This window comes from Agromyces sp. Y182, from assembly GCF_059445385.1.
Genome location: NZ_JCAIUF010000001.1, coordinates 569235 through 684577 on the forward strand (window position 1 = coordinate 569235; position 115343 = coordinate 684577).

The 115343-nt window shown below is 69.9% G+C and carries 96 protein-coding genes, 1 tRNA gene, 1 other RNA gene and 2 pseudogenes (2 of these 100 cut by a window edge); 49 read left to right on the plus strand and 51 right to left on the minus strand.

All coding sequences use genetic code 11. From position 1 onward, the window contains the following. Together recR and AC1C2R_RS02590 are read right to left on the minus strand one after the other, a co-directional pair. A protein-coding gene (gene recR / locus AC1C2R_RS02585; protein ID WP_495350984.1) for a recombination mediator RecR crosses the window boundary here: on the minus strand, nt 1–190 show its 5' portion. The gene continues 407 nt to the left of window position 1, outside the view; only the first 190 of its 597 coding nucleotides appear in the window; the start codon lies at nt 188–190; the stop codon falls past the left edge of the window. Between the two features lie 3 nt (nt 191–193). After that, nucleotides 194–2686: a DNA polymerase III subunit gamma and tau gene (locus AC1C2R_RS02590; RefSeq protein ID WP_495378842.1), complete on the minus strand. Its 2493-nt coding sequence runs from the start codon at nt 2684–2686 to the stop codon at nt 194–196. A gap of 89 nt (nt 2687–2775) precedes the next feature. On the opposite strand from AC1C2R_RS02590, the gene AC1C2R_RS02595 reads away from it, so the two are divergent. Beyond that, nucleotides 2776–3135, plus strand: coding sequence for a TraR/DksA family transcriptional regulator (locus AC1C2R_RS02595; RefSeq protein ID WP_495378843.1), 360 nt, complete (start codon nt 2776–2778; stop codon nt 3133–3135). A gap of 70 nt (nt 3136–3205) precedes the next feature. On the opposite strand, the gene AC1C2R_RS02600 is transcribed toward AC1C2R_RS02595, so the two are convergent. The 5 genes from AC1C2R_RS02600 to pta form a co-directional block, all read right to left on the minus strand. Further along, nucleotides 3206–4333, minus strand: a complete 1128-nt coding sequence (locus AC1C2R_RS02600; protein WP_495350987.1) for a fatty acid desaturase family protein — start codon at nt 4331–4333, stop codon at nt 3206–3208. Between the two features lie 189 nt (nt 4334–4522). Beyond that, on the minus strand, nt 4523–5830 hold the full coding sequence (locus AC1C2R_RS02605) for an MFS transporter (RefSeq protein WP_495378844.1): 1308 nt from the start codon (nt 5828–5830) through the stop codon (nt 4523–4525). Further along, nucleotides 5827–6405 (minus strand): helix-turn-helix domain-containing protein, encoded by a 579-nt coding sequence (locus AC1C2R_RS02610; protein WP_495350989.1) that lies wholly within the window; start codon nt 6403–6405, stop codon nt 5827–5829. Before AC1C2R_RS02610 ends, AC1C2R_RS02605 begins: the two co-directional genes overlap by 4 nt. Nucleotides 6406–6635: 230 nt before the next feature. Continuing rightward, the gene (locus tag AC1C2R_RS02615; RefSeq protein WP_495378845.1) at nt 6636–7847 is read right to left on the minus strand and encodes an acetate/propionate family kinase; all 1212 of its coding nucleotides are present in this window, start codon (nt 7845–7847) and stop codon (nt 6636–6638) included. Next, complete coding sequence (pta, locus tag AC1C2R_RS02620) at nt 7844–10036, minus strand: phosphate acetyltransferase (RefSeq protein WP_495378846.1); 2193 nt, start codon at nt 10034–10036, stop codon at nt 7844–7846. Before pta ends, AC1C2R_RS02615 begins: the two co-directional genes overlap by 4 nt. Before the next feature lie 177 nt (nt 10037–10213). Between pta and AC1C2R_RS02625 the strand changes: the two genes are divergently transcribed. From AC1C2R_RS02625 to AC1C2R_RS02650, 6 genes are all read left to right on the plus strand, one after another. After that, entirely contained in the window at nt 10214–11665 is a 1452-nt protein-coding gene (locus AC1C2R_RS02625) for a flavin-containing monooxygenase (RefSeq protein WP_495378847.1), read from the plus strand. After that, complete coding sequence (locus AC1C2R_RS02630) at nt 11662–12651, plus strand: bile acid:sodium symporter family protein (RefSeq protein ID WP_495378848.1); 990 nt, start codon at nt 11662–11664, stop codon at nt 12649–12651. Before AC1C2R_RS02625 ends, AC1C2R_RS02630 begins: the two co-directional genes overlap by 4 nt. Continuing rightward, nucleotides 12648–13607, plus strand: coding sequence for an NAD-dependent epimerase/dehydratase family protein (locus tag AC1C2R_RS02635; RefSeq protein ID WP_495350994.1), 960 nt, complete (start codon nt 12648–12650; stop codon nt 13605–13607). The genes AC1C2R_RS02630 and AC1C2R_RS02635 overlap by 4 nt, the downstream gene beginning before the upstream one ends. A 274-nt stretch (nt 13608–13881) precedes the next feature. Next, an RNA gene (gene ffs, locus AC1C2R_RS02640) (signal recognition particle sRNA small type) lies at nt 13882–13978 on the plus strand. Continuing rightward, nucleotides 13977–14064: transfer RNA gene (locus tag AC1C2R_RS02645), tRNA-Ser, on the plus strand. The genes ffs and AC1C2R_RS02645 overlap by 2 nt, the downstream gene beginning before the upstream one ends. A gap of 233 nt (nt 14065–14297) precedes the next feature. Then, the gene (locus AC1C2R_RS02650) at nt 14298–14906 is read left to right on the plus strand and encodes a hypothetical protein (protein ID WP_495378849.1); all 609 of its coding nucleotides are present in this window, start codon (nt 14298–14300) and stop codon (nt 14904–14906) included. Here AC1C2R_RS02650 and AC1C2R_RS02655 read toward each other — a convergent pair. The 3 genes from AC1C2R_RS02655 to AC1C2R_RS02665 form a co-directional block, all read right to left on the minus strand. Beyond that, on the minus strand, nt 14896–15522 hold the full coding sequence (locus AC1C2R_RS02655; RefSeq protein ID WP_495378850.1) for a GNAT family N-acetyltransferase: 627 nt from the start codon (nt 15520–15522) through the stop codon (nt 14896–14898). The genes AC1C2R_RS02650 and AC1C2R_RS02655 overlap by 11 nt on opposite strands. A 45-nt stretch (nt 15523–15567) precedes the next feature. Beyond that, nucleotides 15568–17538, minus strand: coding sequence for a helicase HerA-like domain-containing protein (locus AC1C2R_RS02660; RefSeq protein ID WP_495378851.1), 1971 nt, complete (start codon nt 17536–17538; stop codon nt 15568–15570). A 143-nt stretch (nt 17539–17681) separates the two neighbouring features. Then, nucleotides 17682–18137 (minus strand): SRPBCC domain-containing protein, encoded by a 456-nt coding sequence (locus tag AC1C2R_RS02665; RefSeq protein ID WP_495378852.1) that lies wholly within the window; start codon nt 18135–18137, stop codon nt 17682–17684. Nucleotides 18138–18331: 194 nt separating this feature from the next. Between AC1C2R_RS02665 and AC1C2R_RS02670 the strand changes: the two genes are divergently transcribed. The 3 genes from AC1C2R_RS02670 to AC1C2R_RS02680 all read left to right on the plus strand — a co-directional run bounded on the left by AC1C2R_RS02670 (nt 18332) and on the right by AC1C2R_RS02680 (nt 21424). Further along, nucleotides 18332–19237, plus strand: a complete 906-nt coding sequence (locus AC1C2R_RS02670; RefSeq protein ID WP_495378853.1) for a helix-turn-helix domain-containing protein — start codon at nt 18332–18334, stop codon at nt 19235–19237. 103 nt (nt 19238–19340) lie between these two features. Further along, complete coding sequence (gene ligD, locus AC1C2R_RS02675) at nt 19341–20582, plus strand: non-homologous end-joining DNA ligase (RefSeq protein WP_495350999.1); 1242 nt, start codon at nt 19341–19343, stop codon at nt 20580–20582. Further along, the gene (locus AC1C2R_RS02680) at nt 20579–21424 is read left to right on the plus strand and encodes an aminoglycoside phosphotransferase family protein (RefSeq protein ID WP_495378854.1); all 846 of its coding nucleotides are present in this window, start codon (nt 20579–20581) and stop codon (nt 21422–21424) included. Before ligD ends, AC1C2R_RS02680 begins: the two co-directional genes overlap by 4 nt. A gap of 115 nt (nt 21425–21539) precedes the next feature. On the opposite strand, the gene AC1C2R_RS02685 is transcribed toward AC1C2R_RS02680, so the two are convergent. From AC1C2R_RS02685 to aceB, 9 genes and pseudogenes are all read right to left on the minus strand, one after another. Further along, nucleotides 21540–22433, minus strand: coding sequence for a DUF559 domain-containing protein (locus tag AC1C2R_RS02685; protein ID WP_495378855.1), 894 nt, complete (start codon nt 22431–22433; stop codon nt 21540–21542). Between the two features lie 304 nt (nt 22434–22737). Further along, nucleotides 22738–24012: a saccharopine dehydrogenase family protein gene (locus AC1C2R_RS02690; RefSeq protein ID WP_495378856.1), complete on the minus strand. Its 1275-nt coding sequence runs from the start codon at nt 24010–24012 to the stop codon at nt 22738–22740. A gap of 61 nt (nt 24013–24073) precedes the next feature. Further along, nucleotides 24074–24973, minus strand: coding sequence for a factor-independent urate hydroxylase (pucL, locus tag AC1C2R_RS02695; protein ID WP_495378857.1), 900 nt, complete (start codon nt 24971–24973; stop codon nt 24074–24076). Between the two features lie 2 nt (nt 24974–24975). Then, on the minus strand, nt 24976–25323 hold the full coding sequence (gene uraH, locus AC1C2R_RS02700) for a hydroxyisourate hydrolase (protein ID WP_495351004.1): 348 nt from the start codon (nt 25321–25323) through the stop codon (nt 24976–24978). Continuing rightward, nucleotides 25320–25814, minus strand: coding sequence for a 2-oxo-4-hydroxy-4-carboxy-5-ureidoimidazoline decarboxylase (gene uraD / locus AC1C2R_RS02705; RefSeq protein WP_495380364.1), 495 nt, complete (start codon nt 25812–25814; stop codon nt 25320–25322). Before uraD ends, uraH begins: the two co-directional genes overlap by 4 nt. 33 nt (nt 25815–25847) lie before the next feature. Then, nucleotides 25848–27227, minus strand: a pseudogene (gene allB, locus AC1C2R_RS02710) (allantoinase AllB); the annotation flags it as partial. Beyond that, the gene (locus AC1C2R_RS02715) at nt 27224–28075 is read right to left on the minus strand and encodes a bifunctional allantoicase/(S)-ureidoglycine aminohydrolase (protein WP_495378858.1); all 852 of its coding nucleotides are present in this window, start codon (nt 28073–28075) and stop codon (nt 27224–27226) included. The gene AC1C2R_RS02715 and the pseudogene allB, both read right to left, overlap by 4 nt. Next, nucleotides 28072–29334 carry a DUF6986 family protein gene (locus AC1C2R_RS02720; RefSeq protein ID WP_495380365.1) on the minus strand — a complete coding sequence of 421 codons (1263 nt, stop codon included), beginning with the start codon at nt 29332–29334 and terminating at the stop codon, nt 28072–28074. Before AC1C2R_RS02720 ends, AC1C2R_RS02715 begins: the two co-directional genes overlap by 4 nt. Before the next feature lie 2 nt (nt 29335–29336). Next, the gene (gene aceB, locus AC1C2R_RS02725; RefSeq protein WP_495378859.1) at nt 29337–30935 is read right to left on the minus strand and encodes a malate synthase A; all 1599 of its coding nucleotides are present in this window, start codon (nt 30933–30935) and stop codon (nt 29337–29339) included. A gap of 124 nt (nt 30936–31059) precedes the next feature. Here aceB and AC1C2R_RS02730 point away from each other — a divergent pair, with 124 nt between their 5' ends. From AC1C2R_RS02730 to xdhC, 3 genes are read left to right on the plus strand one after another with little or no spacing between them, the layout of a single operon-like run. Then, complete coding sequence (locus AC1C2R_RS02730) at nt 31060–32535, plus strand: xanthine dehydrogenase small subunit (RefSeq protein WP_495378860.1); 1476 nt, start codon at nt 31060–31062, stop codon at nt 32533–32535. Then, complete coding sequence (gene xdhB / locus AC1C2R_RS02735; protein WP_495378861.1) at nt 32532–34901, plus strand: xanthine dehydrogenase molybdopterin binding subunit; 2370 nt, start codon at nt 32532–32534, stop codon at nt 34899–34901. Before AC1C2R_RS02730 ends, xdhB begins: the two co-directional genes overlap by 4 nt. 16 nt (nt 34902–34917) lie before the next feature. Further along, nucleotides 34918–35796 carry a xanthine dehydrogenase accessory protein XdhC gene (gene xdhC / locus AC1C2R_RS02740; protein ID WP_495351009.1) on the plus strand — a complete coding sequence of 293 codons (879 nt, stop codon included), beginning with the start codon at nt 34918–34920 and terminating at the stop codon, nt 35794–35796. On the opposite strand, the gene AC1C2R_RS02745 is transcribed toward xdhC, so the two are convergent. After that, a complete protein-coding gene (locus AC1C2R_RS02745; protein WP_495378862.1) occupies nt 35790–36323 on the minus strand; it encodes a nucleoside deaminase in 534 nt (177 codons plus the stop codon). The genes xdhC and AC1C2R_RS02745 overlap by 7 nt on opposite strands. Nucleotides 36324–36411: 88 nt before the next feature. Here AC1C2R_RS02745 and AC1C2R_RS02750 point away from each other — a divergent pair, with 88 nt between their 5' ends. From AC1C2R_RS02750 to moaA, 5 genes are all read left to right on the plus strand, one after another. After that, nucleotides 36412–36819, plus strand: coding sequence for a TOBE domain-containing protein (locus AC1C2R_RS02750; RefSeq protein WP_495351011.1), 408 nt, complete (start codon nt 36412–36414; stop codon nt 36817–36819). Continuing rightward, nucleotides 36816–37664, plus strand: coding sequence for a molybdate ABC transporter substrate-binding protein (gene modA, locus AC1C2R_RS02755; RefSeq protein WP_495378863.1), 849 nt, complete (start codon nt 36816–36818; stop codon nt 37662–37664). The genes AC1C2R_RS02750 and modA overlap by 4 nt, the downstream gene beginning before the upstream one ends. Before the next feature lie 92 nt (nt 37665–37756). Next, a complete protein-coding gene (locus AC1C2R_RS02760; protein WP_495353183.1) occupies nt 37757–38518 on the plus strand; it encodes an ABC transporter permease in 762 nt (253 codons plus the stop codon). After that, on the plus strand, nt 38515–39627 hold the full coding sequence (locus tag AC1C2R_RS02765) for a sulfate/molybdate ABC transporter ATP-binding protein (RefSeq protein WP_495378864.1): 1113 nt from the start codon (nt 38515–38517) through the stop codon (nt 39625–39627). The genes AC1C2R_RS02760 and AC1C2R_RS02765 overlap by 4 nt, the downstream gene beginning before the upstream one ends. 39 nt (nt 39628–39666) lie before the next feature. Then, nucleotides 39667–40779 carry a GTP 3',8-cyclase MoaA gene (gene moaA / locus AC1C2R_RS02770; RefSeq protein ID WP_495378865.1) on the plus strand — a complete coding sequence of 371 codons (1113 nt, stop codon included), beginning with the start codon at nt 39667–39669 and terminating at the stop codon, nt 40777–40779. A gap of 113 nt (nt 40780–40892) precedes the next feature. On the opposite strand, the gene AC1C2R_RS02775 is transcribed toward moaA, so the two are convergent. Both AC1C2R_RS02775 and AC1C2R_RS02780 read right to left on the minus strand, forming a co-directional pair. After that, nucleotides 40893–41306, minus strand: a complete 414-nt coding sequence (locus AC1C2R_RS02775) for a molybdenum cofactor biosynthesis protein MoaE (protein WP_495378866.1) — start codon at nt 41304–41306, stop codon at nt 40893–40895. 52 nt (nt 41307–41358) lie between these two features. After that, the gene (locus tag AC1C2R_RS02780) at nt 41359–42537 is read right to left on the minus strand and encodes a ThiF family adenylyltransferase (RefSeq protein WP_495378867.1); all 1179 of its coding nucleotides are present in this window, start codon (nt 42535–42537) and stop codon (nt 41359–41361) included. Nucleotides 42538–42619: 82 nt separating this feature from the next. On the opposite strand from AC1C2R_RS02780, the gene AC1C2R_RS02785 reads away from it, so the two are divergent. The 6 genes and pseudogenes from AC1C2R_RS02785 to AC1C2R_RS02810 form a co-directional block, all read left to right on the plus strand. After that, nucleotides 42620–42868 carry a MoaD/ThiS family protein gene (locus AC1C2R_RS02785; RefSeq protein ID WP_495351017.1) on the plus strand — a complete coding sequence of 83 codons (249 nt, stop codon included), beginning with the start codon at nt 42620–42622 and terminating at the stop codon, nt 42866–42868. Between the two features lie 15 nt (nt 42869–42883). Further along, nucleotides 42884–44179 carry a molybdopterin molybdotransferase MoeA gene (locus tag AC1C2R_RS02790; RefSeq protein ID WP_495378868.1) on the plus strand — a complete coding sequence of 432 codons (1296 nt, stop codon included), beginning with the start codon at nt 42884–42886 and terminating at the stop codon, nt 44177–44179. A gap of 40 nt (nt 44180–44219) precedes the next feature. Beyond that, nucleotides 44220–44648, plus strand: a complete 429-nt coding sequence (moaC, locus tag AC1C2R_RS02795) for a cyclic pyranopterin monophosphate synthase MoaC (protein WP_495351019.1) — start codon at nt 44220–44222, stop codon at nt 44646–44648. Next, complete coding sequence (locus AC1C2R_RS02800) at nt 44645–45148, plus strand: MogA/MoaB family molybdenum cofactor biosynthesis protein (protein WP_495378869.1); 504 nt, start codon at nt 44645–44647, stop codon at nt 45146–45148. Before moaC ends, AC1C2R_RS02800 begins: the two co-directional genes overlap by 4 nt. Before the next feature lie 24 nt (nt 45149–45172). Then, entirely contained in the window at nt 45173–45400 is a 228-nt protein-coding gene (locus AC1C2R_RS02805) for an RNA-binding S4 domain-containing protein (protein ID WP_495378870.1), read from the plus strand. A gap of 175 nt (nt 45401–45575) precedes the next feature. Further along, nucleotides 45576–45674, plus strand: a pseudogene (locus AC1C2R_RS02810) (DNA-binding response regulator); the annotation flags it as partial. 258 nt (nt 45675–45932) lie between these two features. Here AC1C2R_RS02810 and AC1C2R_RS02815 read toward each other — a convergent pair. The 6 genes from AC1C2R_RS02815 to AC1C2R_RS02840 all read right to left on the minus strand — a co-directional run bounded on the left by AC1C2R_RS02815 (nt 45933) and on the right by AC1C2R_RS02840 (nt 53409). Continuing rightward, complete coding sequence (locus AC1C2R_RS02815) at nt 45933–47024, minus strand: hypothetical protein (RefSeq protein WP_495378871.1); 1092 nt, start codon at nt 47022–47024, stop codon at nt 45933–45935. A gap of 95 nt (nt 47025–47119) precedes the next feature. Continuing rightward, on the minus strand, nt 47120–48391 hold the full coding sequence (locus AC1C2R_RS02820; protein ID WP_495378872.1) for a D-arabinono-1,4-lactone oxidase: 1272 nt from the start codon (nt 48389–48391) through the stop codon (nt 47120–47122). 92 nt (nt 48392–48483) lie between these two features. Further along, nucleotides 48484–49998: an arabinosylfuranosidase ArfA gene (arfA, locus tag AC1C2R_RS02825; RefSeq protein WP_495378873.1), complete on the minus strand. Its 1515-nt coding sequence runs from the start codon at nt 49996–49998 to the stop codon at nt 48484–48486. Nucleotides 49999–50084: 86 nt separating this feature from the next. Then, entirely contained in the window at nt 50085–51032 is a 948-nt protein-coding gene (locus tag AC1C2R_RS02830) for a carbohydrate ABC transporter permease (RefSeq protein ID WP_495378874.1), read from the minus strand. Further along, entirely contained in the window at nt 51032–51979 is a 948-nt protein-coding gene (locus AC1C2R_RS02835) for a carbohydrate ABC transporter permease (protein ID WP_495378875.1), read from the minus strand. The genes AC1C2R_RS02830 and AC1C2R_RS02835 overlap by 1 nt, the downstream gene beginning before the upstream one ends. Before the next feature lie 101 nt (nt 51980–52080). Next, nucleotides 52081–53409 (minus strand): ABC transporter substrate-binding protein, encoded by a 1329-nt coding sequence (locus AC1C2R_RS02840; RefSeq protein ID WP_495351027.1) that lies wholly within the window; start codon nt 53407–53409, stop codon nt 52081–52083. Between the two features lie 239 nt (nt 53410–53648). On the opposite strand from AC1C2R_RS02840, the gene AC1C2R_RS02845 reads away from it, so the two are divergent. Beyond that, entirely contained in the window at nt 53649–54674 is a 1026-nt protein-coding gene (locus AC1C2R_RS02845; RefSeq protein ID WP_495351028.1) for a LacI family DNA-binding transcriptional regulator, read from the plus strand. A 199-nt stretch (nt 54675–54873) separates the two neighbouring features. Here the strand turns inward: AC1C2R_RS02845 and AC1C2R_RS02850 are convergent, their stop codons facing one another. The 3 genes from AC1C2R_RS02850 to AC1C2R_RS02860 all read right to left on the minus strand — a co-directional run bounded on the left by AC1C2R_RS02850 (nt 54874) and on the right by AC1C2R_RS02860 (nt 58676). Next, nucleotides 54874–55557 carry a phosphatase PAP2 family protein gene (locus AC1C2R_RS02850; protein WP_495378876.1) on the minus strand — a complete coding sequence of 228 codons (684 nt, stop codon included), beginning with the start codon at nt 55555–55557 and terminating at the stop codon, nt 54874–54876. 270 nt (nt 55558–55827) lie between these two features. After that, the gene (locus AC1C2R_RS02855; protein WP_495378877.1) at nt 55828–57102 is read right to left on the minus strand and encodes a multidrug effflux MFS transporter; all 1275 of its coding nucleotides are present in this window, start codon (nt 57100–57102) and stop codon (nt 55828–55830) included. A gap of 404 nt (nt 57103–57506) precedes the next feature. After that, nucleotides 57507–58676, minus strand: coding sequence for an ROK family transcriptional regulator (locus AC1C2R_RS02860; protein WP_495378878.1), 1170 nt, complete (start codon nt 58674–58676; stop codon nt 57507–57509). Between the two features lie 145 nt (nt 58677–58821). Here AC1C2R_RS02860 and AC1C2R_RS02865 point away from each other — a divergent pair, with 145 nt between their 5' ends. The 4 genes from AC1C2R_RS02865 (at nt 58822) to AC1C2R_RS02880 (ending at nt 64518) form a co-directional block, all read left to right on the plus strand. Next, nucleotides 58822–60120 (plus strand): ABC transporter substrate-binding protein, encoded by a 1299-nt coding sequence (locus AC1C2R_RS02865; protein WP_495378879.1) that lies wholly within the window; start codon nt 58822–58824, stop codon nt 60118–60120. A 2-nt stretch (nt 60121–60122) separates the two neighbouring features. Then, nucleotides 60123–61115 carry a carbohydrate ABC transporter permease gene (locus AC1C2R_RS02870; protein WP_495378880.1) on the plus strand — a complete coding sequence of 331 codons (993 nt, stop codon included), beginning with the start codon at nt 60123–60125 and terminating at the stop codon, nt 61113–61115. 2 nt (nt 61116–61117) lie between these two features. Continuing rightward, complete coding sequence (locus tag AC1C2R_RS02875; protein WP_495351034.1) at nt 61118–62017, plus strand: carbohydrate ABC transporter permease; 900 nt, start codon at nt 61118–61120, stop codon at nt 62015–62017. A gap of 113 nt (nt 62018–62130) precedes the next feature. Next, nucleotides 62131–64518 carry a beta-xylosidase/alpha-l-arabinosidase gene (locus AC1C2R_RS02880; RefSeq protein WP_495378881.1) on the plus strand — a complete coding sequence of 796 codons (2388 nt, stop codon included), beginning with the start codon at nt 62131–62133 and terminating at the stop codon, nt 64516–64518. Between the two features lie 208 nt (nt 64519–64726). Here AC1C2R_RS02880 and AC1C2R_RS02885 read toward each other — a convergent pair whose 3' ends face one another. After that, nucleotides 64727–65752: a LacI family DNA-binding transcriptional regulator gene (locus AC1C2R_RS02885; protein ID WP_495351036.1), complete on the minus strand. Its 1026-nt coding sequence runs from the start codon at nt 65750–65752 to the stop codon at nt 64727–64729. Nucleotides 65753–65954: 202 nt separating this feature from the next. Between AC1C2R_RS02885 and xylA the strand changes: the two genes are divergently transcribed. The 5 genes from xylA (at nt 65955) to AC1C2R_RS02910 (ending at nt 74081) form a co-directional block, all read left to right on the plus strand. Then, nucleotides 65955–67145 (plus strand): xylose isomerase, encoded by a 1191-nt coding sequence (gene xylA, locus AC1C2R_RS02890; protein WP_495351037.1) that lies wholly within the window; start codon nt 65955–65957, stop codon nt 67143–67145. Between the two features lie 196 nt (nt 67146–67341). Next, entirely contained in the window at nt 67342–68736 is a 1395-nt protein-coding gene (gene xylB / locus AC1C2R_RS02895; RefSeq protein ID WP_495378882.1) for a xylulokinase, read from the plus strand. Between the two features lie 148 nt (nt 68737–68884). Next, entirely contained in the window at nt 68885–72397 is a 3513-nt protein-coding gene (locus AC1C2R_RS02900) for an endo-1,4-beta-xylanase (RefSeq protein WP_495378883.1), read from the plus strand. Then, nucleotides 72394–73581: an endo-1,4-beta-xylanase gene (locus tag AC1C2R_RS02905; protein ID WP_495378884.1), complete on the plus strand. Its 1188-nt coding sequence runs from the start codon at nt 72394–72396 to the stop codon at nt 73579–73581. The genes AC1C2R_RS02900 and AC1C2R_RS02905 overlap by 4 nt, the downstream gene beginning before the upstream one ends. A 179-nt stretch (nt 73582–73760) precedes the next feature. After that, a complete protein-coding gene (locus AC1C2R_RS02910; RefSeq protein WP_495351041.1) occupies nt 73761–74081 on the plus strand; it encodes a hypothetical protein in 321 nt (106 codons plus the stop codon). A gap of 15 nt (nt 74082–74096) precedes the next feature. Here AC1C2R_RS02910 and AC1C2R_RS02915 read toward each other — a convergent pair whose 3' ends face one another. From AC1C2R_RS02915 to AC1C2R_RS02980, 14 genes are all read right to left on the minus strand, one after another. Further along, nucleotides 74097–75200: a glycerate kinase gene (locus tag AC1C2R_RS02915; RefSeq protein WP_495351042.1), complete on the minus strand. Its 1104-nt coding sequence runs from the start codon at nt 75198–75200 to the stop codon at nt 74097–74099. Continuing rightward, the gene (locus tag AC1C2R_RS02920) at nt 75197–75979 is read right to left on the minus strand and encodes a ThuA domain-containing protein (protein WP_495378885.1); all 783 of its coding nucleotides are present in this window, start codon (nt 75977–75979) and stop codon (nt 75197–75199) included. Before AC1C2R_RS02920 ends, AC1C2R_RS02915 begins: the two co-directional genes overlap by 4 nt. 43 nt (nt 75980–76022) lie before the next feature. Beyond that, nucleotides 76023–78074, minus strand: a complete 2052-nt coding sequence (locus AC1C2R_RS02925) for a beta-galactosidase (RefSeq protein WP_495378886.1) — start codon at nt 78072–78074, stop codon at nt 76023–76025. Between the two features lie 468 nt (nt 78075–78542). Beyond that, nucleotides 78543–79766 (minus strand): alpha-L-fucosidase, encoded by a 1224-nt coding sequence (locus tag AC1C2R_RS02930; protein WP_495378887.1) that lies wholly within the window; start codon nt 79764–79766, stop codon nt 78543–78545. Beyond that, nucleotides 79763–80425 (minus strand): hypothetical protein, encoded by a 663-nt coding sequence (locus tag AC1C2R_RS02935; protein WP_495378888.1) that lies wholly within the window; start codon nt 80423–80425, stop codon nt 79763–79765. Before AC1C2R_RS02935 ends, AC1C2R_RS02930 begins: the two co-directional genes overlap by 4 nt. A 7-nt stretch (nt 80426–80432) precedes the next feature. Continuing rightward, on the minus strand, nt 80433–81350 hold the full coding sequence (locus AC1C2R_RS02940; protein WP_495378889.1) for a carbohydrate ABC transporter permease: 918 nt from the start codon (nt 81348–81350) through the stop codon (nt 80433–80435). Next, nucleotides 81347–82357, minus strand: a complete 1011-nt coding sequence (locus tag AC1C2R_RS02945; RefSeq protein WP_495351048.1) for a carbohydrate ABC transporter permease — start codon at nt 82355–82357, stop codon at nt 81347–81349. Before AC1C2R_RS02945 ends, AC1C2R_RS02940 begins: the two co-directional genes overlap by 4 nt. A gap of 84 nt (nt 82358–82441) precedes the next feature. Continuing rightward, complete coding sequence (locus AC1C2R_RS02950) at nt 82442–83755, minus strand: ABC transporter substrate-binding protein (protein WP_495351049.1); 1314 nt, start codon at nt 83753–83755, stop codon at nt 82442–82444. A gap of 189 nt (nt 83756–83944) precedes the next feature. Then, the gene (locus tag AC1C2R_RS02955; protein WP_495378890.1) at nt 83945–84889 is read right to left on the minus strand and encodes a family 43 glycosylhydrolase; all 945 of its coding nucleotides are present in this window, start codon (nt 84887–84889) and stop codon (nt 83945–83947) included. Next, a complete protein-coding gene (locus AC1C2R_RS02960) occupies nt 84882–85976 on the minus strand; it encodes a Gfo/Idh/MocA family protein (protein WP_495378891.1) in 1095 nt (364 codons plus the stop codon). The genes AC1C2R_RS02955 and AC1C2R_RS02960 overlap by 8 nt, the downstream gene beginning before the upstream one ends. After that, complete coding sequence (locus AC1C2R_RS02965; RefSeq protein ID WP_495378892.1) at nt 85969–86772, minus strand: cupin domain-containing protein; 804 nt, start codon at nt 86770–86772, stop codon at nt 85969–85971. Before AC1C2R_RS02965 ends, AC1C2R_RS02960 begins: the two co-directional genes overlap by 8 nt. Next, entirely contained in the window at nt 86769–87722 is a 954-nt protein-coding gene (locus AC1C2R_RS02970; protein ID WP_495378893.1) for a DUF6807 domain-containing protein, read from the minus strand. Before AC1C2R_RS02970 ends, AC1C2R_RS02965 begins: the two co-directional genes overlap by 4 nt. A gap of 39 nt (nt 87723–87761) precedes the next feature. After that, on the minus strand, nt 87762–88844 hold the full coding sequence (locus AC1C2R_RS02975; RefSeq protein WP_495378894.1) for a M24 family metallopeptidase: 1083 nt from the start codon (nt 88842–88844) through the stop codon (nt 87762–87764). Beyond that, on the minus strand, nt 88841–89851 hold the full coding sequence (locus AC1C2R_RS02980; protein WP_495378895.1) for a LacI family DNA-binding transcriptional regulator: 1011 nt from the start codon (nt 89849–89851) through the stop codon (nt 88841–88843). The genes AC1C2R_RS02975 and AC1C2R_RS02980 overlap by 4 nt, the downstream gene beginning before the upstream one ends. Before the next feature lie 163 nt (nt 89852–90014). On the opposite strand from AC1C2R_RS02980, the gene AC1C2R_RS02985 reads away from it, so the two are divergent. From AC1C2R_RS02985 to AC1C2R_RS03000, 4 genes are read left to right on the plus strand one after another with little or no spacing between them, the layout of a single operon-like run. Then, the gene (locus tag AC1C2R_RS02985; RefSeq protein WP_495378896.1) at nt 90015–90929 is read left to right on the plus strand and encodes an NAD-dependent epimerase/dehydratase family protein; all 915 of its coding nucleotides are present in this window, start codon (nt 90015–90017) and stop codon (nt 90927–90929) included. Continuing rightward, nucleotides 90926–91867, plus strand: coding sequence for a 5-dehydro-4-deoxyglucarate dehydratase (locus AC1C2R_RS02990; protein WP_495378897.1), 942 nt, complete (start codon nt 90926–90928; stop codon nt 91865–91867). Before AC1C2R_RS02985 ends, AC1C2R_RS02990 begins: the two co-directional genes overlap by 4 nt. A gap of 5 nt (nt 91868–91872) precedes the next feature. Next, nucleotides 91873–93117, plus strand: coding sequence for a mandelate racemase/muconate lactonizing enzyme family protein (locus AC1C2R_RS02995; protein WP_495378898.1), 1245 nt, complete (start codon nt 91873–91875; stop codon nt 93115–93117). Next, nucleotides 93114–94589, plus strand: coding sequence for an aldehyde dehydrogenase (NADP(+)) (locus AC1C2R_RS03000; protein WP_495378899.1), 1476 nt, complete (start codon nt 93114–93116; stop codon nt 94587–94589). Before AC1C2R_RS02995 ends, AC1C2R_RS03000 begins: the two co-directional genes overlap by 4 nt. Before the next feature lie 148 nt (nt 94590–94737). Here the strand turns inward: AC1C2R_RS03000 and AC1C2R_RS03005 are convergent, their stop codons facing one another. Then, nucleotides 94738–96078, minus strand: a complete 1341-nt coding sequence (locus AC1C2R_RS03005) for a Gfo/Idh/MocA family protein (protein ID WP_495378900.1) — start codon at nt 96076–96078, stop codon at nt 94738–94740. 208 nt (nt 96079–96286) lie between these two features. Here AC1C2R_RS03005 and AC1C2R_RS03010 point away from each other — a divergent pair, with 208 nt between their 5' ends. From AC1C2R_RS03010 to AC1C2R_RS03025, 4 genes are all read left to right on the plus strand, one after another. Then, a complete protein-coding gene (locus AC1C2R_RS03010; protein WP_495378901.1) occupies nt 96287–97339 on the plus strand; it encodes a LacI family DNA-binding transcriptional regulator in 1053 nt (350 codons plus the stop codon). A gap of 514 nt (nt 97340–97853) precedes the next feature. Then, entirely contained in the window at nt 97854–99107 is a 1254-nt protein-coding gene (locus AC1C2R_RS03015) for a Gfo/Idh/MocA family protein (protein ID WP_495380366.1), read from the plus strand. Between the two features lie 2 nt (nt 99108–99109). Further along, nucleotides 99110–100378 (plus strand): DUF993 family protein, encoded by a 1269-nt coding sequence (locus AC1C2R_RS03020; RefSeq protein ID WP_495378902.1) that lies wholly within the window; start codon nt 99110–99112, stop codon nt 100376–100378. Continuing rightward, entirely contained in the window at nt 100375–101253 is an 879-nt protein-coding gene (locus AC1C2R_RS03025; RefSeq protein WP_495378903.1) for a sugar phosphate isomerase/epimerase family protein, read from the plus strand. Before AC1C2R_RS03020 ends, AC1C2R_RS03025 begins: the two co-directional genes overlap by 4 nt. Before the next feature lie 59 nt (nt 101254–101312). Here AC1C2R_RS03025 and AC1C2R_RS03030 read toward each other — a convergent pair whose 3' ends face one another. Both AC1C2R_RS03030 and AC1C2R_RS03035 read right to left on the minus strand, forming a co-directional pair. After that, the gene (locus tag AC1C2R_RS03030; RefSeq protein ID WP_495378904.1) at nt 101313–103082 is read right to left on the minus strand and encodes an ABC transporter ATP-binding protein; all 1770 of its coding nucleotides are present in this window, start codon (nt 103080–103082) and stop codon (nt 101313–101315) included. Nucleotides 103083–103220: 138 nt separating this feature from the next. Next, nucleotides 103221–103961, minus strand: a complete 741-nt coding sequence (locus AC1C2R_RS03035; protein ID WP_495351065.1) for a TetR/AcrR family transcriptional regulator — start codon at nt 103959–103961, stop codon at nt 103221–103223. A 90-nt stretch (nt 103962–104051) separates the two neighbouring features. Between AC1C2R_RS03035 and AC1C2R_RS03040 the strand changes: the two genes are divergently transcribed. The 6 genes from AC1C2R_RS03040 to AC1C2R_RS03065 all read left to right on the plus strand — a co-directional run bounded on the left by AC1C2R_RS03040 (nt 104052) and on the right by AC1C2R_RS03065 (nt 111811). Further along, on the plus strand, nt 104052–105233 hold the full coding sequence (locus tag AC1C2R_RS03040) for an FAD-dependent monooxygenase (protein ID WP_495378905.1): 1182 nt from the start codon (nt 104052–104054) through the stop codon (nt 105231–105233). Between the two features lie 58 nt (nt 105234–105291). Beyond that, nucleotides 105292–106623 (plus strand): GNAT family N-acetyltransferase, encoded by a 1332-nt coding sequence (locus tag AC1C2R_RS03045; RefSeq protein ID WP_495351067.1) that lies wholly within the window; start codon nt 105292–105294, stop codon nt 106621–106623. A gap of 150 nt (nt 106624–106773) precedes the next feature. After that, nucleotides 106774–108315, plus strand: a complete 1542-nt coding sequence (locus AC1C2R_RS03050) for a peroxidase family protein (RefSeq protein WP_495378906.1) — start codon at nt 106774–106776, stop codon at nt 108313–108315. Nucleotides 108316–108600: 285 nt separating this feature from the next. After that, complete coding sequence (locus AC1C2R_RS03055) at nt 108601–109662, plus strand: sugar ABC transporter substrate-binding protein (RefSeq protein ID WP_495351069.1); 1062 nt, start codon at nt 108601–108603, stop codon at nt 109660–109662. A gap of 116 nt (nt 109663–109778) precedes the next feature. Continuing rightward, entirely contained in the window at nt 109779–110531 is a 753-nt protein-coding gene (locus tag AC1C2R_RS03060; RefSeq protein WP_495351070.1) for an ATP-binding cassette domain-containing protein, read from the plus strand. Further along, on the plus strand, nt 110528–111811 hold the full coding sequence (locus AC1C2R_RS03065) for a sugar ABC transporter permease (protein ID WP_495351071.1): 1284 nt from the start codon (nt 110528–110530) through the stop codon (nt 111809–111811). Before AC1C2R_RS03060 ends, AC1C2R_RS03065 begins: the two co-directional genes overlap by 4 nt. A gap of 16 nt (nt 111812–111827) precedes the next feature. Here AC1C2R_RS03065 and AC1C2R_RS03070 read toward each other — a convergent pair whose 3' ends face one another. Next, complete coding sequence (locus AC1C2R_RS03070) at nt 111828–112976, minus strand: AI-2E family transporter (RefSeq protein ID WP_495351072.1); 1149 nt, start codon at nt 112974–112976, stop codon at nt 111828–111830. A gap of 228 nt (nt 112977–113204) precedes the next feature. Between AC1C2R_RS03070 and AC1C2R_RS03075 the strand changes: the two genes are divergently transcribed. Next, complete coding sequence (locus AC1C2R_RS03075) at nt 113205–115169, plus strand: ABC1 kinase family protein (RefSeq protein WP_495378907.1); 1965 nt, start codon at nt 113205–113207, stop codon at nt 115167–115169. A 100-nt stretch (nt 115170–115269) separates the two neighbouring features. Here the strand turns inward: AC1C2R_RS03075 and AC1C2R_RS03080 are convergent, their stop codons facing one another. Then, nucleotides 115270–115343, minus strand: the end of a protein-coding gene (locus AC1C2R_RS03080; protein ID WP_495378908.1) for a HupE/UreJ family protein. It continues 1072 nt past the right edge of the window; 74 of the gene's 1146 nt are visible here — the last part of the coding sequence; the start codon falls outside the window, past its right edge — the gene reads right to left on this strand; it ends in the stop codon at nt 115270–115272.

The following is a 115343-nucleotide window of genomic DNA, read 5'->3' on the forward strand; positions in this document are numbered from 1 at the left end:
CGGAGACGTTGCCGCAGATCTCGCAGAACCGCACCTTGTCGCGGATCTGCAGGAGGATCTCGGCGAGCCGGGTGACGTCGAAGTGCTCGGTCTGCACGATGTGGAACGCGATGCGCTGCGCCGACTTCGGGCCGATGCCGGGAAGTCGCCCGAGCTCGTCGATCAGTTCTTGAACGATGCCTTCGTACACGGACTACCCACGCTCCCCGAAGCCGGGGCGCGGCGACGCCTCGACTTCTTCGAGGAAGGTCGCGCCGAGCACCTCGCGCACGACCGCCTCTCCGTAGCGCTGGATGCCGCCGTCGACGGAGGCCGACGAGGCTGTCGGCAGCGGCCGCGGGACGCGCGCGGGCGCCGGCTTGCGCACAGGCACTGTTGTCTTCGCCACGGATGCCTCGGCGACGACTTCGGCCTCGGGCCCGGGGTCGAACCACCCCTCGTCGTCTTCGGGCGGAGCGTCGGCGTCGTCGGGCAGATCGTCTGCCGCGGGCTCGGAGCGACTGGATGCGGGCGACGACGAGCCCTCGAGCGCGCCGGACGGCGTCTCGGCAGAAGTCCGGGGCCGCTCGGCCAGCGCGGTCGCAGTCGCTGTGCGGGCGTCGGCGGGCGAAGCCCCTGCTTCGGCGTCGCCGGTCGGGTCGCTCGGGATGGCGACCGTCGCCCACGAATCGACCGGGCCGGCGGATGACGGTGTCACCGGCTGCGCTGCAGCGACCGGCTGCGCGGCAGCGACCGGAGCGGAAGGAGCGGCGGGCGTGTTGCGTGCGCCGGGCGACGCGGCCACCTCTTCGGTCGGCGCAGTCGGCCCCAGGGGCTCCGACTGACCTGGGGGCTCCGACTGACCTGGGGGCACCGACTGACCTGGGGGCGCTGACGGCGACGGAGCCGCCGCGGGGGCGGACCCGCCCCCGGGGCCGTCGACCCTGGCGATGAACTTCACGCGAACCCCGAGAACCTCGGTGATCGCAGCGCGGAGGAGTTCGCTGACGCTCTGCCCGGGTGCGCCGCCGCGGAATCCAGCGACGTCTTGCTCGCTGGGGAACGTGAGCACGAGCACATCGCCATCGCGCAGGTCGCGCACTTGCGCCGTGAATGCCACCATCCACGCGCTGCGCTTCGTGCGCTGCAGGGAAGCGAGCACTTCGGGCCATGCATCGCGGAACTGCTGGAGCGTGACCGGACCAACGGGTTTCGCGGGTGGGGATGCCGCTGCGGAAGCGGCAGGTGCGGGCTTCACCGCCGGCGTGGACTCCGCCGCAGGTGAAGCGGCGGACGGAGCTTCTCGGGCGGACGCAGGACCCGACGCGGCGGGGCGTGCGCTCTGCGCGCCGGAGTCCGCCACACCAGGAACGGCAGGAACGGCACGACTGTCACGAGCAGCAGGAACATCAGCAGGGGTCGACTCCCCCGCTGGCTGGCGCCCGGGAACCGGAGCCGCCGCTCGAGCGTCAGGCCCCGGCCCGGACTCGACCCGCGCGGCGCCACGCGGCTCGGACGTCGTCGGCCCCGAAACGGCATCTGCGACCCCGACTCGGCGTTCGAGCCGCTCGACGCGTGCCAGCGCACCGCGCTCGGTGTCGTCGGCGGCAGGCACGAGCACGCGCGCGAGCATGAGCTCGAGGTGCAGCCGCGGCGACGTGGCGCCCGTCATCTCGGTGAGCGTCTGGTTGACGAGGTCGGCGACCCTGGAGAGCTCGGCCTGGCCGAAGACGGCTGCCTGCGCCGCCATGCGCGCGAGTTCGTCTTCGGGCACCCCGCGGAGTACCGCGGCCGCCGTCTCGGGCGAGGAGGCAGCGACGACGATGAGGTCGCGCAATCGTTCGAGCAGGTCTTCGACGAAGCGCCGCGGATCTTGCCCGGTCTGCACGACCCGGTCTGCCGCGGCGAACGCACCCGCTGCGTCGCCGGCCCCGATGGCGTCGACGACCTCGTCGAGCAATGCGCCGTGGGTGTAGCCGAGCAGCGCCACCGCCCGCTCGTAGTCGATCGTCGGCCCCTCGGAGCCGGCAATGAGCTGGTCGAGCAGCGACAGCGTGTCGCGCGGCGAACCGCCGCCGGCGCGCACCACGAGCGGCAGCACGCCGGGCGCGACCTCGACGCCCTCTTCGGTGCAGAGCTGCTGCACGTACTCGAGCATCGGCCCGGGCGGCACCAGCCGGAACGGATAGTGGTGCGTGCGCGAGCGGATGGTGCCGAGCACCTTGTCGGGCTCGGTCGTCGCGAAGATGAATTTGATGTGCTCCGGCGGCTCTTCGACGAGCTTCAGCAGCGCGTTGAAGCCCTGCGGCGTGACCATGTGGGCCTCGTCGAGGATGAAGATCTTGAACCGGTCGCGCGCCGGGGCGAACACCGCGCGCTCACGCAGGTCGCGCGCGTCGTCGACGCCGTTGTGCGAGGCGGCGTCGATCTCGACGACATCGAGCGAACCACCACCGCCCCGGGAGAGCTCGACGCAACTGGGACAGACGCCGCACGGGACATCCGTCGGGCCCTCTGCGCAGTTGAGACAGCGCGCCAGAATGCGCGCCGACGTCGTCTTGCCGCAGCCACGGGGGCCGCTGAAGAGGTAGGCGTGATTGACACGATCGGTGCGGAGCGCCGTCATGAGCGGCTCCGTCACCTGGGACTGGCCGATCATCTCGGCGAATGTCTCGGGCCGGTAGCGGCGATAGAGGGCGGTGACCACGCATCAATCGTAGTTGCCGCGTCCGACACGACGGCCGGATGTCTCTGGCGTACCATTCTGGGATCGGAAGGGGGCGTGATTTGTCGACGATGACTCAGACACAGCTCGAGCGGTTCCAGGTGAAACTGCTGCAGGAGCGAGCGGATGCGGAGGGGCGCTTCGCCGAATTCGGCGACGTCATGAGCGAGGTGCGCGCCGCGAGGTCGGGCGCCTCCGCCGATGACGAACACGACCCCGACGGCCCGACGATGACCCAGGAGTGGTCGCAGCGCACTGCGGTGCTCGCCGACGCGCGCGCCGAACTCGCCGACATCGATCACGCACTCGCGCGCATCGCCGACGGCACGTACGGCACCTGCCGGAACTGCGGCAAACGCATCACCGTCGGGCGCCTCGACGCACGGCCGACCGCCGAGCTCTGCATCGATTGCGCCCGGCTCGAGCGCTGAGCGGGCGAGCAGCGCCCCAGCGGCGCCCAGTCACGCGACGGCGGTACGCCAGTCGCGCGTCAGCAGCGCGTCAGTCGCGGCGGCGGTACGAGTTGATCATGGGGCAGTCGAACGGGTCACGCGCGGCGAGCCCGACGCGGTTGAGGTAGGCGATCACGATTCCATACGACTCGATGAGCCCGGTCTCGGTGTACCGCACATCGTTCTCGCGGCAGAACTCGCGCACGATCACCTGCGTGCGTGCCAACGCGGGGCGGGCCATGCTCGGGAACAGGTGGTGCTCGACCTGGTAGTTGAGCCCGCCCATGAACGCGTCGATGAACCGTCCTCCGCTGATGTTGCGGCTGGTCAGCACCTGGCGTTCGAGGAAGTCGACGCGCACCCCGCGCGGGATGAGCGGCATGCCCTTGTGGTTGGGCGCGAACGACGCGCCCATGTAGACGCCGAACACCCCGAACTGCACGAGCAGGAAGACGACGGCCAGCAGCGGCGGGAACGCCCAGAAGACGAGCGCGACGACGCCGACGAGACGAACGGCGAGGAGCGTGAACTCGAGCCAGCGGCGCTTGACCGTGCCCTTTCCCAATACGTGACGGATGCCGTGCACGTGCAGGTTGATGCCCTCGAGCAGCAGCAGCGGGAAGAACAGGTACCCCTGTTTCCGCGTGATCATGCGGATGAGCCCGCGACTCGCCGCGGCATCCTCTTCGAGGAAGGAGATCGTGTCCTTCTCGATGTCGGGATCCCGGCCGATGACGTTCGGGTTGCCGTGATGGCGGGTGTGCTTGTTCATCCACCAGCTGTAGCTGATGCCGACGACGAAGTTGGCGAGGAAGAGGCCCGCCCAGTCGTTCTTCGGCCCGGATTGGAAGATCTGGCGGTGCGACGCCTCGTGCGCCATGAACGCGAACTGGGTGAACACGACGCCGAGCACGCCCGCGATGACGAGCTGCCACCACGAGTCGCCGATCATGACGGATGCCGCCACCGTCGCGCCGAGCACGACGGCCCAGAAGAGCGCCTTGCGCACGTAGAAGCCGACGAATCGATCGAGCAGTCCTTCGGCCTTGATCTGGCGTGACAGCTGTGCGAACCCGCTCTGCGCCGGATCGACGCCCTCTCGACGGCGACCGGCCGTGCGGATGACGGGCGACATCGTGCCTTCGGCACCGTCGGGGCGTTCTACGACCAGGCTCATGTGCGCTCATCTCCTCGGGCCGAATGCACGAATGAGACTTCAGACGAACGCTTCGGATGCGTGTGCTTCCACGATCATTGCCGACCGTGCTGTGAGACTACGGAGCGGCTTGGGCTCTGCGCATCACACGGGTGAGCCATTTCGCCCCCGTACCCCGGTAGGGGGCAACCCGAATGGCGATGCCTCGTTTCAGGAGTCGGCGCCGGTGCGCGCCGCGGCGAGCCCGGCGAACGAGCGGAGGTACAGCGGGCTCGAGGCGAGCACGAGATAGACGATCGCAGCGACGAGCACCGTCGGCACGAGCCCGACCTGCTCGACGGCGAGTCCGCCGAGGAACGCGCCGAGCGGCATGGAGGCGACGACCCCCGCGGTCACCGCGCCGAAGACGCGAGCGCGCATGCCGTCGGACACGAGCCCGTACATCGCCGTCGACATCATCGGATTGAGCGCACCGGCGGCGAGGCCCGACACCGCGAGTACGGGCAGCAGCACCGGCACCGGCGCACCGAACGCCATCGCGAGGTACGGCGGCGTGCCGGCGAGCACGAAGCACAGGGCGAAGACCACTCGCCCCGAATAGCGGTGCCCGACGGCCGCGAAGATCGCCGAGCCGGTGAGGGCGCCGGCGGCGAAGCATCCGACCATGAAGCCCAGCATCGCCGGGTCGCCGAGCACTTCGGTGGCGTAGACGGGCTTCAGCACGGTCATGCCCGCTGCATCGATCGCGTTCGTGAGCGTCACGAGGAGCACGATCGAGCGCAAGAGCGGCGAGCGGGCGATGAAGCGGATGCCGGCGACGAATCCGCCGCGCACGGGCGCATCGGCATCATCGACGGCGCCGTCCTGAGCCTGTCGAAGGGATGCCGCGGCACGGCGCGGCACGAAGAGCACGACGAGCACGGCCGACACCGCGAACCCGGCGGCATCGACGAGGAGCGCCGGCATCGGACCGGCGATCGCGACGAGCGCGCCCGCGATGCCGGCGCCGATCATCGTCGCCGTGCGCTGCACCGTTGATTGCGCTCCCGCGGCCCGCGGGAGCGGGATGCGGGCGAGGGCGGCGAGATCGGGCATGAGCACGGTCTTCGCGGTGTCGCCGGGCGCGTCGAGCAGCCCGCCGAGGAAGACGAGGGCGAGCAGCACGCCGAAGTGCAGGCCGACGGTCGCGGCGAGCACCGGGATCGCGAGCACGGTGACGCCACTCGCGACGTCGGCGACGATCGACGAGGTGCGGTAGCCGAACCGGTCGACGAGCACTCCCCCGAGCGCGCCGCCGATGATGAGCGGCACGGTCGCGAACACGCCGGCGACGCCGGCGGCGAGCGGGGAGCCCGTTTCGGTGAGGGCGATGATCGGGATCGCGATGAGGGCGATCGCATTGCCCGAGAGCGAGAAGAGTTGAGAGGCGAACAGGGCGAACAGCGGGATGCGGCGGCGCGGGGCATCCGTCGTCGTCGACGTGTCGAGCGCCGTCTCGAGCGCCGAGTCGTTGGTCATCGCTCGGGCCTCGGGAAGGTGTGGGTCATCCAACGCACGGCCCTGGTGCCGGGGCGCGGCTCTCGGCCGACGCCCCACCACTTCTCTCGCACGCCGTCGAGTTCGGCGTTCAATTCGCGGAACTCGTCGATCGTGAGGCGTGCCGCACCGTCGCTGGAGTCGGAGGCGGCGACCCACTCGGGCTCGAGCTCGGCTTCGGCGTCGATGGCGTCGAGCAGCTCCCGATGGTAGGACTCGAGCACCGCGCGGCGCATCGCATCGGATGCCGCGTGGCGCTCGGGATCGCCGAGGAACTCTTCAGTGCGCCAGCTCGTGATCAGGTGCGCGGCCCGCCACCAGCGTTCGCGCTTGTCGCGGGCGAGTTCGGGGGCTTCGACGATGAAGCCGTGCTTGGCGAGCGTCGCGACGTGGTAACTCGCCGAGCCGGGCGCCTCGCCGGTGCGTTCGGCGAGCGCTCCGACCGTGCTCGGCCCCTCGACGCGCAGCAGGCCGAGGATGCGCAGGCGCATCGGGTGCGCGAGCGCCCGCATGGCGCCCGCGTCGTGCAGGTCGATGGTCTCCCGGGGGTCGTTCATGGGGCCAGCCTAGACTTACAAGACTTCTTGCACAACACTTCTTGTGGATTCGACGCCGTGTCGGCCCCCCGCCATCGCCCATCGCCCTTCGCCCTCACATCGCCCTTCGCCGTCGAGAGTGCGCTTGATGTCGTTCTGTCGCCCGATTGGCGACATCGAGCGCACTCTCGATGAGGAAGATGCGGCTGCGGGCCGAGCTCAGGGGTCGGCGAGCTCAGGTTCCGACGAGCTCAGGTGCCGACGAGCTCCAGTGTCTGGCGCGCGATCTCGAGCTCTTCGTTCGTGGGCACCACGAGCACGGCGGTCTTCGAGGCATCCGTCGAGATGCGCCGCGCCTCACTCCCCCGGGCCTGGTTGCGTTCGGCATCGAGCTCGACGCCGAACACCTCGAGCCCGGCGAGTGTGAGTCCGCGCACCTCGGGTGCGTTCTCGCCGACGCCGGCGGTGAAGACGATCGCATCGACACGGCCGAGTTGTGCGGCATACGCGCCGACATAGGAGCGGACGCGGTGCGCGTAGACGTCGAGGGCGAGCGTCGCCGCTTCGTCGCCCGCCGCCTGCGCGGCGACGAGGTCGCGCATGTCGGCGTGCCCGCTCAGGCCGAGGATGCCGCTCCGCGAGTTCAGCAGGCGATCGAGGCCGTCGGCGTCGAGCCCGGCGCGGCGCTGAAGGTGCAGGAGTACGGCTGGGTCGATATCGCCCGAGCGTGTACCCATCACGAGCCCCTCGAGCGGGGTCATACCCATGCTCGTCTCGACCGAACGGCCTTCGGCGATCGCGCAAGCGGATGCCCCGTTGCCGAGGTGCAGCACGATCATGCGCAGCTCTTCCACCGGGCGGCCCAGGAACTCCGCCGCCGCCCGCGAGACGAATCGGTGCGAGGTGCCGTGGAATCCGTAGCGACGGATGCGGTGCTTCGCCGCGAGCTCCCGGTCGATCGCGTAGGTGTACGCGGCAGGCGGCATCGTCTGGTGGAACGCCGTGTCGAACACCGCGACGTGCGGCACGTCGGGGAACGCGAGCTGGGCCGCCTCGATGCCCTCGAGGTTCGCCGGGTTGTGCAGCGGGGCGAGCGTCGAGAGCTCGTCGATGTTGATCTTCACGAGATCGGTGATCACCGTCGGTTCGAAGAATCGCGCTCCGCCCTGCACCACTCGGTGCCCGACGGCGATCGGCACGTTCGACTCGAGCGACGGCCCGTGCGTCGCGAACGCCTCGAGCATCACCGCGAACGCGGCCTCGTGATCGGGCACTTCGACGGCCCCATCCCAATCGACGTCGAGGCCGTCGTGCTCACGTCCCTCGTTGTGGTGCCGGGCGTGGCCGACACCACGGCCGATGCGCTCGACGAGCCCGCTCGCGAGGGTCTGCGACGTCTCGACGTCGATGAGCTGGTACTTCAGCGACGAAGAACCCGAGTTGACGACGAGCACGATGCTCACGAGGCATCCGCCGCCTGGATCGCCGTGATCGCCACGGTGTTGACGATGTCTTGCACGAGGGCACCGCGCGAGAGGTCGTTGATCGGCTTGCGGAGCCCCTGCAGCACGGGCCCGATCGCCACGGCGCCCGACGAGCGCTGCACCGCCTTGTACGTGTTGTTGCCCGTGTTGAGGTCGGGGAAGATGAACACCGTCGCGCGCCCGGCGACATCCGACTCGGGCAGCTTCGTGCGCGCCACCGCTGCGTCGGCCGCGGCGTCGTACTGGATCGGCCCCTCGACCGCGAGCTGCGGCGCCCGCTCGCGCACGAGCTCGGTGGCCCGCCGCACCTTGTCGACGTCGGCGCCAGAGCCCGACTCGCCCGTCGAGTACGAGAGCATCGCGATGCGCGGCTCGATGCCGAACTGCGACGCGGTCTCGGCCGAGGAGATCGCGATGTCGGCGAGCTGCTCGGCGGTGGGGTCGGGCACGATCGCGCAGTCGCCGTAGACGAGCACCCGGTCGGCGAGCGCCATCAGGAACACGCTCGAGACGACCTCGACGCCAGGCTTCGTCTTGATCACCTCGAACGACGGGCGGATCGTGTGCGCCGTCGTGTGCGCTGCGCCCGAGACCATGCCGTCGGCGAGTCCCAACTCGACCATCATCGTGCCGAAGTACGACACGTCTTGCACGGTCTCGCGAGCCTGCTCGAGCGTCACGCCCTTGTGCGCGCGACGTCGCTGATACTCCAGGGCGAAGCGGCTGACGTGCACGAAATCGTGGTTGGAGAGCACCTCGGCCGCCGCGATGTCGAGGCCGAGGCCGATCGCGCGCGAACGCACCTCGATCTCTTCACCCAGGATGACGAGGTCGGCGACGTCACGCGCGAGCAGCGTCGCCGCGGCGCGCAGCACCCGATCGTCGTAGCCCTCTGGCAGCACGATGCGCTTGCGCGTCTGCCTGGCCCGCTCGAGCAGGTCGTACTCGAACATGAGCGGCGTGACGACCTCGGGCCGGGCGACGTCGAGCAGGTCGAGCAGCGCCCGACCGTCGACGTGCTTCTCGAAGAGCGCGAGCGCAGTGTCGCGCTTGCGCTGGGAATCGGCGGCGAGCCGCCCGCGGGTGTGCGTGATCGCGAGTGCCGTGTCGTAGCTCGAGAGCTCGGTACGGATGATCGGCAGCCCGGCCTTCAGCCCGTCGACGAGCCGGTCGACCTGCTCGGCGATCGGGAACCCGCCGTTCAGCACGATGCCCGACAACGACGGGAAGGTCGCGCTCGCGTGCGCCGTGAGCACTCCGAGCAGCACTTCGCTGCGGTCGCCCGGCACCACGACGACCGCGCCCTCGGTGAGGCGGGTCAGCACGTTCTCCATCGACATGGCCCCGATGATGACGCCGAGCGCCTCGCGGTTCAGCAGCTCGGGGTCTCCGGCGTGCAAGGTACCGTCGACCGCGGTCATGATCGCGAGCATCGAGGGTGCGACGAGGTAGGGGTCTTCGGGAATGGCCCAGACGGCGACGGCGCCGCCCTGAGCCTGCCGATGGGATGCCACGAGGCTGACGGCACCGCCGCTCGCGGCCACCCCGTTCGGTCCGGCCGCGGCGGTCACGGCCTCGACGATCTCTTGCAGCCGCTCGGGGTCGGCACGGTTGGCGACGATGCCGAGCAGGGTCGCGTGTTCGCGCTCGAGCTCTTCGACGGCGAGTTCGGTCAGCTGGGCGAGCTCTTGCGGGCTACGGGCGTCGGAGTAGCCGAGCCGCTCGGTGCGGCTGCGCCCCTGGCCTTGGCCGACCCGACCGCCGAGCACGAGCAGCACGGGCGCACCGAGGTTCGCCGCGATGCGCGCGTTGTAGGCGAGCTCGGTGGGGCTGCCGACATCCGTGAAGTCCGAGCCGATGATGACGACGGCGTCGCAGCGGTCTTCGACGGCCTTGAAGCGGGAGACGATCGTCGCGAGCGCCCCTTCGGGGTCGGCGTGCACATCGTCGTAGCGCACCCCCACGGCGTCGTCATAGGGAATCGGCACGACGCCCTCGTGGGCGAGCAGCAGTTCGAGCACGTAATCGCGTTCCGCGGTCGATCGCGCGATCGGCCGGAAGACGCCGACACGGGTCGCCCGCCGGGTCAGGGTGTCGAGTGCGCCGAGCGCAACGGTGGACTTGCCGGTGTTGCCTTCAGCCGAGCAGATGTAGATGCGGTGCGCCACCACTCCAGCCTATTGGGCGGGGCACGGCCGAGGTCTGGGAATCCGCCCACTGTCGGCCCGAGTCGTCGGCCGGGTGCTGGTGGCAAAACCCGAGCAGTGTTCGCTTATGCTGATCGGGCACATCGCCGTGCCGCGCCGACTCCCCCATCGGCGCGTACTCCCCTTCCAGGAGCATCCGTGAACCCCATCGCCCTCATCGGAGCGGGCCCATCCGGCCTCGCCGGTGCCCGAGCACTCGCTGTCGCCGGCATCCCCTTCGACGGTTTCGAGGCCGGTCCCGACGTCGGGGGCCTCTGGAACATCGACAATCCGCGCAGCACCATGTACGAGTCGGCGCACCTGATCTCGAGCCGCACGACGACCGAGTTCGCCGAGTTCCCGATGGCTTCGAACGCCGACTACCCGAGCCACCGCGAACTGCTCGAGTACTTCCGCGCCTACGCCGACGCGTACGGCCTTCGCAAGTACTTCCGGTTCGAAACGAGGGTGACGGATGTCTCTCCGGTGCCCGGATCCGCCGGGCACGGATCCGGCGGACACGCATCCGACAGCGCACCCTTGTGGCGCGTCACCGCGGTCACCGCCGACGGCGAGACGATCACCGGCGACTACTCGGGCGTGATCCTCGCCAACGGCACGCTCGCCGAGCCCAACGTGCCCGACTTCGCGGGCGAGTTCGCGGGCCAGGTCATGCACACGAGCGCATACAAGTCGGCGAAGGTCTTCGAGGGCAAGCGGGTGCTCGTCATCGGCGCCGGCAACTCCGGGTGCGACATCGCGGTCGATGCGGTGCACCACGCGGCATCCGTCGACCTCAGTGTGCGCCGCGGGTACTACTTCGTGCCCCGGTACCTCTTCGGCCGGCCGTCGGACACCCTGAACCAGGGCCGGCCCCTGCCGGCCCGCATCAAGCAGTTCATCGACGCCCGCGTGCTGAAGGCGTTCACGGGCGACCCCGTGCGGTTCGGCTTCCCGAAGCCCGACTACAAGATCTACGAGTCGCACCCGATCGTGAACACGATGGTGTTGAACCACCTCGGGCAGGACGACCTGCGGGTGATGCCCGACATCGACCGGTTCGACGGACACACGGTGCACTTCATGGACGGCACCTCGGGCGAGTACGACGTCATCATGCTCGCCACCGGTTACACACTCGACTACCCCTTCGTCGAGCGAGCGCACCTCAATTGGACGACCGCCTCGCCGTCGCTCTTCCTCAACATCTTCCCGCCGTCGTTCAACGGCCTCTTCGTGCTCGGCATGATCGAGGCGTCGGGCATCGGCTGGCAGGGCCGCTACGAGCAGGCCGAACTCATCGCCGCCTACTTGGCCGCAGTCGCCGATGCGCCCGACGACGCTGCGCGGTTCCGTGCGCGAGCGGATGCCCCGTGGCCCGACCTCACCGGCGGTTACCACTACCTCGGCCTCGACCGCATGTCGTACTACGTCAACAAAGACGCCTACCGGCGCACTCTGCGGCGCATGCTGGGCTCGTTGCCGCCGGCGTTCGCGCGCGGCATCATCTCCGCCGGACTCGCGTCGACGGGCTCGGCCGGGTCGAGGGGGTCGACGAGCTCGACGAACCCGACAGGCTCGGCGAGCTCCGACGACGGCGGTCGCGCATGAACATCGACGAGGTCGTCCTCAACTTCGCCCCGGGCTCGCTCATCGCCCTGAACGTGGTGCTCGGACTCATCATGTTCGGCATCGCGCTCGACACCGCGCCATCCGACTTCAAGGCGGTCGCGAAAGCGCCGAAGGCGATGATCGTCGCGCTCGCAGCGCAGATCATCCTGCTGCCCGCGGTCACGTTCGGGCTCACCCTGCTGCTGAACGTGCAGGGGTCGATCGCGCTCGGCATGATCCTCGTGGCGTGCTGCCCACCCGGCAACATCTCGCAAGTGCTCACCTACCGCTCTGGTGGCAACGTGGCACTCTCGGTGTCGATGACCGCGGTGTCGAACGTCGTCTACATCTTCCTGCTGCCGGTGAGCCTGTCGTTCTGGGGCGGCCTCCACCCGACCGCGGGCGAACTCGTGCGGGCCGTGAGCCTCGACGGCTGGCAGATGCTCTCCGAGATCTTCCTCATCATCGGGCTGCCCTTCTTCGCCGGGCTCCTGATCCGCGCCCGCTGGCCTCGCTTCGCGGCGAAGGTGCAGCCGTACGCGCGCTGGGTGAGCCTCATCGGGCTCGTCGGCTTCATCGCGGCCGCGCTCATCGGCAACTGGGCGATCTTCATGGCGTTCATCGGCGTCGTGCTGCTCGCCGTCTTCCTGCACGACGCCGTCGCGCTCGGCCTCGGCTACGCGAGCGCCCGCATCGGCGGCCTCGGCGTGCGTGATCGCAAGGCGATCACCTTCGAGGTCGGCATCCGCAACGCGGGCCTCGGACTCGGCCTCGTCTTCGCGTTCTTCGGCGGACTCGGCGGCATGGCGATCGTCGCCGGCTGGTGGGGCATCTGGGACATCATCGCCGGCCTCACGGTCGCGACACTCTGGGGCAGACATTCGAAGCGAGCGGATGCCGCGGCAGCGGCTCGCTCGTCGGGCGGCCCACCGGTCGTCGCCCACGGTACCGACGCCGGCACGACCGAAGCGGAGCTCGGCGCATGAGGCGCGTGCTGGTCACCGGCGGTGCCGGGTTCCTCGGGTCGAACGCGGTTCGGGCGCTCGCCCGGCATCCCGACGTCGACGTCGTCGTGTCCGCCGACGTGCGGACACCGGCATCCGTGCCCGCCGGGGTCGTCATCGAGCCATGCGATGTCACGGATGTCGGCGCCGTTGCCGCGATCGTCGGCCGGCACCGCATCGACACGATCGTGCACCTCGCCGCGATCGTGAACCCCGGCGGTCAGAGCGAGGAGCTCGAGTACCGCGTCGACGTGGAGGGCACCCGCAACGTGCTCGACGCCGCCGTGGCATTCGGGGTGCCGCGCATCGTCGTCTCGTCGTCGGGCGCTGCGTACGGATACCACGCCGACAACCCCGAGTGGCTCGTCGAGACCGATGCGATCCGCGGTAACGAGGAGTTCAGCTACTCGCGGCACAAGCGGCTCGTCGAGGAGATGCTCTCGGGGTATCGCGTCGCGCACCCCGAGGTCGGACAGGTGGTGCTGCGCATCGGAACGATTCTCGGGCCGACCGTGGCGAACCAGATCACCGCGCTGTGGGACGGCCCGCGCATCCTCGCGATCCGAGGCTCGGAGAGCCCCTTCGTCTTCGTCTGGGTCGACGACGTCGTCAGCGCGATCGTGCGCGGCGCGACCGGCGACGTGACCGGTGCGTTCAACGTGGCCGGCGACGGACGCGTGACCGTCTCGGAGATCGCTGATGCCGTCGGCAAGCGCACCTTCACGCTGCGGCCGGCCGTGCTCACGTTCGCGCTGCGCGTCGGGCATGCCCTCAAGCTGACGGTGCACGGACCCGAGCGCGTCGGATTCTTGCAGTACCGCCCGGTGCTCGACAACTCACGCCTCAAGTCCGAGCTCGGCTACACGCCGGCGAAGACGAGCCGTGAGGCGTTCGATGCCTACCTCGCTGCCCGTGGGGCGCGCACCGCAACCGAGTAGGCGCGGCGTTTGACCGGTCGAGGAGCGTGCCGGCGCCGAATCGAGGCCCGCGGTCGTCCAGACGGTGCGATCGGTCGACGCGCCGCTCAGCGATGTGCACAACTCCGGATGCGTCGCTCGACACGCCGCCCGTGGCATCCACTCTCGCCGCATGGCGCGCCGAATCTCCGGAGTTCTGCACACGCGCGAGCCTCGGCAAGCGACGCGTCGCCGAGGCATCCGCTCGCTGAACGCGCCGCGGTCAGAGGCGCCACTCGCGCTCGGGTAGACTATCTCCGGCTCCTCACGTGGCGCCATCCAGGCCAACTCCCCCAGGGCGGAAACGCAGCAAGGGTAACCAGGCTCTGGCGGGTGCGTGAGGAGTCCCCGGGAGGATTCGCCTAGTGGCCTATGGCGCACGCTTGGAAAGCGTGTTGGGTGCAAGCCCTCGGGGGTTCGAATCCCCCATCCTCCGCCAGCAACACACAACGCCGGGTGCACGCACAGCACCCGGCGATGGGGTTCGAATCCCCATCCTCCGCCAGCAACACACAACGCCGGGTGCACGCACAGCACCCGGCGATGAGGCTCGAATGGCCCGTTGACCGCGGCCTTTCGTGTTCCTGCAACACGCACGCTCGCCGCAATTCCGCCCGTGTCCTCATTAATGCGGAATAGCGAAGATCGGCGCACTCCCCCATGATGTGAGAGATGTCAGCAGCAGCGATGGAAACGAGGAGTGGGGACGCACGGGGCTCCTCCATCGGAGCGGCGACACTGGGGGGCGACGGCCTCAGGGTTCAAACCCTGAGGCCCCGTCGCACGCTCGGATGGAGCATCGGTCTGCCCGTCGCGGCACTCGCGGTTCCATTGCTGGCAGCTGAACTCTGGCTCATGGACGCCGGCGAGACGTGGCCCATCGTCGTCGCGACCGCTGCCGTCGTCGTACTGCTGATCCTCGTCGCCTGGACCGGCTACCGACGCGCTCGTGCTTCGATCAGCAAGTACGGCATCGTCGAACGCGGCTTCTTCGGTGGGGTCTCGACGGTCGCCTCACGCGACGTTGCCGGTGTGCTGCGTGTGCAGCTGTACCGTGCGAACAGCCTCGACACCACGCAGGAGCTCTTCGTGGTCGAACGCACCGGACGAGGCGCGTTCCGCATGCGCGGCCGTTTCTGGGACGAGCCGGCCATGGACCAGGTCGCCGAAGTGCTCGGCGTGGAGGAGACCGTCGGCGCCGAGCCGATGACCCTCTCCGAGCTGCGCGAGGCGAACCCGCGCTTGCTCTACTGGTTCGAGCGGCGTTCGCTCAGTCACTGACGACAGCCGTCGAGATGCCGAGCAGCGGTGAACGCGGCCGGCTCGAGAGCAGCTCGTGGAAACCGAGTCGATCGTAGAACGCCCGCGCGCCCGTGTTCGAGGCAGCGACGCCGAGGTGTACGCCGGGTGCGCCGTGCTCCGCGAGCGCTGCCCGAAGCGTGTCGATGAGGCGTCGGCCGAAGCCCTGGCCCTGCACTTCGGGCACCAGATCGATGTGCAGATGAGCGGGAAACTCGTCGAGCTCGGCGATGAGCATTCGCTCGGGCGACGCACCGGCTTCGACGAGTTGCGCCTCGGTGAACGCCGGGTTGCGACCAGTGGCTGCGCCTGGTGACGGATGCCGCGCGGTGAAGCCCGGTGACCACTCGCGTCTCCACCACTCCACGAACGCCGCAGTGTCGGGCACGCCGATGACGTAACCGAGGACGCGCGCACCATCGGCCACGACGAACGCGAACTCGGGCGCGAAATCGACGTACGGCAGGGCGAAGACCTCGGGCATGAGCGTGTCGTCGGAGTAGTCCCCCGTCGCGTCGCCGCCGCCGGCTGCGGTGAGCAGGCAGACGCGGGCGACCTGATCGCGGTCGGCGGGGTCGTATGGTCGGATCACAGGCACCCGACCATCCTCCCGCATCCGGGTGCTTGGTCGCGCGATCGACGGTCAGCGGCGCTTGGCCATGCCGAAGATGCCCGTGATCACCGTGGTCAGCACGTTCTGCGTGGCCCTCGAGCCCAGCACCTGCTCGAGCGCGGACCGCTCTTTCGACTGCGACGAGCGCGACCTCGACCTCGACCTCGACCGCGAGCTCCCCGAGGTCTGCTTCATGAGCCGGTCGTACTCGGCCTGCGCCAACTTGTCGGCCTTCGCGGCATCCGCAGCGATCTTCGCCTGCATCTTCTCGTACTCCGCATCGGCCTTGGCCTTCGCGGCGGCGGCCTCTTCGGCATCGACCTTCGCCGCGGCATCCGCGAGCTTCTTCGTGAGGATCTCGTGCGCCGACTCGCGATCGATGCCGGTGCCGTACTTCGCGAGCAGCGGCGATGCGGCCACGGCGGCGTCGATCGCGGCATCCGGTGACGGCGACATGGATGCCTGCGGTGCGCGCAGTCTCGTCCATGCCACGGGAGAAGGAGCGCCCTTCTCGTTCATGACCGTGACGATCGCCTCGCCCGTGCCGAGTTGGGTGAGCGCCTCTTCGAGGTCGTAGCCCGACTTCGGGTAGGTCGAGACGGTCGCCCGCAGCGCCTTCGAATCGTCGGGCGTGAACGCGCGCAACTGGTGCTGCACCCGCGAGCCGAGCTGTGCGAGCACGTCGGCGGGCACGTCTTTCGGGGTCTGTGTGACGAAGAAGACGCCGACGCCTTTCGAGCGGATGAGACGCACGGTCTGCGTGATCTGGGCGAGGAAGTCCTTCGACGCGTCCGTGAAGAGCAAGTGCGCCTCGTCGAAGAAGAACACGAGCTTCGGCTGGTCGAGGTCGCCGACCTCTGGCAGGTCGGTGAAGAGGTCGGCGAGCAGCCACATGAGAAAGGTCGAGTAGAGCGCGGGCTTGTCGGCGACTCCCGGCACCTCGAGCAGGCTGATGATGCCGCGACCATCGGATGCCACGCGCAGGAACTCGGCCGTGTCGATCTCGGGTTCCCCGAAGAAGACGTCGGCGCCCTGGTCGGCGAACGTGATGAGTTCGCGGAGGATCACCCCGACGGTCGCTTTCGACAGTCCGCCGAGGCCCTCGAGTTCGGGCTTGCCCTCGTCGCTGATGAGATAGGCGAGCACGGCCCGCAGGTCTTCGAGGTCGAGCAGGGCGAGATTGCTGTTGTTCGCGTAGTGGAAGACGAGACCGAGGCTCGACTCCTGAGTCTCGTTCAGACCGAGCGCCTTCGAAAGCAGCAGCGGCCCGAAGCCCGAGATCGTCGCCCGGATCGGCACGCCTCGGCCGACGCCGCCAAGCGAGTAGAACTCGGTCGGGAAGCTCGCGGCGGTCCATTCCTGCCCGATGCCGGCCGTGCGCTTCAGGAGCTTCTCGTTGCCGTCGCCCGGCGTCGCGACGCCCGAGAGGTCACCCTTGATATCGGCTGCGAAGACGGCGACGCCGTTGCTCGAGAGCTGCTCGGCGAGCACCTGCAGGGTGCGGGTCTTGCCGGTTCCCGTCGCGCCGGCGACGAGCCCGTGGCGGTTCGTCATCGCGAGCGGGATGCGCACCGGCACGTCGGGCAGCGCCTCGCCGTTGACGAGCGCGCCCATCTCGAGCGCGGCGCCCTCGAAGGCGTACCCGGCGCGGATCGCGTCGATGTGCGTCTGGTCGAGCGGGCCCGCGGATGCCGCGGTAGCGCTCCCGTTCCCCGAGCCCGTCGAAGGGGCGAGCGCGGGGGTCGTGGGTGCACTCGTCGCTTCGACGGGCTCAGCGGGCGGTGTTGCCGCAGCCGCGGCATCCGTCACTTCGACGGGCTCAGCGGGCGGTGTTGCCGCAGCCGCAGCATCCGTCATCGCCGCCTCGGCTGCCGCCTGCGCGAGCGCCGCGGCCTCTTCGGCCTTCTTGATCGCTTCGGCCGCCTGCACCTGCAGGGCCTTCGCTGCCTCGGCCGCTGCGACGGCCGCCTCCTGAGCTTGCTTCACCGCGTCGTCGGCCATGTGGCGATCCTAGCGAGGGGTCGTCCCGGCCACCTCTGCGCCGCAACGACCCTTTGTGCCGCAACGACGCTTCATACGGCACGTGGCGCGGCGAAACGCCGTCACGGTGATTCGGAGGCGACCGCGTGTTCACGCAGAACGCGTCACGACGGGAACGGCAGGGCACGTCCCGTCTCGATCCACGATTTGACGCTCGAGAGCAGGAGCGGCCATGTGCCGGAGGCCTCCGCCTCGGACGGGTGGCCGTCACTCCACTCGTCGTTCGTGAAGGTGAGCTTGGTGAGTTCCTCCCCGGCCGGTTCGAGTCGCCAGGTCATGCGACTGCGGAGCTCGGCGTGGTTCTCACGGTAGGTGGGTCCGGGGTGCTCCGAGAGCTGCAGCTCGCGGCCGGGCTCGGCCGCGAGCACTTCGCCGTAGACGTGAACGGTCTCGTCGCCGTCCTGCCCCGGCCCGACGTACTCGTATCGGGCGCCAGGCGTGAGTTCGCCGCGAAGCACCGACCCCCACATGACGGCGCGGCTGCCCTCTTCGCCCGTGATCGCGTCCCAGACGCGCTGCGGGTCGGCGGCGATGTAGGTGGTCATCTCGAAGTCGGGCATGCGAGTCTCCTCATGTTGATCAGCAGTGGGTACGAGATCGACGGTACGGATGCCCCGGTGCCCGCGTCTTGCACAAACGCGACCCTTCGCTCCCCAGCGGCACAGCCGTCATGCCGCTTCCCGACGCGCCGGAACCGGCCGCCGTGGGCCCAGGTTCAGGCGGCCGCGTCGGTGGCGCTGGCCATACTGGGGGCATGCCCCGCACCGACGACTACTGGCGCTCACGCGCCGGAGCTGCCACGAAGGGCGTGCTCGCGCCGCGCGGCGGCGAGCCGGGCATCGCGCCGCTCGCGGGCGATGCCGCCGAGCAGGCACGGTCAGCCGAGGCGCCGGTGCGCCTCACGCGGTACCCGGTGAGTCCCGAGCTCGCCGGGCTCGTGCGTCACGTCTGGATTCCTCGCTGGCGACTTCCGCCCGGTGTCGTCGTCGAGCAGGAAATCCTCGAGTACCCGTCGGCGAACCTCGTGATCGAGCGCGACACCGCGGCACTGTACGGCCCCGAGCTCGGTCGCGGTCGCCAACGCCTCGAGGGCGAGGGATGGGCGTTCGGCGCGCTGCTGCAACCCGGCGTTGCACACCGGCTGGTACCGGGCACCGTGCGGTCGCTCGTCGGCTCCTCGGTGGCGCTCGAAGAACTGCGGGTGACGGATGCCTCGGGGCTCGCGACATCCGTTCGCCGCGCGATCGCCGCGGATGACGACGGCGGCGCGATCACGGTGTTCGAGCGGTGGCTGGCGGCGCAGTGCATCGAGCTCGACGCGGATGCCGCCCTCGTGCGACAGGTCGTCGAGCTCGCTGAAGCCGATCGGATGATCCTCCGAGCCGACGACCTCGCGCGCGCAACGGGGCTCAGCCTGCGCGCACTCGAGCGGCTCGTTCGCGAGCGCGTCGGCCTCACCCCGAAATGGCTGATCAGCCGATACCGCATGCAGGAGGCGGCGCAGCTGCTCGCGACATCCGACCCGCCGCCGCTCGCCGAACTCGCCGCGACGCTGGGATTCGCCGACCAGGCGCACTTCACCCGGCAGTTCCGTGCCGTGATCGGCCAGACCCCGCGCCGCTACGCGCTCGCCGCGCGATCGGCCGCCACCGCCGGCTGAGCGGGTGACCCGGGGTCTCCCGCTCTCGCCGGCCTCGCCAGAGCGTCGGCCTCGCCATAGTGCGGGCCTCGCCATCGTGCGGGCCTCGCCATAGTGTGGAGGTGTGAGCCCGAAGGCGAGTACGGCCGAGATGCTCGAGATCGGCGACCGAGAGGTGCGCATCTCGAGCCCGGGCAAGCTCGTCTTCCCAGAGCTGGGCCTCACCAAGCTCGACCTCGTGCGGTACTACCTGGCCGTGGCCGACGGCGCGCTGCGCGGTGCGGCCGGCCGGCCGATGGTGCTGAAGCGCTTCGTCAAGGGCATCGACCAGGAGGCGTTCTTCCAGAAGCGCGCCCCCGAGAACCGGCCGGAGTGGATCGAGACTGCGACTCTGCACTACGCCTCGGGAAATTCGGCCGAAGAGGTCGTGGTTCGGGATGCCGCGGCGCTCGCGTGGGTCGTGAACCTCGGCTGCATCGACCTCAACCCGCACCCGGTTCGCGCCGAAGACCTCGACCACCCCGACGAACTACGGGTGGACCTCGACCCGATGCCGGGCGTCGACTGGTCGCAGATCGTCGATGTCGCGATGATCTCGCGCGAGGTGCTCGCCGACCACGGTCTCGTCGGATGGCCGAAGACCTCGGGTTCGCGGGGCATGCACATCTCTGTGCGCATCGAGCCACGGTGGAACTACCACGACGTGCGGCTGGCCGCTGAGACGCTCGCCCGCGAGGTCGAGCTGCGGGCCCCGGGTCTTGCGAGCGCACGATGGTGGAAGGAGGAGCGCGGCGAGAGCGTCTTCGTCGACTTCAACCAGAACGCGAAGGATCGCACCGTGGCATCCGCATACTCGGTACGGGCCGTGCCCGATGCCCGCGTTTCGACGCCGCTCGACTGGGAGGAGGTGCGTGACAGCCATCCCGAGCGATTCACCGTGCCGACCGTGCTCGAGCGATTCGCCGAGCGCGGCGACGTCGCGGCCGGCATCGACGAGGCCGCCGGAAGCCTCGACGCGCTGCTCCGACGAGCAGAGGAGCTCGGTCCGGCCGAAAAGCCTCCCGCGCGCGGAGACGGCTCGGGCCGTCGCGCGTCGACCATGCCGCTCATCGAGATCGCACGCACGAAGACCAAGCCCGAGGCGCTCGATGCCCTCGAGCGGTGGAAGGCGAAGCACGTCGACGCCGCGGCGCTGCTCGAACCCGCCGACGTGCTCGTCGACGGCATGCGTGGAAGCTCGTCGCTCTGGTACCGCATCCGGGTGAACCTGCAACACGTGCCCGAGGCGTCGCGACCGGCGCAAGAGGCACTCGAAGCGGACTACGACCCGTGGGCGGGCCGCGGCGACGATCGACCGCAGTCGTGAGCGACCTGGGCCCCGTCGATCCCGGACACGGAGCGGATGTCGCGTGGCTGCGCCGATGGCGGCTGCGCGCCGACGGCGATGCCCGCACCACCGCGTCGAGCACGCTCATGCCCGTGCGCACGGAGGACGGTGAATCAGCGATGCTGAAGATCGCCCACGTCGACGAGGAGGAACGCGGCGGCGAACTGCTCGAGCGGTTGGAGGGCGAGGGCGTCGCGCGCGTGTTGCGGCGGCTCGGGCCCGCGGTGCTGCTCGAGCGAGCGACGGGAACCCGGGATCTCGTTCGAATGGTCGAGCTCGGGCACGACGACGATGCCACCCGCGTGCTCTGCGAGGCGGCCGATCGCATCCACCAGGCGCCCCTCGAGCCGCTCCTCGCCGCCCCGTCTCCGCTCGTGGACCTGCCGACGTGGTTCCGCGAACTCTTCGCTCGCGCCGACGACCTGGGCGCGTTGCACCGTCGGGGTGCTGATCTGGCCAGGGAACTGTTCGCGGATCCGCTCGATGAGGTGGTGCTGCACGGTGACCTGCACCACGGCAACGTGCTCGACTTCGGCGACCGGGGATGGCTCGCCATCGACCCCAAGGGGCTCGTCGGCGAGAGCGCGTTCGACTACTGCAACGTGCTCAGCAATCCGTCGTACGAACGCGCGCTCCTGCCCGGGCGGCTCGAGCGGCAGTTCGGCGTGGTCATCGCGGCCAGCGCGCTCGATCCGGCCCGATTCGCACGCTGGCTCGTCGCGTGGTGCGCGCTCTCATCGACGTGGTTCGCGATCGACGACGACCCGATGCACGCCGACTCGATCGCGGCGATCGGCGAGCGCGCGCTCGCGCTCATCTGACCCGCCCTCGCGTCGCCCCCTCGACTCCATCGAGAGTGCGCGTCACGTCGTTCTCAGGCGGATGAAGCAACCCGACGCGCACTCTCGATGCCCCATGACTGTGCCCCGCCACGCCTCATGCCCAGCCGCGGGTGACCAGCGCGTGACGAAGGAGCCCGAAAACCTCGCTTCGACGTGTGTCCTTGTTCACCCGGATGACGATCCATCCATTCGCCGCGAGTTCGTTCAGCCGATCGACGTCCTTCGCCCATTGAGCCGCATCCGCTCGGTGGTGCTGGCCGTCGTACTCGAGAATCACGCGGCACGCGCCGAACACGAGATCGGCGCGCGTCCTGCGTCCGGACGCAAGATCGATGACGCCGTTCGGCTCCGGTTCGGGGAATCCCGCGTCGATCACATCGAGGCGCAGGAGGGTCTCCCGAGGCGACTCGGATCGCGGCCTGAGGCGCGCGCGTGCCCGGCGCAGTGCACGAGCACCGCGCTTGCCCCCGTACCGAGTGATCGCCGCATCGATCTCGGATTCGCTCGCAAGCGCTCGCGGCAGGCCGATCAGCCGATCGCCCGCGACGATGAGGTCGCGCTCATCGAGGTCGGCGGCGAGCTGGCACCACGCATCCGCTGCAGCGACGACCCGCAGGCCTCGTCGCCGCGCGATCCGCGGTTCAACGTGCGCCCGGTGGCCGATGACGGCACCGGCACGCGTCGGATGTGCGCCGTTCCACACCACGGTGTGCAGACGCGGATCGGCCTGCACCCTCCACGGGAGCGGAAGGCCCCAGAGCTCGGCAGCGGTCGCGTGACTGAACGCCTCGGTCGGTCCGAGTCGGAGGGAATACGCCTCGCACAGCGCGAAGCGCCCGTGCATCGTCGACGATGAGCGGATGCCCCGGAACGGAACGACGAGATCCCTCGAGCGGAGACGCGCTGCGGTCACACCCGCTGCACGCGCCGTGGCAAGGGTGAACGGTCCTGAACCGATGCTCGCGGGGAGCGGTGAGGGTGCGCGCATGCACCCACCCTCGACGATCCTGCGAGTGGTCGGTGTCGTTCTCGGGCCGCCTGTGGAACCGAATCCGCGTTGTCCACAGCCCGAGCGAGTCGGTCGTCGCCAGATCATCATCGAAAGTGCGCTTCCGGTCGCTTCGATGAGATCAGAGCGACACGAAGCGCACTTTCGACGAAGGGGGTACGAAGGGGATAGGGAATGTGCGGGGATGGAGCGAGGGCGAGGGACGGACGGGAAACGGGCGGACGAGGCGAGGGACGGACGGGAAACGGAGGGACGGACGGGAAACGGGCGGACGCGGCGAGGCTCAGGCGAGGCGGTCTTCGAAGCCCCAGGGTTGGCCGTAGCCGCCGTCGGTGATGGGGCGGGCCATGAGGTCGAGGAAGGGTGCGGCGTCGAAGGCTTCGGGTCCGAGCACGCCCCGGCCCGACCACGCACCGGTCGCGAGGAGCTCGAGGGCGATGACGGGGTTCAGCGCGGTCTGCCAGACCACGCACTGGCTGTCGTACTCGGCCATCGTCCATTCGTTGTCGGCGACGTGGTACAGGTACACTTCGCGCGGTCGCCCGTCGATGCCGATGCCCGTGACCCAGAGCCCGGCGCAGGTCTTGCCCGTCATGCGCGGGCCGATCGTTGCGGGGTCGGGCAGGGACGCGGCCACCACGTCGCGCGGGGCGACGTGCACCGGGCCGTCGTCGCTGCGTACTCTGACGGGGCTCGTCGAGTCGAGGCCGAGCAGGTGCAGCACCTGCAGCACGTTGATGAACTCGGCACCGAGGCCGTACTTGAAGGTGACGCGTTTCGCGTCGATCCAGCGCGGCATGAGCAGCACCTCTTCGTGCTCGACGTTGACGCACTCGACCGGCCCGATGCCCTCGGGGAAGACGAACACCTCGGGCTCGGAGAACGGCGGGGTGGTGAACCAGCCCGCATCCTTCTCCCAGATGACCGGCGGATTCAGGCACTCCTCGATCGTGGTCCAGATCGAGAACGAGGGCGCGAAGATCTCGTTTCCCGCCTCGTCGGTGACCACGAGGTTCGCGCCGTCGCGCACGCCGAGCTCGTCGATCTCGGCGAAGAGGTGATCGGCGGCGTACCGGGCGAACACGTCGCTGAGGCCCGGCTCGACGCCCATGCCCACGAGGGCGAGCCGGCCCGCGGCATCCCAGTCACCCGATTGTGCGAACTGGTCGTCGCCGAGCTTCACACCCGTGATGTCGTACGGGGCGACCGGATGCGGCTCTGACAGGCTCATCGCCATGTCGAGGTAGTCGGCTCCCGCAGCGAGCGCTCCGGCGAAGATCGACGGCACGAACTTCGGCTCGACCGCGTTCATCACGTGCGTCGCATCGAACTCGAGGGCGACGGCAGTGACGACGTAGGGGTCGCTCGCGTCGATCTGGGCGGTATCGAATCGACTCGCGACCTCGTCACCGTGCTTGGCGCGGATCCACGCGAGCGTGCGCTCGGCGCGGGTCTCGTCGTAGTCGGCGATCACGAGCAACTCGAAGAAGTCTCGGCGAGCGGCGATCTTGGCGATGGAGTCTCCGACGCCTCCGGCGCCGACGAGGAGGATGCGCATGAGCCGACGCTATCGTGACCCGGCGCAGGCGCCAACGGTCGATACCGCCCGTATCACCGCCTCAGCAGAAGCCCGCGATGCCCTCCCAGGCGACGGCCGCGGGAACGAGGCCCTCGCGGGTGACCGTCGCCTCGATGAGACCGTAGGGCCGGTCGGCCGCGAAGAACACCTCATTCGGGTTGTCGAGGCCGAACGCGCCGAGGTCGACGACGAAGTGGTGCTTGTTCGGCATCGAGAAGCGGATCTCGGCGATCTCTGGGTGCGCTTCGAGCACGCGTGCGCCCATGTCGAAGAGGGTCCTCTGCAGCGCCGCCGAGTACCCCTCCGTGAACGCCTCGAGCAGCAGGGCCCGCACGCTGTCGTAGACGTCGTTGTACTCGACGTCGGCGCTGGAGTACCGCCATCTGGCGGCGACATCCGTTGCGAGGATGCGGTCGGTCGTCTCCTGCAGGGTCGTGTACCGGTCTCTGGGAAAACCCTCGAAGCCCGACTGCGTGGTCTTGAGCACCGTGAGCCCCTTGAGCCCGGCGATGACATGCCGGTCGGAGCCGTCGGCGACGACGAGCGCGGTGCGGGTCTCCTGCCCCGAGCGCACGAAGGAGTGGTCGTGCGGCGCCCCGTGCGCCTGGATGCGCTGCCACGAGAAGCTCTCGGCCTCCCAGCGGCCGCCGGTCACCCAGTCGAACGACGAGGTGAAGTGATCGGCGAGGCGCAGGAGGAACGCCTCGGGCGAACCGATTCCCTCGCGGGCGAACGCGAAGACGGTGTTCTTCTGCGTGTCGGTGGCGACGACATGCGAGTTGTCGCCGACGAGGTGCGCCGCGTCGAAGTCGCCCCGCAGCTGAGAGGTGACGCTCAGGTCTTCGATCTCGTGCCGCGCCGTATCGCGGGTGACCTTCACGACGCGAACCTCGGCCTTGCCGTACTGGTTCGGCCCGAGCACGATGGCGGGGTCGTTCATGGTCAACTCCCTCGGTAGCTCGAATACGCGAACGGGCTCAACAGGAGCGGCACGTGCACATGCCGTCCGTCGTCGGCCACGACGAAGCTGATCTGCACTCCCGGGTAGAACGTCTCGGTGTCTCGAGCGGCGAAGTACGCGCCTGTGTCGAAGCTCAACCGGTACTCCCCGGCCGCGATCGTCTCGGGGCCGAGCCGGGTCGCGCGACCGTCGGCATCGGTGACGGATGTCGCGACGAGACGCCAACCGTCACCGACGCCGTCGCGGGCGTGGAGCTCGACGGCGACGCCCTCGGCCGGGCGACCGACCGTCGTGTCGAGCACGTGCGTGGTGATCCGGGAAGTGCTCATGCGAAGAGTCCCTTCAGTCGCAGCACGGCGATCTGGCGCAGCTGCTCGGCGACGACGAGGTCCTCCTCGGCGCTCGTGTGGCCAAGTCGCACGGTCAGCACCTCGAGTATCTCGCTCGACGTGCGGCCCGCCGCCCGGATGAGGAAGATCCGGCCGAACCGGCGCTCGTACGCGGCGTTGCCCGCGGCGAGAGCTGCGGCGACGGAGGCGTCGTGCGGGTCGACTCCGGCCTGTTCGGCTCGTGAGAACGCCGCCTCGCGGCGCTCGCCCACAGCGCGCTCGCCGATGCGGGGATGCCGCGCGAGCGCCGCGTCGACCTCCTCGGCGGTGAACGGCGCCGCCGCGGTGCCCGCGCGCGCGGCGAGCTCGCCGACGGAGCCGTAGGGGCGCCCGTCGGCGACGTCCTCGCACCAGCGGTTGACGTCGAGGCAGGCCCGCAGCAGCGCGATCGCCGTCTCCCTGTCGGCGGCGTCGAACTCCTCAAGCAGCATGATGCGTCCCCGCTCCCCTTGCCCCGGGGCGTCCCGGCGCAGCAGTCGGCCGCGCGGCGTCGCGCGGTCGATCGGCTCGCCTGCGAGGTACGCGGCCCGCACGACGCCCGTGAGCTCGCGACCGTCGTACGGCGTGATCGGGTGCCGGTGCTCGAGCGACTCGGCATCGACCGTGAACGTCGCGTCGGGGGCGACGACGGCGAAGTCGGCCGCGGCCCCCTCGATGATGCGGCCCTTGGTCGTGAGACCGACGCGCCGGGCCGGCGCCGTCGACATCCACTCGACGACCCTGGCGAGCGGGATGCCGCGGCGCCTCGCTTCCGTCCACACGAGGGGCAGTCCGAGCTGGAGTGAGGCGATGCCGCCCCAGGCCACCTCGAAGTCGCCGTCGCCCGCGTGCTTCAGTTCGGCCGGGGCTGGTGAATGGTCGGAGACCACGAAGTCGATGACGCCCTGCTCGAGACCCTGCCAGATGGCATCGCGGTTTTCGGCCTCGCGGATCGGCGGACAGCACTTGAACTCGGTGGCTCCCGGCGGCACCTCTTCGGCGGCGAGCACGAGGTAGTGCGGGCACGTCTCGACGGTGAGCCGCACGCCGTGACGCTTGGCAGCCGCGATCCGGTCGAGGGCGTCGGCCGCGCTCAGGTGCACGATGTGGGCGCGCACCCCGGTGCGTGCTGCCCGGGCGATGACGGCGGCGATGGCCACGCCCTCGGCCTCGCGCGGGCGGGAGGCGAGGAAGTCGGCGTAGGCGGGGCCGTGCCGGTGGGGCGCCGCGTCGATGACGGCTGCGTCTTCCGCATGCACGACGAGGAGCGAATCGCCGGCACCGGCGAGCACCGACATCGCGGCCTCCATCTCGTCGGCGCTGAGGGCGGGGAACTCGTCGACCCCCGAGGAGACGAGGAAGCACTTGAACCCGAACACGCCCTCGGCGACGAGCGGCTCGAGGTCGGCCGCATTGCCGGGCACCGCACCGCCCCAGAACCCGACGTCGACGAAGACCTGGCCCTCGGCCGCAGCACGCTTCACTGCCAACGCCGCGACGTTCGTCGTCGGCGGGATGCTGTTGAGCGGCATGTCGATGATCGTCGTGACGCCGCCCGCCGCGGCCGCCCGCGTCGCCGAGGCGAACCCCTCCCATTCGGTGCGGCCGGGCTCGTCGACGTGCACATGCGTGTCGACGAGCCCGGGGATCAGCACCTCGTCATCGGCGAGCTGCACGACGCGCCCGCCGCCGAGCCCGGTACCGAGCCCGGCGCCGAGTGCTGCAATGCGCACCACGACGCCGTCGCGTACACCGACCTCCGCGGGGGAGAACGCACCGTCGACGAACACCCGATCGCCCCTCAGCACCAGGTCGAAGTCGAAGTCGAGGTTGAGATCGGGGTCGGGCCCCGCGGCATCCGTCATCGCAGTTCGCTCGGCTGCCGGCCGGCCGCGGCAGGGCCCGTCAGCCGCACCTGCCGATTGACGTCTTTGTACAGCAGGTACCGGAATGGCCCGGGCCCGCCGGCGTAGCAGGCCTGGGGGCAGAACGCCCTGAGCCACATGAAGTCGCCCGCCTCGACTTCGACCCAGTCCCCGTTCAGCCGGTAGACGCCCTTGCCCTCGAGCACGAAGAGACCGTGCTCCATGACGTGCGTCTCGGCGAACGGGATCGACCCGCCCGGCTGGAACGAGACGATGTTCACGTGCATGTCGTGCGCGAGGTCGTCGGGATCGACGAACCGGCTCGTCGCCCAGGCGCCATCGGTGCCCGCCATCTCGTCGGGCGTCACCTCGGCATCGCTCGAGATGAACGACGCGGGTGGCCCCACGCCCTCGAGCGGCTCGTAGGCCTTGCGGATCCAGTGGAAGCTCGTGAGCACGGCGCCGTCGTTCGCGAGCGACCACTCGGATCCCGCCGCGAGATAGGCGTAGCCGCCGGGCCCGAGCACGTGGCGCTGCCCGGCGAGCGTCAGGCCGAGTTCGCCGGAGGTCACGAACACGACGCCCTCGACCCCCCGCTCCTGCTCGGGGTGCGGGGCGCTACCGCCCGGCGCGATCTCGACGATGAGCTGGGAGAAGGTCGTCGCGAAGCCGGCGATCGGTCGCGCGAGGATCCACGATCGGGACTTCGCGAACCCCGGCAGCCGGCTCGTGACGATGTCGCGCAGCACGCCCTTCGGGATCACCGTGTACGCCTCGGTCACGATCGCACGGTCGGTGAGCAGTTCGGTCTGGGCGGGCAGCCCGCCCTGCGGGGTGAAGTAGCTCATGCGACCTCCTGGTGGCGTCTCGGTTGTGCGAGCCCGACGAGTGCCCCCTCGTCGAGGCCAGTGCCGGCGGTGACCTCGGCGACGGAGATCGCGCCGCAGCGCACGCCACGAAGCACGAAGCCCGCGAGCGCCCGCACAGTGGCCGGCTCGTCGAGCACGGCACCGGCGATGCCGGCGCGGTGATCGCGAAGTCGGGCGGATGCCTCGGGGTACCCGTCGCGGTAGAACGCGTAGGTCGCGATGAACCGCGTCGGCAGCTGGTGGGCGTGCAGGTCCCAGCCTTGGGGGAAACCGCGCTCGAGTGACCGCTGTACGAGCCTGGCGTGCAGCCGCCACGCCTCTGCGGCTCGATCGCCGACCGGCAGGATGTTCGTCGAACCGTCGGAGAGCCGGATCCCCGTGCCCGCGACCGCGAGCTGCATGACGCCCTTCGCGAGGTCAGCAGCCGGGTGCTCCAGCGACTGGTGGCCCGCTGCGATCTGCAGCGCGGCACTGTAGTCGTAGGTGCCGTAGTGCAGCCCACTGATGCGGCCGGGCGCAGCGAGTGGCAGCTTCGCGACCGGCGATGTGCCGTCGGCGCCGAGCACCAGCTGCGGCGTCTCGACCTGCACCTCGAACCTGAGCCGCCCCTCGGCCAGTCCGTGCGCGCTCTCGAGGGCCGCCGCGATCTCCGCCATCGCCTCGACCTGCTCGACGGTCGAGACCTTCGGCAGCGTCAGCATCAGGCCGCTCGGCAGGCCGCCGCGCTCCATGAGGGCGGTCACGAACACGTCGAGCGTGCGGATGCCGCGGGCCCTCGTCGCCGCTTCGAAGCTCTTGAACCGGATGCCGATGAACGGCGGTGAGAATCCGGCGCCCGCCGCGGCGAGCACCCGTCTCGCGGCGCGGACCGCGTCGGCGTCCTCGACGTCGTCGCTGCGTTCGCCGTAGCCGTCCTCGAAGTCGATGCGCAGATCCTCGATCGGTTCGCGGTCGAGCTTGTCTCGCACGAGGGGCGCCACCTCGGCCGCGAGCGCGGCGTTGAGCCCGACTTCGACGGCGAGCGCTTCGAGCCCTCCGAACCGGTCGGCCGCGACGAGCGCTGCCCGCCCCCATTCGACGGACAGCTCGGGCGTGAACCGGTCGGCGGGCACATAGACGGTGTGCACTGGCTGACGCGATCCGTCGTCGCCCGGGTACGCGGTCGCGAGCAGCCGGTCGCTCGCGGCGAGGCGGGCTTCGATCGTGGCGAGCTCGGCAGCACGCAGCACGGTGCGCACGCTCACTCCAGCAACTCGTAGGCGGGCAGGGTGAGGAAGTCGACGTAGGCGCCCCCGAGGCAGAGCTGGGCGACGAGCTGGGCCGCGGGCTCGTAGTAGGCGACGAAGCGTTCGGGCGTCACGCCGGGGCGGAGCGCCTCGACCTCTTCGGCGAGCGCGGCGCTGACGAGGTCGCGTGTCACCGTTCGCCCGGTGTCGGCGAGCACGACGCGGTGGTGTCGTTGCTGCCACACCTGTGAGCGTGAGATCTCGGCCGTCGCGGCATCCTCCATGAGGTTGTGGAGTGCGACCGCGCCGTTGCCCGAGAGCCACACCGCTGTGTACGCGACGGCGATGGAGAGGTTGTCGCGAAGACCGGCCTCGGTGACCTCTCCTGCCGCGGAGGCGACGTCGAGCAATTGCGCCGCGGTGACCTCGACCTCGGGCCGCAACCGGTCGATCTGGTTCGGCCGGTCGCCGAGTACGGTGTCGAAGACTTCGCGGCAGACGGGCACGAGGTCGGGGTGCGCGACCCAGGATCCGTCGAATCCGTCATTCGCCTCGCGGGTCTTGTCTGCGCGGACCTTCTCGAACGCGGCGGCCGTCACTTCGGGGTCGGCGCGATTCGGCACGAAAGCCGACATGCCGCCCATCGCCACGGCACCGCGTCGATGGCAGGTCTTCACGAGGAGCTCGGTATATGCACGCATGAAGGGCGCGGTCATCGAGACCGAGGCTCGGTCGGGCACGATGAACTCGGGCCCGGCGTCACGGAACACCTTGATGAGACTGAACAGGTAGTCCCACCGGCCGGCGTTCAGGCCCGAGGCGTGCTCGCGCAGTTCGAAGAGGATCTCGTCCATCTCGAACGCCGCGGGGATCGTCTCGATGAGCACGGTCGCGCGCACGCTGCCGCGCGGGATGCCGAGCGCCCCTTGCGCGAACACGAACACGTCGTTCCAGAGCCTCGCCTCGAGGTGGCTCTCGAGCTTGGGCAGGTAGTAGTAGGGGCCGTGGCCGTTCTCGATGAGCCGGCGCGCTGTGTGGAAGAAGTGCAGCCCGAAGTCGACGAGCGAGCCCGAGCCCCGCTCGCCGTCGATGAGCACGTGACGCTCGGGCAGGTGCCAGCCGCGCGGCCGGGTGACGACCGTCGGGCGTCGGATGTCGGTGCGAAGCGTGTACGCCTTGCCCTCGGGCGAGGTGAAGGCGAGCGTGCCGCGCGCGGCATCGCGGAGGTTCAGGATGCTGCCGACGACGTTGCCCCAGGTCGGGCTCGACGCGTCCTCGAGGTCGGCGAGCCACACCCGGGCGCCCGAGTTCAGTGCGTTGACCGCCATCTTCGCGGGCGACGCGGGGCCGGTGATCTCGACCCGGCGATCGAGGAGTGCTCCAGGCGCGGCAGGCACCCGCCACTCGCGCTCACGGACCTCTGCGGTCTCTCGGAGGAAGTCGAGCCGTTCGCCGCTCGCGATGCGCTCGCGGCGGGCGTGCCTCGCGGCGAGCAGCTCGCGACGTCGAGCGTCGAAACGGCGATGCAGTTCCTCGACGAAGGCGAGCGCGTCGGCGGTGAGGATCTCCTCGCCGCCCGCGACGTCGTCGGCACGGGCGAACTCGATGGTCATGCGGCTGCCGCTCCCTTCGAGGGATGTGGTCCAGATGCTCAGCTCATCTTCGCGCAGATGCCGTCGCGACGTAACCGGAATGTCGGGAATGCTGCGGCGTAGACTCGCGGCACGAGGAGAGACCATGGATCACATCGCTGTGACGGTCAACGGGCGGGAGCGCTCGTTGCGGGGCATCACACCGCACACGACGGCGCTCGACTGGCTGCGCGAGATCGGTCTCACGGGCGCCAAAGAAGGATGCGCCGAGGGCGAGTGCGGCGCGTGCTCCGTGCTGCTCGCGACATCCGACGGGCATGGCGGCACGGAGTGGACGGCGGTCGATGCCTGCCTCGTCGCGGCCGCCGCGCTCGATGGGCAGGAGCTCGTCACCGCAGAGGGGCTCGGCTCCCCCGACTCGTTGCACCCGGTGCAGGCCGGTCTCGTCGAGACGGGCGGTTCGCAATGCGGATACTGCACGCCCGGATTCGCCTGCAGCATGGCCGCCGAGTTCTATCGCCCGTCTCGAGTTGCCCAGCTCTCGTCGAAGTCGGGCAGTTCGGGAGGGCTGGGTGAGGCTGGGGCGGAGTTCGGCCCGAACGGGTTCGACCTGCACGCGCTGAGCGGCAACCTCTGCCGCTGCACCGGCTACCGGCCGATCCGGGATGCCGCGTACGCGCTCGGCGATCCCGAGCCGAGCGACCCTCTCGCGGTGCGACGCGCACAGCCCGCACCCGAAGTTCGCGCGACCAGGCTCGAGGTCGACGGCGAGCGCTTCCTGCGTCCGGCATCCCTCGCCGAGGCACTTCGAGTGCTGCGCGACGAGCCCGATGCGGCCGTCGTGGCGGGCGCGACCGACTGGGGTGTCGAGGTGAATCTCCGCGGGCGTCGGGCCGCGCTCACGCTCGCGATCGAGCGGCTGCGGGAACTGCGCACACTCAGCTTCGGTGAAGCGTTCGTCGAGATCGGCGCAGCCCTCACTCTCGCCGAGATCGAACGCCGCCTCGACGGCCGCGTGCCGCTGCTCGGCGAGCTGTTCCCGCAGTTCGCCTCCCCGCTCATCCGCAACCGTGCCACGGTCGGCGGCAACCTCGGCACCGCCTCACCCATCGGCGACACCGCGCCCGCGCTCCTCGCCCTCGGAGCACGCGTCGTCCTCGTCTCGGCCGACGGCGAGCGCGATGTCGACCTCGCCGAGTACTTCACCGGCTACCGGCAGACGGTGCGACGCGCCGACGAGCTCATCCGGGCCGTGCGCATCCCAGTGCCGCAGGCGCGCATCACCGCCTTCCACAAGGTCGCGAAACGACGCTTCGACGACATCTCGAGCGTTGGGGTGGGCTTCGCCGTCGACCTCGACGATGGCGTCGTCGCGTCGGCGCGAATCGGACTCGGCGGCGTCGCGGCCACTCCCATTCGTGCTCGCGCCACCGAGGCGCTCCTCCTCGGCCGACGATGGGATGTCGAGACGGTTCGCGCCGCGGCATCCGTGCTCGGGTCGGAGGGGACGCCGATGTCGGACCATCGGGCGAGCGCCGAATACCGGTCCGTCATGCTGCAGAACGCGCTGCTGAAGCTGTACCACGGGCCCGCACACAACGCCGAGGAGGCGGCCTCGTGACCGAACTCGCCGCGCGCCCCGCGAACCCCGTCGTCGGCACCCGAATCCCCCACGAGAGCGCCGCGCTGCACGCGACCGGCACGGCGGTGTACACCGACGACCTCGCCGCCCGCCGGGTCGGGGTGCTCACCGCGTGGCCGGTGCAGTCCGAACACGCCCACGCGATGGTCGCGCTCGATGCTCGGCGCGCCCTCGACGTGCCCGGCGTCGTGCGGGTGCTCACCGCCGACGACGTGCCCGGCGTCAACGACGCCGGAGTCAAACACGATGAGCCGCTCTTCCCGCGCGAGGCCATGTTCCACGGCCATGCGCTCGCCTGGGTGCTCGCCGAGACGGCCGACGCAGCTCGGCAGGGCGCGGCTGCGGTTCACGTCGCGTACGAGCCGCTGCCCTCCATCATCACGGTGGCCGATGCCATCGAAGCCGGGTCGTTCCAGGGGATCCCCCGCACCGTACGTCGCGGCGACCCCGAGTCCGCGCTCGCCACCGCGCCGCACGTATTCGAGGGCGCCGCCGAGGTCGGCGGCCAAGAGCACTTCTACCTCGAGACGCACGCGTCTCTCGCGCACATCGACTCCGAGGGCCAGGTCTTCGTCGAGTGCAGCACGCAGCACCCCTCCGAGACGCAGGAGATCGTCGCCCACGTGCTCGGAGTTCCGAGCAACCGGGTCACCGTGCAGTGCCTGCGCATGGGCGGCGGCTTCGGCGGCAAGGAGATGCAGCCGCACGGGTTCGCAGCGATCGCCGCGCTCGGCGCACGACTCACGGGCCGCCCGGTGCGCCTGCGCCTGAACCGCACGCACGACCTCACGATGACCGGCAAGCGGCATCCGTTCCGCATCGAGTGGAAGGCGGGATTCGACGACGAAGGGCGGATCCTCGCCCTAGCGACGACGCTCACGGCCGACGGCGGTTGGAGCCTCGACCTCTCCGAGCCCGTCATGGGCCGTGCACTCTGCCACGTCGACAACGCCTACTGGATCCCGCACTTCGTCGCCCAGGGCCGCATCGCGAAGACGAACAAGACCTCGCAGACCGCGTTCCGCGGCTTCGGCGGCCCGCAGGGGATGTTCGTGATCGAGGACATCCTCGGCCGGGTCGCGCCGATCCTCGGCATCGACGCCGCGACGCTCCGGGAACGCAACTTCTACGAGCCCGGGCAGACGACGCCGTACGGCCAGCCCGTGCGCCACGCCGAACGGCTCAGATCGATCTGGTCCCGGGTGCGCGACGAGAGCGCGTTCGACGAGCGCCGCGCGGAGATCGCCGCGTTCAACGCCGATCACGCCGATGTGAAACGCGCGCTCGCCGTCACGCCCGTGAAGTTCGGAATCTCGTTCACGCTCACCGCGTACAACCAAGCCGGCGCGCTCGTGCACGTCTACAAGGACGGCTCGGTGCTGATCAACCACGGCGGCACCGAAATGGGACAGGGCCTGCACACGAAGATGCTGCAGGTTGCGGCGACCGCCCTCGGCGTGACGCGCGACACGGTGCGCCTCGCCCCGACGCGTACCGACAAGGTTCCGAACACCTCCGCCACTGCAGCCTCCTCGAGCGCCGATCTCAACGGCGGCGCCGTGAAGCACGCGTGCGAGCAGATCCGCGACCGGCTCGCCGCAGTGGCCGGTCGGATGCTCGGCGTCGACGAGCGCGACGTGCGGTTCTCGGGCGGCCGGGTCGGAAGGCTCGGGGCGTCGGCCGGCGGCCCCGCCGAAGCATCCGCCCCCTCGCTCACCTTCGCCGAGGTGGTGACGGGCGCCTACGACCAGCGCGTGCAGCTCTGGGCTGCGGGCTTCTACCGCACCGAGGGGCTGCACTGGGACACCGAGCGGATGCAGGGCGAGCCGTTCAAGTACTTCGCCTACGGCGCCGCCGCGACGGAGGTCGAACTCGACGGGTTCACGGGCGCCTCCCGCACCCGCCGCGTCGACATCGTGCACGACGTCGGCGACTCCCTCTCGCCGCTCGTCGACCTCGGCCAGATCGAGGGCGGCTTCGTACAGGGTGCCGGATGGCTCACCCTCGAGGAGCTTCGCTGGGACGAGACCGACGGGCATGGTCGGGGCCGCCTCCTCACCCAGTCGGCCAGCACCTACAAGCTGCCGAGCTTCTCCGAGATGCCCGAGGTGTTCAACGTGCACTTCTTCGAGCAGGCGACGGAAGACGGCGTCGTGTACGGGTCGAAGGCCGTGGGCGAACCGCCGCTCATGCTCGCCTTCAGCGTGCGCGAGGCGATCCGCGAGGCGGTCGGGGCGTTCGGCCCCGCCGGCCACAGCGTCGAGCTCGCCTCACCGGCGACACCCGAGGCCGTGTTCTGGGCGGTCGAAGCCGCCCGGCATGCCGGCGAGCGCACCGACCGCTGAGCGGCAGGACGTGATCATGGACTGGTTGGAGGCCGTGCAGCGGCTGCGGGCGGCACGCACCCCATCGGTGATCGTGACGATGGCGATGGTGCGCGGGCACGCACCCCGCAACGGCGGCGCGAAACTGGTCGTCTCGGCCGACTCGCTGTTCGGCACGGTCGGCGGAGGCAACCTCGAGGCCACGGCGATCGACCGCGCCCGCGAGATGCTCAGGGCCGGCGCCGCCGAGCCCGAACTGTTGACGCTCACACTGAGCGACAAGGCCACGACGGAATACGGCGTGCAATGCTGCGGAGGAGAGGTCACCATGCTGCTCGAACCTGTTCGAGTCGTTCCCTCGGTCGGCGTCTTCGGAATCGGCCACGTCGGGCTCGAGCTCGCGCGCATCCTCAGCCGACAACAGATCGAACTCCATCTCGTCGACTCCCGGCCCGAGATGCTCGCCCCTGCACGGATCGGCGTATCGGGGTCGAGCGGCCCCCTCGCCGATGCGCAGGCCACCGTGCTCCTCCACCGCCTGCCCGTGCCCGAGTCGGCGCTCATGCTGCTCCCCCCGGGCACCCACGTGCTCGTCATGACGCACGATCACGTCGAAGACCTCTCGATCGTCGAGGCCGCCCTCAGCACCGACGGAGTCGCCTCGATCGGGTTGATCGGCTCGAGATCGAAATGGGCGCGCTTCGAGCAGCGGCTCCGCGAGGCCGGCCACGATGACGCGTCACTCGCGCGCGTCGCAACCCCCATCGGCATCGCCGGCATCAGCTCGAAGGATCCCGCCGCGATCGCGGTGAGTGTTGCAGCGCGCGTGCTGCAACAGATCGAGGAGCAGGCGATGGCGCACGCGCCCGCTGAGCATGCCGAGCCTGCAGCGCGGGCGAGCAAAACCGGTCAGTAGTCGATGCGCGCGGCGTTGTGCTTCCATGCCGTGAACGGGGCGACGCTCCGCTCGTGGCCGAGGTCGATGTTGCCGACCGGCATGGTCCGGCGGTCCTCCTCACCACCCTCGAAGTAGCGATAGAAGACAGCATCGTCGAAGCCGGCGTCCGCCGCGTCGTCGCGGTCCGCCGCGAAGTAGACGCGGTCGATGCGAGCCCACAGCGACGAGGCGAGACACATGGGGCACGGTTCGCAGCTCGAGTAGAGCGTTGCACCGCTCAGGTCGAAAGTGCCGAGCCCCTGGCATGCGGCACGAATCGCCGTGACCTCCGCGTGGGCGGTCGGGTCGAGGTTCGCAGTGACGCGATTGACTCCCTCGAATACCTGCCCATCGGCAGCGACGACGATCGCGCCGAACGGTCCGCCGCCGTTCTGCACATTCGCCGTGGCGATGTCGACTGCGTGGGCGAGGTACCCGGTCGCACGTTCGGTGTCGGCGTGACCGGTAGCGGAACCTGACTGGAGCGAGCTGTCGAACGGATCCATGGAAGCCTCCCTGCTGTGTCCATGCTAGGCGGCGAAGTCTCACGTCGTTGTGTTGCGATTCCGCATCTGCGGATCTATCGTCGCTTTCATGGCGCAGTATCGGATCAGTGAAGCGGCCTCGCTCGTCGGCGTGAGCGATGACACCATCCGCAGGTGGGTGCAAGACGGTCTGCTCAGCACCGAGAAGGATGCCTCGGGGCGACAGGTCGTACCGGGCCGTGAACTCGCCGAGCGGGCCGTCGCTGTCGCTTCGGCGGTCGAGGACCGCAGCCACGTGCACCGCAGTGCCCGCAACCGATTCGTCGGTCTCGTCACGCGCGTCGAGATCGACGGACTCATGGCCCAGGTCGAGCTGCAGTGCGGGCCGCACCGGGTCGTCTCGCTCATGTCGGCCGAGGCCGCCCGCGAGCTGCGGCTCGAGGTGGGTTCCAAGAGCGTTGCCGTGATCAAGGCGACCATGGTCATCCTCGAGACCGACAAGGAACCGGGCGAATGACCCGCCGCGCACGCCGTCTTTCGGTCGCCGCCGGCACGGCCGCCGGCGTCGTCGCCGCCGCGATCGCCGCCCTCACGCTGAGCGGCTGCACCACGGCGGCATGCACCGGTGCCGACGCGACGAACACGTCGGCCGCCGAGGGTCCGCAATCCGAGCTGAGCGGCGAGCTCACGGTCTACGCCGCCGCATCGCTCAGTGGCGCCTTCGACGAACTCGCCACGCGGTTCGAAGCGTTGCATCCCGCACTCGACGTCGCGCCGATCACGTACGACGGTTCCTCGACGCTCGCAACGCAGCTCATCGAGGGGGCCGCGGCCGACGTCTTCGCCTCGGCCGATGAGCACAACCTCGCCAAGGTCGACGACTCGGGCCTCATCGAGGGAGAGCCCGAGGTGTTCGCGACGAACGTGCTCGAGATCGCGGTGCAGCCCGGCAATCCGATCGGCGTCGAGGGTCTCGACGACCTCTCCGACGAGGCATCCGGTGACCCGCTCGTCGTCATGTGCGCTCCCGAGGTGCCGTGCGGCGGCGCCGCGGCGACGCTCCTCGGCGCCGCGGGCGTCACGGTGACGCCCGCGAGCGAGGAGCAGAACGTCAGCGCCGTGCTCACGAAGGTGCGCTCGGGCGAAGCAGACGCCGGACTCGTCTACGTCACCGACATCGCGGCGGCGGCCGGCGAAATCGACGGCATTCCGATCCAAGGGGCGGATGTCGCGACGAACACCTACCCGATCGCGGCGCTGGCCGAGGCGGCGAACCCCGAGGCCGCGCGGGCATTCGTTGAATTCGTGCGCTCTTCAGAGGGCGCCGAGGTGCTGACGGCGTTCGGGTTCGGCCGGCCGTGACCGCATTCGACGCCGTCTCGGGCGCCGTCGCCCCGCCGCCCGATGCGCGATCGCGCGGTGCACTCGGCGCGCGCTTCCCTTCGTGGCTCTACCTGCCCGCTGGGCTCGGTACGGCGCTGCTCGTGCTGCCGCTCGCGGCACTGCTCGTGCGGCTCGATTGGGCGGGCGTGCCGGCCGCCGTCACCTCCCCCGCCGCGCTCGAGGCCTTGGGCCTCTCACTCATCACGGCGAGCATCGCGACCGCGATCTGCGTGGTGCTCGGCGTGCCGCTCGCACTCGTCATCGCGCGGAGTTCCCGCGGTGTTGCCGCCGTGCTCAGAACGCTCGCCACCCTCCCGCTCGTGTTGCCGCCGCTCGTGGGTGGCATCGCCCTGCTCGCACTCCTCGGGCGCAACGGAGTGTTCGGCGGGGCCCTCGAGGTGCTCGGCCTCCGCGTTCCGTTCACGACCGCGGCCGTGGTCATCGCACAGGCCTTCGTCGCGCTGCCGTTCCTCGTGATCTCGGTCGAGGGTGCCCTGCGCACGGCCGGCACCGGGTTCGAACTCGTCGGGGCCGGCCTCGGTGCGAGCCGGTTCACCGTATTCCGCCGCATCACCCTGCCGCTCGTGGGCCCCGGCCTGCTCGCCGGCACGGTGCTGTGCTTCGCTCGCGCCCTCGGTGAGTTCGGTGCCACCGCCCTCTTCGCCGGAAATGCCGCGGGCACGACCCGCACGATGCCGCTCGCGATCTACACGGCGTTCAACGGTGCGGGAGTGCGCGAAGACACGGCGATCGCCCTCTCGCTCATGCTCATCGCCGTCGCGGTCGCGGTGCTCCTCGTGATGCGCGGCTGGCGAGCGGATGCCCCGCGATGACGAGCGCCGATGCATCCGCCGGGCTCATCGCCGACGTCACCACGGTGGTCGGCCGATTCGTGCTCGACGTGTCGCTCCGGGTGTCGCCCGGAGAGATCCTCGCGGTGCTCGGGCCGAACGGCTCGGGCAAGTCCACGCTGCTGCAGAGCATCGCGGGTCGTATCGAACCCGACGCCGGGTTCGTACGGGTCGGCGGTCGACAGTTGAGCCGGGCCGGCGCTCGCCGTTCGCGGCACGGCGTCGCCCTCGAGCGCCGCCGAGTGGGACTGCTCGGCCAGCAGCCGTTACTCTTCCCCCACCTCAGCGCGCTCGAGAACGTCGCCTTCGGCCCCCGCGCGCAAGGCGAACGCGCGGGCGCCGCTCGCGAGTCCGCACGGCTGTGGCTCGAACGTGTGGGTCTCGCCGAGTTGGCCGCTCGCCGTCCCTCGGCGCTCTCGGGCGGTCAGCAGCAGCGCGTCGCGCTCGCCCGCACACTCGCGGCGCGACCCCGGCTGCTGCTGCTCGACGAGCCCTTCGCCGCCCTCGACGTGCAGACCGCCACCGAGATGCGCAGTCTCCTCGCCGAGCAGCCGTGGCACGAGCCGCTCCCGACGCTGCTCGTCACGCACGACCCGCTCGATGCGATCGTTCTGGCGCACCGCGCTGCCGTGCTGCACGACGGCCGCATCGTGCAGCACGGGACGACTGCCGAGGTGCTCGGCCACCCCGCGACGCCGTTCGTCGCCGCGCTCGCGGGGGTGAACCTCGTGACCGGCATCGGCGACCGCGACGGCGGTGTCGTGGCGAACGCCGGTGCATCCCTCGTGCTGCACGGCACGGGTGAGCGCATCGCGGCCGGCGCACCGGCATCGGCGGTGTTCAGCCCTGGGGCGGTGCAGGTCGGGCCGGCGACGACGCAGGAGCCCGCGGCATCCGCCCCCAATCGCTGGAGCGGCACCGTCGCGACGCTGCGACCGGTGCCCGGCGGTGTGCGCATCGGCGTCGCCGAACATCCGGAGCTCGCCGTCGACGTGCCGTCGGCGGCAGCGGTCTCGCTCGACCTCGCGACCGGCGCACGGCTCGCGTTCGCCATTCCGGCGGCGGATGTCTCGGTGCGAGCGCGCCCCTGAAGCGGTGTTACGGTGGACGCCACGAACAGGGGGTGGCCCATGACGCACGCGCACGTGTCGCTCGCCATGCCCCGTTCCGGCGCTGCAACCGCCTCCGGCGCACGCCGTCTGCCGGCCACGGGACGCCTCGTCGATCAGCTCGACCGCCCGATGCGAGACCTGCGTATCTCGGTCACCGACCGTTGCAACTTCCGCTGCGTCTACTGCATGCCGAAGACCGTCTTCGGGCGTGACTACGCGTTCCTCGAGCGCGACGAACTGCTGAGCTTCGAGGAGATCACCCGCCTCGCCCGCGTCGCCGCGGCGCACGGCGTCGAGAAGCTGCGGCTCACCGGAGGCGAACCGTTGCTGCGTCGCGGCATCGAGGAGCTCGTCGCCCGGCTCGCCGAGCTCCGCACTCCCGACGGCCGCCCGCTCGAGATCGCACTCACGACCAACGGTGCCGCCCTCGCTGTCAAGGCCGCCGCCCTGAAGGCCGCAGGACTCACCCGGGTCACGGTCTCGGTCGACTCGCTCGACGACGCCGTGTTCCAGGCCATGAATGACGTGAAGTTCCCGATCGCCCGCGTGCTCGAGGGCATGCGCGTCGCGCACGAGGCGGGCCTCGGGCCGATCAAGGTCAACATGGTCGTCAAGCGCGGGCTCAACGATCACGAGGTGCTGCCGATGGCCCGGCACTTCGCCGGCACCCCGTTCAGCCTGCGCTTCATCGAGTACATGGACGTCGGCACCTCCAACGGGTGGAGCCTCGACGAAGTCGTGCCATCGGCCGAGATCGTCGAGATGATCGACCGTGAGATGCCGCTCGAGCCGGTCGGTGCTCGGGTGCCCGGTGAGACGGCGGCACGCTGGCGCTACCGAGACGGCGGCGGCGAGATCGGCGTCATCTCGAGCGTCACGCAGGCGTTCTGCGGCACGTGCAATCGCGCACGCATCTCGACCGAGGGGCGCCTGTTCACGTGCCTCTTCGCTTCAGAGGGGCACGACCTGCGGGCCCTCCTCCGCGGGGGCGTCGACGACGCGGGGCTGGCAGCGGCGATGGGCGCCATCTGGGGTGCCCGCGACGACCGCTACTCCGAGGAGCGCGCGAGCCTCACGCCCGAGTTGCGTGCCGCTCGTCCGAAGATCGAGATGTCGTACATCGGGGGCTGACCGGCACCGCGCGCACTTCGGGGGTGCATTCCCGCCGGAATGAGGGCTCGAACGGCGCGAAACTGGCGGGTATGCACCCCCGGAAGCAACACGGCGAGGCCTGGCGCGCGCCGTCAGAGGCCGACCCACTCCGAGACGCCGTCGGTGAAGTGCTGTCGCTTCCAGATCGGCACCTCGTGCTTGATGAGCTCCACGAGGCGCTCGCAAGCGTCGAAGGCCTCGGCCCGGTGGGCAGCGGATGCCGCGGCGAAGAGCGCCACGTCGCCGATGCGCAGCTCGCCCACCCGGTGCGCCGCGGCCACGATGAGCCCGGTCTCGTCGGCGATGCGACGCACGCAGTCGGCGAGGAAGCGCTCGGCGTCGGGGTGGCCCTGATAGTCGAGCGCCTGCACACCACGGCCGCCGTCGTGGTCGCGCACGACCCCGCAGAACATGACGACGGCGCCGCTCGAATCGGCCTCGACGGCGCCGCGTACGGCGGCTTCGTCGATCGGCTCCGCCGTGATGACGGCCAGGAGTTCGGTCATGCGCGTCTCGTCTCTCGCGTGTGGTGGTCGATGGTGAACGGATGCCTCGTGCTCAGCGCTGCACGAGGTCGTCGGCGACCGCCGCGAACGTCACGATGCCGCCCGCGAGGTAGACCACGTCGGTATGCCCGCGCTCGCTGAGGATTCGCGCCGCGCGCCGGGAGCGCAGGTCCCGTTCGCAGTACACGACGACCGCGCCGGGCCCGGGTTCGGGGCCGGCTCCGCCCGCGAGCGCGGCGAGCGGCACGAGCACGCTGTCGCGGATGCGGCCGAGCTCGGCCTCGGCCGGCTCGCGCACGTCGATCAGCGTGATCGGCCCGCCGTCGCGGAGACGCTGCAGGAGCTCCGCGGCGGAGACCGCCTGGATCGCCGTCGACTGATCCTCGGCGGGGTCGATGCCGCAGAACACCTCGTAGTCGATGAGGCTCGTGATCTCGGGGGCATCGGCGATCGACTCGTAGGCGATCTCGCGTGAACGGCCGGTCAACGTGTCGACCGTCGCCACCCGGCCGAGCAGCGGCTCGCCGACTCCCGTGATGATCTTCACGATCTCGGTGGCCATGAGGCCGCCGACGGTCGCGCACAGGCTCGGCAGCACGCCGCCGAGCGCGCACGACAGCACCTCGTCGGGCGAGGGCGGCACGGGGAAGAGGTCGCGATAGCCGGGGCCGTGCGCGTGCCACGCGACGCCGACCTGGCCGTGGTAGCGGAGGATCGCACCCCAGACGAGCGGCACGCCCGCGAGCGAGGCGGCATCGTTCGTGAGGTACCGAGTCGGAAAATTGTCGCTGCCGTCGACCACGAGGTCGTATCCCGCGAGGATGTCGCGGATGTTCGCCGAGGTGAGCCGGGTGCGGTGTCGCACCACGCGGCACTCGGGGTCGACTGCGGCGACGGAGTCGGCGAGCGAGTCGACCTTCGCCCGGCCGACGTCGGCGAGGCCGTGGCTCGTCTGCCGGTGCAGGTTGGAGAGCTCGACGAGGTCGTCGTCGACGATGCCGATGGTGCCGACCCCGGCTCCCGCGAGCGAGGGCACGAGGGCGCTGCCGAGGCCGCCGGCGCCGACCACGAGCACGCGCGCCGCAGCGAGCCGGCGCTGGGCGAGTTCGCCGAAGCCGGGCAGCATGAGCTGGCGGCTGAACCGCGCGATGCGCTCGGGCGCGAGCGGCGGGCCCGGCTCGACGAGCGGGCCGGGTCGCGTGCCGGCCTGCGGCAGCGTCGGCGGATGCATGGAGGTCATTGTACGCAGCACCGCCCGGCTGACCACGCGAGCCCCATCGGTCGCCCCGACCGAGCGGGGTAGCATCGTGGGCATGACCCTCGTGACCGTGCGGTACTTCGCCGCCGCCGCCGAAGCGGCCGGTCTCGACGAGGAGCACCTCGAATTGGGCGATGCGGCGACACTCGGCTCGCTTCGTGAGCTGCTGGTCGACCGCTACGGCGCGTCGATGGCCCAAGTGCTGAAGTCCGGCTCGTTCCTCGTCGACGGCACCGTGCGACGCGACCCCGCGCATCCGCTCGCCGCACAAGTCGACATCCTGCCGCCCTTCGCGGGCGGCTGAGGCCGGAGGGGTCGGATGCGCACGTTCGCCGAGCATCAACGCGTCGTTCGCGAGCTCCTGGAGCCGCTGAAGGCGCGGCTCGATGAGCCCGCCGGGTTCGAGGAGGTCTCGATCCTGACGGGGCGACGGGGAACGGATGCGCTCGGCCGGGTGCTCGCCGTCGACGTCGACTCCCCCACCGACCTTCCGGCGTTCGCCAATTCGCAGATGGACGGGTACGCCGTTCGCGCCGCCGATCTCGCCGGCGCCCGGTCCGACGCACCCGTTTCGCTGCCCGTCGGAGCGACGACGGCCGCAGGCGACCCCGTACGCACACATGAGCCCGGCACCGCAGGCCCGGTCATGACGGGCGCACCGATACCCGACGGTGCCGATGCCGTCGTGCCGATCGAAGCCGCGGACCCACCCCGGTTCCAGGGGCTTTCTGGCGGTCGCCGCGACGCCGGGCCCGGCACCACTGTCGCCTTCGCCCGGCCGGTCGAACCCGGCACGTTCGTGCGCGATGCCGGCTCCGACGTCGCGCGCGGTGAACGACTCCTTCCAGCCGGTATGCGGCTCGGGCCCGCCCAGCTCGGCGCACTCGCCGCTACCGGCATCACCCGGGTGAAGGTGCGCCGGCCCGTCGCGGTGCTGCTCATCTCGACCGGTCACGAGCTCCGCCGCCCAGGTGAACCGCTCGCGTCCGGGCAGATCCACGACTCGAACACCGCCATGCTCGCGGCCGCGTTGCGCGAGAGCGGGGCGAGCGTGCACGAATCGCTCGCCCCCGACGAGGCGAACGCCGTCGTGGCGGCGGTCGAGGCATCCGCTGGTCTCGTCGACCTGGTGGTGACCACCGGCGGAGTGAGCGCCGGTGCGTTCGAAGTCGTGCGCGATGCGCTCGCGCCCCTCGGAGTGGAGTTCGCCATGGTCGCCCTGCAGCCCGGAGGCCCGCAGGGCGTGGGCCTCGCACGGGTGCTCGGCCGTGACGGCGATCCGGTGGCCGTGCCCGTCGTGTCGTTCCCCGGCAACCCGGTGAGCGCCCTCGTCTCGTTCGAGTTGTTCCTGCGACCCGTGCTCCGCGCCTTCGCGGGCCTCGCGCCCGATCGAGCCCGCGCCCGGATGCGGCTCGCACACGACGTGACCTCTCCGCTCGGCCGCCACCAGGTACGCCGCGGCGTCATCGACGGCAATGGCGACGTCGAGGTCGGCGCGCCGAGCTCCCACCTGCTGCACGCCTACGCGAACGCCACCGTGCTCGTGCACCTTCCCGTGGGGGTCGCCGCCCTGCCGGCCGGCGCTCACGTCGACGTCTGGAGGATCGATGACTGAACCATGGCTCACCCATTTGCGCGGTGACGGATCTGCTCACATGGTCGACGTGACCGACAAGGCGGTGACGCGGCGCACCGCGAGCGCGCAGGCGGTGCTCGTCACCCGCGCCGACGTCGTCGCCGCGATCAGCGACGGCACGCTGCCCAAAGGCGAGGCGATCGGCACCGCGCGCATCGCCGGCATTATGGCGGCCAAGCAGACCTCGACGCTCATTCCCCTCTGCCACCCGCTGCCGCTCACGAAGCTCGACGTCGACATCACGCCCGAGGGCGACCGGATGCGCGTCGTTGCGACCGTCACCACGAAGGGCGTCACCGGCGTGGAAATGGAGGCGCTGACCGCCGCGACCGTCGCCGCGCTGACGCTCTACGACATGATCAAGGCCGTCGACAATCGAGCGGTCATGACCGACGTGATGGTGCTCGCGAAGGCGGGCGGCAAGAGCGGCGACTGGTCGCGCGAATGACCCCGGCCGAGCGGATGCCGCGCACCGCCGTCGTCATCGTCGCGTCGACCCGTGCGGCCACCGGTGTCTACACCGATCGCACCGGCCCCGTCATCGCGGCGTGGTTCGCCGAGCGCGGCTTCGACGTCGTCGGGCCCGAGGTCGTCGCCGACGGGGAGGCCGTGCGCACGGCGCTGCGCGACGCCGTCGCTGCTTCGCCCTCCGTCATCGTCACGACAGGTGGTACCGGACTCTCACCGAGCGATGTCACCCCCGAGGCCACCGCGACCGTGATCGATCGCGAGGTGCCGGGCTTCATGGAGGAACTGCGGCGGCGCGGCTCGGCCACGACGCCGACCGCGTTGCTTTCACGGGGCGTGGCCGGGGTGGCCGGCTCGACCTTCGTCGTGAACTTGCCGGGCTCGACGGGCGGCGTGCGCGACGGGCTCGCGGTGCTCGGCGAGGTGCTCGACCACGTGCTCGATCAGCTCGCGGGCGGCGACCACCCAGCTGCGGGCTGACCCTTGGCCCGCTAGCATTCGGGAATGACGAACCCCGCTCCGATCGACGACGTCCCGATCGGCGGCGAGGTCATTCGCCTCGGGCAGTTCCTCAAGTTTGCTGGGTTCCTCGACTCGGGTGGAAGCGTGAAAGCAGCCATCATCGACGGCTACGTGACCGTGAACGGCGAGGTTGATCGCCGCCGCGGACGCCAGCTGCAACTCGGCGACATCGTCAGCTTCGAGGGGCGCAGGGTTCGCGTCTGCCCGTGAGGGTATCGATGTGGACGGCGACAGGGACCACCAAACGCAGAACCGGTGATTCGCGGTCGAGGATCGCTCAGCGGGCGAGGTCGACCCCGGGCTGCGACGCTCGTGAGTACAGGGGTGGCCAACGCGACCGCGGCGATCAGCATCACCGCGTACATGGGCGGACCACAGCGAAGCGACGGTGAAGTCGCACGTGCTGCACGTCTACACCAAGCTCGGCGTCAACGATCGCGCGGCCGCGGTCGCGATCGGATTCCAGCGCGGCCTGCTTACCTGACGCGTCGGCGCACGCCCACGCGGGCAACGCCCAACGTTGCGCCATGCCAAGCCGGCGGCGACCGTGCGAATCTCGCACACCCATGCGGCGGCGCGAGACGCATTCTCGCTGTCTAGGCCCAGAGCGGTCGAGACGGAACCGCATCCCAGGGCCACTTCGAGGGAGCATCGTAACCGGGACCCGGGAAGGGCTCCTTTGGTCGACCTCGAGCTTCGAGGGCGCTCATCTACGTCGTGAGACGTGACCGTTCGTCGCGTGTCATCGATTCAACGAACGCCACTCCTCGCCCGCAACAGTTCGCGGGCGGTGTGACCAACCGGCGGTGTCAACCTCGATCAGGAGCCCCTGGGGAAGGTAGAAATCCGGATCGTTCCGCTGAATGCCGAGCGCACGGCAGTAGGAGTTTAAGCGTGGAAGATCGAACCGATCAGGGATCCGCTTCGCGGCATAGGAATCGAGGTCCTCGAACGGCAGTGGCTGCCCGAGGAGGTCCCACCGCCAACGAGATTGGTACGAGGCTTGGATGCTCCGACCGGAATCGTCTTCGTTCCTGAACCAGAAGGCGCAATCGCCGAAGCTGATGGTGTCGCCGTCACGAACGACTCGTGGCGAGTAGTTGGTTCGGAGGCTGCGGCATCCGAGCTCGCGGCCGATGACGTCAGGAGTCCCGATATCCGATCCCTGACTGAAGATCGCCGTCCAGTTCGACCTCGTCGGAACCAACACGTGCTTCCAGCCGGGAATCGCCCAGGGCTCCAACCGGTCGAGAAGCCCCGGCAACGGCTCGTCGACCGAAACGAAGCTGCGGCCGCCGAGTTCCGTCAGCCACGCCGTCGTGGTGGCGACGGCAGTGGCGAACGGAGCGTCGACGAACCAGATCGTATCGGTGAAGGGAGCGAATGATCCGGCGAAGAGCTCCTCAGCGATCGGGGCAGCGCGCTCTGCCGATTCCGGCCCGACAACGTGGTTCAGTACGGCGGCAACAGCGTCGGCGGCTGGTCCATCGGGCAGCGCGTCGACGATGCGGCTGAGCATCGGGACGAAATCGGTCGAAACCCCGATCCACTCCAACACCCCGGCAGCGTCTTCGATCCGCGTCTCATCTCGGCTCGACAGTTCGCGGCGAACCCAATCCAGCGAGTCGACGCCTCGAGCGATCAAGCCCCAACACGAGCGGGCTCGGGCGAGGTGGTCGCCCTTCACCACCGCGTCCTCGTGCGCTCGGGCATATTCATCCACCGTGCTCGCACAGGCTGAGAGGTCGGGCTTCACACGTAGTCCGCCCGTCAACGCGGCATCCTGAGGGAGGCGGTGCAACGGCACACCGCCGCTCGCTTCATCGCTGATCACCCCACTTTTCTATCGCAGATCAGCTCTCGCAACCCACGTACCGCGGCGGAACCGCACCGTGCGTGCCGGAGCGCCGACTCTCGTGGACCTCCGCCTCAGAGCCCGAGCCGTTCCGTGTACGCGTTGCCGAAGCGCCGGTCGGGGTCGAACCGTTCACGAAGCGCCGCAAAGTCAGCCCAGCGCGGGTAGCGCCGCCGCAGGTCACCGGCGTCGAGCGTGAAGACTTTGCCCCAATGCGGCCGGGCCGTTTCGGGGAGGGCCGTCTCGATCGCCGGCAGCAGCGCTTCGACGGCTGCCTGCTCTCGCTTCCACGTGAAGTGGATGCCGACGACGTCGGTGCCGAAGGCCGGGCTCAGCCAGAGCTCATCAGCGTGCACCGATCGCACTTCGCACACCTGCAGCAGCGGGGCGATCTGCGCAGCGAGGCGGCGCACGGCCTCGAGCGCCGAAACGGCGTCGACCCTCGGAACGAGGTACTCCGACTGCAGCTCCTCACCGGCCGACGGTGTGAAGTCGAGCCGGAAGTGCGGCAGGCGTTCGTGCCACGGCCCGGGCGCGCCAAGTTGCGCAGTGCACGCGTCGGCGGCCATGCCGGGCAGCGGGTGACGCGGCTCCGTCGCCGCGGTCGCCCCGAGCCTGGCGATGAGTGCAGCGGATGCCGCAGCATCCGACTCGACCGGCAGCCGCCGTTTGACCCACAGCTGGTCGGCCCGGTCGGTGTTCCCCCAAGTGGTGAAGATGCTGACGCTCGCGCCGAGCGCGGTGACGGCGTCGTACTCGGCGAGCACGGCGTCCCACACCGGGCGCTCGTAGACGGTCTGCGCGACCTCGTACGTGGGCTCGACGTCGAGTTCGAGCGCCGTGACGATGCCCAGGGCGCCGAGGTTCACGACGGCGCCCGCGAAGTCGGCGTCGCCGCGCTCGAGGGTGCACGATTCGCCCGTGGCCGTAATGATGGCGATGCTCCGCACGGCGCTCGCGAGCGACCCGATGCGGTCGCCCGATCCGTGCGTGCCCGTCGCGACCGCGCCGGCGACCGAAATGTGCGGCAGAGACGCGAGGTTGCCGAGCGCGAGGCCGCGAGCGTGGAGCGCCGAGGCGAGCTCGCCGTAGCGCGGGCTTCCCGCGATGCGCACGGCCCCGGTTGCACTCGAGGCATCGATGACGACCGGCAGACCCGCGGTCTCGATGAGCGTGCCGTCGGTGTCGGCGATGTCGTTGAAGCTGTGACGCGAGCCCAGCACGCGGAACGGTCCGGCGCCCGCGAGCACCTTGCGAAGCTCCTCGATCGAAGTCGGCCGCGCGACCCGCGTTGCGCGGTAGCTGAGATTGCCGGCCCAGTTGGTGCCTGCGGATGTCGCGGTCACGCGGTTCCTCTCGTGGTGCGAGCGTATCCCCCGCACCGTTCACCCGCACCCACGAGGCGCCCCGCCCGCATGCACCAGCGGCGCCCCGAGGCTCAGGCGCCGAGCGAGACGGCGGTCCACGACACGGGCGGCAGCTCGATCGTGAGCGTGCCGGCCTTGACCGCGGCGGTCGGGTTCGCGGCCGGTGCGACGCGTTCCGGCTGCTCGAGCGTGTTCTTCGCGTACACGTCGTCGTCGGCGAGGGTGTCAGCGCTGCGCAGCTGCACGGCGCCGAGCGCGGAGACGTCGATCGTCACCGTGATCGATTCGGTTCGATTGCGGTTCACGAGGAAGACCGCCGACTCGCCCGTCTCGGCGTCGTGCGTGGCGACCGCGTCGACCTGCGGCACGACACCGTAGACCTCGGTCTCGTGCGTCGGCGACTCCAGCTTGACCTCGAGCGCGACGCCCCTCGCGAGGCGCGACGTGAGCGCGAACGGGAAGAACGTCGTCTGCCGCCAGGCCGGGCCGCCCGGTTCGGTCATGATCGGCGCGATCACGTTCACGAGCTGGGCGAGCGAGGCGCTCGTGACGCGGTCGGCGTGCTTCAGGAGCGAGATCATCAGGTTGCCGAAGACGACGGCGTCGACCACGGAGTACACGTCTTCGAGCAGGCGCGGGGCGACCGGCCAGTTGTCGATGCCCTCGATCTTGTCGACACCGTGGTAGCGCTCGAGGTACCAGACGTTCCACTCGTCGAAGGAGATGTCGATCGTCTTCTCGCTGCCGACGACGGCCTTCACATGGTCGGCCGTGGCGACGACCGTCTCGATGAAGCGGTCCATGTCGACCGCCGAGGCGAGGAACGAATCGAGGTCGCCGTTCTTCTCCTCGTAATAGGCGTGGCATGAGATGTAGTCGACGTCGTCGTAGGTGTGCGTGAGCACGACCCGCTCCCACTCGCCGAACGTCGGCATGTGCGCGCTCGACGAGCCGCAGACCACGAGCTGGATCGAGGGGTCGAGCTGGCGCATCGCCTTCGCCGTCTGCGAGGCGAGCTTGCCGTAGTCGTCGGCCGAGCGGTGGCCGAGCTGCCACGGCCCGTCCATCTCGTTGCCGAGGCACCACATCTTGATGCCGAAGGCGTCGGTCCTCCCGTTGTCGATGCGTTGCTGCGAGAGGGTCGTGCCCCCGGCGATGTTCGTGTACTCGAGCAGATCGAGTGCTTCGAGCGTGCCGCGCGTGCCGAGGTTCACCGCGAGCATCAGGTCGCTGCCGACCTTCTCGAGCCACGACGAGAACTCGTGCAGGCCGATCTCGTTGGTCTCCGTCGAGTGCCAGGCGAGGTCGAGCCTGCGCGGCCGCGCGGCTTTCGGACCGACCGAGTCCTCCCAGCGGAAGCCCGAGACGAAGTTGCCGCCCGGGTAGCGGATGGTCGAGACGCCGAGCTCCTTCACGAGCTCGATGACGTCTTGGCGGAAGCCCTCGGCATCCGCGGTCGGGTGTCCCGGCTCGTAGATCCCGTCGTAGACGTGACGGCCGAGGTGCTCGACGAACCCGCCGAAGACGCGGCGGTCGATCGCGCCGACGGTGAAGTGAGGGTCGATGGTGAGGTGTGCGGACGTCATGCCGTGCTTTCTGTGTTGTGCGGAGCGCCGAACGAGTGGTCCGACGTCGAGGTCGATGGGCAGCGGATGCCGCGGCATCCGCTCACTCATTTGATGCTGCCGAGCGACAACCCACCCTGCCAGTAGCGCTGCAGGAACAGGAACGACAGGATCAGCGGCAGCACCGAGATGAAGGCGCCCGAGGTGATGAGGTTCCAGACCTGCTCGCCGCCGGCACCGGCGTTGGAGAGCGCCGTCCAGCGGTTCAGGCCGACGGTGACCGGCAGCAGGTTCGGGTCGGTGAGCACGGCGAGCGGCAGGAAGAAGTTGTTCCAGGTGCCGACGACCGACAGCAGCAGCACCGTCACGATCGCGGGGCGCAGCAGCGGCAACGCGACCTGGAAGAACGTGCGGATCTCGCCGGCGCCGTCGATGCGGGCGGCCTCGAGCATCTCGTCGGGTACCGCGTCTTGGGTGTAGACGCGCATCAGGTAGACGCCGAACGGGCTCAGCAGGCTCGGCAGGATCACGGCCCACGGCGTGTTGATGATGCCGTACTGGCTCAGCAGCATGAACGTCGGAATGACGAGCGCCGTCAGCGGCACCATGACGGAACCGAGGATGACGGTGAAGACCCCGTTGCGCCCGCGGAAGTCGTATTTCGCGAAGCCGTAGCCGGCGAGCACCGCGAGGATCGTCGCGCCGATGCCGCCCGCGAATGCGTAGAGGAACGAGTTGCCGAGCCAGCGCCAGTAGATGCCGCCCTGGTGGCTGAAGAGCCCCGCGATGTTGTCGAAGAAGGCGAAGTTGTCGTCGAACCAGAACGCCGGGCTCGAGAAGAGGCCGGAGGTGTCTTTCGTCGCGGCGACGATGAGCCACCAGATCGGCACGATGAAGTAGATCGCGAGGATCACGAGGAAGACGTGCGAACCGATGCGGCGGCTTCCGGCGCGACGACCCCGTCGCGGCACGCTGCGGTCGACGTGCGACGGAAGCCCCGTGGTGCTGGTCAGGGGCTCGGCCGGGTCGGCCGTGCGTTGGGAGAAGATCGACATCACTTCAGTCCGCTCTGCTTGCGCGTCAGGAAGAGGAACACGAACGAGCCGGCGAACACGAGGGCGCCGAGCGAGAACGCGATGGCGGAGGCGTAGTTGAACTGGCTGTACGAGAACGCGAGCGAGAAGGCGTACATGTTCGGTGTGTAGGCCGCGTCGATCGCGCCTTGGGCGACGCTGCGCAACACGACCGGCTCGGTGAAGAACTGCAGAGTGCCGATGAGCGCGAACATGATCACCATGACCATCGAGGAACTGATCATCGGCACCTTGATGCGCATCGCGGTCTGCCATCCGTTCGCGCCGTCGATGCGGGCCGCCTCGTAGATCGACGGGTCGATCGAGCGGAGCGCCGCATAGATCACGACCATGTAGTAGCCGGCCCACTGCCAGGTGACGATGTTGACGAGGCTGCCGAAGATACTGTCGGGCGCGAGGAACTCGGGGGCGGGGAGCCCGAAGAGCTCGAAGATCGTCGCGCCGGGTCCGAACCGCGGGCTGTAGAGGAAGCTCCACATGAGTGCGCCGATGACGCCCGGGATCGCGTACGGCACGAAGATCAGGAGGCGCGAGAGCTTGGCGAGGCGCGTGACGAGGGTGTCGAGCACGAGCGCGGCGGCGAGCGCGATGATGAGCTGGGTCGGGATCATCACGACGGCGAAAGCGAGCACTCGCCCCATGCCCTCGAGGAAGAGGGGGTCGGTGAACGCCTTCGCATAGTTGTCGAGGCCCGTGAAGTCGGTGCCGGTCGCGAGCGTCGACGTGAACAGGCTCATGCCGAACGCGTAGAACAGCGGGAAGACGAGGAACAGCGCGAACACGACGAGGAACGGCACCACGAAGAGCCATCCCCAACGCTGGCGCCGGCGCACGAGCGTCGACCCGCCGGATCGCAGCGCCCGACTGGCCGCGGCCGGCGGCGCCGCGAATGTGGTCTGGGTGATCATGTCTGAAGTGCTCTCTTCATCGAGTCGTCTCGGTCGGTCGTCGCCGATGAACGGATGCCCCGCGCCGCGAGTGCGGGCACGAGGCATCCGCTCACTGCCCGCTATTGGAGGGTGAAGCCCTGCTCGGTCGCGTACTTCTCGAGCGAGGCCTGCAGGTCGTCGAGCGCGGTGGCCGAGTCCTTCTCACCCTGCACCATCGCGAACTGCTGCTCGGTGAGCTGGTCGTACGCGTAGTTCTGGAACGGGCTGAACGCGAAGCCGGTGTACCCCGAGGCGGCCGGGAGGAACACGTCCTTGTTGATCTGCTGCCCGCCGAAGAACGGGTACTCGAGGTCGCGGAAGTAGTCGGACTCGAGGATCGGCTTCCAGAGCGGGAAGAGCGCGGCCTCTTCGATGCCGATCTTCCATGCCTCTTCCGTGCCGAAGATCTCCTTCGCGACGACCGCCGCGGTCTCGGGGTCCTTCGCCTGGCTCGTCACGGCGAAGGTCGACCCGCCCCAGTTGATCTGCACGGGGTTGGCCGCGTCCCACTGCGGCACGGGCGCGGCCTTCCAGACCGCGTCGGCGTCGGCGTCGGAAAGACCGCCGAGGTAGCCGGGGCCCCACGCCGCCGCGACGTAGATGGCGTAACTGCCATCGACGAGCTTCGTGTTGTAGTCGGCGGTGAACGCGTCATCGGTCGCGACGAGGTCGGCGTCGACGAGGCCCTGCCAATAGGCGAGCACGTCTTTCGAGCCCTGGTCGTTCACGTCGATGCCGATCTCGGTCGGCTTCGCATTGTCGTAGGTGAACGGCACCGAGCCCGCCTGGGCGAACAGCGCCTGGTTGTAGGCGCGGCCGTTCGTCGGGAAGTCGGCGAGCACGCCGGGAGCGCCCGCGTCTTTCAGCGCCTGGGCGGCAGCGGCGAACTCGTCCCACGTGGTGGGCACGGGGATGCCGTACTGGTCGAGGATGTCCTGGCGGTAGAGCATGCCCATGGGGCCGCCGTCGACCGGGATCGCGTAGACGGCGTCACCGCTCGAGACATCCTTCCAGGCGCCTTCGGTGTAGTCGGCCGCGACGTCGTCGGCGCCGTACTCGGCCAGGTCGACGAGCGCGTCGCGGATCGAGAAGCTCGAGAGCACTTCGGACTCGAGCATGATGACGTCGGGCGCGCCCGAGCCGGCTTCGATCGCCGTCGAGAACTTCGTGTACTCGTCATTACCCTGACCTGCGTTCGTCCAGCAGATCTGCACGTCGTCGTGGGATTCGTTGAAGAGGTCGACGACGTCTTCGAAGGCGGGGTACCAGGCCCACACGCTGACCTGCGTGGCCTCGGCATTGACGATCTTGTTGGTGCAGGATGCTTCGGGCTCGCCGCCCGAACAGCCGGTGAGCGCTGCGGCCGATACTGCGGCGACCGCGGCTCCGGCAAGGAGCTTGGACTTCATTGCTGTGCTTCCTCTCGCGGTGTTGAGGACACCGTTGTCTCTTGGCGAAGGTGGCTCGTCATTCGCCGCACAGTGGTGCTCCGCGTCGAGTTCCGAGTTTCTCCAACGTTGTAAAGTAAACGTTGTAGAGGCATTCTGCCCACGTCGAAGCGACCTTGTCAAGCGAACTCGGACGCCCTGCGGGCCGCGGCTCAGTGCTCGCATACAACGTTGTAGAGTTCGAGCAACGAGGAGGACGAATGGCCGTGACACTGCACGATGTCGCCCGCGCGGCGGGCGTCTCGATCAAGACGGTGTCGAACGTCATCAACGACTACCCGCACATCAGGCCGACGACCAAGTCGAAGGTCGAAGCGGCCATCTCCGAACTCGGCTATCAGCCGAACCTCACCGCCCGAAGCCTGCGCTCGGGCCGCACCGGCGCGATCGCCCTCGCCGTGCCCGACCTCAGCCTCCCCTACTTCGCCGAACTCGCCGGCACCGTGATCGCCGCCGCCGAGGCCGCCGGCATCGTGGTGCTCGTCGAGCAGACCGGCGGCGACCCCACCCGCGAACTCGAACTGCTGCGCAGCCCCCGCCTCACCATGACCGACGGGCTCCTCTTCAGCCCCCTCGGCATCGAACAGTCGGATGTCGCGGCGCTCCGGGTGTCCTACCCGCTCGTGCTCCTCGGCGAGCGCGTCTTCGACCCCGAGCACGACCACGTGACGATGCGCAACGTCGAGGCCGCCCGTGCCGCGACCGAGTACCTCATCGCCTCGGGCCGACGTCGCATCGCCGTCGTCGGCGCCCACGAGGGCGAGCTCATCGGCTCGGCCGGATTCCGCCTGCAGGGCTACCGCGAGGCGCTCGACGCCGCGGGCCTCGATCTCGATCCCGCGATCATCGGATACACCGCGCCCTGGCACCGATCGAGCGGCGCGCAGGCCATGCGGGACATCCTCGCGCGCGGCTCCTCGTTCGACGCCGTCTTCGGTCTGAACGACACTCTCGCCCTCGGCGCGATGCGCGTGCTGCAGGAGGCCGGACTCCGGGTGCCCCGCGACGTTTCGGTCATCGGCTTCGACGACCTCGACGAGGCCGAGTACTCCATCCCGTCGCTGACGACCGTCGACCCCGGGCGGCGCTGGATCGCCCGCACCGCGGTTGAGACGCTGCTCGCGCGCATCGCGGTCTCCGATACATCTGCCGCGCCGGCGCCGGAGCTGCGACTCGCCGAGTTCCGCATCATCGAGCGGGAATCCGCGCCGGCCGCGGCATCCTGAGCCCCGCCGGCCGTCGCCCTCCATCCCCACGCAGACGCCCTCCAAACCTCTGCCGCCCCGCCCCGACCCGACTCGCGCCGACGCGCCAAGCCATTCCGTCGAGAGTGCGGTTTCGTCGCTCTGAGCGCCGAGTACCGACACGAAGCGCGCTCTCGACGCCCGGAATCACAGCGCGCGACGCGTCAGAGCGCGGTGAACGTCACCCTGCCGCACGCGTGCGCCGCTCGCCCCACGCGATGCGCTCTCGCTCGAGCGGGTACGCGAATGCCGCCCATAGCAGCAGCGCCACACCGGCGCCGGCGAGTGCGCCGCCGATCGTGTCGGTCACCCAGTGCGCACCGAGATACGTGCGGCTGAGCGCCATCAGCACGGTGTACACGGCGCCGACCACCCACACCCAGACGCGCGGCACGATGACGCCGACGACGACCGCGATCGTCGCCGCGTTGGCAACATGCCCCGAGGGGAACGAACCGAAGTCGGATGCGACGATCATGTCTTCGGGCCTGGCCCGACCGAAGAGGTGCTTCAGCAACTGCACGACACCGGCACTCGCCGCCGACGCCACGATGAAGTACAGCGCCGCCCACGGACGCCGCAGGATCAGCAGCAGGAGCGCCGCGCCGATCGGCACCACGAACACTCCGATGATGCCGCCGCCCAGGGAATTCATGCCAAAGGCGAACCAGTCGCCGACCGGACCGCGGAAGCTCAACACCTCCTCGGCCCACTCCTCGTCGACGGCGAACCGCAACACCCCCGTGCGGGCGGTGAGCAGAAGGCCGAGCAGGGCGGCGATGACAACGGCGACGCCTCCCGCGATGAGCGGCACGCGACGGGCGACCCGCTTCGCACGAGACTTCTCAGTGGACTCGTCGGTCATGCCTTCACGCTATCGGCGCCGCCGCAGCATCCGTGTCACCGCGCTCAGCCGTGCGCAATTCAGGTTCGCACTCGGCGCGCCGCGCTCTCGCCCGCCCGCGAGGGCCGGCGACACCCCTCCCGACCTGAATTGCGTACGAAGATCAAGCGCAGCAGCGCAGCAGGGCAGCAGGGCGCGATGAGTTGGATGCCTCGTGGCCGGCCACGAGGCATCCGCACACCGTCGCACGCGCACGGCCAGTCGCACGGTCGCTCGCGCGCCGCGGGCCGGTCAGTCGCTGAGCGGCGGCACCGTCTTCGGACGCACGAGCCACCAGAGCGCGGCGATCGCAACGACCGCGGCCAGCACCATCACGAACGCCATGGGCACGGCGCTGCCGACACCCATGAGCCCGATGAGCGGCGAGATGACGCCGGCCAACCCGAAGTTCAGCGCGCCGAGCAGCGAGGCGGCGGTGCCGGCCTCCGCGCCGTGGTGCGCGAGGGCGAGCACCTGCACGGCCGGGAAGGCGAATCCGCACGCGAGGATGTAGAACCACAGCGGGATCGCGGTGCCCCAGAACCCGGCACCCGAGGTGTCGAGCACCATGATCGCTATCGCCATGGCGAGGTGCACGACCGTGGTGACGGCGAGGATCCATTGCGGTTGCACCGGCCCGCGGATGAGACGGGAGCTCGTCTGCACGCCGACGATGACGCCGACGGAGTTCACGGCGAAGAGCAGGCCGTACTCCTGGGCGTTGAACGCGTAGACCTCCTGGAACAGGAACGACGAGGTCGAGAGGTACCCGAACAGTCCGGTGAAGGTCATACCGCCGATCAGGGCCGCGCCGATGTAGACGCGATCGCGGAACAACGCAGCGTACCGATCGCGCAAGGTCGAGTGACCCGAGACGTGACGCTGCGAAACCGGGAGGGTCTCGATGATGAAGAACCCGACCGCCGCGACGACGACCGCACCGTAGATCGCGAGCACGACGAAGATGCCGCGCCAGTCCATGACCTGAAGCAGCTGCGAGCCGATGACGGGTGCGAGCACCGGAGCGAGGCCGTTGACGAGCGCCAGTCGGGAGAGCATGCGCACGAGCGGCTTGCCGCCGAAGAGGTCGCGCACCATGGCCATGGCCACGACACCACCGGCGGCGGCGCCGAAGCCCTGCAGGAGGCGGAAGACCGAGAGCCACACGATGTCGGGCGCGAAGGCCGCCGCAATGGATGCCGCGATATGCAGCGCCGTCGCGAGAATCAACGGCAACCGGCGACCGACCTTGTCGCTCCACGGGCCGACGATCAGCTGACCGAGGCCGAACCCGACCATGGTGCCGGTCAGGGTCAGCTGCACGGCCGAGGCCGAGACGCCGAGCTCGTCTTGCAGCACCGGGAAGGCGGGGAGGTAGAGATCGATCGTGAACGGCCCGAGCGCCGTGAGCGCGCCGAGCACGAGCACGTAGACGAGTCGCTGCCGCCCGGTGAGGAGCTCGCCCGGGTGCGCGGGACGGTTGTAGTCGTCGGGTCTGATGATGGGAATGGAGGCGGTGGAGGACATGCGTGTTTCCTGTGCGTGCTCGAGCGTGAACGGGAGACGGCGCGCGCCCTCGGGCGCCGATGGATGACGTATCACGGCGCCGCGGGGCGCCGTCATGCATGGACTCGGGGCGACCGGCACCGCCTCGAATCGATTCGACTGTCGTCAAGTGTATCGGCTCAGGCGGCACCCGACGCAATGCCTCAGCAGCCGCCGCTTTGCAGCAATTCAGGAGCGGAGGCGTGTCGCGCCCCGCAGGCCCGGCGTGTCGCGGCGACGCGCCGCGCGCACTCCTGAATTGCTGCAAGGAGCGGGTCAGTGGGTGGTGGGGTGGTAGGTCAGTGGGTGGTGGGTCAGTGGGTGGTGGGCGGTGGGCGGGTGGTGTGAATGCAGGTGTGAACGCAGAGAGGAGGGGAGGGGTGGGGTCAGCCGTGGGCCAGCGGGTCCGCGAGCAGTGCGGAGAAGGCGGCCTCGGCCGCGCCGATCATGAGGCGATCCTCGCCGAGCGCGGCGAGTCGGATCGCGAGCTCTTCAGTCGCGGCGGGCATGGCCTGCTCGGCGACCTCGGCTTCGAGGGCGCCGGGGTCGCTGCCCGCGACGGTGGCGAGGAAGCCGCCGAGCACCACGAGCGAGGGATTCAGCGCGTTCACCGCGTTTGCGAGGGCCGTCGCGAGGATGCGGCGCTGTCGCGCGAGTTCGCCCGCGACCTCGGGCAGACCGGATTCCGCAAGGGCCGCCGCGAGCGTCGGTTCGTCGGCACTGGCGAGCCCGGCCACCTCGAGCAGCCGTGCACGGCTCACTTCGTCTTCGAGCACCCCGCCGCCTGCACGCCGGTCGGCGGCGTCGGCGATGCCCGGCCGGTTCTGCCCGAATTCACCCGCGTAGCCGCCGGAGCCGCCCACCAGACGGCCGTCGAGCACGATGCCGCCGCCGATGCCGCTCGCGCCGCCGTTCAGATACACGAGATCGTCGACGTCGCGGCCGGCGCCGAAGAGGTGCTCGGCGATCGCGCCGAGACTCGCATCGTTGCCGGCCGTGACGGGCAGGCCGGTCGCCTGCTCGACGAGCGTGCGGATCGGGGCATCCGCCCAGCCCAGGTGCGGCGCAAGTCGCACCATGCCGTCGGATGCGCGCACGAGGCCCGGCACGGCGAGCCCGACGGCGACGACCCGCGTGGAACGCAGTGCGGTCGCCTGCCAGCGCTCGAGCGTCGCGGCCGCGATCGCCGCCACTTCTTCGGGGTCGACGAGATGGTCGACCTCGAGCCGTTCACGCACCTGCACCGTACCGTCGAGTCCGACGGCGGCGACGGTCACCGCGTCGACCTCGGGGTTCAGGGCGAGGGCGAGCACGCTCGAGTCGGCTGCGATGACCGGAGAGGGCCGGCCGACCCTGTTGGTCGGGTCGGGAGCGCGCTCGACGGCGAGACCGAGGTCGACGAGCTCGCTCGCGAGGGTCGCGACGGTCGAACGGTTCAATCCGGTCAGCGCCGTCAGCCGGGCGCGCGAAAGCGGCCCATCGAGGTGCACGAGCCCCAGGAGTTTCGAGAGGTTTCGGCGGTGGACACCGTCAAGGGTGCCGTCTCGTTCTGCCACGCGACAACTCTAGGGGGAGCCTCGGAATCGGCCTCTTTCGGCGCGCCGTATTTGTTGCGGTTGACGGCATATCCCATTGCCGCGTATATTCAAGGCGTCCAGATCACTTTCGACGTGGTAGTCGAAACTTTCGAGAGGTTCAATGATGAACAGACGAAGCACCACACGGCTCGTCACGCTCGCAGCAGCAGCGGGCCTCGCTGTCGCCTCGCTCACAGCCTGTTCCGCGGGCGGCGGTGACGACGGCGGCGGTGACGGCGACGTCACGCTCACATGGTGGCACAACGCCACATCCGGTCCGCTGCCAGCGGTCTGGGAAGAGGTCGCCGCAGAGTTCGAGGAGGCCCATCCCGGGGTCACCGTCGAGCAGACCGGCTATCAGAACGAAGAACTCCAGCGCACGCTGATCCCGAACGCCCTCGCGGCCGGCGACCCGCCCGACCTCTTCCAGGTCTGGCCAGGCGGAGAGCTGCGCGACCAGGTCTCCAACGACTACCTCATGCAGCTCGACGAGGCCATCCCCGACACCATCGAAAGCGTCGGAGCCACCGTCAACCCCTGGCAGGTCGACGGCAAGACCTACGGCATCCCGTTCACCTTCGGCATCGAGGGCTTCTGGTACAACGCCGATCTCTTCGAACAGGCCGGCATCGATGAGACGCCGACGACACTCGACGATCTCGTCGACGCGGCGGGCAAGCTGCGCGAGGCGGGCATCACCCCGATCGCCGTCGGCGCAGGCGACAAGTGGCCGGCCGCGCACTGGTGGTACCAGTTCGCGCTGCACTCGTGCTCCCCCGAGGTGTTGCAGGCATCCGAGACCGAGCTCGACTTCAGCGACGACTGCTGGGTCGAGGCGGGCGAGCAGCTCCAGGCGTTCCTCGGCATCGAGCCGTTCCAAGAGGGCTTCCTCGGCACCCCCGCCCAGACCGGCGCCGGCAGCTCGGCAGGCCTCATGGCGAACGGCCAGGCCGCGATGGAACTCATGGGTCACTGGAACGCCGGCCAGATCGGCGGACTGACGGCCGACGGCGAAGTGCCCGAATTCCTCGGATGGTTCCCGTTCCCCGGCATCGAGGGTGCAGCGGGCGACCCGACCGCCTCGCTCGGCGGCGGTGACGGCTTCGCCTGCTCCGCGGATGCACCGCCGGAGTGCGCCGAGCTCCTCGAATACATCATGAGCGAAGACGTGCAGGCGCGGTTCGCGGCAAGTGGCTCGGGCATCCCCACCGTGCCGAGCGCGGTCGCATCGCTCGAGGACCCGAACCTGAAGACCGTGGCCGAGGGCCTCGCAGCATCGTCGTTCGTGCAGATCTGGTTCGACACCGCATTCGGCACGACCGTCGGCAACGCCATGAACGAGGGCATCGTGAACCTCTTCGGCGGCGCCGGTACGCCCGAGGACATCGTGAAGAAGATGCAGGACGCGGCGGCGACGCTCTAACCATGACCAGTGTCATCGAAACGGTCGGGCCCGCGGTCTCCGCGGGCCCGACCCCCGCCCGTCGTCCCCGCCCGGGGGTAGGCAAGGCGCGCAAGCGGGCCGAGATCGTGCTGTTCGTCGGTCCGGCCTTGATCCTCTTCCTCGGCTTCGTGATCCTGCCCGTGCTCCTCGCGGGCGTCTACAGCTTCTACAACCTGCCGCAGGCGTTCCAGTGGGACGACCTCGCCGACCCCGAACGCTTCGTCGGGTTCGACAACTACACGCGAGCGCTCGGCGACCCCGCATTCGTCCGCTCCGTCGGCAACAACTTCCTGATCCTCGGGCTGTCGCTGGTGATCCAGGGACCACTCGCGATCGGCATCGCACTGCTCCTGAACCGCAAGCTGCGCGGCCGTGGCCCGCTGCGGCTGCTCATCTTCGTGCCGTACGTGCTCGCCGAGGTCATCGCCGGCCTCTCCTGGAAGCTCCTGCTGCAGCCGCAGGGTGGAGTGAACACCATGCTCGAGGCCGTCGGCCTCGGCGCGTTCAAGCAGAACTGGCTCGCTGATCCGAACATCGCCCTGTGGACGATGTTCGCGATCCTCACCTGGAAGTACGTCGGCTTCGCGATCCTGCTCATGCTCGCCGGTCTGCAGGGCGTGCCCGAAGAGCTCGCAGAGGCCGCCGCGATCGACGGCGCCAGCTGGTGGCAGATCCAGCGCCACATCACCATCCCCCTGCTCGGTCCGACCATTCGGATCTGGGCCTTCCTGTCGATCATCGGCGCGTTGCAGCTCTTCGACATGGTCTGGGTCACCACTCGCGGCGGCCCTCTCAATGCGACCTCGACGATGGCCACCTACATGGTCGAGAAGGGCCAGTTCGGCGGCCAGCCAGGCTTCGGCAGCGCAGTCGCCGTCATCCTGTTTCTCATCTCGCTGGTCGTCGCACTCGTCTACCAGCGTTTCGCCCTTCGCCGCGATCTCGCCGGCTCCATCACGAGAGGAGTGAACTGATCATGTCGGTCGCTTCCACCGCCACGGGCGGCTCCCGCATCGCCGCCCGACGCGATCCCACCGGTCGTCAGCGCTTCGACTGGGGTCAGCCGTTCGTCTACCTCGTCGCGCTCGTCGTCGCAGCGGTCGCGATCGGGCCCGTGCTCTACGTGTTCATCGGCGGCTTCCGCACGACGGCCGACCTCAACGCCAATCCGGCGGGCCTGCCCGCCCCGTGGACCTTCGACAACTGGAGCCTCGTACTCGGCTCGCCGCGCTTCTGGGGCAATGTGCTCTCCAGCATGATCCTCGCGTTCGGCACCACGGCAGGCGTCGTCGTCGTCGGCGTGATGGCCGCGTTCGTCCTCGCCCGATACACCTTCCGGGGCCGTGAAGGGCTCTACCTCCTCTTCGCCGCCGGGCTGATGTTCCCGCTCACCGTCGCGGCGCTTCCGCTGACACTGCTGCTGCGCACCCTCGGCCTGCACGGCAGCTTCCTCGGAGTCATCATTCCGTCGATCGCGTTCGCGCTGCCGACGACGATCATCATCCTCGTGCCGTTCCTGCGCGCCATCCCCGATGAGCTCGAAGAGGCCGCGGCCATCGACGGCACGACGCGCATCGGCTTCTTCTGGCGCATCCTCCTACCGCTGTCGATGCCCGGGCTCGTCACGGTCGGCGTGCTCGCCTTCGTCGGAAGCTGGAACGGGTATCTGCTGCCACTGCTCGTCATCAGCACGGGCACCCTGCCGCAAGAGCTCTGGCCGCTGCCGCTCGGCGTGACCCAGTTCGCGACGCAGTACTCGCAAGACACCGGCGCGGTGCTCGCCTACACGTCGCTCGCGATGATCCCGGCGCTCGTGTTCTTCCTGTTCGCCGAGAAGCGGATCGTCGGCGGCCTCACCGGGGCGGTGAAGGGATGACGCCTGGTATCGACCCTGCGACGGATGCCCCGGCGGCAGACCCGGCCCGCCCGCTCACCCCCACTTCACTCTCGCCGAACGACGTCGTCGGCGCCCGACGGGAGCCAAACGGCATGACCGATGCACAGACCACCCAGCCCATCGCGACGGATGCCCCGTGGCGCGACCCCGCACTCCCGATCGAGCAGCGCGTGGCGCACCTGGTCGGCGAGATGACCCTCGATGAGAAGCTCGCCCAGCTCTACGGGGTGTGGGTCGGCGCGTCGGACGAAGGCGGCGACGTCGCGCCGCACCAGCACGACCTGACCGACGATGTCGACCTCGACGAGTTGTTGCCTGCAGGTCTCGGCCAGCTCACGCGTCCCTTCGGTACGGCCCCGGTCGACGCTGCGGTCGGCGCGATCTCGCTCATGCGCACGCAGGAGCGCATCGTCGCCGCGAACCGATTCGGCATTCCGGCGCTCGCGCACGAGGAGTGCCTCGCCGGCTTCGCCGCGTGGGGCGCGACCGCGTACCCTGTGCCGCTGTCGTGGGGTGCCTCGTTCGACCCCGAGCTGGTGGAGCAGATGGCCCGCCGCATCGGCGATGACCTGCGTTCGGTCGGCGTGCACCAAGGGCTCGCCCCGGTGCTCGACGTCGTGCGCGACGCCCGGTGGGGGCGGGTCGAGGAGACGATCGGCGAAGACCCGTATCTCGTCGCCACCGTCGGCACGGCGTACGTGCGCGGCCTCGAGTCTTCGGGTGTCGTCGCGACTCTGAAGCACCTCGTCGGCTACTCGGCCTCACGCGCCGGCCGCAACCTCGCTCCGGTTTCGGTCGGGCCGCGCGAGCTCGCCGACGTGCTGCTGCCGCCGTTCGAGATGGCCGTGCGCGAGGGCGGGGCCCGCAGCGTGATGAACGCCTACACCGACCTCGACGGCGTGCCGTCGGCGGCCGACCGTTCACTGCTCACCGGACTGCTGCGCGAGACGTGGGGCTTCGACGGCACCGTCGTCGCCGACTACTTCGCGGTGGCGTTCCTGAAGCTGCTGCACGGCACGGCCGGCACCTGGGCCGAGGCCGCGGGTGCAGCACTCGCGGCGGGCATCGACGTCGAGCTGCCAACGGTGAAAGCGTTCGGCGAGCCGCTGCGACTCGCGGTCGAGCAAGGCGTGGTCGACGAGTCGCTCGTCGACACGGCGCTTCGCCGTGTGCTGCGTCAGAAGGCCGAACTCGGGCTCCTCGACCACGACTGGTCACCGGTTCCCTCGGTGCTCGCCGGCCTCGATCTCTCCGCGCCCGAGTCGCTGCGCGGCTCGGTCGACCTCGACTCCCCCGGCAACCGCGCACTCGCGACACGGCTGGCCGAGCAGGCCGTCGTGCTGCTCCGCAACGACGGCACCCTGCCGCTCGCGAGCGCCCCGACGATCGCGGTCATCGGCCCGAACGCCGACGACCCATATGCAATGCTCGGCTGCTACTCCTTCCCCGCGCACGTCGTGTCGCAGCATCCCGGTGTGCCCATCGGCATCGAGATTCCCACGGTGCTCGAGGCACTGCGGGTCGAGTACCCCGGCAGCGACATCCGGCACGCACGCGGCACGAGCGTCGACGGCGGCGAGACTGATGAGATCGCGGATGCCGCGGCGCTCGCGGCATCCGCCGATGTCGTGGTGCTCGCGCTCGGCGACCGGGCCGGCCTCTTCGGGCGCGGCACGAGCGGCGAGGGGTGCGACGTGGAGTCGCTGACCCTGCCCGGCGCCCAGCAGCAGTTGCTCGATGCCGTGCTCGCCTCGGGCACGCCGACGGTCGTGACCCTCCTGACCGGGCGGCCGTATGCGCTCGGACGAGCGGTCACCGACGCCGCGGCGATCGTGCAGGCGTTCTTCGCGGGCGAAGCGGGCGCTGCGGCGATCGCGGGCGTGTTGAGCGGCCGGATCGAGCCGAGCGGCCGGCTGCCGGTGAGCGTGCCCGCCACGCCCGGCTCGCAGCCGACGACGTACCTGGCCGCGCCCCTCGCGCGGGCCAACGACGTCTCGAACATCGATCCGACGGCGGCCTTCGCGTTCGGGCACGGGCTCGGCTATTCGACGATCGACTGGTTGTCGTTCGACGACGACCTCGCCGAGATCCGTACCGACGGCGAGGTCTCGGTGCGCCTCGCACTGCGCAACGCCGGCGAGCGCCGCGGCGTCGAGATCGTGCAGCTGTACCTGCATGACCCGGTCGCCTCCGTCGTGCGCCCAGTGCAGCGGCTGATCGGATTCGCCCGCGTCGAGCTCGAGCCCGGCGAGGTTGCCGAGGTCCGCATGTCGGTGCCCGCCGATCTCGCCTCGTTCACGGGCCGCGACGGCCGGCGTGCCGTCGAGCCGGGCGAGATCGTGTTGAGCGTGGGCCGGTCGAGTTCCGACCTCGTCTTCGCGCACTCGGTGCGACTCGTGGGCGAGACCCGAGCCGTCGACCACGAGCGACGGCTGCACCCGACGATCGCGGTCGATCACGCAGCATCCGTCGACCGATGAGTCACCGTCGCGTTCCTGTGCTGGGCCTCGAGGCCGAAGCCCGCACCGACGCGAACCGGTTCGGACGCGCGCCGCTCGACTGAGTACTCGGCTGGGTCGCTCCCTCTCCCCCGAGTGGCCCGGTCGACCGGGCCGAGCCGACCGAGCCGCCCGCCTGCCCGAGCTGCCGAGTGCGCCGGCAGGCGGGCGGCTCGGGCCGGGCGACGACTCAGGCTGCGGGCGGCGCCGTGCTCTCTCGCTCGACGAGGCTCGTCGCGAGGTCCATGCGGGGAGTCGGCTGCTGGGGCGCGTCGCTCAGGCGAACGACGAGGCGCGCGGCCTCCTCGCCCATGCGCCGCAGCGGTTGGTGCACGGTGGTCAGACGCGGCGTCACCCAGCGGGCGAGCGGAATGTCGTCGTACCCGACGATCGAGAGGTCGTGCGGCACCGCCAGCCCTCGAGCCCGCGCAGCATCGAGCACGCCGAGGGCGTGCAGGTCGCTGCCCGCGAAGATCGCGGTGGGTCGCTCACTGAGATCGAGCAGCTCGCCGGCGCGTTCGAAGCCGCCGGTCACATGGAAGTCGCCGAAGCGGATCCACTCGGGCCGGATCGGCAGCCCGGCCGAGTTCATCGCCGAACGGTAGCCGTCGAGCCTGGCGAGCGAGCACATCATGTCGTCGGGGCCTGTGATCGCGGCGATGCGGCGGTGGCCGAGTTCGATGAGGTGCCGAGTCGCCATGAGCCCGCCCGACCAGTTCGCCGAGCCGACCGACGGCGCGTCGGGCGAAGGGTCGCCGGCAGGGTCGATGATGACGAACGGGATGGCGCGCGAACGCAGCTGCTCACGATACTCGGGGGCGAGGTCGGAGAAGACGAGCACGACGCCGACGGGGCGGCGACGCATGACGCCCTCGATCCAGTCGGGATCAGGGGCGTGACGGCTGCCGCTGACGGTCAGCACGACGCTCAGCCCGCGCTCTTTGGCGACCATCTCGACGCCGTTGATGAGCTCCATCGACCAGATGTCGTCGAGTTCGTGGAAGACGAGTTCGATGAGGTCGGCACGCGCCTCGCTCCGTGCGCCGCCGCGACGCACGTAGCCACGGGTCGCGAGCAGCGTCTCGATGCGTTCGCGCGTGACCGGCGAGACATCCGATCGGCCGTTGAGCACTTTCGAGATCGTCGCCAGCGAGACGCCGGCCTCATCGGCGATGCGTGAGAGTGTCACGCGATCGGATGCGGAGTCCACTGTCATGTTTCGATCGTATCGGCGAAACTCCCACCGCGGTGCGTGCCGCGCGGGACTCGAGGAGCGACCTCGCGGTTCGACTCCAGCGAGCATCGCGGGCGATGCGGCGCTTCGAAACAAATCGTCCCGCCCAGCTTGCATCGGACCCCTGCGACCATTATGTTGATAGTCACAACAAATCAACGACGATGCTGAGAAGGCGAATCCCATGGCCAACGCCCCCACCCGCGACGACAAGTTCTCCTTCGGCCTCTGGACCGTCGGTTACAACGGCACCGATCCGTTCGGCGGCCCCACGCGGCATCCGATCGATGTCGTGCACGTCGTCGAGAAGCTCGACGAACTCGGCGCCTACGGCCTCACCTTCCACGACGACGACCTGTTCGCCTTCGGGTCGACGGATGCCGCGCGCCAGACCCAGATCGACCGGCTGAAGGGTGCCCTCGACGCCACCGGCATCATCGTGCCGATGGTGACCACCAACCTGTTCAGCGCCCCCGTCTTCAAAGACGGCGGATTCACCTCGAACGATCGCGACGTGCGCCGTTTCGCGCTGCGCAAGGTGCTGCGCAACATCGACCTCGCCGCCGAGCTCGGCGCGAAGACCTTCGTGATGTGGGGCGGGCGCGAAGGCGCCGAGTACGACGCCGCGAAAGACATCCGCCAGGCGCTCGAACGGTACCGCGAGGCCGTCAACCTGCTCGGCGACTACGTCACCGACAAGGGCTATGACATCCGCTTCGCGATCGAGCCGAAGCCCAACGAGCCCCGCGGCGACATCCTGCTGCCGACGCTCGGCCACGCGCTCGCGTTCATCGAGACGCTCGAGCGCCCCGAGCTCGTTGGCATCAACCCCGAGGTCGGCCACGAGCAGATGGCGGGCCTCAACTTCGCCGCCGGCATCGCGCAGGCGCTCTACCAGGGCAAGCTCTTCCACATCGATCTCAACGGCCAGCGCGGCATCAAGTACGACCAAGACCTCGTGTTCGGCCACGGCGACCTCTACAACGCGTTCGCCCTCGTCGACCTGCTCGAGAACGGCGGCCCCGAGGGCGGCCCGACGTACGACGGCCCCCGCCACTTCGACTACAAGCCGTCACGCACCGAAGACGAGACCGGCGTCTGGGACTCGGCGGCTGCGAACATGGCCAACTACCTCATCCTCAAGGAGCGGGCGGCGGCATTCCGCGCCGACCCCGAGGTGCAGCAGGCGCTCGAGGCCGCCAAGGTGAACGAGCTCGCACAGCCCACCCTGCGCGACGGCGAGAGCTACGACGACCTCATCGCCGACCGTTCGGCGTTCGAGGACTTCGACGCCGACTCCTACCTCGGCGGCCACGGTTTCGGCTTCGTGCGGCTGCAGCAGCTGGCCACCGAGCACCTCCTCGGCGCGCGCTGACCATGCGCGGCCGCCGCCTCGTCGCCCGCCCACCCCGCCCTGCAGTAATTCAGGAGCGGAGGCGTGTCGCGCCCGTCTGGGCCGGCGCGTCGCGGCGACACGCCGGGTGCGCTCCTGAATTGCTGCACGCTTCGACGGTTGAGCAGGCAAGGGCAGGGGCCGCGTCCCGAGCGGGCGCCGCGTCCCGGGCGGGCGCATGACGCTCGTCGCAGGGATCGACTCGTCGACGCAGGCTTGCAAAGTCGTGATCCGGGATGCCGCGACCGGGGCGCTCGTGCGTTCCGGCCGCGCGCCCCACCCCGGCGGCACCGAGGTCGACCCCGCCGCCTGGTGGGGAGCCATGCTCTCGGCGTTCGCCGACGCGGGCGGACTCGACGGCGTCGAGGCGATCTCGATCGCAGGCCAGCAGCACGGCATGGTCGTGCTCGACGCCGAGGGCCGAGTCATCCGCGACGCGCTGCTGTGGAACGACACCCGGTCGGCGCAGGCGGCGCGTGACCTGATCGACGAGGTCGGTGCCGCCGAGTACGCGCGTCGCACCGGGGTCGTTCCGGTCGCATCGTTCACCGCGACGAAACTTCGCTGGCTTCGCGATGCCGAACCGGATGCCGCGGCGCGCGTCGCGGCGGTGGCACTCCCCCACGATTGGCTCACGTGGCGGCTGCGCGGCTACGGGCCGTCGGATGAGTCGCCGCTCGGTCCGGTGCTCGACCAGCTCACGACCGACCGTTCCGACGCGAGCGGCACGGCGTACTGGGGCCCGAGCGGCTACGACCGCGAGCTGTTCGTGCGCGCGCTCGGTCACGACGCCGTGCTCCCGCGCGTGCTCGAACCGCATGAGGCGGCCGGGCGCACGCCCGACGGCATCGTGGTCGGGGCGGGTGCGGGCGACAATGCCGCCGCCGCACTCGGCCTCGCCGCGGCATCCGGAGATGTCATCGTCTCGATCGGCACGAGCGGCACGGTGTTCGCGGTGACGGATGCCGCCATCGCCGACGCCTCGGGCACGGTGGCGGGTTTCGCCGACGCGACGGGGCGGCGCCTGCCCCTCATCGCGACGCTCAATGCCGCCCGCGTGCTCGACGCGACGGCCGGCCTGCTCGGGGTCGACCACGCCGAACTCGGGCGCCTCGCGCTCACGGCTGAGCCAGGGGCATCCGGAGCCGTGCTCGTGCCGTACTTCGAGGGCGAGCGCACCCCCAACCGCCCCGACGCCACCGCATCGTTCTCGGGCCTCACGCTCGCCAACACGAACCGCCCGGCGATCGCCCGGGCCGCCATCGAGGGGCTGCTCTGCGGCCTGGCCGACGGCCTCGACGCCGTGCGGGCGCAGGGGGTCGAGGCATCCCGCGTGCTGCTCATCGGCGGGGCGGCGCAGAACCCGGCCGTGCGACGCGTCGCCGCGCAGGTCTTCGACGTGCCCGTCGTGGTTCCCGCACCCGGGGAGTACGTCGCCGACGGCGCCGCCCGGCAGGCGAGCTGGGCCTTCACCGGCGAGCACCCTGCATGGCCGCTCGACCTCGATGAGGAACTCGCACCCGATACCCGACCCGTGATCCGCGAGCAGTACGCCGCCCGCGCCCACCCCTGATCCGACCCGAGTCGCCCAACTCTGGACGGAATCGGGCAACTCGGTTGAAAGCCCAACCACGCACCACGCACCACCACACGCACCACCACGCACCACGCACCACGCACCACGCATGATCCGTTCGAGTTCGACTGCGCAAAGGAGCGCCATGAATCTCAACCCGACACTCAAGAAGATCGCCATCGGCACATTGGCGGCAGGGCTGCTCGTGCCGCTCTCGACCACGACACTGCCGGCCGCCGCCGCCGCGGAGGTGACGCTCGTCGCGACGGACTTCGAAGACGGCACGGTCGGCGCCTGGGAGCCGAGCGGCGGCGTCTCACTCACCGTCGTCGACGACGATGGCGGCAAGGTGCTCCGCATCGGCGGCCGCGCAAACGACTACGAAGGCATCCAGTCGCCGGCGGGGCTCTTCGACGCCCTCGCGCCCGGCGACGTCGTGAACCTCTCGATGCGCGCGAAGCTCGCCGACGATGCAGCGGGGGCGGCAGACATCCGCTTCGTGATGAAGCCCTCCTACACCTGGATCGGCAACACGAGCATGACCTCCGGCGGGTGGTCGACGGTCACCGGCACGTTCACGGTGCCGGCCGACACCGACGTGAGCACGCTGCAGGTCTACCTCGGCACCGCTGCTCTCGGCACGGCGGCGAGCTACGACTACCTCGTCGACGACCTGCTCATCTCGGCGGCGACCGCGGGCGGCGGTTCACCGGGCGCGGAGATCGACGAGCTGTCGACCGGATTCGAGGAGGGCCTCGACGGCTGGGCCGCGAGGTCCGACGCCAGCGGCGCGGCATCCGTCGCCGTCACGGCTGCGGCGGCGCACAGCGGCACGCAGTCCGCGCTCGTCTCGGGGCGGGTATCCCAGGGGCAGGGAATCGGACACGATGTGACCGGCGTGCTCGTCGAGGGTCGCAGCTACGAACTCTCGGCCTGGGTGAAGTTCGGTGAGGGCCAGCCCGCCGACGACGTGTGGTTGAGCATCGCGCGCACCGTCGACGAGTCGACCTCGTACTCGACCCTCGGCCAGTTCACTGGCATGTCGAACAGCGAGTGGGTGCAGGTCAGCCAGACGTTCCAGATGGGGGCGGCCGATTCCGCGCTGCTCTACTTCGAGACGGACTATAACGGCGGTAACACCTCTGATCTGCTCATCGACGACATCGTCGTGCGGGAGCCGGGCGAGGCCGAAGTGCAAGACCTGCTGCCGATCAAGGACACCGCCGATTTCGCCGTGGGAGCTGCGATCGACAGCCGGGAGACGTCGGGCGCGGCATCCGAACTGCTGCTGAAGCACTTCGACCAGGTGACGGCTGAGAACTTCATGAAGCCCGAAGCCTGGTACGACGAGAACCAGCAGTTCACGCCCCATGCCGAAGCCGACGCGCTCATGGCGTTCGCGCAGGCGAATGACGTCGCCGTGTACGGCCACACGCTCGTCTGGCACAGCCAGACGCCGGCGTGGTTCTTCCAGAACGCGGCGGGCGAACCGCTCACGACGAGCGCCGAAGACCAGCAGGTGCTGCGCGACCGCATGCGCACCCACATCTTCAGCGTCGCCGAATACCTCAGCGACACGTACGGCGCGTTCGGCGGGGACACCAACCCGCTGTACGCCTTCGACGTGGTCAACGAGGTCGTCTCCGACGGCGGCGAGTTCGACGACGGGCTGCGGCGCAGCGAATGGTTCCGCGTGCTGGGCGAGTCCTACATCGACCTCGCCTTCCAGTACGCCGACGAGGCGTTCAACGAGGTCTACGCCGCGCCCGACGCCGAGCGGCCGGTGACGCTCTTCATCAACGACTACAACACCGAGCAGTCGGGCAAACAAGACCGTTACCACGCACTCGTCGAACGGCTGCTGGCTCGCGGAGTTCCGGTCGACGGGGTGGGGCACCAGTTCCACCTGAGTCTCGCGAGCCCGATCGCGTCGCTCGAGCAGGCGATCGTCGCCTTCGAGGGCATGGGCCTGCGCCAGGCGGTCACCGAGCTCGACGTCACGACGGGCACACCGGTGACCCAGGCGCGCCTCATCGAGCAGGGCTACTACTACCGCGATGCGTTCCGAATCTTCCGGGAACACGCCGACGAGCTGTTCTCGGTGAGCGTGTGGGGCCTGACCGACGGTCGCAGCTGGCGCAACGACTCGGGTGCACCGCTGCTCTTCGACGACGGGTTGCAGGCCAAGCCCGCCTACTTCGGTGTCGTCGACGGCGAGCTGCCGGCGCAGCTGCGCACGGCGAACGTGTTCCGCGGCGACGTGGCCCTCGACGCCGGCGCCACCGACGCGCTCGCCTGGCAGCAGTTGCCGCAGCATCCGATCGGCTCGGCATCATCGTTCCAGCTGCGCTGGGAGACCGATCACCTCACCGCGTACGTCGACGTGCACGACCCGACGACGGATGCCGCCGACGGCGTCGAATTCGCCTGGGGCGACGCAACAGCCGGGGTGTCGCGTGATGGCGCGGCTTCCGACGGCGACGACCCGGCTGTCGAAGCCGTCGTCACGCCGACCGCTGACGGTTACCGCCTCGTGGCGCACCTGCCACTCGAGGCCGCCGCCGAAGGCAGCACACTGCCGTTCGACGTGCGCGTCGTCGACGGTGACACGACCACCGGCTGGAACTCGCCCGGCGCGGTCGGCACCCTGACGCTCCTCGAACCGCTCTCGACGCTCGACGTGACCGAAGCCTCGACGGCGCCCGTCGTCGACGGCGCGATCGACGAGATCTGGGCCGGCGCCGGCACGGTCGCCACCGAGAAGCAGGTGGAGGGCACCGACGGCGCGAGCGCGCAGGTGCGCACCCTCTGGCAGGGCGACACGCTCTACGTGCTCGCCGAGGTGGCCGACCCCGTGGTCGACGTCTCGGGTTCCGACCCGTGGGTGCAGGACTCCGTCGAGCTCTACGTCGATGGCGGCAATGCGAAGAACGGCGGCTACCGCGCCGACGACACGCAGATCCGCATCAGCGCCGAGAATGCCGTCTCGTTCGGCACGGGCGACGAGGCCGCGCAAGACGCTCGCGTCGACAGCGCCACCACGATCGTCTACGGCGGCTACCTCGTCGAGGCATCGATCAGCCTGCTCGAGGCCGGCGGCGCCGGCACCTTCCACGGGCTCGACTTCCAGGTGAACGACGCTGCCGCCGGGGCGCGCACGAGCATCCGCAACTGGGCCGACCCGTCGGGTACCGGGTACCAGTCGACGGCGCGCTGGGGCGTCGGGCGGCTCGTCGCCGCTCCCGTGCTCGACCCGGCGATCGAACTCGAGTCGGGCAAGGTGCGCGCGGGCGACACCGTGAGCGTCGCACTCAGTGGGTTCGCTCCCGGCTCGGTGGTCTCGCTCGTACTCGAGAGCGCCGGTCACGGCAAGCACGACACCGGAGTGCTGCTCGCAACCGTCACGACTGATGCCACGGGTGCCGCGGCATCCGACGTCACGGTGCCCGCATCGACGAAACCGGGCAGGCGCCTGCTGACGGCAGTCGTCGGCGAGACGCAGGTGGCCTCGGCGGACATCGTCGTGCAGCCGGGCAAGTCCGAGTGCAAACGCCACGACAAGAAGCACAACCACGACAAGAAGCACGACGACAAGAAGCACGACGACCGAGATTCGGGTCACGGCCGGCACGACGATCGGGGTACGGGCCGAGGATGACGCTCGAGCACCGCATCACCGAGGCGCAGGTCACCCTGACCTGCGCCTCGGGCGCGCCCCTCGCAGACACCGACGTCACCGTCGAACAGACCGGCCACGCCTTCGGCTTCGGCAACATCGGCTTCGAACTCGTCGACCATGCCAACGGCGAGGGCGACGCGGCATCCGCTCGCCTCGCCGAACACTGGCTCGCCCTCTTCAATACGGCGACGCTGCCGTTCTACTGGGCGCAATTCGAGCCCGAGCGGGGCCGGCCCCGCACCGCGCGGCTGCGAGCGGCCGCCGAATGGTTCTCGGCACGGGATGTCGCGGTGAAGGGGCATCCGCTCGCCTGGCACACGCTCGCACCCGACTGGCTGCTGCCGTTGTCGCTCGACGAGGTGGAGGCGACGCTGCGCGAGCGCATCCGCCGCGAGGTGGGCGACTTCGCGGGCCTCATCGACACGTGGGACGCGATCAACGAGGTCGTCATCATGCCCGTCTTCGGGCAGGAGGACAACGGGCTCACCCGGCTCGCGCGGGCGCGGGGGCGCATCCCCGTGATTCGGCTCGCGTTCGAGGAAGCACGCGCGGCCAACCCCTCGGCGACGCTGCTGTTGAACGACTTCGACCTCTCGAGCGCGTACGAGTGTCTCATCGAGGGCGTGCTCGAAGCCGGCATCCGCATCGACGCGATCGGCTTGCAGACGCACATGCACCAGGGCTACTGGGGCGAAGACGAGATGCTCGCCATGGTCGACCGCTTCGCGCGCTACGGACTGCCGTTGCACCTGACCGAGACCTCGCTCGTCTCGGGTGAGCTCATGCCGGCGCACATCGTCGATCTCAACGACTGGCAGGTGCCGTCGTGGCCGTCGACACCCGAGGGCGAGGCGCGGCAGGCCGACGAGCTCACCCGGCACTACCGCTCGCTCGTCGGGCACCCGGCGGTCGAGGCGATCAACTATTGGGGCATCACCGACCGCGGCGCCTGGCTCGGCGCTCCCATCGGACTGTTGCGGGCCGACGGCACGCCGAAGCCCTCGTACGACGCGCTGCACGCCCTCGTGAAAGGCGAGTGGTGGCTGGCGCCGACGACGATGCGCACGGATGCCGCGGGGCGCGTCGTCGTGCGCGGGTTCCGGGGCAGCTACCGGGTGAGCTGGGCCGGCGGCGAGCAGCCGGTCATGCTCGACGGCCGCTGATCCTGCAGCCGGGTCAGCCGCTGATCCGGCCGCTGATCCTGCAGCCGGGTCCGCCGCTGATCCGGCCGCTGATCCGGCCGCTGAGTCGGCCCGCCCACTCACACACCTCATGCGCATAGCATGGGAGGCGAGACGTCGCCCCGATGACGGCGCCCCGATCTACGAGTGAGGGAGCGATGATGTCCGAATCGAACCGACCCGCTGAGCCGCAGTCGCCCGACGAGCCGAACCTGCCCGCCGATCAGGCCGAACCGACCGACGAGACCATGCCCACCGACGACCTCGAGGGCAGCTACACCGAGGTCGACGGCGAAGCACCGCACAAGCGAACGGTGGCCGGCGAGTACACGCGAACCGACGGCGTTGCCGACGACGAGTCTTCCGTCGGTGATTACACCTCGACCGAGGAGCACCCCGACACGCACGATCCGGCCGAGCGCCACGGCAAGTTCGTGCGCGCCGAACCCGCCAAGCCTCATCCGGGGCTGCACCACACCTGACCCCGCGAGCGTCGCTCAGCGCACGGCATCGCCCGCCGCGCCGCCGGCGAGTGCTGCGCCGGCGGCTTCGAGCCACCTGACCGGTTCCGCCATCGCGGCGGGCGCGCCACCTGCGAGGTCCGCCAGGGCGACGGATGCCGCGAATCCTCGCGGCTCGGCCGTGATCGCCCCGGCGACGAGCGCCACCGGCGCGCCCGCCGCCGCGGCCAGGCGGGCCACCTCGCTCGGCGCCTTGCCCGCCTCGGACTGACCGTCGAATCGTCCCTCGCCGGTGATCACGAGGGCGGCGCCGGCCAGGTCGTGAGTGAGCCCGATGGCATCGGCGACGCGCGCAGCGCCGCCGCCCATCTCGGCGCCCCAGGCGAGAAAGCCGAAACCGGCTCCGCCCGCGGCGCCGGCGCCCGGGGCCTCGGGCGAGACGACCGGAACGAGTCGGGCGAGCCGCGCGAGGTTGCCGTCGAGCACCTCGACCGTCGCGGCATCCGCCCCCTTCTGCGGTCCGAACACCGCTGCGGCCCCTGCCCTGCCGAGGAGCGGATTGGTGACGTCGCCGAGGATCACCGCACCGCCGTCTGGCAGCGGCCGCAGACCCGAGAGGTCGACGCGCGCGATCGTGCCGAGACCGCGATTGCCGAGCCGCACCGGGCGCCGGTCTGCGTCGAGGAAGCGGGCACCGAGCACGGAGAGCGCGCCGACTCCGCCGTCGGTGGAGGCGCTGCCGCCGAGCGCGAGCAGCAGGCGGGCGACACCGTGGTCGAGTGCTGCGGCGATCGCCTCGCCGAAGCCCGCGGAGTGCGCGTCGAGCGGCGCGAGCGGATCGAGGAGCGTGATGCCCGAGGTCGCGGCGAGCTCGACGACTCCGGTGCCGTCGGGCAGCAGCAGCCAGTGCGTTTCGACGGGCGCAGAGACCGGTCCGCGCACCGAGATCGGCATTCGCCGCGCACCCGGCACTGCGATCTCGAACGCGTCGAGAGTGCCTTCGCCGCCATCGGCCATGGGTCGCAGCACGATTACGTCGCCGACCCGAACCGCATGCCAGCCGCGTGCGAGGGCGGCCGCGGCATCCGCGGCGCTGACCGTGCCCTTGAAGGAGTCGGGTGCGATGACGACGCGGCTCACGGCACGTTCGCCGTCGGGCCCGGCACTCCGGCGAGCCAGGCGAGCGAGCGCGCGAGCAGCTCGCGGTGGCCGACCGAGTCGTAGGAGCGCACGTCGTGCCCGAGCGCGTCGTAGACGAGCCTCGATCGGCCGATCTCGCGCGCCCAGACGAGCGGGTGCCGGGTGCCCTCGTGCTCGTGCTCGGCGATCGGCTCGATCACGTCGAGGAGCCGGAAGTCGGTGTACCGCTCGTCGAACACGTCGAAATCGGCGAGCCCGTCGACGATCGCATGGTTGCCGACGATGTGCACCTGGGCGTCGCCGATCGGCGGATGCCACGAGTGGTCCCGCACCCAGCGCGCGCCGAGCGCGTGCTCGTACGCGGGGTAGTCGCGCAGGCTCGCGGCGGCCGAATGCACGGCGAGGATGCCGACGCCTCGGTCGAGAGCCGCGTCGAGGGCGGCGTTCGCCGCAGCAAGCACGGAGGTGTCAGGTGCGTCCGGCCCTTCGGGTGCGTCCGGTGCCTCCGGTGCGGCCGGAGCGGCCAGCGTGCCCGGTGCGTCCGGCAGGCTTGGCGTGTCGGATGTCGCCGCGGGACTCGGCCCCTCGGGGTCGCCGGCGTTCACGACGATGAGGTCGACGTCGACCCCCAGGCTCGCCAATGCGGCATCGATGTCGTCGGTGGTGGTCACCGTGTAACCGGCCGATTCGACGAGTTCCGCAAGCCGCGGACTCGTCTCGGCGTAGGCATGCCACTGGTCGGCGTAGCGTCTGGAACCGGTCAGGATGAGGGCGTGCATGGCGCCTCCTCGCGTTTCGGGCATCGTATCGCGGGGCATCCGGTCACGCATGCTGCTGCAGCAGCACCCAGTCGAATGGCGCGAGCGTGACCTGTTCGACGTGCTCCCCTGTGACGGCGTCGACACCGGCCATGGCGAATGTGACCGGGGGCTCGCCCGAGCCGTGGTGGATGAGCGTGAGCAGCGAGCCGCGGCGAGCCGCCTCGACGTGGTCGGGCAGGCCTGCGACGACCGGCTCGACGCCGGCATCGGCGAGCACGTGGTCGATCACCGCGAGGGCGCCGGCCTCGTCGGGCACGGTCGCGAGGTAGCGGGCGACTCCGCTGCCGGCTCGGCGAGCCGTGAGCGCCGGATGCCCCGCGCGGCGGCCGCTCGTGAACGAGGCCTCGATCGTGGCATCCGTCGCTTCGATCTCTTCCGCGACGAGCGTGCCGAGCTGTTCGCCCAAGCCGAGGTCGGCCCCACCGCCCTCGCTCGCGAAGCGCGCCTCGCGCTCTCCGGGGGCGGTGCTGCCGGGTGCGACGAGCGCGCCGAAGTCTTCGAGGCGGATGCCGCAGAGCTCGCCGAGCTGCGTGAGGTACCCGCCTGCTCGGAACCGGTCGTGCTCGTCGACGATGTCGGTGAACGGGCCGGCGAGGAGGTGCCCGCCGCCCTCGACGAACGCGGTGAGCGCGGCGGCCCCGGGCTCGCGCAGGAGGTAGAGCAGCGGTGCGATCGCGAGCGAATAGCGGCCGTCGACGCGCTCGGGCGGCACGATGTCGACCTGCACGTGGCGCCGGTGCAGGGCGCGGTACCAGCGCTGCACGACCTCGAGGTAGTCAAGCTCGTTCAGTGGATGGTCGGAGGCCTCGACGGCCCACCAGTTCTCCCAGTCGAAGACGAGTGCGACGCGGGCCTCGGACTCGTCGGCCGGGGCCGTCGGCAGGGCGCCACGACTGCCGAGCGCGCCCAGCTTGCGGCCGAGTTCGGTGACCTCGCGCCACGTGCGGGTCTCGGTGCCCGCGTGCGGCAGCATCGCCGAGTGGAATTTCTCAGCGCCCGCGCGGGACTGCCGCCACTGGAAGAACAGGATGCCGTCGGCTCCGCGACCGATCGCCTGCGCACTGAGGGCGGCCATCTGGCCGGGCGCCTTGGGCGCGTTCGTCGGGCGCCAGTTGAGCGCGTTCGTGGCCTGCTCCATGAGGATCCACGGCACTCCGGGCTTCAGCGAGCGCACGAGGTCGCGCTGGAACGCCGCGGTGCGGTACGACTCGGGGTCGTTCGGGTCGGGGTACGCATCGTCGCTGATGAGGTCGAGGTGAGGCGCCCACTGCTCGTAGTTCGCGGGCTTGAACGCACCCATGAAGTTCGTCGTGATCGGCTGGGTCGCGCCGGCGGCGCGGATGATCTCGCGCTCCATGAGGTAGCACTCGAGCAGCATGTCGCTCGTGAACCGGCGGTAGTCGAGCAGCTGGCCGGGGTTATGACTGTAGGGCGCCTTGCGGGGCGGGAAGATCTCGTCGAACGACTGGTACCGCTGCGACCAGAAGTTCGTGCCCCATGCCTCGTTGAGGGCGTCGACGGCGCCGTAGCGGTCGGCCAGCCAGCGGCGGAATGCGTCGCGCGCGGCATCCGAGAAGTCCATGTTCAGGTGGCAGCCGTACTCGTTGTTGACGTGCCACATGACGACGGCCGGATGCCCCGCATACCTCTCGGCGATCGCGGTGACGAGTTCACCGGCGAGGCGTCGGTACACGGGCGAGGAGGGCGCGAACTGCTGCCGGCTGCCCGGCCAGTACGTGGCGCCGTTCTCATCCTGCGGCAGCAGCTCCGGGTAATTCGCGGAAGCCCACGGCGGCGGTGAGGCGGTTGCGGTCGCGAGGTCGACGGCGATGCCGCCCTCGTGCAGCAGCGCGATCACGCGGTCGAGCCACTCGAAGTCGAACTCGCCCTCGCGCGGCTGGATGCGCGACCACGAGAAGATGCCGAGGCTCACCATGGTGATGCCGGCCTCGCGCATGCGCGCGACGTCGTCGGGCCAGATCTCTTCAGGCCACTGCTCGGGGTTGTAGTCGGCGCCGTAGTGCACGGGTGATTCCTCCAAGATCGCGGGCATTCGGAAAACGCATTCCCAGCTTAGGGGTGAAGCGCGCCCGCGACGTCGGCAACGCCGGGCAGCGCGTGGGCAGCGCGGACTACGCCGTGGGCAACGCGTGGGCAACGCGTGGGCAACGCCGTGGGCAACGCCGTGACGACCCTTTGCCGCCTCACGGTACCCCGCAAAGATCGTAGGTGCGCAAAACGTCGTCACGCCCCGCGCGAGGCGCGCGAGTGCGAGGCGCGCGAGTGCGAGGCGCGCGAGTGCGAGGCGCGCGAGTGCGAGGCGCGCGAGTGCGAGGCGCGCGAGTGCGACGGCGAGGAGCGGGAGTGCCAGCGCGAGGAGGGTGAGGAGCGGGAGTGCGGGGCGCGCGAGTGCGAGGAGCGGGAGTGCGAGGGGCGGGAGGGCGAGGAGGAGCGGTAGCGCGAGGCGCGGGAGGGCGAGGAGCGGGAGGGCGGGCGGGCGGGGCGGGGCGAGTGCGCGGGGTCACTCGGGGAGCGACACCACGGTCACGGCGCGGCCGTCACGGGCGCGAGCGGATGCCGCCGGCCCATCGACGATCGCCACGATGCCGTCGGGCGTGGCCCACGCCCGCCACCACGCGGCATCCGTCACCTCGAGCTCGTCTTCGCCGATCTGCCGGCGAGCGATGGTCAACGGCTTCACGCGGGTCATCCAGCCGGCGACGCCCTCGAGCGTTCGGCGTTGCACCGCGGGAATCTCCCCGGCAGCCGTCGGCCCGACGTTCAACAGCAACCGACCGCCGCGCGAGACGACGTCGGTGTAGAGCCGGGCGAGCTCGCGCGACGACAGGGTGAGCGAGTCGTCTTCGACCCGGTTGTAGCCGAACGAGAAGCCGAGCCCTCGGCAGTGCTCCCAGCCTGCGTCGGCCTCGTGTTCGGTGTCGTGATCGTATTCGCTCGTGCGGTAGTCCCACACCTCGGCGCCCCAGCGGTCGTTGACGATGCCATCGGGCACGACGCTGCGGTAGTGCGCGAGCAGCGACTCGATCGAGTGCGGTCCCGGCGTCTTGCCTGCGTCGGGCCAGTCGATGTCGTTCCAGATGAGATCAGGGCGGAACCGGTCGACCAGGTCGGTGACATGCGCAGCGGCGTACGCGTTGTACGCGGCATCCGTGGGTCGCAATCGCTCGACGTCGTCGCTGGAGCGGAGCGGGGGCAGTTCGGTGAACGCCCAGTCGAGGCCGCCCGAGTAGTAGACGCCGAAGCGCATTCCCTCGGCGCGCACCGCTTCTGCGAGCGGCGAGATCAGGTCGCGCCGCGGCCCGCGCGCGACGGTGGTGAGCTCGCCGGACCCTGGGGCATCCCAGAGCGCGATGCCGTCGTGGTGCTTCGTCGTCGGCACCACGTAGTCGGCGCCGACCGCGCGGAAGAGCCGCGCCCAGTCGGCGGCATCATACGACTCGGCCCGCCACTGATCGAGAAACCACTCGTAGGGCGCACCGCCGTACTCGCGTTCGTGGTGCTCGGCGGCCGGCGACCCCGCGATGCGGATCGTGTTCGCATACCACTCGGCGTAGGCGTTGTGCGCGAACCACTCGTCATCGGGCACTGCACCGAGCGCCCCGGTCGGCTCGGCCCACGCCGGCACCGAGTACGGGCCCCAGTGCACGAAGATGCCGAGGGTCGCATCGCGCGCCCACTGCGGCAGCGCGCGACGCAACGGCAGGGCACGACCCGAAGGAGTCACTCGGCCGCCCCGCGACCCCGACGCGGACGCTCGGGCACGGCGACGATCGCGAGTGCGACGCAGCCGAGTGCCGGAATCACGAGCGGGATGAGCTGCCACGTCACCACCACTGCGAAGACGGCCGTCGCGAGCAAATACGCGGCACCGGCCGGGTCGCCCCGGAGCGCGCCGGGCACCGCTCGAAGCGCGCCCAGCCAGCCGAGTTCGGGGCTCCAGCGACCTGCCGCGGTGAAGAGCACCAGCACGAGCGCAGCGGCGCCGACCCAGCCGACGACGCCGACGATCGGCCCACCCGGCAGCGCTCCGGTGTTCGCGAGATCGATGTCGAGCACCAGCACGAGGGCGATGACGACGGATGCCGCGCCGACACCGATGCCGCCGAGGAGGCCTGCCCGCACATCGCGCCAGAGCCATTCGAGGCCCGACTCCTCTGCGCGGAGGAACCGGCCGAGGTGCCGCACGCCGGCCGCGAGAGCGATCGGCATCGTGATCACCGGCAGCGAGAGCAGCGCGACGATGATGCCGACGAGCAGCACCTCGCCGAGGAGCCCGAACGCGCTGCGCGCCCCCGGGAAGCGGGGCTGGGCGCCACCGTCGCTCGTCGGGCCGCTGCCCGAGAGGGCGGCCCGGCGCGCGGCGCGATCGGTGGCTCGAGACATTCGGAACCTAGCCCTTCAGGCCCTGGGTGGCCACGCCGTCGACGAGGAATCGCTGGAAGACGATGAAGAAGATCAGGATCGGCAACAGCGCGAGGAAGGACACGGCGACCGTCGCCCCGTAGTCCGATGTCGACGTCGCATCGTTGTACAGGCGCAGCGCGATGGGCAGCGGGTACTTCTCGGGACTGTTCACGTAGAGCAGCGGCCCGAGGAAGTCGTTCCAGGTCCAGATGAACGTGAAGATCGCGCTCGTGATGAGCGCCGGCTTGATGAGCGGCAGGATGATCGAGAAGAAGATGCGGACGTGCCCGGCACCGTCGATGCGGGCGGCTTCGTCCATGTCGCGCGGGATGTTGCGGATGAACTGCACGATCAGGAACACGAAGAACGCCTCGGTCGCAAGGAACTTCGGCAGGATCAACGGCCAGTACGTGTCGACGAGCTCGAGCTTATTGAACATGATGTACTGCGGGATGATGATGACGTGGAACGGCAGCAGCAGCGTGCCGATCATCGCCGCGAACAGCACCCCGACGCCGCGGAACTTGATGCGGGCGAACGCGTAGGCCGCGAGCGACGATGAGAACAGCGTGCCGATCACGGCCATCACCGCGATGAACAGCGAGTTCGCGAAGAAGCGCCAGAGCGGCGTGCCGCCGATGCCCTCGAGCACCTTGATGTAATTGTCGATCGTCGGGTTGTCGGGAATGAGGCCCGGATTCTGCCCGAACTCGCTCGACGGCTTGAAGGTCGAGAAGACGAGCCAGACCAGCGGGTACAGGATGATCGCGGTCATGGCGAGCAGCACCACGAACCAGATGACGGTGTTGACGCTCTTGCGCTTGACCCGGCGACGCGGCCGGGGCGCCGGCTCGAGGGAGTTCTCGATGAACTCGGCGCGAGGGACATCCGTGGTGGTGCTCATCGGTTCTCTCCCGCGTAGTGCACCCAGGACTTCTGGGTCTTGAACAGAATGAACGCGATGATCGCGACGGCGATGACGAGCACCCAGGCCATGGCCGAGGCGTAGCCCATCTGCCCGTCGGCGAACCCGCGCTTGTAGAGGTAGAGGGTGTAGAAGTTCGTCATGCCGGCGGGGCCGCCCGAACCGTTGGAGATGATGTACGCCGATGCGAACACCTGGAACGCGTTGATCGTCTCGAGCAGCAGGTTGAAGAAGATCACCGAGGAGAGCATCGGGATGGTGACGCTGCGGAACTTGCGGAACGGTCCGGCGCCGTCGACCTCGGCGGCTTCGTACAGCTCTTGCGGCACCTGCTTCAGCCCCGCGAGGAAGATCACCATCGGCGCACCGAACTGCCAGACGGCCAAGAGGATCATCATCGGAATGACGAGGTCGACGTTGCCGACCCATCCGCCGATGTTGATGCCGAAGATGCTCAGCGAGCTGTCGACCGGCCCGCCGGTCGAGAACATCGCACGCCACACGATCGCGACCGAGACGGATGCGCCGATCAGCGAGGGGGCGTAGAACGAGGAGCGGAAGAAGCCGCTGCCCTTGTTGCGGTAGTTCAGGAGCATCGCAATGCCGAGAGCCGCCGCGAGCTTGATCGGCGTGCCGATCAGCACGTAGACGAGGGTGATCTGCACCGACTGGATGAAGTTCGGGTCGTCCGTGAACATGCGCACGAAGTTGTCGAAGCCGATCCACTCGGGATCTTTGAAGAGGTTGTACTTCGTGAACGCCAAGTACAGAGAGAAGATCATCGGCCCGACCGTGAGACCGACGAAGCCGATCAGCCACGGCACGAGGAATCCGTAGCCGGCGGCCGTCTCTCGACGATTCTGCGCTCGTTTGCCGGCACTCGTCGGCACCTTCTTCTCGTCGCGCCCCAGCTGACGAAGCGCCTTGCGCATGCTTCGTGCGTCGGCGTCGGCGGTGACGATCGATCGGGTTTCCGTGGTGCTCACGATGGTTCTCCGGTTCCTGCGAGGAAAACAGTACTCCGGGCCCGGCGGGGTGGGTCGCCACCGGGCCCGGAGTCGCTGCAGGTGTTACTGGTTGAGGATGACGTCCATCTCGCTGAAGAACTGGTCTACCGCGTCATCGACGGTCAGAGTGCCGTAACCGAGCTCCTGGCCGATGAGACGGAACTTCTCTTCGAGCCCGCCATAGCCGACGACCGGCACGGGCGGCGCGTCGCCGAGGCGCGGCTCGATGAGTGCCTCGTAAGCGCGGATCTGCTCGCTCAGCGGGTCGAGCTCTGCCCCCTCGAGCGCGGTCGTCGACGCCGGCAGGCCGCGGTTGGTGCCGAACGCGGCGCCCGACTCGGGGCTGTTGACGAGGAAGTTCACGAGTGTGGCCGCGGCCTCGGGGTGCTCGGTCTCGGCCGAGATCGAGTGCAGCATCGAGGGCTTCAGGTAGAGGTCTTTCGCACCTTCTTCAGTGACCGGTGGCTCGATCAGGCCGAGTTCGGTGAACTCGGTTCCGAGGTTGCCGAGGTAGCCGGCGCCGAAGTTGTCCCACGTCAGCTCGCTCGCGGTGAGCGCCGAGTCGAACGCAGAGAGGGGGTAGATCTCTTCGAGGCGCTGCTGGCCGATGACCGTGCCATCGGTGCGAATAGTGTCGCCCGACTCCCAGAAGGCCTTGAGGTCGTCTTCGGTGAAGTTCGGCTCGCCGTCTTCGGTGAAGAGATCTTCGCCCTGGGCGCGCTGCTGGATCTCGAAGTTCTGGATGCGGCCCGTGTAGTCGGTGCCGCCCCAGAGCTCGACGCCCTTCGCCGCTGCCGCGTCGGTGACCTCTTTCATCCAGGCGTCGTAGTCTTCCCAGCTGCCGCCGGCGAATTCTTCGACGCCGGCCTGCTCGAGCAGCTTGGGGTTGGTGTACATGCCCCAGGCGTTCGTCGAGGTCGGGATGCCGGTGGTCTCGTCGCCGACCACGCCGATGCCGAGGATGTTCTCGCTGAGCGGCTCGGTGTCGATGACGTTGCCGAGGTACGGCGCGAGGTCGAGCAGCAACCCGTTCTCGGAGTACTGGCGCAGGTAGGAGTAGTCGAACTGCATGACGTCGGGGAGCCCGCCGCCCGCGGCCTCGGTCTGGCGCTTCTCCCAGAACTCGGGGAAGCCGAGGAACGAGGAGTTGACCGTGATGTTCGGGTACTCCTCATTGAATGCCGCGATCGCCTCGTCGTACATGGCGGCGCGAACATCGTTGCCCCAGAAGGCGAGGTCGAGCGTGACCTTCTCGTCGGGGTCGTAGGTAGCGGCGGGGTCTGCGCCGCCGCCCGAGCACCCCGTGAGCACGAGGGCCGCGCCCGCGGTGAGCGCCGCGGCGGCGACCGCCATGCGGCGATTGCGAATGTTGAACATCGTTGTCCTCCCGGAAACGTCTCTGTCTGCCTGGTGCGTTGTCTGCCTGCGTGTGTTCGCGCCCTGGGAAAGCGCTTCCCCTAAATTAGCCGAGCGAGTTCAGTCGGTCAACTGAATCCGCAAAATCGTTTCAATTCGTGACCAAACGTCCCAGCCGCTCACGCACGTCTGGCGCATGATGTCTCCCGGTCAACGGGAAGGTTTCGACCATTCGGCATCGCGATCGCAGATCAGCCTGCCATCCACGATCCGCACGGGAGCCGAGAACACCGCGCTTCGACGCGCCGCTGCGTCGTCGCTCGAACCGAGCTCCGAGCCGTCCCAGTGCGGATGCGTGAAGTAGTAGAGCGTGGCCCGGTCGCCGTCGACGACCACGTCGCCGTGCCGTCCGAATGTCTCGTCGCCGGCTCGCCGCCCCGGCTCGCCGAGGACCACCTCGTCGGGCCCGCCCTGCCTCGCCCACATGATCGCGTCCGCCGATCGGTACACGCCCATGCCGCGCCACTCGTCGACGAGCATCCACCACCATCCGCCGAGCTCGAACACGTTCGGACCCTCGTGCGGTCGTCCGCCGATGGCGCGGCCCTCGACCCGCCACGACTCGAGGTCGTCGCTCGCGGCGACCCACGTCGTCGAGGCATCCGCTTCGTCCTTGTACCAGAGCCGCCACCGCCCGTCGGGGCAATGCGCGACGCACGCATCGATGACCCGGTCGGAACTCAGTGGGATCCCGCCGGCGAACGACCAGCTCTCGAGATCGTCGCTCACGTACTCGATGATGCGCCGCGCGTGCCCCTCCCAGCGGTCGGGGATGCCATCGACGACCGTGAGGTACATGCGATACCGCTCACCGTCGTCGATGACCTCGGGCGCCCAGTGCGTCTCGGCGCCGGCACCCCGTTCGAGCCCCTGCACGGTGCCGGCGTAACGCCAATCCACTGCGTCGGCGGACCGCGCGATGCCGATGCGACTGCCGTGCACCCATGCAACGCCGGGCTCGTCGACCGAGGCGCGGCGCTGCGTGTAGAACATCCACCACTCCCCCGTGTCGCGGTGGCGGATGACCGTCGGGTCGGTCGCCCCGTCGTGCACCGGGTCGTGGAAGAGCGCCGCGTCGAGCAAGCGCTCAGTCACGACGCAGGTCGGTCACGGGGCTCTCGAGGCTCCGGCGACGCTCGGTGTCGTCGCGCAGCGTCTCGGGCGTCACGGGCAGGCCGGTCGCCGCAGACGAATAGATCGCGGTGACGATCTCGAACGAGCGTGCGGCATCGGACGCCGTCGACGGCAATGGCTCGCCGGCGCGCAACGCCGCGTAGATGTCGCGGATCAGCGGGTCGTGGCCGCTCGCCTCCTCGACGCTCGGCAGCGCCCAGCCGGCTGCGATCTCGGGGTCGACATGGGCGGCGGGTGTGATGCGCCAGTGCTCATGGCCGTGACCGTAGAGGTGGTCGACGGTGACGGTGGCGTGCTCGGTGTCGATGCGGATCGAACTCGTCTCGCGCGGCGACAGGGCGCTCGTGATGACGGATGCCACGGTGCCGCCCGCGAACGAGATGACCGCCGTCGAGACGTCCTCCGTCTCGGTCTCGCGCCCGAGGCGCCAGAGCTGGCCCTGCACGCTCGCCCAGTCGCCCAGCAGCCACGCGAGCAGGTCGATCTGGTGGATGCCGTGGCCGAGGGTCGGCCCGCCGCCCTCGGTGGCCCATTTGCCGCGCCACGGCACGGCGAAGTACGCGGGGTCGCGATACCAGAGCGTCTGGCACGTCGCGACGAGCGGGCGACCGAGCGCGCCCGAGTCGAGCAGGCCGCGCACGTGCGCGGCGGCCGAGCCGGTGCGCTGCTGGAAGACGACCGCGAGGCGCCGATCGTTGCGCCGCGCGGCATCCGTCATCGCATCGAGCTCGTCGAGGGAGAGCGCAGCCGGCTTCTCGCAGACCACGTGGAGGCCCGCGTCGAGGGCCGCGATCGCCTGCGCGGCATGCACGCCGGGCGGCGTGCAGACATGCAGCACGTCGATCGTGCCGCTCGCGAGGAGCACCTCGAGGGAGTCGGCCACGGTCGGCACTCCCCATCGCTCGGCGAACGCACGCGCCGGGGCGGGGTCGCGGTCGACGACGGCCACGAGTTCGGCGTCGGGTGCGGCGGCGAGCGCCGCCGCGTGCGCGTTGGCGATGGCGCCGGTGCCGACGATCGCAGCGCGGAGCGGGGCGGTATCAGGCATGGGTCTCTTTCTGCGAGGTCTGCGATGGCAGAGCGGACTCTGCAATCGGGGCGGGCTGCACGATCGACGCCGGCGCCCGCCGGGTGTCGTAACGCACGAGGCATCCGCACATGCCGAATGCGTCGGTGGCCGGCGCGCCGGTCACGCGGGCGTCGGCGAGACCCGGATCGCGGCCGGCGTCGAGTGCGTCGAAGCGCTCGCCGGTCTCGCGGGCGACGGCGAGAGCGCCGGCCTCCCAACGAGTGCGCCACTCGGGCACCCACGGCGTAACGAGCGCGACCGCCCGCTCGTAGAGACGTGTCAGGCGCGACGCGTCGATCTTCCCGTCGGGGCCGAAGAGGGCGTGGAAGCCCTCGACGGCGAGGTCGCGCCGGGCGAGCGCTGCTGCAAGGAGTTCGTCGGCGGGACGGTCGGCGGGCGGCAGGGTCGCCGCGGCGCGGTACCGTTCGGGGTCTGCGAGCACCTCGTCGGGGAACGTCATGACGGCATCGCCCGCTTCGGGCAGCCCGGCGTTCTGCATGATCACCCGCACGTCGAGCTCGCCGTCGTTCACGGCACGATGGATCACGCCCGGTGCGAACCACACGAGCGAGCCGGCTTCGAGCGGATGCTCAGCGAAGCCCGACCCGTCGACCGTCTGCAGCCGGCCCCGGCCCGAGATCACGAGGTACGCCTCGGTCGACACCGTGTGCAGGTGCGGCGTGCCGCCGGCGAGCCCGTCGGGAGCGACACTCGAGTACACCTCGAGTGCGCTCACCGACGTCGAGCCCGGAAAGGCGGGGGTCTGGGCGCTCACGAGGCGGCTGCCGTCGTCGTCGTCGCGGATGCTCGCAGCGCCGCCGCGCCCGCATCGGCGAGTCGCTCGGCCCGCGCGGGGTCGCTCGCCCCGTCGGCGATCACGACGCCGTATCGCAGCACGAGCGTCTCCTCCGGCTCGACGAGGTGCTCCTCACTGAAGAACGGTGCAGGGCAGAGGCACGCGAAGTCCTCAGACCGGGCGAACCACTGCGGCGGATGCTGCAGGTTGCCGGGGTCGTCGACCATCACGATCGTCGAAGCCGCGTCGTTGCCGTCGTGGCGACCGCTGAATCCCATCCAGGGCGAGCGGATGCCTCGGAGCTCGTCACCGCCCGCAACCCCGGGCGCGAGCAGCTCGCCGCCCGTGAACGAACGCGGACCCCGCCAGAACAGCCCGCCGTAACCGGCGTTCTCTCGGCCGCGCGTCGTGGGCGAGCCGATCGAGATGCCGTGGTCGCTCACGTTGCGCAGGCTCGTCTCGAAGCCGAGGAACCAGGCTGCCGGCTCTTCACCGTCGGCGAACTCGAGCAGGCTCGCGGCGATCGTGCGCTGCTCCTCGAAGACGGTCTCGCCGGCCTCGGTGACCCAGTCGAGGCGCTCGACCGCGCGCGCGGGCCCGCCGATCGCGGCATCCGTGAACGAGCGATGCTGTTGCGTGCCGTTGTTGGGCAGCTGCACGTAGCCCTGGCCGGCGACGAAGGTGGGGCCACCCCAGAAGTTCTCGTCGCCGACGACGGGCAGCGACCAGGCGATGCCCTTGTGCCAGACGTGGTCGTGCGGGCGGAACAGCGAGACGATCTCGCCGCCGAGCGTGCGGATCGGGCTGAAGTAGGGCCGCGGCGACTCGAGCTGCCCGTCGGTCGGCCGGTACACGTACTCGGCGAGCACCGCTTCGCCGGCGCGGATCAGCAGTCGGTCGTCGGCTCGGTCGATGCGGATGCCGGGCATCGGTTCTCCTCGCGAATCAAGTCGATCATCGGGTATGTCTCACGGACCAGTCGATGGGAAAGCGCTGTCCAACTGTACACGGTCGAGCTCGATCGGGCGATCGAGGCCGGCCACGCGCTGCGACGGCCACCGCGGGTCGATCGTGAGCACCTCGATGCCCGACTCGCCGACGAGCACCGTGTCTTCCACTTTCGCCCCCGGGGCGGTGGGATTCCACGCGAACGGCTGGTGCACCTGCACGAGGTCGACCACGCTCGGCGTCGCTCGCGGATCACGGCCCGCGTACCCGGCCGCCCCGCCCTGGTGGTGACGGCGCCACTCCTCGGGATCGAAGCCGTGCCGCCCGTAGGCCGCGATGCCGCGCTCGAACGCCGTGCCGATCGTGGCGCCGATGCGAGTCGCCTTGAAGAACTCCGCCTCGACCTCGAGGATCCGCCGTTCGGCGTCGCGCTCCTCGGCCGGCGCCTCGCCCCAGCGCACCCAGCGCGTCGCGTTCGCGATGAGGCCGTGCCGCCTGCCGCACACGACGAGCATGGCCCGGTCGCCGACCGGCCACGAGGTGGGCAGCGGATGCCGGTGGCCGAGCCGCGATCGTCCGGAGACGAGCGTGACCAGCGGATCGATGCCGCGGGCCACGAGGTCGGCGGCCAGCCGCGCCGCCACGTCGAACTCGGTGTCGCGAGGATCGGCGGCGTTCGCGGCATCCGTCAACGCTTGGGCGACCTCGCGGCAGAGCGCGCGGTATCGGGCGAGCTCGCCGGGCAGCAGGCTCGCGCGCGCCGCGCGAAGTTCGGCGGCGGCAGCGGTCTCGTCGATCGCGGCGAGCCCGACCGGCACGAGGGCGTCGTGCCACGGCACCCGCACGACGTCGAGCCCGTCGGCGCCGTCGAGCTCTTCGGCGAGCAGCCGATCGGCCTCGTTGTCGAAGACCCGCAGCTCGTCGCCACTGCGGTTCACGACGATCGCCGCGACCGGGTCGCCCGCGAGCGAGACGTGGGTACGGGCCCCGTCGAGGTACCACGCGACGGACGCATGCGAGCGGAGCACGATCGCATCGACGCCGCGTTCATCGAGCACGGCGAGCACCCGGGCGCGTTTCGCGAGGCGGTCTGCAGCGCTCATCGCACAGGCCCCGTGCTCTCGCGGGCTTCGAGTCGCGGCCGGTAGAGAACCGAGTGCTCGATCGGGCCGCCGGCGATCAACGTGCGCAGTCGCGCCCACACTTGCGCGCCGATCTCGCCGCGCGGCACCGACATGCTCGTGAGGCGCGGTGTCGCATATCGCGACATCGGCACGTCATCGAAGCCGGCGACCGAGAGCTCGCCGGGCACGTCGACACCGAGTTCGCGCAACCGGGTCATGAGGCCGAGGGCGACGAGGTCGTTGAAGGCGATGACGGCCGTCACTCCGCCCCGCGCGGCATCACGCACCGCTTCGGCCGCGCCGTCGCCGTCTTCGGGGCGGGAACCGCCCGGGATCAAATCGATGCGCACCGACGGGTCGGCGGCGAGCGACTCTTCGACGCCGCGCAGTCGCTCGGCGTTCGAGGCGCTCGTCGTCGGACCGCTGACGTAGGCGATGCGACGGTGACCGAGACCGCTCAGGTGCTCGACGAGGTCACGGACACCGCGAACGTAGTCGACGCCGACGATCGGCACGTCGGCCCCGGGCAACGGCCGGTTGACGACGACGACGGGCGCGACCCGTTCGACGAGGCGGCGGAGGCGCTCTTCAGGCATGCGCGGTGCGCAGAGCACGAGCGCGTCGCACCGCTGCCGCGCCTCGACGGCGACGGCCTCCTCGTCGTCGACGAGCTCGGCGGTATCGGCGACGAGCACGCGATAGCCATCGGATGCCGCGGCGAGACTGAGCCCCTTGAGGATGCCCTGGAACAATGGGTTCTCGAGGTCGGGCACCACCATCGCCACGGTGTCGTTGCGCCCGTGCACGAGGCTGCGGGCCGCGACGCTCGGAGAGTACCCGAGCGCGGCGACGGCGGCCTGCACGCTGCGCACGATCACGGGATCGACCGACTGCTTGCCGTTCAGCACGCGGGACACCGACGCTTGCGAGACCCCCGCGCGGGCCGCGACGTCGGCGATCGTGATCGCTCGGCTGCGTTCGCCCATCGTGCACTCCTCTCGCGCCGCAGCGCGGCGGACTCTCATGGTCGCATCTGGTCGCGCACAACGGGAAACCGGTTCCTCAGTGTAGCCGCCGGCTTGCCCAACACCTCAGGTTTCACTTAGGCTCTGGCGGAGAAAGCGGTTTCTCGAAACGTCAGGAGCACGGATGCGGATCCTCGTCACCGGATCATCGGGCAGGCTCGGCCGCACCCTCTGCGCCGGCCTCGCGGCATCCGGTCACACCGTCGTCGGCGCCGACCGCTCGCCGGCCGGCATCGACGGCATCGACGAGCGCGAGGTCGACCTCCTCGACACCGCCGCCGCGCTCGCGGTCATCGACGAAGCACGCCCTGACGCCCTCGTGCATCTCGCCGGCATCGCGGTGCCGTTCAGCGCACCCGAGCGCGAGATCCTGCTGACCAACACCGCGCTCGCACACACGGTGCTCGCTGCGGCCGCCGAGACGGGCGTGGCGCGCGTACTGGCCGCGAGCAGCCCCACGCTGATCGGCTACAGCTCACCGGCATGGCGGGCGTCGGCGGTGCCGATCGACGAGACGCACCCGGTCGAGCCGGCGAACGCCTACGCCCTCTCCAAGCTCGTCATCGAAGAGGCCGTGCGCATGTTCGCGCGCACGGCCGCAGGCGCGTACGGCTACTTCCGCCCCTGCTACATCGTCTCCCCCGAAGAGTGGGCCGGCGCGCCCACCCAGCAGGGCCACACCATGCTCGAACGGCTGGATGACCCTGCGCTCGCCGCCGTGAGCCTCTTCAACTACCTCGACGCCCGCGACGCGGCATCCTTCGTCGATGCCTGGCTCGCCGCGCCCGCCGAGGTCGTCGACGGAGAGGGCTTCTTCGTCGGCGCCGCCGACGCACTCGCACGCACCCCCGTCGCCGAACTCTGGCGCGAGTACGCGCCCGGCCTCGGCGAAGCGGCAGATCTGCTGACGGGCACGAGCCCGGTCTTCGCCATCGACAAGGCCGCCGCACTGCTCGGCTGGCAACCCGAGCACGACTGGCGCAGCGAACTCGACGCCGCAGCACCGCAGCCACCGCTCACCGAATCGAGGGTTTCATGACCGCCGTACCCGTGCCCGTCTTCGACGGAGTGCTATTCTTCCCCGTCACGCCCTTCTCGGTCGACGGCACCGTCGACCACGGCGTGCTCGCCGAGCACGTCGCCGGCCGGCTGCCCTTCGGCCCGGGCGGGATCTTCCCCGCGTGCGGCACCGGCGAGTTCCACGCCCTCTCGGCGAGCGAGGCGATCGAGATCGTGCGCACGACCGTGACCGCGGTCGGGGGCCGGGTGCCGGTGATCGCCGGCGCCGGCGGACCGCTCGGCCACGCCATCGAACTCGCCCGCGGCGCTGCCGGAGCAGGCGCCGACGGCCTGCTCCTCCTGCCGCCCTACCTCGTCTCCGGCACCACCGACGGGCTCGTCGCCTGGGTCGAAGCCGTCGCCGCGGCATCCGACCTGCCCGTCATCGTCTACCACCGCGGCACCGCGCGCTACACGGCAGACGCGATCACGCGGCTCGCCGCGAATCCGAAGATCGTCGGCTTCAAAGACGGCACCGGCGACATCGGCCTCGCCCAAGAGATCGTGCTCGCCGCGGAGGCGACCGGCCGCGAGCTGGCGTTCTTCAACGGACTTCTCACTGCGGAGCTCAGCCAGGGCGCCTACCGCGGCATCGGCATCCCGCTCTACTCGTCTGCGGCGTTCGCGATGATCCCCGAAGTCGCCGCACTGCACTACCGCGCGTACACCGATGGCGACGAAGCGACACGGATCCTGCTGCTCCGCGAGTTCTACGCCCCGCTCGTGCGGCTGCGTGACGAGACGCCCGGGTTCGGGGTGTCGCTCGTGAAAGCCGGGTTGCGGCTGCGCGGCCTCGAGGTCGGCTCGGTGCGGCCGCCGCTCGTCGATCCCACACCCGAGCAGCAGGCCCGACTCTCCGCACTCCTCGATTCCGGGCTCGCGCTGGCCGAACGCCTGAGTCCGGCCGCGGTGCGGTGAACGACATGTCGGCGACGGATGTCGCGGCGGCCGACACCTCGGGCGGCAGCGCGCCGAGCGGCAGCACGACGAGCTCGTCGGAGTCGGGGTCAGCCATCGCCGGCACGACCGGCGCGACAGCCGTGGCCGGCACGACCGGCACCGCGACGATCCGGCGCATCGCGACCCGGCGCATCCGGGTGCCGCTCAGCCGCCCATGGGGGCCCGACGTGCGCGACCTCTCTCTCGTCGAGGTCGTCGTCGAAGACACAGCGGGCGACCTCGGCTACGGCTTCTCCTGGACTCCGTCGATCGGCGCCGCCGCCGTGCAGGCGCACCTCGACCACGACATCACCGACTTCGCCGTTGGACGGGCCGCCGACGCCGAGTCCTTGTGGCAGCCGCTGTGGGCGCACCTGCACGAGGGCGGTGGCGGCGGCATCACGACGATCGCGATGGCCGGGCTCGACCTCGCCCTCTGGGATCTCGCCGCCCGCCGGGCCAGCGCCGGCATCAGCGATCACCTCGGGCGCCGTCACGAGACCGCCGAGGTCTACGGCAGCGGCGTGAACCTGCACTACTCCCTCGACGAACTCGTCGCGCAAGCCGAGCGCTGGGTCGCTGCAGGCTTCGACGCCGTGAAGGTCAAGGTCGGCAGCCCCGAACTCGTCGACGACGTGCGACGCATCGCCGCGGTGCGCGATGTCATCGGCCCCGGCCGGCGACTCATGATCGACGCCAACCAGCGCTGGAGCCTCGACGCCGCCGAACGCGCGATCGGCGAGCTCGCAGCGTTCGACCTCGCCTGGATCGAGGAACCGCTCCGCGCCGACGACCTCGCCGGCCACGTCGCGTTGCGTCGGCGCATCGAGGTGCCCATCGCGCTCGGCGAGAACCTCTACACGCGCTACCGCTTCGCCGAGTTCATCGACGCCGGCGCCGTCGACCTCGTGCAGCCGAACATCGTGCGGGTCGGCGGCATCACGCCGTTCCTCGCCATCGCCGAACTCGCCCGCGAACGCGGAGTCGAACTCGCACCGCACCTGCTGCTCGAACTCTCGTCGCAACTTTCGCTCACCCTGCCCGGCGAACACCTCGTCGAAGCCGTCGAAGACGCGTCGTTCTCCGAGCTGGGCGCTCTTGCCGAGCCCTCGCCGATCGCGATCGAGGGCAACCGCGTGCGCACGACGGGCGGGCTCGGACTCGGCATCCGCTTCACCGACGATCGGGCGGATGCCGCGGCATCCGCTCACCTCACGGAGGAATCATGACCGACACCGCCATCGCCCCCGATACCGCCACCGGCCTCGACGCAGTGGCCGACGCCGCCCGACGGGCGTTCTCGGTCACCGTCGCCTCGACCGCAGCCGAGCGCGCCACCTGGCTCACCGCCGTGGCCGACGCACTCGATGCGAACGGCGCCGAACTCATCTCGGTCGCCGGCGACGAGTCGCACCTCGGCCTCCCCCGCCTCACCGGCGAACTCGCCCGCACGACCGCGCAACTGCGACTCTTCGCCGAGGCGATCGTCGAGGGCTCCTACCTCGAGGCGACGATCGACCACCCAAGCGCCACGACCACGCCGCCGCGACCCGACCTGCGCCGCCTGCTGCGCCCGCTCGGTCCGGTCGCGGTGTTCAGCGCTTCGAACTTCCCGTTCGCCTTCTCGGTCGCCGGCGGCGACACCGCCTCGGCGCTCGCCGCGGGTTGCCCCGTCATCGTGAAGGGCCACTCGGCCCATCCGCGCCTCTCGCGCCGCACCGCCGAGGTCGTGACGGACGCGCTCACCGCGGCCGGCGCCCCCGACGGTGTCTTCGCCCTCGTCGAAGGACGCGAGACCGGCGTCGCCCTCGTGCAGCACCCGGCGGTGCGAGCTGTGGGCTTCACCGGATCGCTGCACGGGGGCCGGGTGCTCTTCGATCTCGCGTCAGGGCGACCCGACCCGATTCCCTTCTACGGCGAGCTCAGCGCGGTGAACCCCGTGCTCATCACGGCGGCGGCGATCGCGGCACGGGCCGACGAACTCGCGACGGGCCTCGCGGCATCCTTCACCCTCGGTGCCGGACAGTTCTGCACGAACCCGGGCGTCGTCTTCGTGCCCGCCGGCTCCGGATTCGCCGAGCGGGTCGGCCGCCTCGTGCCGACGGATGCCGCGCAGCCGATGCTCACCGACGGCATCGCCGCTGCCTACGCCAACGGGCTCGGCGAGCTCGCCGCCCGCTCCGACGTGTCGGTCGGCGCCGGCAACCCGGCGCAGCAGCCGGGCACGGGTTCGGCCGTCGTGCTCGCGACCACGACCGACGCTGTGCTCGCCGACCCCGCGGCACTGCTCTCGGAGTGCTTCGGCCCGACGACGCTCATCGTCGAGTACCGCGACGTCCGCGACGCCCTCGCGGCGATCCGTGCCGTCGGCGGCAGCCTCACCGCGACCGTGCACGCCGAACCTGGCGAAGAACTCGGTGACATCGTCGCCGTGCTCACCGAGATCGCCGGTCGCGTGCTCTTCGCAGGCTGGCCGACCGGCGTCGCCGTGAGCTGGGCACAGCAGCACGGTGGTCCGTGGCCCTCGACGACGTCGATCCACACTTCCGTCGGGATGACCGCACTTCGCCGCTTCCTCCGCCCCATCGCCTACCAGGACGCCCCCGAGGCGGCGCTGCCGCCCGAGCTGCGCGAGTCGAACCCGCTCGGCATTCCGCGCCGGGTCGACGGCGTGCTCACGCTCGGGCCGCCGGCCTCGTAGCGCCCCACGAACACCGCCGGCCTCGTAGCGTCCCACGAACACCGCCGGTCAAGTAGCGCCCGACGAAGGAGGACGCGTATCGAGACCCCGCACGAGGTCTCGATACGATCGCTGCCCTCGCTACTCGACCATCGCCAACGCCGCTCGCCTACACCCCCAGCTCGAGGTCGGCGATGAGCACCGGCTGGCCGGTCACGAGCGACAGGTTGCCGGCGATGCCGACCGAGACGGCTCGCACCCCATCGGCGTAGCCGGCGACCCGGCCGAACGGCGCATCATCCGTCACTCGCCCGAAGACGTGCTGCAGCAGGTACGCGTCGCCGCCCCCGTGACTGCCGATGCCGGCGGGAATCGGCACGACCTCCGCGCCCTCCCAGTGGCGCTGCACCACGAGACGCTCCGAGTCGGGTCGCACCTCATCGACGGCGGAGTGGTCGGGGTGCATGCTCGGGTCGACGACCACCCGCCCGTCTTCGCCGATGATCACCGCGCCGCGCTCGACGACCTCGAGCTCGGCACGCCCCTCGGTGCCGTTCACGGTGACGCGGTAGCCCTCCCACGGAGCATGGGCGTTCAGCGAGTAGCTCATCGTCGCGCCCGAGTCGTAGTCGACGAGGGCGGCGAGGTTGTCTTCGATCGTGATGCCCGCGTCGAAGACGTCACGGTCGCGCAGGTAGCCGTCGTGGTGCTCGTTGTCGAGGTAGAGCTCTTTCATGCGGGCGTCGTTCGCGAGGTCGAGCGCGAACGGGTCGCCGGTCACGCCCGTGCCACGGGCGGGGCGGTCGCCGAGCCCGCGGGTGGCGGCGTTCTCGGCGCCGTAGAAGCGCAGCCCGCCGCTCGCGAAGACTCGCACCGGGCTCGCTGCGATCCACCAGTTCACGAGATCGAAGTGATGCGATGCCTTGTGGATGAAGAGGCCGCCCGAGTTGGCCTTGTCACGGTGCCAGCGGCGGAAGTAGTCGGCGCCGTGCACCGTATCGAGCGCCCACTCGAAGTGCACGCTCGTGACCTGCCCGATGCGCCCGTCGGCGATGACTTGGCGGAGCGCACCGTTGCGCGGGCTGTAACGGTAGTTGAACGTCGTGATGACCTCGCGACCCGTCTCGGCGATGGCCTCGCCGATGCGGCGCACGCTCTCGGCGTCGATCGTCAGCGGCTTCTCGACGACGACGTCGGCACCCGCCCGAAGCGCTCGCACGACGAAGTCGGCGTGCGTGAAGTCGGGGGTGGTCACGATGACCCGGTCGAGGCGTTCGTCGCGGATCATCCGCTCGAGGTCGTCGGGCGCGTATCGCTTCGGTGCCGGATGCCCCGCTGCCACGACCTCGCGCTCGTAGACGTCGAGTCGGCCCGGGTTCGAATCGCTCCATGCGACGAGCTCGGCGAGTTCGGGCACGTGCTCGGCGCCGAGCACCGTGCCGGTGAGGGCTCCGACGTACATGCCGGCCCGGCTGCCGGTGCCGATGAGTCCGTATCGTTCCTGCGCCATCGCTCGCTCCACTCGGGTTGGGTGAGAAAGCGCTTCCTCGGCGAAGCGGATCGAAACCGTTGCACACGCCAGTTGGCCCGGGAAAGCGCTATCTCGTAGCAGAGTCATTTCTACCAGCTCCGCTCCACGCCGCCAAACCCTCGCCCTCGCATGTCTCGCTGCGCGATAGAGTCGAGCCGCCCGAGGGGGCGGACAGTGCGGAGGACCCATGACCGACGGCGGCATGACCACGAACCGGCGTGCGCCGGCGACGTTGCACGACGTCGCGCGCGAGGCCGGCGTCTCACTCGCCACGGCATCGCGCTCGCTCAACGGCAGTACGCGCAAGGTCAACGAGGAGTACCGCCAGCGCGTGCTCGCTGCCGCCGCGAAGCTCGATTACTCCCCCAACCTCTCGGCCCAGGCGGTCGCTCGCGGCACCTCGACGACCGTGGCCCTGCTCGTCGCCGACATCGCCGACCCCTACTTCTCCCAGATCGCTGCGGGCGTCGTGCGCGAGGCCGATCAAGCGGGCCTCATCGTCACGATGGCCGCGACCGAGCGCGACCCCGAGCGCGAGCTCGAGCTCGTTCGCAGCCTCAGGGGGCAGCGACCCCGGGTCATGATCCTCGCCGCCTCGCGTCGCGACGACGACCCGACCTCGGCCGCGCTCGCCGAAGAGCTGCGCGCCTTCGAGGCCAACGGCGGACGTGTCGCGTTCATCAGCACGAACGACCTGCCGTTCAGCACGCTGAGTCTCGACAACACCGCGGGCGGCGAAGCGCTCGCCCGCGCCCTCGTCGATGCCGGATACCGAAACTTCGCCGCGATCACCGGCGCAGAGGGCCTGCGCACGGCTGACGACCGGCTCACCGGGTTCCTGGCCGGCCTCGCGGCATCCGGTCTCGCTATCGCCCCATCACTCATCGTGCGCCCCGCCTTCACGCGCGACGGCGGTTACGACGGCATGCGCACCCTCATCGAGCAAGGCCTCGGCGACACCGAACTCGTCTTCGCCGTCAACGACGTCATGGCGGTCGGCGCGATGTCGGCGATCCGCGACGCCGGACTCGTGCCCGGGCGCGACCTCGCCGTCGCCGGCTTCGATGACATCCCGACCGTGCGCGACGTCACGCCGCCGCTCAGCACCGTGCGGATCCCGCTCGAAGAGGTCGGCCGGCGGGCGTTGCGCCTCGCGCTCGGCGAATCGTCCGACACCGACGAGCAGCCCGTGCCGACGGAGGTCGTGCTGCGCGAGTCGACGCCCGTGCGCTCGCGCTGACCGCGCCACCCGCACGCGTCACTCACCTCGGGACCATTCGTGTGCACGGGACCGCGGATATCCGCGGTCCCGTGCGACACGGTCTCGAATGCGCTGCGGCTGGCGGATTCTCGGGCAGCGGAGGCCTCGGGGTCAGCCGGACTCGAGGCATCCCGGCGCGTTGTCACCGCGACCGAAAGGGCAGTTGGTGCTGCAATGATCGCGCCAGAGCGACACCAACCGCCCTTTCGACGCGGGCGACGCACGGCGAACCACGAACCACGAACCACGAACCACGAACCACGAACCACGAACCACGAACCACGAAAGTGTTGCGAAATGGCGTCGCACTCATTTACACTCGGGTAAACGCTTTCCGCAGCGGTGCGGCGGCCTCCGCCACCCGCTCCCGGCTCGAACAGGACACACCACCGTGGCAGAGCAGACCTCCCCGCAGGCCCAGACCCCGCACACCCCCGAGACTCCGACATCAGCGCCGGCGACGCAGCCGAAACCGCAGACCCTCGGCATCATCATGAACGGCGTCTCGGGCCGCATGGGCTACCGCCAGCACCTCGTGCGCTCGATTCTCGCGATCCGCGAGCAGGGCGGCGTGCTGCTCGCCGACGGCGAGACGCGGGTCCAGGTCGAGCCGATCCTCGTCGGCCGCAGCGAGAAGAAGCTCGCCGATCTCGCTGCCAAGCACGGCCTCGAGCACTACACCACGAACCTCGACGAGGCCCTCGCCGACCCGCGCTGGCAGATCTACAGCGACTTCCTCGTCACGAAGGCCCGCGCGCAGGCGATCAAGAAGGCGATCGCCGCCGGCAAGGCCATCTACACCGAGAAGCCCACCGCCGAGAGCTTCGACGAGGCGCTCGAGCTCGCGCGCCTCGCGCAGGCCGCCGGCATCAAGAACGGCGTCGTGCACGACAAGCTCTACCTGCCGGGCCTGCAGAAGCTCAAGCGACTCATCGACTCGGGCTTCTTCGGACGCATCCTGAGCGTGCGCGGCGAGTTCGGCTACTGGGTCTTCGAGGGTGACTGGCAGCCGGCGCAGCGCCCCAGCTGGAACTACCGCGCCGAAGACGGCGGCGGCATCGTCGTCGACATGTTCCCCCACTGGAACTACGTGCTCGAGAACCTCTTCGGCCGCGTCGAGTCGGTCTACGCGAAGGCGGTGACCGAGATTCCGACCCGCGTCGACGAGCACGGCAAGCCCTACGCGGCCACCGCCGACGACGCCGCCTACGCGATCTTCGAGCTCGAGGGCGGCGCCGTCGCCCAGCTCAACTCGAGCTGGACCACCCGCGTGAACCGCGACGAACTCGTCGAGTTCCAGGTCGACGGCACGCACGGCTCGGCGGTCGTCGGTCTCTTCGGCTGCAAGATCCAGCCGCGCAACGCGACCCCGAAGCCGGTCTGGAACCCCGACCTCGCCGACGCGCACGACTACGACGCCGACTGGCTCGAGAGCCCCGGCAACCAGGAGTTCGAGAACGGCTTCAAGACGCAGTGGGAGGAGTTCATCCGCCACGTCGTCGAAGACGCGCCGAACCCCTTCGACTTCCTCGCCGGCGCCCGCGGAGTGCTGCTCGCCGAAGAGGGGCTGCGCTCCTCCGCCGAGGGCCGGCGCATCGACATTCCCGTCGTCACGCTCGAGGGGGCAGCGGATGCCGCGGCGCCCGCCTCGGCCACAGCGACCACCCTCGACGCCACGGGCAACGGCGCGGCCGACGATGGGAGCCTCCACACCGAGGCATCCGCCCTCACCGGATCGGCCCGCTGACCATGACTGCGCTGACCCTTCTCGACGCGACGGGCGCGCTGCGCACCACCCCGCTCGCGGAGGCTCCGGCGTTCGCGAAGCCGCGGCATCCGCTCACGAGCCGGATCGCCTACGCGGCCGCGCACGTCGTGCCCAAGGCCTTCGCCGACAACACCCCGGGCGAGCCGGCCGAGATTGACTGGGACGCGACGCTCGCGTTCCGCCACCACGTCTGGTCGTGGGGTCTCGGCGTCGCCGACGCCATGGACACCGCGCAGCGCAACATGGGCCTCGACGCCGCCGCGACGCGTGAGCTCATCTCGCGCAGCGCAGCCGAGGCGGCATCCGTGAACGCGAAGCTCGTCGTCGGCGTGAACACCGATCATGTCGACGCCGAGTCCATCTCGCTCGACGCGGTGATCGACGCCTACAAGGAGCAGCTGCACCACGCCGAAGATGCGGGCGCCGGCGTCGTGCTCATGGCGAGCCGCCACCTGGCGCGGGCCGCGAGCACGGCCGACGACTACCGGCGCGTGTACCGCGAGGTGCTCGCCGCGGCGGGCGGGCCGGTCGTGCTGCACTGGCTCGGGCCGGCCTTCGACCCGAGCCTGGCCGGCTACTTCGCGTCGACGGAACTCAGTACGAGCGGCGATTATCTGGATGCCGCGTCGGCGACCCTGCTGCAGATCATCGAGTACAACCGCGACAAGGTCTCTGGGGTGAAGATGAGCCTGCTCGACGCCGATGCCGAGATCTCGGTGCGCGAACGCCTGCCCGAGTCGGCGCGGATGTTCACGGGCGACGACTTCCACTACGTGGGCCTCATCGAGGGCGATGCACGCGGACACTCGGATGCGCTGCTCGGCGCGTTCGCGGCGCTCGCGCCGAACGCCTCGGCGGCGATCCAGGCACTCGACCGCGGCGACACGGCGGGCTACCGCGAGATCCTCGCGCCGACGGAGCCGCTCTCGCAGCAGATCTTCGCCGCGCCGACCTACTACTACAAGACGGGCATCGCGTTCCTCTCGTGGCTGAACGGTCACCAGCCGGCGTTCCAGATGGTGGCCGGCCTGCACGCCGCTCGCAGCCTGCCGCACCTCTCGCGCATCGTCGAGCTCGCGAACGCCTCGGGTGCGCTCGAACGCCCAGAGCTCGCGGCAGCGCGCTGGCACTCGCTGCTCACCCTCAACGGGCTCGATGTCACGGCGTCGGCGACCGACGCGGGCACACACGCGGGCGAAGCGGATGCACCGGCCCCCACGCCGTCCGAGGGCGCCGAGGTGCTCGCATGAGCGCCCACCCGCGCCTCTCGCTCAACCAGGCGACGATCAAGTACGCGAACCTCGACGCGGCACTCCGTGTGACCGCTGACGCCGGCTACGAGTCGATCGGCCTCTGGCGCGAGCCCGTACAGGAACTCGGCCTCGACGAGGCCGCCCTCCGACTCGCCGACTCGGGGCTCCGACTGTCGACGTACTGCCGGGGCGGATTCTTCACGATGGCCGAAGGCCCGACCCGGCGCGCGTCGATCGACGACAACCGCCGCGGCATCGAGGAGACCGCGACGCTCGCTGCAGCCGGCGCGCCCGGATCGACCGCGGTGTTCGTGCTCGTCGCGGGCGGCCTGCCAGAGGGTTCGACCGACCTCGTCGGCGCTCGCGCCCGCGTCGCGGAGGCCCTCGCCGAACTCGCCCCCGACGCGCAGGCGGCCGGTGTCACCCTGGCGATCGAGCCACTGCATCCGATGTATGCCTCCGACCGCGCCGTCGTGTCGACGCTGCAGCAGGCGCTCGACCTCGCCGCCCCCTTCGACCCTTCGGTCGTGGGCGTGACGGTCGACACCTTCCACGTCTGGTGGGATCCCGAAGTGCTGCCGCAGCTCGCCCGCGCCGGCGCCGAGGGGCGCATCGCCACGTATCAGGTCTGCGACTGGAAGACCCCGCTGCCCGCCGACGTGCTGCTCGGGCGTCACTACCCGGGCGACGGCGTCATCGACTTCGCTCTGCTCACCGCGGCGGTCGAGGCCACCGGGTATGCCGGCGACATCGAGGTCGAGATCTTCAACCAGGCGATCTGGGATGCCCCGTGGCCCGAGGTGGCCGCCCGCACCGCGTCGGCGTTCGACGCCGCGGTCGTGCCGCACCTCGCGGCATCCGTCACCGCCTGACGCTCCCGCGCGCCCGACACCGGCGTCGACGCATCCCTCGCCCGCCCGTCGGCGTGCGCTCAGCCCGCCTGCACGCGATGCAACTCTGCATACCGCCCGTCGGCACCGATGAGCTCGACATGCGTGCCGACCTCGATGATGCGTCCGTGTTCGAGCACGACGATGCGGTCGGCCGAGCGGATCGTCGAGAGCCGGTGCGCGACGACGAGCGTCGTGCGCCCATGCATGAGGTGCTCGAGCGCCTCCTTGATCTTCGCCTCGGACTCGGGGTCGAGCGCGCTCGTCGCCTCGTCGAGCAGCAGCACGCGGGGGTTCCGTACGAGCGCACGGGCGATCGAGAGTCGCTGGCGCTGCCCGCCCGACAGTCGCGCGCCGCGCTCGCCCGCGACCGTGTGCCAGCCGTTCGGCAGCGCGTCGACGATCTCGAGCGCGTTCGCGTCGCGCAGGGCGGCGAGCACCCGTTCGTCGTCGACCTCGCCGAGTCCGTAGGCGATGTTGTCGCGGATCGTGCCCTCGAAGAGCACCGATTCCTGCGGCACGACCGAGACGAAGCTGCGGAAGGTGCGCAGGTCGAGGGTCTCCATGTCCACCCCGTCGAGGAGCACCCGACCGTGCGTGGGGCGGAGGAAGCCGAGCACGAGGTTCAACATGGTCGATTTGCCCGATCCGGATGACCCGACGAACGCGATCGTCTCGCCGGCGCGGATCTCGAGGTCGATGTCGGCGAGTGCGGGCGCCTCGCCGAATTCGTAGCGGTACTCGACACGCTCGAGCGTGAGGTCGCCGCGCACCCCGCTCACCTCGTGCTTGCCCTCGTTGAACTCGAGGTCGGGCTCCTGGATGACTTCCGCGATCGAGCGCACCGACTCGGTACCGCGGGCGATGACCGGCAGGAGCATGAGCAGGTTCGTGGCCGCGCCCGTGAGCAGCGCGAAGTAGGAGCTGAGCAGCACGACCTGGCCGGGTGTGATCGGGATCCACCCGCTGATCGAGACCCAGGCGGCGAGCACGAGGCATCCGACGCCCAGCAGTTGCAGGCTCACCCACGCGAGCGAGGCGAAGCGGCCGTTCAGCAGGTCGAGTTGGAAGCCCGCACTGCGCACCCCTTCTGCGCCGTGCGCGACCCGGTTCATCGCGGTCTGCTCGAGGCCGTGCGCGCGGGTGACCGGCATGAGGGTCGCCATCTCGCCGACGCGGGCGGAGAAGAGTTCGACCTCGCGCCGGAAGGTCGCGTTGCGAACGGCGCTGCGGCGGTTGAGGATCGCACGCAGCAGCACGGCGAGCGGAATCGCGAGGGCGTAGACGGGCAGGAACGCCGGCACGTTGATCGCGGTCATCACGATCGCCCCGATCAGCACCGTCGTCGCCGAGAGCAGCGGGTGCGCGACCTGTTGCAGCATGACCTCGATGTTCTCGACATCGCGCACGACCTTCGTCTGCACGACCGCCGAGTTCGCGCGGGTGTGGAAGCCGATCGAGAGCGACTGCAGTCGTGCGGCGAGCGCGTTGCGCAGGTCGGCGCCGATCGAGCGCACGGCGCCCATGTACAGACGGGTGTAGGCGACGTGGTTCGGGTAGTTCTGCAGCAGTGCGATGAGCGCGATGCCGGCCCACAGCGCGAGCGATTCGGCCGGGCCTCCGGCGACGACGATGTCGATCACAGCGCCGGTGATGACGGGCAGCAGCCAGAGCGGGGTGTCCTTCACTGCGAAGAAGGCGACGGATGCCGCGACCCGCCCTCCGTGCAGGGCCAGCAGTCGGCGGACGCTTCGGAGCGGGTGCCGCCCGTCGATCGCCGATTCGACATTGGAAAGCGCTTGCCCATGCATGCTTCCATTCTGCCTGCCGCACGACCCTGGCGCTACACCGACGGGCGCGGCGACCCCCTCCCGCACGGACGATCGGGGAGCCGGTGCGTATCAGCGGAGCCGGCGCGCATCAGCCGCAAACCGCCGCAAGCCTGAAGCTCAGTGCCGAGCGGATGCCGCGCGCTCGGCGATCAGCGCGGCGACCCCCGCGAGCACGCGCTCGACGCCGAATCGCAGCGCTTCGTCACGTGCCCCGTCGTGCGCGGCCTCCGCGAAGGCGCCCGCGGTCTGCGGATACGTGTCGGCGCGAGCGGCGAGGATCGCGGCGAGGGCCGCCGCGAGGTCGCCCTCGGGCGTCGAGGATCGTGCACCTTGCCGAACGATCGACATCACGTGCCCGACGAGCAGGGTGAGCACGTCGAGCTTCTCGCCGCCGCGCAGCGGAAGACCCGCCATCGCGGCCAGGCCCACCTCGAACCAGGCGAGTTCGCCCGGGCCGGGCGTGTGCGGTCGCTGCACGAGTTCGACGGCCCAGGGGTGGGCGAGCGCGCGCGTGTGGATGCCTCCCGCCCACGCCGTCAACGCAACGCGCCAATCCGCCCCCTCGGTCGCGGCGGGCACGCCGAAGGCCGTGTCGAGCATGACCGCGTCGAGCTCGGCGCGACCGGGAACGTAGCGGTAGAGCGCCATCTTCGTCGTTCCGAGTCGATCGGCGACGCGCTGCATCGTGACCTCGTCGAGCCCGGCGTCGTCGGCGATATCGATCGCGGCCTCGGCGACGCCGTCGAGAGTGTACTTCGGCTTGGGCCCCGGCCGCCGCTGCATCGACCGCGGCGGCTCGGCCCAGAGGATGGCTGCGGTGCCGGCTGCTGACGCCGTGATCTGCTCACGCTCGGTCATCGGATCCTCCTCGAACGCTATTTGCGTCCATCGTATGCGAATCTGTTATTGTGTCCATTAGACGCAATTATTGAACGGAAGGAAGCACTCATGGCAGCCACGAAGATCCTCATCTCCGGTGCGAGCATCGCCGGCCCCGCATTGGCGCGGTGGCTCGGCCGCAACGGCTTCGACGTGACGGTCGTCGAGAAGGCCCATGCGGTGCGCCCCGGAGGCCAGGCGGTCGACTTCAAGGGACGCACCCACCGCGAGCTCCTCGTCCGCATGGGAATCCTCGACGACGTGTACGCGGCGCAGACCGCGAAGACCGATTGGCGCATGGTCGACGCGAACGACCACGTGAACGCCGTCGTGCCGGGCGAGTTCATCGGCGGCGACGTCGAGATTCCGCGCGGCGACCTCGCCGGCATCCTGCATCGACTCTCCGCCGCCGACGCCGAGTACGTGTTCGACGACGAGATCACCGCGATGGCCGAGACGGTTGCCGGCATCGACGTCGCCTTCGCACGCCGGCCGAGCGAACGATTCGACCTCGTCATCGGGGCCGACGGCGTGCACTCCGCGGTGCGACGCCTGGCATTCGGGCCCGAGAAGCAGTTCGTCGAGTCGCACGGGTACTTCTACGCGATCGCGAGCGGAGAAGCGCCGCTCGGCGACCTCGAGACGCGGCTCGCCAGCGGGCGCGGCGTCGCCTACGGCTACAACGAGCCCGACCGACTGGCGCTCCTCGGAGGCCAGAAGGCGCCGAACCTGTTCGTCTTCCGAGCCGAACACGCCGACTACGACCGGCGCGACACCGCATCGCAGCGTGCCTTCCTCGAATCGGCCTTCGCGGGAGTCGGATGGCGGGTGCCCGCCGCGCTCGCGGCGAGCAGAGGGGCATCCGATTTCTACCTCGACGGTCTTGCGCGCACGCGCATGACGTCGTTCACCCGGAGTCGTGCCGCGCTCGTCGGCGACGCCGGCTATGCGAACACCCTCGGCGGGTTCGGCACGGGGCTCGCCCTCATCGGCGCGTACATCCTCGCCGGCGAGCTGATCGCCGCCGGCGGCGACCATGAGGCGGCGTTCGCGGCGTACGACCGTCGCATGCGCAAGCCCACGAAGATCGCCCGCTCCGGCAACGCCGGCCCCTTCCTCGCACCATCGTCGTCGTGGCGCATCCGGATGCGCGACTGGACGTTCGCGAACCCCCTGATGTACCGCTCGATGATGTGGATGACCGACACGTTCGCGACGGACGACAGCATTCCCGACTACCGGATGCGGTGACCGCCCTCGGGCCGCCCCGTCCCGAACAGGCCGCCGAGCCCCCGACTACGATGGATTGATGTCGTTCGACCTGCAGGGCTTCCCCGCCGATTCCCAGGCATTGGCCACGCTCGCTGCGAAGGGGCTCTCGTACCGACTCGTCGATACGAGCGACGTCGCCGCCGTCTCGGCGTGGGTGCAGGCAGATTTCCGGGGCTTCCACCACGCGCGTCCGCGTCAGATCGACCTCGACTTCGACCTCGGGCTGCTCGCCGACCGTCGCGTGCACGGTGTCTACGACCCGACGATCGCCGATCCGGCGGTGCCGGTCGCCACCGTCTCAAGCTGGCCCACGGGCCTCAGCGTGCCCGGCGGCCGCAGCGTCGACGCGTGGGCCGTGAGTTCGGTCACCGTCTCGCCGACGCATCGGCGACGCGGCATCGCCCGGGCACTCATGCTCGCGGAGCTCGCGAACGCACGCTCGGCGGGCGCCGCACTCGCGATGCTCACGGCGACCGAGGCCACGATCTACGGTCGGTTCGGCTACGCTCCGGCCGCGCGTGCGGCGACGGTGTTCGTCGATCGCCGTCGGGCGCACTGGATCGGGCCGGATGCACCGGGCCGCGTGCAGTTCGTCGATGCGACCTCTCTGCGCGAGATCGCACCGGCGCTCGCCAGGCGCTCCGTCGCGCGCACGCCCGGCGAGATCGATCGCTGGCCGGGGCTCCTCGACCGCGTGCTCGGACTCCACGATCCCGAGGGCGAGCGTTCGCGTTCGCGGCGAGCTGTGCGCTACGACGACGAGCGCGGCCAGCCGCAGGGTTTCGCCGTCTTCCAGATCACCCGCGAGCCGAACGAGCCGGGTGTCGCGGAGTTCGATTTCCTCGCCGCGGCCACCGATGACGCCGAGCGGGCTCTGTGGCGCTTCCTCGTCGAGCAGGACTACGTGTCGGGCACGCGCGGCTTGCTGCGTTCGGTCGACGAGCCGCTGCCGTGGCTGCTCGAAGATCCTCGTGCTGTGACCGTCTCCGACGTCGTCGACCACTTGTGGCTGCGCATGATCGATCCGGTCGCTGCGCTCTCCAAGCGCCGATACAGCACGCCCGGGCGCCTGATCATCGACGTCGACGATCCGGTCGGCATCGCGGGCGGACGATTCGACCTCGTCGTCGACGACGGCGGCAAGGCCGAGGTGACCGCGATCGAGACGACGGATGCCGCGGCATCCGCTCGGGGCGTTCGCAGCATCCGCCTCGGGGCCCGCGAGCTCGGCGCGATCTACCTCGGCGGGGTGCATCCGTCGGTGCTGGCGCGGGCCGGACGCATCGTCGAGCTCGTTCCTCGATCGATCGACCTCGCCGACCGCATGTTCGCATCGCAGCGAACCCCGCATCTCAGCATCTGGTTCTGATCTCAGGGGCAACCCTGATGAAGATTCCTCACTTCAGCGCGTAGCGTCGCGCTCGTCAACTGCCGTGACTGCGTGAGATGAAGGCCCCACTCCGGCGATCGAACCGCCGGAACATCCGTGCGTTTGCGACGTGTCCGAAGGGCCAGAGCCATGCAACATGCGAACGCGCACTCCATCGTGCCATTGAACGTCCCCCACTCGAGAAGCCACGAAGGGCGCTTCGGTCGCCTCTTCGGTCGCGGATTCACCACATGGTCGCCACCCGGAGCGAACGACGCCGAGCGGGAGGCCGCGATCCGCACCTTCGCGATCGACGAGATGTTCACCGAAGGCCCGCTGCCCGAGAGCGCGACCCCCGTCGGATACACCTACTTCGGGCAGTTCATCGATCACGACATCACCTTCGATCCGCAATCGAGCCTGACCAGGCACAACGACCCCGACGGGCTGCAGAACTTCCGCTCGCCGCGGTTCGACCTCGACAGCCTCTACGGCCGCGGGCCCGACGACCAGCCGTACCTGTACGACCACGCCCGTTCGCTGCATGACGGCTACCACGGGTTCCTCAAGGTCGGAACGGGCGAGTCCCCGAAGGAGCCGGATCTGCAGCGCAATGCCGACGGCGTCGCCCTCATCGGCGATCCCCGCAATGACGAGAACCGCATCATCGGTCAGCTGCAGCTCGCGTTCGTACTCGCCCACAACAGCACGCTGCAGAAGCTCGCGGATGCCCCGGATGCAGGGCTTCGATCGGGCCACGAGCTGTTCCTCGAGGCGCAGCGCATCACCGTGTGGTTCTACCAGTACCTCGTGTGGAACGACTTCGTCTCGAGGATCGTCGCACCGTCGGTGTTCTCGAAGGCGATCACCTTCGATGAGGACGCCGGGGACGGCGAGGGGCCCTTCTACACCGTGACCTACGGCCTCAAGGACGTCTACGACTGGAGCGAGAACCCGTTCATGCCCGTCGAGTTCTCCACGGCGGCATACCGCTTCGGCCACTCCATGATCCGAGCCGAGTACCAGTTGAACTTCCCGATCCAGGGCGGCATCGGTGCACCGTTCGGCAAGCCGATCTTCTCGACGCCGGGCGTCATCCAACCGATCCAGCCCGTGCCGGGGCCGTCCGACCTGCGCGGAGGCTCACCGCTACCCGACCGGCACTCGCTGCAGTGGGACTGGTACTTCAGGTTCCCGTCCTCGGGCGGTCCGTTCCCGCAGCTGGCGCACAAGATCGACACCCACCTCAGCAAGGCGGTCTTCACGATCCCAGGCGGACCGACACCGAATCCGTTGGCCGAACTCAACATCCGGCGCGGATGGCGCATGGGCCTGCCTCCGGCCACCGAGGTCGCGCACGCGCTGCACATCCGCCCGCTCGAGGGCCTCGACCCGCTGGAGGAGTCGCTCTGGGTCTACATCCTCAAGGAGGCCACGGAGCAGGCGGACGGCGAGCACCTCGGCGCCGTCGGTTCGACGATCGTCGCCGCGGTGTTCTCGGGGCTGCTGCGCGGCGACGCGTTCTCGTACCTCAACCGCGACCCGCATTGGACGCCCGCCAAGGAGCAGGCCGGCGGCACCGCGCTGTTCGAGAAGATCTCGGTCGACCCCGAGAAATGGGAGATCACCGACCTGCTGAAGGCCGCGGGCGTGCCGATCACCGGAGACGACATCGACGCCCTGTTCGCTTGAAGCATCCGGTCCGACGAACGGTGCCCGTCTGGATGCCGCTCTCGTGCGGCACCAGGGCGTCGCATCGGCAGGCCCCTCCCCCAATCCGGGGGGCCTCATGAGAGCGCTCCCCCGCAGAGTCGCCGGACCGACGCCGATCAACGCGCTCACCGGAAAGTGAGTTACAGAAGCGTTATCTATTGTTTTGTTCGTTCACTCCACAAATGCGGGATCATGGCACTGCCGCCGCCAATGCAGACGACGACACCACGAGGGGTCGACCTCACCTCAAAGAAGGGGAGCACCATGAAGTCAACTTCATTGGTCTCTGCTGCCGCACTCGCCGGGATCTCCGCGCTACTGCTGGCAGGCTGTTCGAGCGGGAGCGGCGGAGAAGGTGACGGAGGCGAGGCTGCCACGCGTGCCTGCGTCATCCTCCCCGATGCCGCTTCCTCGCCACGTTGGGAGAACAACGACCGTCCATACCTCGAAGACGGCCTCACCGCGGCCGGCTTCGAGACCGACATCCAGAACGCTCAGGGCGACGCCAACAAGTACGCCACCATCGCCGACCAACAGCTCAGCAAGGGCTGCGGCGTGATGCTGCTCGTCGACTACAACGGCGCAGGCGCCGCGGTGGCCGAGAAGGCGAAGGCCGAGGGCATCCCGGTCATCGCCTACGATCGTCCGATCGACGGCGTCGACTACTACGTCTCCTTCGACAACGTCGAGGTGGGCCGCCTCGAGGGCCAGTCGATCGTCGACGGGCTCGCGGTCGCCGGCAAGGACCCCGCCACCGCCTCGGTCGTCTATATGGGCGGTGACCCCGCCGACGGCAACGCGAAGATGTTCCACGACGGAGCCGTCGAGGTCATGGAGGCTGCGGGCATCACGCCGGCCGCCGAGCCGCCGGGAATCTGGGACGGCGACAAGTCCGCGACCAACTTCGAGCAGGCACTCACCTCGCTCGGCGGCAAGGTCGACGCGGTCTGGGTCGCGAACGACACCAACGCTGCGGGCGTCATCACGATCCTCGACAAGAACGGGCTGACCGTTCCCGTCTCGGGTCAGGATGCCTCGATCGCCGGCCTGCAGAACGTGCTGCTCGGCAAGCAGACCGCGACGGTCTACAAGCCGATCAAGCTCGAGGCGGATGCCGCCATCGAGTTGGCCGGCGCGCTGCTGAACGGCGAGACCCCCTCGGCCGACCAGGAGCTCGAAGACGGCACGCCGTACATCGCGGTCACGCCGCAGCTCGTCGGCCCCGATCAGGTCGTCGACGTGGTCGACGCCGGAGACGCCGATGCTGCCGAACTCTGCGCGGGCGAGGTCGAAGCCGCCTGTGCGCAGTACGGCATCAGCGGCTAGCAGAACAGGTTCCGGAGGCCTCGGAGCACGTCCGAGGCCTCCGGATCCATTCGCGCCCCGCATGGGGGCAGGTGTCACACTGTGATCAGGACAGCGCCGTCTGAAAGGAACCCGGCATGGATGCGCCCATCATCGAACTGACCGACGTCGTCAAGAGCTTCGGCCCGGTCAGCGTACTCAAAGGCGTCGGGTTGAAGGCGTACCCCGGCAAGGTCACCGCACTCGTCGGCGACAACGGCGCCGGAAAGTCCACCCTGATCAAAGGCCTCGCCGGCGTGCAGCCCTACGACGGCGGCACGGTGCGATTCGACGGCGAGGAGGTCACGCTCCACGCTCCGCGCGACGCCGCCCGCCTCGGCATCGAGGTCGTGTACCAAGACCTCGCGCTGTGCGAGAACCTCGACATCGTGCAGAACATGTTCCTCGGCCGTGAAGAGACGGAGTTCAGCACGTTCGACGAGGGGCGCATGGAGCGCCAGGCATCCGACACGCTCCGCTCGCTCTCGGTACGCACCGTCAAGTCGGTGCGGCAGAAGGTGTCGTCCCTCTCGGGCGGGCAGCGGCAGACGGTCGCGATCGCACGCGCGGTGTTGAAGAAGGCCCGGGTCGTGATCCTCGACGAACCCACCGCCGCCCTGGGCGTCGCGCAGACCGAACAGGTGCTGAACCTCGTGAAACGACTCGCCGAGCAGGGCGTCGCCGTCATCATCATCAGCCACAACCTCGCCGACGTGTTCTCCGTCGCCGACCACATCAACGTGCTCTACCTGGGCCAGATGGTCGCTTCGCTCGACACCCAGGAGACCACGAGCGACGACGTCGTCGGCTACATCACCGGCACGAAGACGACAGCAGGAGCGAGCGCATGAGCACGCAGAAGACCGTGCCCACCTCCGAGGTCGCGCCCGAGCCCATCATGAGCGACCTCATCGGCAGCGGCCAGGAGGGCGACGTCGGCGACCAGGTGCGCGCCTGGTGGCAGCGTGTGCGCGGCGGCGAGATGGGTGCGTTGCCCGCGGTCGGCGGCTTCATCGTGCTGAGCATCATGTTCTCGCTGCTCAGCCCCTTCTTCCTCACTGAGCGCAACTTCGCGAACCTGATGACCCAGGCCGCCACCCTCGTCATGCTCGGCATGGCGCTCGTCTTCGTCATCCTGCTCGGCGAGATCGACCTGTCTGCGGGCGTGACCGCCGGCGTGACGATGTGCATCTTCATCGTGCTCGTCAATGTGCAGGGCTTCAATTGGATCCTCGCCCTCGTGATCGCCTTCGCGTGCGGTGTCGCGATCGGCACGTTCATCGGGTTCTTCGTCGCGAGGGTCGGTATCCCGTCATTCGTCGTGACCCTGGGGCTCTTCCTCGGCCTGCAGGGCCTCGAGCTCATGATCATCGGCTCGGGCGGCCTCTACCGGGTGCAGATCCCCGAGATCCTCGCCATTCAGAACAGCAACATGCCGCCGTGGGCCGGTTGGGCGATGCTCGTCGTGATCCTCGCGGTCTCGGCAGCGACCTCGTTCTGGGATCGGGCACGCCGGGCCCGCGCCGGCGTTCCGAACCGCACGATCGCGCTCGTCTGGGTCAAGCTCGGTGTCACCGCCGCGCTCGGTGGCACTGTCGTGTCCATCCTCAACCAGGACCGGGGGCAATCGGTGCGCGCGGTCGAGGGCGTGCCCATCGTCGTGCCGATCGTGCTCGCGATCCTGTGGGTCGGCACATTCGTGCTCGACCGCACCCGCTACGGCCGCTACATCTACGCGATCGGCGGCAACGCCGAGGCCGCACGCCGTGCGGGCATCAAGGTCGTGTTGATTCGCTGGACCGCGTTCATCGTGTGCTCGACCCTCGCGGTCGTCGCGGGCCTCTTCTCCATCAGCAAGGTCGGGTCGGTGGATGCCGCGGCCGGACGCGACCTCGTTCTGAGCGGCGTCGCGGCGGCTGTCGTCGGCGGGGTCAGTCTCTTCGGCGGACGCGGACGCCTCCTCCACGCCGCCATCGGCGCGCTCGTCATCGCGGTGATCACGAACGGGCTCGGCCTCCTGAACCTGCCGGCCGGCGTCAACTACGCGGTCACCGGGGGCGTGCTCATCCTCGCGGCCACGGTCGACGCGGTCTCACGTCACCGCGCAGGCGGTGCGATCCTCCGCACCTGATCCGACCCGGCTCGAGCTAGATGGTGTCCTGACGTGGGAAGACGACCTTCTCGACGATGATGATGAGCGACGCCGCGACGGGGATCGCGACGAGCGCGCCGAGTACGCCGCCGAGCGTTCCGCCCGCGACAGCGGCGATCACCACGAGCGCGCCGGGCACGGCGACCGCGCGGCTCATGATGCGTGGGCTCAACACGTAGGCCTCGACCTGCATGTAGATCAGGTAGTAGATCGCTGCGGCGAGCGCAGTCGTCGGCGACGCCGCGAACGAGACCAGGGAGATGATGACCGCGCCGCTGAGCGTACCGATGAGGGGCACGAGCGAGAAGAGGAACGCGACGAACGCGAGCAGAATCGGCGCCGGCGCCCCGATGATGGAGAGGTAGATGAGGCTCAGCACGCCGTTGATCGCACCGAGGGTGACCTGGCCGATGACGTAGCGGCCGACCGAACTCGTGATCTCCTCGGACACGTCGCGGAAGGCGCCGCGCGAGGTCGCGGGCACGAATCGCGCCGCGTACCGCTTCATCGAGTCGAGGGAGGCGAGGAAGTACAGGGTGAGGATCAGCACGATCGTCGCGCCCGTGAACCCGCCGGCGATGCCGGCACCGACGGCGAGGATGCCGCCGCCGAGAGAGCCCAGGTTCGCGGGGTCGGCGAGCCACTTCCCGGCTGACTCGATCGCGTCCTGGATGGCGTGCTCGCTGCCGCCGATGGTGTTCAGCCACGCCACGAAGTCGCTGTTCTGCACGTTCTTGAGGATGTCGTCCCAGTTGTTGACGATGTTCGTGGTCTGCTCGACGACGATCGGCACGATCGTCGCGATGAGTCCGACGAAGATTCCGATCACCCCGACGAACACGATGAGGATCGCGACCCATCGCGGCATCCCGCGCCGTTGCAGCCAACTCACGATGGGATCGAGGCCGAGCGCGAGGAAGAGCGCGAGCGCCACGTAGAGGATGACCGTGCCCAGCTCACCGAGGATGCTGCCGAGGAGGATCGCGAGCAGCACGCCGAGCGCGCCCACGAAGCCGATGCGGAACGCGCGGATCTTCAGCTCGGGCGCTCGGGAGTCGCCGCTGGTCGTGATCTGCGTCGTGGCGGGCGTCGTCGCCGTTGCCGGCGCCGGTTCCGGCGCCACTCGCTTCGTTCGGATCCGCATGAGTCCGACGGTAGCGGCAAGGTGCCCGGCGTGCACACGGTTGACCCGGCGAGTTCGATCCGGTAGGGCGGCCCGACCGTGGCTGCATCACGCGATTCCGGGCGCCGCCGGAAATGCGAGCGCCCACGTCGACGACGTCGGGCCCCGCGCGGTGAGCGACCCCCCGCCGAAGCGCCTGAGCCGTACTCTGGGGGTGGGTCGTTCGACTCCGGCCCGATGGGGGCAGGCATGTCGACCGGTTCCATCATTCTCGGCGTGATCGGCGTCACGATCGTGACGATCCTCTTCATGGTGGTGCTCGCGGCGCTCTCCAGGCGATTCCTCGGTGCGCAGATCGGCACCGTGCGCATCATCATCGCCGGCCTCGTCGCGCTCGGCGCAGAGCTCGGTTTCGAGTCCCAGTTCGTCTGGTACGCCGACGGGGCCACGCTCGCGCTGGCGCCGATCCAGCTCGGCATCATCGTGCTCGTCGCCATCGGCTTCCTCGTGCTCGCCGAGCTCATCGTGCCGAGCGGCACGGTGCCGCGACCAGATCGATGGATTTCCGAGCTGCAGCACAGCATCGTTCGCGGTCGCCGGTACTCCGAGGTGACTCGCATCGCCGTGAAGAACGGCCTCGTTCCGTTCAGACCCGACCACGCGCGCACGCGTGCGGCCGAAGAGGCCCGAAGCGCTCACGCACGGGCGCTCCGGGTCTCGCTCGAAGAGGCGGGGCCGGTATTCATCAAACTCGGCCAGATGCTCTCGACCCGTAGCGAGCTGCTGCCTCGCGAGTACCTCGCCGAGCTCGCGCTCCTGCAGCAGAACGTGCCCCCGGCCCCGTGGAACGAGATCGATGCGCTCATGCACGAGGAGCTCGGCGCACGGGCAGACGACGCCTTCGCCGAGTTCGCGCACGAGCCGTTGGCCGCGGCATCGATCGGGCAGGTGCACTGGGCCCGACTCACCTCGGGGCAACTCGTGGCCGTCAAGGTGCAGCGACCGGGCATCATCCCCGGCGTCGAGCGCGACCTCGACATCGTGCTGCGCATCGCCCGCAAGCTCGAAGACGACACCGAGTGGGGTCGTACGCTCGGCCTGCGCGCCGTGGCCGCGACCTTCGCCGACTCGCTCCGCGCCGAGCTCGACTACCGTTCCGAGGCGGCGAACATGGCCGCGATGGAGTCCACCCAGGCGCGGCATCCCGAGAGCGAGCGCCTCACGATCCCGCACTGCTTCCGCGAGCTGTCGACGGCGCGCGTGCTCGTCATGGAGTTCATCCCTGGTCGAGCGCTCAGCGACGACGACGGCACGCGCCCTCCGGAAGTGCAGAAGGCGCAGGCGTGGCGGCTCTTCCACTCGCTCATCACCCAGGTGATCGACGACGGCGTCTTCCACGCCGACCTGCACCCCGGCAATGTGATGCTGCTCGAGGACGGCGGCCTCGGCCTCGTCGATTTCGGATCCGTCGGGCGCCTCGACTCCGAGCTGCGCGCGAGCATCGGCGAGATCCTCATGGCGTTCTACCGCGGTGACGCTCGTGCGATGAGCGATGCTCTGCTGGGTCTCGTCGAACTGCCCGACGACGTCGACGAGTTCGTGCTGCGGCGCGAGATCGGCTCGTTCATGGTCTCCCGGCTCGGCCCGGGGGCGGCGCTCGACTCGACGATCGTCGCCGACATGACCCGCCTCCTCGCGGAGAACCGACTCGCCATCCCGGCCGAACTCGCCGGCGCCTTCCGAGCGGTCGGCATCACCGAGGGCACGCTGCGGGAGCTCGACCCCGAATTCGACTTCTTGGCCGCCGCGAGCGGACTCGCGAAGGAGCGCATCTCCGATTCCGTCCGGCCCGGTTCGGTGAAGGATGCGGTCGTCGACGAGATCGGCACGCTGCTGCCGATCCTGCGCCGTATGCCGCAGCGCTTCGATCAGATCGCGGGCTCGCTCGCGAACGGTCGCCTCAAGGTCAACGTGCGTCTCTTCGCCGATCACCGTGATCGCTCGCTGTTGCGCTCACTCGTCAATGAGGTGGTGCTCGCGTTCCTCGCGGGCGTGCTCGGCGTGATGGCGGCGATGCTGCTGGTCAGCGACGACGGCCCGCAGGTCACCGAGACGCTGAGTCTGTACCAGATCTTCGGGTACCTGCTCGTCGTGGTGTCGGCGCTGTTCGTGCTGCGCGTGCTGTTCGACGTGTTCCGGCGTCGGCGCGAGTAGCGCGAAGCATGCATCGAGACACAGGTACCGTCTCGAGAGCTTCGCTGTGCTCGCTCATCGACGAACGATCAAGCGGATGCCCCGGGGCATCCGCTCGACCTCAGAACTGCGCGACGATCCGCTCGACGAACCAGAACATGCCGATCGCCGCGACGATCGCCCCGGCGACCAGCG

What these genes read in the sequence shown, in the direction of transcription:
- AC1C2R_RS02805 (WP_495378870.1), top strand. Translation starts at nt 45,173, where the DNA reads ATGACGAACCCCGCTCCGATCGACGACGTCCCGATCGGCGGCGAGGTC.
- AC1C2R_RS03040 (WP_495378905.1), top strand. Translation starts at nt 104,052, where the DNA reads ATGGCAGCCACGAAGATCCTCATCTCCGGTGCGAGCATCGCCGGCCCC.
- AC1C2R_RS02875 (WP_495351034.1), top strand. Translation starts at nt 61,118, where the DNA reads ATGTCGGTCGCTTCCACCGCCACGGGCGGCTCCCGCATCGCCGCCCGA.
- AC1C2R_RS02660 (WP_495378851.1), bottom strand. Translation starts at nt 17,538, where the DNA reads ATGGCCGACGACGCGGTGAAGCAAGCTCAGGAGGCGGCCGTCGCAGCG.
- AC1C2R_RS02995 (WP_495378898.1), top strand. Translation starts at nt 91,873, where the DNA reads ATGTCGGCGACGGATGTCGCGGCGGCCGACACCTCGGGCGGCAGCGCG.
- AC1C2R_RS02630 (WP_495378848.1), top strand. Translation starts at nt 11,662, where the DNA reads ATGAACATCGACGAGGTCGTCCTCAACTTCGCCCCGGGCTCGCTCATC.
- AC1C2R_RS02745 (WP_495378862.1), bottom strand. Translation starts at nt 36,323, where the DNA reads ATGGATCCGTTCGACAGCTCGCTCCAGTCAGGTTCCGCTACCGGTCAC.
- AC1C2R_RS02775 (WP_495378866.1), bottom strand. Translation starts at nt 41,306, where the DNA reads ATGACCGAACTCCTGGCCGTCATCACGGCGGAGCCGATCGACGAAGCC.
- AC1C2R_RS02970 (WP_495378893.1), bottom strand. Translation starts at nt 87,722, where the DNA reads ATGCCCGGCATCCGCATCGACCGAGCCGACGACCGACTGCTGATCCGC.
- AC1C2R_RS02950 (WP_495351049.1), bottom strand. Translation starts at nt 83,755, where the DNA reads ATGTTCAACATTCGCAATCGCCGCATGGCGGTCGCCGCCGCGGCGCTC.
- modA (WP_495378863.1), top strand. Translation starts at nt 36,816, where the DNA reads ATGACCCGCCGCGCACGCCGTCTTTCGGTCGCCGCCGGCACGGCCGCC.
- AC1C2R_RS02910 (WP_495351041.1), top strand. Translation starts at nt 73,761, where the DNA reads ATGTCCGAATCGAACCGACCCGCTGAGCCGCAGTCGCCCGACGAGCCG.
- AC1C2R_RS02785 (WP_495351017.1), top strand. Translation starts at nt 42,620, where the DNA reads ATGACCCTCGTGACCGTGCGGTACTTCGCCGCCGCCGCCGAAGCGGCC.
- AC1C2R_RS02905 (WP_495378884.1), top strand. Translation starts at nt 72,394, where the DNA reads ATGACGCTCGAGCACCGCATCACCGAGGCGCAGGTCACCCTGACCTGC.
- AC1C2R_RS02830 (WP_495378874.1), bottom strand. Translation starts at nt 51,032, where the DNA reads ATGTCGATCTTCTCCCAACGCACGGCCGACCCGGCCGAGCCCCTGACC.
- pucL (WP_495378857.1), bottom strand. Translation starts at nt 24,973, where the DNA reads ATGAACGACCCCGCCATCGTGCTCGGGCCGAACCAGTACGGCAAGGCC.
- uraD (WP_495380364.1), bottom strand. Translation starts at nt 25,814, where the DNA reads ATGCTGCTTGAGGAGTTCGACGCCGCCGACAGGGAGACGGCGATCGCG.
- AC1C2R_RS03065 (WP_495351071.1), top strand. Translation starts at nt 110,528, where the DNA reads ATGAGCACGCAGAAGACCGTGCCCACCTCCGAGGTCGCGCCCGAGCCC.
- AC1C2R_RS03000 (WP_495378899.1), top strand. Translation starts at nt 93,114, where the DNA reads ATGACCGACACCGCCATCGCCCCCGATACCGCCACCGGCCTCGACGCA.
- AC1C2R_RS02845 (WP_495351028.1), top strand. Translation starts at nt 53,649, where the DNA reads ATGGCCGTGACACTGCACGATGTCGCCCGCGCGGCGGGCGTCTCGATC.
- moaA (WP_495378865.1), top strand. Translation starts at nt 39,667, where the DNA reads ATGACGCACGCGCACGTGTCGCTCGCCATGCCCCGTTCCGGCGCTGCA.
- AC1C2R_RS02925 (WP_495378886.1), bottom strand. Translation starts at nt 78,074, where the DNA reads ATGCCCGCGATCTTGGAGGAATCACCCGTGCACTACGGCGCCGACTAC.
- AC1C2R_RS02840 (WP_495351027.1), bottom strand. Translation starts at nt 53,409, where the DNA reads ATGAAGTCCAAGCTCCTTGCCGGAGCCGCGGTCGCCGCAGTATCGGCC.
- AC1C2R_RS03055 (WP_495351069.1), top strand. Translation starts at nt 108,601, where the DNA reads ATGAAGTCAACTTCATTGGTCTCTGCTGCCGCACTCGCCGGGATCTCC.
- moaC (WP_495351019.1), top strand. Translation starts at nt 44,220, where the DNA reads ATGGTCGACGTGACCGACAAGGCGGTGACGCGGCGCACCGCGAGCGCG.
- AC1C2R_RS03005 (WP_495378900.1), bottom strand. Translation starts at nt 96,078, where the DNA reads ATGGCGCAGGAACGATACGGACTCATCGGCACCGGCAGCCGGGCCGGC.
- AC1C2R_RS02790 (WP_495378868.1), top strand. Translation starts at nt 42,884, where the DNA reads ATGCGCACGTTCGCCGAGCATCAACGCGTCGTTCGCGAGCTCCTGGAG.
- AC1C2R_RS02765 (WP_495378864.1), top strand. Translation starts at nt 38,515, where the DNA reads ATGACGAGCGCCGATGCATCCGCCGGGCTCATCGCCGACGTCACCACG.
- AC1C2R_RS02900 (WP_495378883.1), top strand. Translation starts at nt 68,885, where the DNA reads ATGAATCTCAACCCGACACTCAAGAAGATCGCCATCGGCACATTGGCG.
- AC1C2R_RS02960 (WP_495378891.1), bottom strand. Translation starts at nt 85,976, where the DNA reads ATGCCTGATACCGCCCCGCTCCGCGCTGCGATCGTCGGCACCGGCGCC.
- AC1C2R_RS02835 (WP_495378875.1), bottom strand. Translation starts at nt 51,979, where the DNA reads ATGATCACCCAGACCACATTCGCGGCGCCGCCGGCCGCGGCCAGTCGG.
- AC1C2R_RS03015 (WP_495380366.1), top strand. Translation starts at nt 97,854, where the DNA reads ATGAACGGCGTCTCGGGCCGCATGGGCTACCGCCAGCACCTCGTGCGC.
- aceB (WP_495378859.1), bottom strand. Translation starts at nt 30,935, where the DNA reads ATGACCATCGAGTTCGCCCGTGCCGACGACGTCGCGGGCGGCGAGGAG.
- AC1C2R_RS03010 (WP_495378901.1), top strand. Translation starts at nt 96,287, where the DNA reads ATGACCGACGGCGGCATGACCACGAACCGGCGTGCGCCGGCGACGTTG.
- AC1C2R_RS02750 (WP_495351011.1), top strand. Translation starts at nt 36,412, where the DNA reads ATGGCGCAGTATCGGATCAGTGAAGCGGCCTCGCTCGTCGGCGTGAGC.
- AC1C2R_RS02800 (WP_495378869.1), top strand. Translation starts at nt 44,645, where the DNA reads ATGACCCCGGCCGAGCGGATGCCGCGCACCGCCGTCGTCATCGTCGCG.
- AC1C2R_RS03045 (WP_495351067.1), top strand. Translation starts at nt 105,292, where the DNA reads ATGTCGTTCGACCTGCAGGGCTTCCCCGCCGATTCCCAGGCATTGGCC.
- AC1C2R_RS03070 (WP_495351072.1), bottom strand. Translation starts at nt 112,976, where the DNA reads ATGCGGATCCGAACGAAGCGAGTGGCGCCGGAACCGGCGCCGGCAACG.
- AC1C2R_RS02880 (WP_495378881.1), top strand. Translation starts at nt 62,131, where the DNA reads ATGACCGATGCACAGACCACCCAGCCCATCGCGACGGATGCCCCGTGG.
- AC1C2R_RS02690 (WP_495378856.1), bottom strand. Translation starts at nt 24,012, where the DNA reads ATGCGCATCCTCCTCGTCGGCGCCGGAGGCGTCGGAGACTCCATCGCC.
- AC1C2R_RS02850 (WP_495378876.1), bottom strand. Translation starts at nt 55,557, where the DNA reads ATGACCGACGAGTCCACTGAGAAGTCTCGTGCGAAGCGGGTCGCCCGT.
- AC1C2R_RS02780 (WP_495378867.1), bottom strand. Translation starts at nt 42,537, where the DNA reads ATGCATCCGCCGACGCTGCCGCAGGCCGGCACGCGACCCGGCCCGCTC.
- AC1C2R_RS03050 (WP_495378906.1), top strand. Translation starts at nt 106,774, where the DNA reads ATGCAACATGCGAACGCGCACTCCATCGTGCCATTGAACGTCCCCCAC.
- AC1C2R_RS03030 (WP_495378904.1), bottom strand. Translation starts at nt 103,082, where the DNA reads ATGCATGGGCAAGCGCTTTCCAATGTCGAATCGGCGATCGACGGGCGG.
- AC1C2R_RS03025 (WP_495378903.1), top strand. Translation starts at nt 100,375, where the DNA reads ATGAGCGCCCACCCGCGCCTCTCGCTCAACCAGGCGACGATCAAGTAC.
- AC1C2R_RS02665 (WP_495378852.1), bottom strand. Translation starts at nt 18,137, where the DNA reads ATGCCCGACTTCGAGATGACCACCTACATCGCCGCCGACCCGCAGCGC.
- AC1C2R_RS02990 (WP_495378897.1), top strand. Translation starts at nt 90,926, where the DNA reads ATGACCGCCGTACCCGTGCCCGTCTTCGACGGAGTGCTATTCTTCCCC.
- uraH (WP_495351004.1), bottom strand. Translation starts at nt 25,323, where the DNA reads ATGAGCACTTCCCGGATCACCACGCACGTGCTCGACACGACGGTCGGT.
- AC1C2R_RS02600 (WP_495350987.1), bottom strand. Translation starts at nt 4,333, where the DNA reads ATGAGCCTGGTCGTAGAACGCCCCGACGGTGCCGAAGGCACGATGTCG.
- AC1C2R_RS02650 (WP_495378849.1), top strand. Translation starts at nt 14,298, where the DNA reads ATGTCAGCAGCAGCGATGGAAACGAGGAGTGGGGACGCACGGGGCTCC.
- AC1C2R_RS02940 (WP_495378889.1), bottom strand. Translation starts at nt 81,350, where the DNA reads ATGAGCACCACCACGGATGTCCCTCGCGCCGAGTTCATCGAGAACTCC.
- AC1C2R_RS02610 (WP_495350989.1), bottom strand. Translation starts at nt 6,405, where the DNA reads ATGAACGACCCCCGGGAGACCATCGACCTGCACGACGCGGGCGCCATG.
- AC1C2R_RS03075 (WP_495378907.1), top strand. Translation starts at nt 113,205, where the DNA reads ATGTCGACCGGTTCCATCATTCTCGGCGTGATCGGCGTCACGATCGTG.
- AC1C2R_RS02885 (WP_495351036.1), bottom strand. Translation starts at nt 65,752, where the DNA reads ATGACAGTGGACTCCGCATCCGATCGCGTGACACTCTCACGCATCGCC.
- AC1C2R_RS02870 (WP_495378880.1), top strand. Translation starts at nt 60,123, where the DNA reads ATGACCAGTGTCATCGAAACGGTCGGGCCCGCGGTCTCCGCGGGCCCG.
- AC1C2R_RS03035 (WP_495351065.1), bottom strand. Translation starts at nt 103,961, where the DNA reads ATGACCGAGCGTGAGCAGATCACGGCGTCAGCAGCCGGCACCGCAGCC.
- AC1C2R_RS02595 (WP_495378843.1), top strand. Translation starts at nt 2,776, where the DNA reads ATGACTCAGACACAGCTCGAGCGGTTCCAGGTGAAACTGCTGCAGGAG.
- AC1C2R_RS02605 (WP_495378844.1), bottom strand. Translation starts at nt 5,830, where the DNA reads ATGACCAACGACTCGGCGCTCGAGACGGCGCTCGACACGTCGACGACG.
- arfA (WP_495378873.1), bottom strand. Translation starts at nt 49,998, where the DNA reads ATGACGTCCGCACACCTCACCATCGACCCTCACTTCACCGTCGGCGCG.
- AC1C2R_RS02985 (WP_495378896.1), top strand. Translation starts at nt 90,015, where the DNA reads ATGCGGATCCTCGTCACCGGATCATCGGGCAGGCTCGGCCGCACCCTC.
- AC1C2R_RS02865 (WP_495378879.1), top strand. Translation starts at nt 58,822, where the DNA reads ATGAACAGACGAAGCACCACACGGCTCGTCACGCTCGCAGCAGCAGCG.
- AC1C2R_RS03060 (WP_495351070.1), top strand. Translation starts at nt 109,779, where the DNA reads ATGGATGCGCCCATCATCGAACTGACCGACGTCGTCAAGAGCTTCGGC.
- AC1C2R_RS02935 (WP_495378888.1), bottom strand. Translation starts at nt 80,425, where the DNA reads ATGTCTCGAGCCACCGATCGCGCCGCGCGCCGGGCCGCCCTCTCGGGC.
- AC1C2R_RS02685 (WP_495378855.1), bottom strand. Translation starts at nt 22,433, where the DNA reads ATGCGCGCACCCTCACCGCTCCCCGCGAGCATCGGTTCAGGACCGTTC.
- xylA (WP_495351037.1), top strand. Translation starts at nt 65,955, where the DNA reads ATGGCCAACGCCCCCACCCGCGACGACAAGTTCTCCTTCGGCCTCTGG.
- AC1C2R_RS02920 (WP_495378885.1), bottom strand. Translation starts at nt 75,979, where the DNA reads ATGCACGCCCTCATCCTGACCGGTTCCAGACGCTACGCCGACCAGTGG.
- xdhC (WP_495351009.1), top strand. Translation starts at nt 34,918, where the DNA reads ATGGACTGGTTGGAGGCCGTGCAGCGGCTGCGGGCGGCACGCACCCCA.
- AC1C2R_RS02635 (WP_495350994.1), top strand. Translation starts at nt 12,648, where the DNA reads ATGAGGCGCGTGCTGGTCACCGGCGGTGCCGGGTTCCTCGGGTCGAAC.
- AC1C2R_RS03020 (WP_495378902.1), top strand. Translation starts at nt 99,110, where the DNA reads ATGACTGCGCTGACCCTTCTCGACGCGACGGGCGCGCTGCGCACCACC.
- xylB (WP_495378882.1), top strand. Translation starts at nt 67,342, where the DNA reads ATGACGCTCGTCGCAGGGATCGACTCGTCGACGCAGGCTTGCAAAGTC.
- AC1C2R_RS02980 (WP_495378895.1), bottom strand. Translation starts at nt 89,851, where the DNA reads ATGGGCGAACGCAGCCGAGCGATCACGATCGCCGACGTCGCGGCCCGC.
- AC1C2R_RS02670 (WP_495378853.1), top strand. Translation starts at nt 18,332, where the DNA reads ATGCCCCGCACCGACGACTACTGGCGCTCACGCGCCGGAGCTGCCACG.
- AC1C2R_RS02715 (WP_495378858.1), bottom strand. Translation starts at nt 28,075, where the DNA reads ATGAGCTACTTCACCCCGCAGGGCGGGCTGCCCGCCCAGACCGAACTG.
- AC1C2R_RS02975 (WP_495378894.1), bottom strand. Translation starts at nt 88,844, where the DNA reads ATGAGCGCTGCAGACCGCCTCGCGAAACGCGCCCGGGTGCTCGCCGTG.
- AC1C2R_RS02855 (WP_495378877.1), bottom strand. Translation starts at nt 57,102, where the DNA reads ATGTCCTCCACCGCCTCCATTCCCATCATCAGACCCGACGACTACAAC.
- AC1C2R_RS02730 (WP_495378860.1), top strand. Translation starts at nt 31,060, where the DNA reads ATGGATCACATCGCTGTGACGGTCAACGGGCGGGAGCGCTCGTTGCGG.